Annotated in this window: 112 protein-coding genes, 2 pseudogenes and 1 other annotated feature; of the genes and pseudogenes, 67 read left to right on the forward strand and 47 right to left on the reverse strand. The window is 52.1% G+C overall.

Annotation, left to right across the window (positions count from 1 at the left end; all coding sequences use genetic code 11):
* The first annotated feature begins 215 nt into the window (after positions 1 to 215).
* Together OGY18_RS26465 and mdtD are read left to right on the forward strand one after the other, a co-directional pair.
* Complete coding sequence (locus OGY18_RS26465; protein ID WP_003023753.1) at positions 216 to 920, forward strand: FadR/GntR family transcriptional regulator; 705 nt, start codon at positions 216 to 218, stop codon at positions 918 to 920.
* Position 921: 1 nt separating this feature from the next.
* A complete protein-coding gene (gene mdtD, locus OGY18_RS26470) occupies positions 922 to 2,349 on the forward strand; it encodes a multidrug transporter subunit MdtD (protein WP_286554950.1) in 1,428 nt (475 codons plus the stop codon).
* Here the strand turns inward: mdtD and rbsR are convergent.
* The 7 genes from rbsR to kup form a co-directional block, all read right to left on the reverse strand.
* On the reverse strand, positions 2,315 to 3,307 hold the full coding sequence (gene rbsR, locus OGY18_RS26475) for a ribose operon transcriptional repressor RbsR (RefSeq protein ID WP_003023757.1): 993 nt from the start codon (positions 3,305 to 3,307) through the stop codon (positions 2,315 to 2,317). The two genes, mdtD and rbsR, sit on opposite strands and share 35 nt — an antisense overlap.
* 3 nt (positions 3,308 to 3,310) lie before the next feature.
* Positions 3,311 to 4,240: a ribokinase gene (gene rbsK / locus OGY18_RS26480; protein WP_003826997.1), complete on the reverse strand. Its 930-nt coding sequence runs from the start codon at positions 4,238 to 4,240 to the stop codon at positions 3,311 to 3,313.
* Positions 4,241 to 4,381: 141 nt separating this feature from the next.
* Positions 4,382 to 5,272, reverse strand: coding sequence for a ribose ABC transporter substrate-binding protein RbsB (rbsB, locus tag OGY18_RS26485; protein WP_003023760.1), 891 nt, complete (start codon positions 5,270 to 5,272; stop codon positions 4,382 to 4,384).
* 24 nt (positions 5,273 to 5,296) lie between these two features.
* Complete coding sequence (gene rbsC / locus OGY18_RS26490) at positions 5,297 to 6,262, reverse strand: ribose ABC transporter permease (protein WP_003826999.1); 966 nt, start codon at positions 6,260 to 6,262, stop codon at positions 5,297 to 5,299.
* Between the two features lie 5 nt (positions 6,263 to 6,267).
* The gene (gene rbsA, locus OGY18_RS26495) at positions 6,268 to 7,773 is read right to left on the reverse strand and encodes a ribose ABC transporter ATP-binding protein RbsA (protein WP_286554953.1); all 1,506 of its coding nucleotides are present in this window, start codon (positions 7,771 to 7,773) and stop codon (positions 6,268 to 6,270) included.
* Between the two features lie 7 nt (positions 7,774 to 7,780).
* Positions 7,781 to 8,200 (reverse strand): D-ribose pyranase, encoded by a 420-nt coding sequence (gene rbsD, locus OGY18_RS26500; RefSeq protein WP_148362643.1) that lies wholly within the window; start codon positions 8,198 to 8,200, stop codon positions 7,781 to 7,783.
* A 192-nt stretch (positions 8,201 to 8,392) separates the two neighbouring features.
* Positions 8,393 to 10,261 carry a low affinity potassium transporter Kup gene (gene kup / locus OGY18_RS26505; protein ID WP_003827003.1) on the reverse strand — a complete coding sequence of 623 codons (1,869 nt, stop codon included), beginning with the start codon at positions 10,259 to 10,261 and terminating at the stop codon, positions 8,393 to 8,395.
* Between the two features lie 329 nt (positions 10,262 to 10,590).
* Here kup and ravA point away from each other — a divergent pair, with 329 nt between their 5' ends.
* A complete protein-coding gene (gene ravA / locus OGY18_RS26510) occupies positions 10,591 to 12,087 on the forward strand; it encodes an ATPase RavA (protein ID WP_148362644.1) in 1,497 nt (498 codons plus the stop codon).
* A complete protein-coding gene (viaA, locus tag OGY18_RS26515) occupies positions 12,081 to 13,532 on the forward strand; it encodes an ATPase RavA stimulator ViaA (protein ID WP_079938806.1) in 1,452 nt (483 codons plus the stop codon). Before ravA ends, viaA begins: the two co-directional genes overlap by 7 nt.
* Before the next feature lie 3 nt (positions 13,533 to 13,535).
* On the opposite strand, the gene asnA is transcribed toward viaA, so the two are convergent.
* Positions 13,536 to 14,528: an aspartate--ammonia ligase gene (asnA, locus tag OGY18_RS26520; protein ID WP_003827009.1), complete on the reverse strand. Its 993-nt coding sequence runs from the start codon at positions 14,526 to 14,528 to the stop codon at positions 13,536 to 13,538.
* Between the two features lie 151 nt (positions 14,529 to 14,679).
* Here asnA and asnC point away from each other — a divergent pair, with 151 nt between their 5' ends.
* The 20 genes from asnC to phoU all read left to right on the forward strand — a co-directional run bounded on the left by asnC (position 14,680) and on the right by phoU (position 35,203).
* Positions 14,680 to 15,138, forward strand: coding sequence for a transcriptional regulator AsnC (gene asnC / locus OGY18_RS26525; RefSeq protein WP_003023780.1), 459 nt, complete (start codon positions 14,680 to 14,682; stop codon positions 15,136 to 15,138).
* Positions 15,139 to 15,226: 88 nt separating this feature from the next.
* A complete protein-coding gene (mioC, locus tag OGY18_RS26530) occupies positions 15,227 to 15,676 on the forward strand; it encodes an FMN-binding protein MioC (RefSeq protein ID WP_003827013.1) in 450 nt (149 codons plus the stop codon).
* A 372-nt stretch (positions 15,677 to 16,048) separates the two neighbouring features.
* Positions 16,049 to 17,938 carry a tRNA uridine-5-carboxymethylaminomethyl(34) synthesis enzyme MnmG gene (gene mnmG / locus OGY18_RS26535; protein ID WP_003827014.1) on the forward strand — a complete coding sequence of 630 codons (1,890 nt, stop codon included), beginning with the start codon at positions 16,049 to 16,051 and terminating at the stop codon, positions 17,936 to 17,938.
* Positions 17,939 to 18,040: 102 nt separating this feature from the next.
* On the forward strand, positions 18,041 to 18,664 hold the full coding sequence (gene rsmG, locus OGY18_RS26540; RefSeq protein WP_003827017.1) for a 16S rRNA (guanine(527)-N(7))-methyltransferase RsmG: 624 nt from the start codon (positions 18,041 to 18,043) through the stop codon (positions 18,662 to 18,664).
* 614 nt (positions 18,665 to 19,278) lie between these two features.
* Positions 19,279 to 19,659, forward strand: coding sequence for a F0F1 ATP synthase subunit I (gene atpI / locus OGY18_RS26545; RefSeq protein WP_003827019.1), 381 nt, complete (start codon positions 19,279 to 19,281; stop codon positions 19,657 to 19,659).
* A 7-nt stretch (positions 19,660 to 19,666) separates the two neighbouring features.
* On the forward strand, positions 19,667 to 20,482 hold the full coding sequence (gene atpB / locus OGY18_RS26550; protein ID WP_003023792.1) for a F0F1 ATP synthase subunit A: 816 nt from the start codon (positions 19,667 to 19,669) through the stop codon (positions 20,480 to 20,482).
* A gap of 46 nt (positions 20,483 to 20,528) precedes the next feature.
* Positions 20,529 to 20,768, forward strand: coding sequence for a F0F1 ATP synthase subunit C (gene atpE, locus OGY18_RS26555; RefSeq protein ID WP_003023794.1), 240 nt, complete (start codon positions 20,529 to 20,531; stop codon positions 20,766 to 20,768).
* A gap of 59 nt (positions 20,769 to 20,827) precedes the next feature.
* Positions 20,828 to 21,298, forward strand: a complete 471-nt coding sequence (atpF, locus tag OGY18_RS26560) for a F0F1 ATP synthase subunit B (protein ID WP_003827022.1) — start codon at positions 20,828 to 20,830, stop codon at positions 21,296 to 21,298.
* A 14-nt stretch (positions 21,299 to 21,312) separates the two neighbouring features.
* Entirely contained in the window at positions 21,313 to 21,846 is a 534-nt protein-coding gene (atpH, locus tag OGY18_RS26565; protein WP_003827024.1) for a F0F1 ATP synthase subunit delta, read from the forward strand.
* Positions 21,847 to 21,858: 12 nt separating this feature from the next.
* Positions 21,859 to 23,400 carry a F0F1 ATP synthase subunit alpha gene (gene atpA / locus OGY18_RS26570; protein ID WP_003827026.1) on the forward strand — a complete coding sequence of 514 codons (1,542 nt, stop codon included), beginning with the start codon at positions 21,859 to 21,861 and terminating at the stop codon, positions 23,398 to 23,400.
* 50 nt (positions 23,401 to 23,450) lie between these two features.
* Entirely contained in the window at positions 23,451 to 24,314 is an 864-nt protein-coding gene (gene atpG / locus OGY18_RS26575; RefSeq protein ID WP_003023804.1) for a F0F1 ATP synthase subunit gamma, read from the forward strand.
* Positions 24,315 to 24,340: 26 nt separating this feature from the next.
* The gene (gene atpD, locus OGY18_RS26580) at positions 24,341 to 25,723 is read left to right on the forward strand and encodes a F0F1 ATP synthase subunit beta (RefSeq protein WP_003023806.1); all 1,383 of its coding nucleotides are present in this window, start codon (positions 24,341 to 24,343) and stop codon (positions 25,721 to 25,723) included.
* A gap of 20 nt (positions 25,724 to 25,743) precedes the next feature.
* A complete protein-coding gene (locus tag OGY18_RS26585) occupies positions 25,744 to 26,163 on the forward strand; it encodes a F0F1 ATP synthase subunit epsilon (protein WP_003023809.1) in 420 nt (139 codons plus the stop codon).
* Positions 26,164 to 26,834: 671 nt separating this feature from the next.
* Positions 26,835 to 28,205, forward strand: coding sequence for a bifunctional UDP-N-acetylglucosamine diphosphorylase/glucosamine-1-phosphate N-acetyltransferase GlmU (glmU, locus tag OGY18_RS26590; RefSeq protein WP_149280830.1), 1,371 nt, complete (start codon positions 26,835 to 26,837; stop codon positions 28,203 to 28,205).
* A gap of 240 nt (positions 28,206 to 28,445) precedes the next feature.
* On the forward strand, positions 28,446 to 30,275 hold the full coding sequence (glmS, locus tag OGY18_RS26595; RefSeq protein ID WP_003827031.1) for a glutamine--fructose-6-phosphate transaminase (isomerizing): 1,830 nt from the start codon (positions 28,446 to 28,448) through the stop codon (positions 30,273 to 30,275).
* Between the two features lie 334 nt (positions 30,276 to 30,609).
* Entirely contained in the window at positions 30,610 to 31,650 is a 1,041-nt protein-coding gene (gene pstS, locus OGY18_RS26600) for a phosphate ABC transporter substrate-binding protein PstS (protein ID WP_003827033.1), read from the forward strand.
* 143 nt (positions 31,651 to 31,793) lie between these two features.
* Positions 31,794 to 32,753 (forward strand): phosphate ABC transporter permease PstC, encoded by a 960-nt coding sequence (gene pstC / locus OGY18_RS26605; RefSeq protein ID WP_003827035.1) that lies wholly within the window; start codon positions 31,794 to 31,796, stop codon positions 32,751 to 32,753.
* On the forward strand, positions 32,753 to 33,643 hold the full coding sequence (gene pstA, locus OGY18_RS26610; RefSeq protein WP_003827037.1) for a phosphate ABC transporter permease PstA: 891 nt from the start codon (positions 32,753 to 32,755) through the stop codon (positions 33,641 to 33,643). Before pstC ends, pstA begins: the two co-directional genes overlap by 1 nt.
* A 46-nt stretch (positions 33,644 to 33,689) precedes the next feature.
* Positions 33,690 to 34,463: a phosphate ABC transporter ATP-binding protein PstB gene (pstB, locus tag OGY18_RS26615; RefSeq protein ID WP_003023821.1), complete on the forward strand. Its 774-nt coding sequence runs from the start codon at positions 33,690 to 33,692 to the stop codon at positions 34,461 to 34,463.
* Positions 34,464 to 34,477: 14 nt separating this feature from the next.
* Positions 34,478 to 35,203: a phosphate signaling complex protein PhoU gene (phoU, locus tag OGY18_RS26620; RefSeq protein WP_003023824.1), complete on the forward strand. Its 726-nt coding sequence runs from the start codon at positions 34,478 to 34,480 to the stop codon at positions 35,201 to 35,203.
* A gap of 121 nt (positions 35,204 to 35,324) precedes the next feature.
* Here the strand turns inward: phoU and yieH are convergent, their stop codons facing one another.
* Entirely contained in the window at positions 35,325 to 35,990 is a 666-nt protein-coding gene (gene yieH, locus OGY18_RS26625; RefSeq protein ID WP_003827040.1) for a 6-phosphogluconate phosphatase, read from the reverse strand.
* A 167-nt stretch (positions 35,991 to 36,157) separates the two neighbouring features.
* Here yieH and adeP point away from each other — a divergent pair, with 167 nt between their 5' ends.
* The gene (gene adeP / locus OGY18_RS26630; RefSeq protein ID WP_286554962.1) at positions 36,158 to 37,495 is read left to right on the forward strand and encodes an adenine permease AdeP; all 1,338 of its coding nucleotides are present in this window, start codon (positions 36,158 to 36,160) and stop codon (positions 37,493 to 37,495) included.
* Between the two features lie 56 nt (positions 37,496 to 37,551).
* Here adeP and OGY18_RS26635 read toward each other — a convergent pair whose 3' ends face one another.
* From OGY18_RS26635 to OGY18_RS27610, 10 genes are all read right to left on the reverse strand, one after another.
* Entirely contained in the window at positions 37,552 to 38,118 is a 567-nt protein-coding gene (locus tag OGY18_RS26635; RefSeq protein WP_003827046.1) for an NADPH-dependent FMN reductase, read from the reverse strand.
* Between the two features lie 30 nt (positions 38,119 to 38,148).
* Positions 38,149 to 38,895, reverse strand: coding sequence for a 4'-phosphopantetheinyl transferase family protein (locus OGY18_RS26640; protein ID WP_286554965.1), 747 nt, complete (start codon positions 38,893 to 38,895; stop codon positions 38,149 to 38,151).
* 166 nt (positions 38,896 to 39,061) lie between these two features.
* Complete coding sequence (yidZ, locus tag OGY18_RS26645; protein ID WP_149280827.1) at positions 39,062 to 40,021, reverse strand: HTH-type transcriptional regulator YidZ; 960 nt, start codon at positions 40,019 to 40,021, stop codon at positions 39,062 to 39,064.
* Positions 39,990 to 41,171 (reverse strand): MFS transporter, encoded by a 1,182-nt coding sequence (locus OGY18_RS26650; RefSeq protein ID WP_191213669.1) that lies wholly within the window; start codon positions 41,169 to 41,171, stop codon positions 39,990 to 39,992. The genes yidZ and OGY18_RS26650 overlap by 32 nt, the downstream gene beginning before the upstream one ends.
* Positions 41,172 to 41,353: 182 nt before the next feature.
* Positions 41,354 to 42,718, reverse strand: a complete 1,365-nt coding sequence (gene mnmE, locus OGY18_RS26655; protein ID WP_003844431.1) for a tRNA uridine-5-carboxymethylaminomethyl(34) synthesis GTPase MnmE — start codon at positions 42,716 to 42,718, stop codon at positions 41,354 to 41,356.
* A 105-nt stretch (positions 42,719 to 42,823) separates the two neighbouring features.
* Positions 42,824 to 44,470 (reverse strand): membrane protein insertase YidC, encoded by a 1,647-nt coding sequence (gene yidC, locus OGY18_RS26660; RefSeq protein ID WP_003827058.1) that lies wholly within the window; start codon positions 44,468 to 44,470, stop codon positions 42,824 to 42,826.
* A gap of 2 nt (positions 44,471 to 44,472) precedes the next feature.
* Complete coding sequence (gene yidD, locus OGY18_RS26665) at positions 44,473 to 44,730, reverse strand: membrane protein insertion efficiency factor YidD (RefSeq protein ID WP_003023846.1); 258 nt, start codon at positions 44,728 to 44,730, stop codon at positions 44,473 to 44,475.
* Positions 44,694 to 45,053, reverse strand: a complete 360-nt coding sequence (rnpA, locus tag OGY18_RS26670) for a ribonuclease P protein component (RefSeq protein ID WP_003844432.1) — start codon at positions 45,051 to 45,053, stop codon at positions 44,694 to 44,696. The genes yidD and rnpA overlap by 37 nt, the downstream gene beginning before the upstream one ends.
* Positions 45,054 to 45,070: 17 nt before the next feature.
* On the reverse strand, positions 45,071 to 45,211 hold the full coding sequence (rpmH, locus tag OGY18_RS26675; protein WP_003023858.1) for a 50S ribosomal protein L34: 141 nt from the start codon (positions 45,209 to 45,211) through the stop codon (positions 45,071 to 45,073).
* A 228-nt stretch (positions 45,212 to 45,439) separates the two neighbouring features.
* Positions 45,440 to 45,595, reverse strand: a complete 156-nt coding sequence (locus OGY18_RS27610; RefSeq protein ID WP_418219453.1) for a hypothetical protein — start codon at positions 45,593 to 45,595, stop codon at positions 45,440 to 45,442.
* Positions 45,596 to 45,817: 222 nt separating this feature from the next.
* Here OGY18_RS27610 and dnaA point away from each other — a divergent pair, with 222 nt between their 5' ends.
* From dnaA to yidA, 5 genes are all read left to right on the forward strand, one after another.
* Complete coding sequence (dnaA, locus tag OGY18_RS26680; protein WP_003827078.1) at positions 45,818 to 47,221, forward strand: chromosomal replication initiator protein DnaA; 1,404 nt, start codon at positions 45,818 to 45,820, stop codon at positions 47,219 to 47,221.
* A 4-nt stretch (positions 47,222 to 47,225) separates the two neighbouring features.
* Positions 47,226 to 48,326, forward strand: a complete 1,101-nt coding sequence (gene dnaN / locus OGY18_RS26685; RefSeq protein ID WP_003023863.1) for a DNA polymerase III subunit beta — start codon at positions 47,226 to 47,228, stop codon at positions 48,324 to 48,326.
* Positions 48,326 to 49,399 carry a DNA replication/repair protein RecF gene (recF, locus tag OGY18_RS26690; protein ID WP_181509893.1) on the forward strand — a complete coding sequence of 358 codons (1,074 nt, stop codon included), beginning with the start codon at positions 48,326 to 48,328 and terminating at the stop codon, positions 49,397 to 49,399. The genes dnaN and recF overlap by 1 nt, the downstream gene beginning before the upstream one ends.
* Before the next feature lie 28 nt (positions 49,400 to 49,427).
* Positions 49,428 to 51,842: a DNA topoisomerase (ATP-hydrolyzing) subunit B gene (gene gyrB / locus OGY18_RS26695; protein ID WP_286554972.1), complete on the forward strand. Its 2,415-nt coding sequence runs from the start codon at positions 49,428 to 49,430 to the stop codon at positions 51,840 to 51,842.
* A gap of 210 nt (positions 51,843 to 52,052) precedes the next feature.
* Complete coding sequence (yidA, locus tag OGY18_RS26700; RefSeq protein WP_286554974.1) at positions 52,053 to 52,865, forward strand: sugar-phosphatase; 813 nt, start codon at positions 52,053 to 52,055, stop codon at positions 52,863 to 52,865.
* A gap of 44 nt (positions 52,866 to 52,909) precedes the next feature.
* Here the strand turns inward: yidA and OGY18_RS26705 are convergent, their stop codons facing one another.
* Both OGY18_RS26705 and cbrA read right to left on the reverse strand, forming a co-directional pair.
* A complete protein-coding gene (locus OGY18_RS26705; RefSeq protein WP_491700941.1) occupies positions 52,910 to 53,479 on the reverse strand; it encodes a YidX family protein in 570 nt (189 codons plus the stop codon).
* A gap of 82 nt (positions 53,480 to 53,561) precedes the next feature.
* Positions 53,562 to 54,707, reverse strand: a complete 1,146-nt coding sequence (gene cbrA / locus OGY18_RS26710) for a colicin M resistance lipid reductase CbrA (RefSeq protein ID WP_191234437.1) — start codon at positions 54,705 to 54,707, stop codon at positions 53,562 to 53,564.
* A gap of 99 nt (positions 54,708 to 54,806) precedes the next feature.
* On the opposite strand from cbrA, the gene OGY18_RS26715 reads away from it, so the two are divergent.
* Entirely contained in the window at positions 54,807 to 56,033 is a 1,227-nt protein-coding gene (locus tag OGY18_RS26715; protein ID WP_063941193.1) for a YidR family protein, read from the forward strand.
* 1 nt (position 56,034) lies between these two features.
* Here the strand turns inward: OGY18_RS26715 and OGY18_RS26720 are convergent, their stop codons facing one another.
* Positions 56,035 to 56,367, reverse strand: a complete 333-nt coding sequence (locus OGY18_RS26720) for a YceK/YidQ family lipoprotein (protein WP_164084788.1) — start codon at positions 56,365 to 56,367, stop codon at positions 56,035 to 56,037.
* A gap of 238 nt (positions 56,368 to 56,605) precedes the next feature.
* Positions 56,606 to 56,677: a sequence feature (ROSE (Repression Of Heat Shock gene Expression) occurs in the 5'-region of heat shock genes and acts as an RNA thermometer to modulate expression.), on the forward strand.
* Here OGY18_RS26720 and ibpA point away from each other — a divergent pair.
* The 6 genes from ibpA (at position 56,671) to OGY18_RS26750 (ending at position 60,802) form a co-directional block, all read left to right on the forward strand.
* Positions 56,671 to 57,084 carry a small heat shock chaperone IbpA gene (ibpA, locus tag OGY18_RS26725; RefSeq protein ID WP_003023882.1) on the forward strand — a complete coding sequence of 138 codons (414 nt, stop codon included), beginning with the start codon at positions 56,671 to 56,673 and terminating at the stop codon, positions 57,082 to 57,084. (Overlaps the previous feature by 7 nt.)
* A gap of 92 nt (positions 57,085 to 57,176) precedes the next feature.
* A complete protein-coding gene (ibpB, locus tag OGY18_RS26730) occupies positions 57,177 to 57,605 on the forward strand; it encodes a small heat shock chaperone IbpB (RefSeq protein WP_286554985.1) in 429 nt (142 codons plus the stop codon).
* A 123-nt stretch (positions 57,606 to 57,728) separates the two neighbouring features.
* Entirely contained in the window at positions 57,729 to 59,390 is a 1,662-nt protein-coding gene (locus OGY18_RS26735; RefSeq protein WP_003827099.1) for a putative transporter, read from the forward strand.
* Positions 59,391 to 59,575: 185 nt separating this feature from the next.
* Complete coding sequence (locus OGY18_RS26740; protein WP_003023888.1) at positions 59,576 to 59,923, forward strand: YidH family protein; 348 nt, start codon at positions 59,576 to 59,578, stop codon at positions 59,921 to 59,923.
* Positions 59,913 to 60,275 (forward strand): DUF202 domain-containing protein, encoded by a 363-nt coding sequence (locus OGY18_RS26745; RefSeq protein WP_003827101.1) that lies wholly within the window; start codon positions 59,913 to 59,915, stop codon positions 60,273 to 60,275. The genes OGY18_RS26740 and OGY18_RS26745 overlap by 11 nt, the downstream gene beginning before the upstream one ends.
* A 14-nt stretch (positions 60,276 to 60,289) precedes the next feature.
* Positions 60,290 to 60,802, forward strand: a complete 513-nt coding sequence (locus OGY18_RS26750) for a radical SAM protein (RefSeq protein ID WP_003827104.1) — start codon at positions 60,290 to 60,292, stop codon at positions 60,800 to 60,802.
* 12 nt (positions 60,803 to 60,814) lie between these two features.
* Here OGY18_RS26750 and dsdA read toward each other — a convergent pair whose 3' ends face one another.
* Both dsdA and dsdX read right to left on the reverse strand, forming a co-directional pair.
* Complete coding sequence (gene dsdA, locus OGY18_RS26755; RefSeq protein WP_286554988.1) at positions 60,815 to 62,137, reverse strand: D-serine ammonia-lyase; 1,323 nt, start codon at positions 62,135 to 62,137, stop codon at positions 60,815 to 60,817.
* Positions 62,138 to 62,153: 16 nt separating this feature from the next.
* Positions 62,154 to 63,491, reverse strand: a complete 1,338-nt coding sequence (dsdX, locus tag OGY18_RS26760; RefSeq protein WP_048227357.1) for a D-serine transporter DsdX — start codon at positions 63,489 to 63,491, stop codon at positions 62,154 to 62,156.
* Between the two features lie 229 nt (positions 63,492 to 63,720).
* On the opposite strand from dsdX, the gene dsdC reads away from it, so the two are divergent.
* Both dsdC and OGY18_RS26770 read left to right on the forward strand, forming a co-directional pair.
* Positions 63,721 to 64,647 (forward strand): DNA-binding transcriptional regulator DsdC, encoded by a 927-nt coding sequence (gene dsdC / locus OGY18_RS26765; RefSeq protein WP_003827110.1) that lies wholly within the window; start codon positions 63,721 to 63,723, stop codon positions 64,645 to 64,647.
* Between the two features lie 78 nt (positions 64,648 to 64,725).
* On the forward strand, positions 64,726 to 65,808 hold the full coding sequence (locus OGY18_RS26770) for a cellulase family glycosylhydrolase (RefSeq protein WP_286554993.1): 1,083 nt from the start codon (positions 64,726 to 64,728) through the stop codon (positions 65,806 to 65,808).
* Here the strand turns inward: OGY18_RS26770 and emrD are convergent.
* The 3 genes from emrD to tisB all read right to left on the reverse strand — a co-directional run bounded on the left by emrD (position 65,735) and on the right by tisB (position 68,157).
* Entirely contained in the window at positions 65,735 to 66,919 is a 1,185-nt protein-coding gene (emrD, locus tag OGY18_RS26775; protein WP_032934162.1) for a multidrug efflux MFS transporter EmrD, read from the reverse strand. The genes OGY18_RS26770 and emrD overlap by 74 nt on opposite strands.
* A 191-nt stretch (positions 66,920 to 67,110) precedes the next feature.
* Positions 67,111 to 67,944 (reverse strand): EamA family transporter, encoded by an 834-nt coding sequence (locus OGY18_RS26780; RefSeq protein ID WP_020996046.1) that lies wholly within the window; start codon positions 67,942 to 67,944, stop codon positions 67,111 to 67,113.
* Between the two features lie 123 nt (positions 67,945 to 68,067).
* The gene (tisB, locus tag OGY18_RS26785; RefSeq protein ID WP_003023909.1) at positions 68,068 to 68,157 is read right to left on the reverse strand and encodes a type I toxin-antitoxin system toxin TisB; all 90 of its coding nucleotides are present in this window, start codon (positions 68,155 to 68,157) and stop codon (positions 68,068 to 68,070) included.
* A gap of 522 nt (positions 68,158 to 68,679) precedes the next feature.
* On the opposite strand from tisB, the gene ivbL reads away from it, so the two are divergent.
* The 3 genes from ivbL to ilvN all read left to right on the forward strand — a co-directional run bounded on the left by ivbL (position 68,680) and on the right by ilvN (position 70,868).
* Positions 68,680 to 68,778 carry an ilvB operon leader peptide IvbL gene (gene ivbL, locus OGY18_RS26790; RefSeq protein ID WP_003827118.1) on the forward strand — a complete coding sequence of 33 codons (99 nt, stop codon included), beginning with the start codon at positions 68,680 to 68,682 and terminating at the stop codon, positions 68,776 to 68,778.
* A gap of 107 nt (positions 68,779 to 68,885) precedes the next feature.
* A complete protein-coding gene (ilvB, locus tag OGY18_RS26795) occupies positions 68,886 to 70,574 on the forward strand; it encodes an acetolactate synthase large subunit (protein ID WP_166465482.1) in 1,689 nt (562 codons plus the stop codon).
* A gap of 3 nt (positions 70,575 to 70,577) precedes the next feature.
* Positions 70,578 to 70,868 (forward strand): acetolactate synthase small subunit, encoded by a 291-nt coding sequence (gene ilvN / locus OGY18_RS26800; protein WP_003023914.1) that lies wholly within the window; start codon positions 70,578 to 70,580, stop codon positions 70,866 to 70,868.
* A gap of 1 nt (position 70,869) precedes the next feature.
* On the opposite strand, the gene OGY18_RS26805 is transcribed toward ilvN, so the two are convergent.
* A complete protein-coding gene (locus tag OGY18_RS26805; protein ID WP_003827122.1) occupies positions 70,870 to 71,655 on the reverse strand; it encodes a DeoR family transcriptional regulator in 786 nt (261 codons plus the stop codon).
* Between the two features lie 324 nt (positions 71,656 to 71,979).
* On the opposite strand from OGY18_RS26805, the gene rbsK (OGY18_RS26810) reads away from it, so the two are divergent.
* The 9 genes from rbsK (OGY18_RS26810) to nepI all read left to right on the forward strand — a co-directional run bounded on the left by rbsK (OGY18_RS26810) (position 71,980) and on the right by nepI (position 82,353).
* The gene (gene rbsK, locus OGY18_RS26810) at positions 71,980 to 72,900 is read left to right on the forward strand and encodes a ribokinase (RefSeq protein ID WP_003827124.1); all 921 of its coding nucleotides are present in this window, start codon (positions 71,980 to 71,982) and stop codon (positions 72,898 to 72,900) included.
* 27 nt (positions 72,901 to 72,927) lie between these two features.
* Positions 72,928 to 74,244, forward strand: a complete 1,317-nt coding sequence (gene fucP / locus OGY18_RS26815; protein WP_286554997.1) for an L-fucose:H+ symporter permease — start codon at positions 72,928 to 72,930, stop codon at positions 74,242 to 74,244.
* Positions 74,245 to 74,255: 11 nt separating this feature from the next.
* Positions 74,256 to 75,269: an aldose 1-epimerase family protein gene (locus tag OGY18_RS26820; RefSeq protein ID WP_286555002.1), complete on the forward strand. Its 1,014-nt coding sequence runs from the start codon at positions 74,256 to 74,258 to the stop codon at positions 75,267 to 75,269.
* A 153-nt stretch (positions 75,270 to 75,422) separates the two neighbouring features.
* Positions 75,423 to 76,016, forward strand: coding sequence for a response regulator transcription factor UhpA (uhpA, locus tag OGY18_RS26825; RefSeq protein WP_286555004.1), 594 nt, complete (start codon positions 75,423 to 75,425; stop codon positions 76,014 to 76,016).
* Positions 76,013 to 77,515, forward strand: a complete 1,503-nt coding sequence (gene uhpB / locus OGY18_RS26830; RefSeq protein WP_286555007.1) for a signal transduction histidine-protein kinase/phosphatase UhpB — start codon at positions 76,013 to 76,015, stop codon at positions 77,513 to 77,515. Before uhpA ends, uhpB begins: the two co-directional genes overlap by 4 nt.
* A gap of 9 nt (positions 77,516 to 77,524) precedes the next feature.
* Complete coding sequence (locus OGY18_RS26835) at positions 77,525 to 78,853, forward strand: MFS transporter (protein ID WP_286555009.1); 1,329 nt, start codon at positions 77,525 to 77,527, stop codon at positions 78,851 to 78,853.
* Between the two features lie 142 nt (positions 78,854 to 78,995).
* Entirely contained in the window at positions 78,996 to 80,387 is a 1,392-nt protein-coding gene (gene uhpT, locus OGY18_RS26840) for a hexose-6-phosphate:phosphate antiporter UhpT (RefSeq protein WP_286555012.1), read from the forward strand.
* 149 nt (positions 80,388 to 80,536) lie between these two features.
* Complete coding sequence (locus OGY18_RS26845) at positions 80,537 to 80,989, forward strand: DUF1198 family protein (RefSeq protein ID WP_003827141.1); 453 nt, start codon at positions 80,537 to 80,539, stop codon at positions 80,987 to 80,989.
* Positions 80,990 to 81,159: 170 nt separating this feature from the next.
* Complete coding sequence (gene nepI, locus OGY18_RS26850; RefSeq protein ID WP_191235907.1) at positions 81,160 to 82,353, forward strand: purine ribonucleoside efflux pump NepI; 1,194 nt, start codon at positions 81,160 to 81,162, stop codon at positions 82,351 to 82,353.
* A gap of 46 nt (positions 82,354 to 82,399) precedes the next feature.
* Here nepI and gmuD read toward each other — a convergent pair whose 3' ends face one another.
* Together gmuD and OGY18_RS26860 are read right to left on the reverse strand one after the other, a co-directional pair.
* Positions 82,400 to 83,782: a 6-phospho-beta-glucosidase GmuD gene (gene gmuD, locus OGY18_RS26855; RefSeq protein ID WP_191235908.1), complete on the reverse strand. Its 1,383-nt coding sequence runs from the start codon at positions 83,780 to 83,782 to the stop codon at positions 82,400 to 82,402.
* 94 nt (positions 83,783 to 83,876) lie between these two features.
* Positions 83,877 to 84,170, reverse strand: a complete 294-nt coding sequence (locus OGY18_RS26860; protein WP_191235909.1) for a YicS family protein — start codon at positions 84,168 to 84,170, stop codon at positions 83,877 to 83,879.
* Between the two features lie 130 nt (positions 84,171 to 84,300).
* On the opposite strand from OGY18_RS26860, the gene OGY18_RS26865 reads away from it, so the two are divergent.
* From OGY18_RS26865 to nlpA, 10 genes are all read left to right on the forward strand, one after another.
* Positions 84,301 to 84,717 carry a GNAT family N-acetyltransferase gene (locus tag OGY18_RS26865; RefSeq protein WP_191235910.1) on the forward strand — a complete coding sequence of 139 codons (417 nt, stop codon included), beginning with the start codon at positions 84,301 to 84,303 and terminating at the stop codon, positions 84,715 to 84,717.
* 90 nt (positions 84,718 to 84,807) lie between these two features.
* Positions 84,808 to 87,606, forward strand: a complete 2,799-nt coding sequence (gene dagR / locus OGY18_RS26870) for a transcriptional regulator DagR (protein ID WP_286555023.1) — start codon at positions 84,808 to 84,810, stop codon at positions 87,604 to 87,606.
* Positions 87,607 to 87,726: 120 nt separating this feature from the next.
* Positions 87,727 to 88,152: a PTS sugar transporter subunit IIA gene (locus tag OGY18_RS26875; protein WP_003827155.1), complete on the forward strand. Its 426-nt coding sequence runs from the start codon at positions 87,727 to 87,729 to the stop codon at positions 88,150 to 88,152.
* Between the two features lie 12 nt (positions 88,153 to 88,164).
* Positions 88,165 to 88,650: a PTS sugar transporter subunit IIB gene (locus tag OGY18_RS26880; RefSeq protein ID WP_003023959.1), complete on the forward strand. Its 486-nt coding sequence runs from the start codon at positions 88,165 to 88,167 to the stop codon at positions 88,648 to 88,650.
* A 25-nt stretch (positions 88,651 to 88,675) separates the two neighbouring features.
* Positions 88,676 to 89,425: a PTS mannose/fructose/sorbose/N-acetylgalactosamine transporter subunit IIC gene (locus OGY18_RS26885; RefSeq protein WP_003023960.1), complete on the forward strand. Its 750-nt coding sequence runs from the start codon at positions 88,676 to 88,678 to the stop codon at positions 89,423 to 89,425.
* On the forward strand, positions 89,422 to 90,282 hold the full coding sequence (locus tag OGY18_RS26890; protein ID WP_005121522.1) for a PTS system mannose/fructose/sorbose family transporter subunit IID: 861 nt from the start codon (positions 89,422 to 89,424) through the stop codon (positions 90,280 to 90,282). Before OGY18_RS26885 ends, OGY18_RS26890 begins: the two co-directional genes overlap by 4 nt.
* Before the next feature lie 3 nt (positions 90,283 to 90,285).
* Positions 90,286 to 91,395 (forward strand): D-glucosaminate-6-phosphate ammonia lyase, encoded by a 1,110-nt coding sequence (dgaE, locus tag OGY18_RS26895; RefSeq protein ID WP_279275352.1) that lies wholly within the window; start codon positions 90,286 to 90,288, stop codon positions 91,393 to 91,395.
* Positions 91,382 to 92,125 carry a 2-dehydro-3-deoxy-phosphogluconate aldolase gene (gene dagF, locus OGY18_RS26900; RefSeq protein ID WP_286555029.1) on the forward strand — a complete coding sequence of 248 codons (744 nt, stop codon included), beginning with the start codon at positions 91,382 to 91,384 and terminating at the stop codon, positions 92,123 to 92,125. The genes dgaE and dagF overlap by 14 nt, the downstream gene beginning before the upstream one ends.
* Positions 92,126 to 92,335: 210 nt before the next feature.
* Entirely contained in the window at positions 92,336 to 93,262 is a 927-nt protein-coding gene (locus OGY18_RS26905) for an Rpn family recombination-promoting nuclease/putative transposase (RefSeq protein ID WP_286555031.1), read from the forward strand.
* A 123-nt stretch (positions 93,263 to 93,385) separates the two neighbouring features.
* Positions 93,386 to 94,204, forward strand: coding sequence for a lipoprotein NlpA (gene nlpA / locus OGY18_RS26910; protein ID WP_032945419.1), 819 nt, complete (start codon positions 93,386 to 93,388; stop codon positions 94,202 to 94,204).
* A gap of 28 nt (positions 94,205 to 94,232) precedes the next feature.
* Here nlpA and OGY18_RS26915 read toward each other — a convergent pair whose 3' ends face one another.
* Both OGY18_RS26915 and OGY18_RS26920 read right to left on the reverse strand, forming a co-directional pair.
* A complete protein-coding gene (locus OGY18_RS26915; protein WP_003827166.1) occupies positions 94,233 to 95,135 on the reverse strand; it encodes a carboxylate/amino acid/amine transporter in 903 nt (300 codons plus the stop codon).
* A 25-nt stretch (positions 95,136 to 95,160) separates the two neighbouring features.
* Complete coding sequence (locus tag OGY18_RS26920; protein WP_275397819.1) at positions 95,161 to 96,105, reverse strand: LysR substrate-binding domain-containing protein; 945 nt, start codon at positions 96,103 to 96,105, stop codon at positions 95,161 to 95,163.
* Positions 96,106 to 96,251: 146 nt separating this feature from the next.
* Here OGY18_RS26920 and OGY18_RS26925 point away from each other — a divergent pair, with 146 nt between their 5' ends.
* On the forward strand, positions 96,252 to 97,028 hold the full coding sequence (locus tag OGY18_RS26925; protein WP_126317207.1) for an SDR family NAD(P)-dependent oxidoreductase: 777 nt from the start codon (positions 96,252 to 96,254) through the stop codon (positions 97,026 to 97,028).
* Positions 97,029 to 97,098: 70 nt separating this feature from the next.
* On the opposite strand, the gene OGY18_RS26930 is transcribed toward OGY18_RS26925, so the two are convergent.
* The 3 genes from OGY18_RS26930 to OGY18_RS26940 form a co-directional block, all read right to left on the reverse strand.
* The gene (locus OGY18_RS26930) at positions 97,099 to 97,779 is read right to left on the reverse strand and encodes a hydrolase (protein ID WP_003827172.1); all 681 of its coding nucleotides are present in this window, start codon (positions 97,777 to 97,779) and stop codon (positions 97,099 to 97,101) included.
* 500 nt (positions 97,780 to 98,279) lie between these two features.
* Positions 98,280 to 98,570, reverse strand: coding sequence for a putative quinol monooxygenase (locus tag OGY18_RS26935; RefSeq protein ID WP_231133702.1), 291 nt, complete (start codon positions 98,568 to 98,570; stop codon positions 98,280 to 98,282).
* A gap of 16 nt (positions 98,571 to 98,586) precedes the next feature.
* Positions 98,587 to 99,594, reverse strand: a complete 1,008-nt coding sequence (locus OGY18_RS26940) for a zinc-binding alcohol dehydrogenase family protein (protein ID WP_126317208.1) — start codon at positions 99,592 to 99,594, stop codon at positions 98,587 to 98,589.
* 238 nt (positions 99,595 to 99,832) lie between these two features.
* On the opposite strand from OGY18_RS26940, the gene OGY18_RS26945 reads away from it, so the two are divergent.
* A complete protein-coding gene (locus OGY18_RS26945) occupies positions 99,833 to 100,735 on the forward strand; it encodes a LysR family transcriptional regulator (RefSeq protein WP_048215260.1) in 903 nt (300 codons plus the stop codon).
* A 36-nt stretch (positions 100,736 to 100,771) separates the two neighbouring features.
* Here the strand turns inward: OGY18_RS26945 and OGY18_RS26950 are convergent, their stop codons facing one another.
* From OGY18_RS26950 to OGY18_RS26960, 3 genes are all read right to left on the reverse strand, one after another.
* Positions 100,772 to 102,268: a C69 family dipeptidase gene (locus OGY18_RS26950; RefSeq protein ID WP_286555034.1), complete on the reverse strand. Its 1,497-nt coding sequence runs from the start codon at positions 102,266 to 102,268 to the stop codon at positions 100,772 to 100,774.
* A gap of 342 nt (positions 102,269 to 102,610) precedes the next feature.
* Positions 102,611 to 103,075, reverse strand: coding sequence for a YqeJ family protein (locus tag OGY18_RS26955; protein ID WP_003827183.1), 465 nt, complete (start codon positions 103,073 to 103,075; stop codon positions 102,611 to 102,613).
* Positions 103,072 to 103,845, reverse strand: a complete 774-nt coding sequence (locus tag OGY18_RS26960) for a winged helix-turn-helix domain-containing protein (RefSeq protein WP_286555038.1) — start codon at positions 103,843 to 103,845, stop codon at positions 103,072 to 103,074. The genes OGY18_RS26955 and OGY18_RS26960 overlap by 4 nt, the downstream gene beginning before the upstream one ends.
* Positions 103,846 to 104,422: 577 nt before the next feature.
* Between OGY18_RS26960 and OGY18_RS26965 the strand changes: the two genes are divergently transcribed.
* Positions 104,423 to 105,040, forward strand: coding sequence for a helix-turn-helix transcriptional regulator (locus OGY18_RS26965; protein ID WP_003827187.1), 618 nt, complete (start codon positions 104,423 to 104,425; stop codon positions 105,038 to 105,040).
* A gap of 75 nt (positions 105,041 to 105,115) precedes the next feature.
* Positions 105,116 to 107,896: an intestinal colonization autotransporter adhesin MisL gene (gene misL / locus OGY18_RS26970; RefSeq protein ID WP_286555040.1), complete on the forward strand. Its 2,781-nt coding sequence runs from the start codon at positions 105,116 to 105,118 to the stop codon at positions 107,894 to 107,896.
* Between the two features lie 114 nt (positions 107,897 to 108,010).
* Here the strand turns inward: misL and OGY18_RS26975 are convergent, their stop codons facing one another.
* Both OGY18_RS26975 and OGY18_RS26980 read right to left on the reverse strand, forming a co-directional pair.
* On the reverse strand, positions 108,011 to 108,385 hold the full coding sequence (locus OGY18_RS26975; RefSeq protein ID WP_057066445.1) for a Rap1a/Tai family immunity protein: 375 nt from the start codon (positions 108,383 to 108,385) through the stop codon (positions 108,011 to 108,013).
* Positions 108,375 to 108,518, reverse strand: coding sequence for a hypothetical protein (locus tag OGY18_RS26980; RefSeq protein WP_286555044.1), 144 nt, complete (start codon positions 108,516 to 108,518; stop codon positions 108,375 to 108,377). Before OGY18_RS26980 ends, OGY18_RS26975 begins: the two co-directional genes overlap by 11 nt.
* A 201-nt stretch (positions 108,519 to 108,719) precedes the next feature.
* On the opposite strand from OGY18_RS26980, the gene OGY18_RS26985 reads away from it, so the two are divergent.
* The gene (locus OGY18_RS26985) at positions 108,720 to 109,067 is read left to right on the forward strand and encodes a hypothetical protein (protein WP_286555047.1); all 348 of its coding nucleotides are present in this window, start codon (positions 108,720 to 108,722) and stop codon (positions 109,065 to 109,067) included.
* Positions 109,068 to 109,154: 87 nt separating this feature from the next.
* Here OGY18_RS26985 and OGY18_RS26990 read toward each other — a convergent pair whose 3' ends face one another.
* A complete protein-coding gene (locus tag OGY18_RS26990; RefSeq protein ID WP_136391337.1) occupies positions 109,155 to 109,445 on the reverse strand; it encodes a SymE family type I addiction module toxin in 291 nt (96 codons plus the stop codon).
* 126 nt (positions 109,446 to 109,571) lie between these two features.
* Between OGY18_RS26990 and OGY18_RS26995 the strand changes: the two genes are divergently transcribed.
* A complete protein-coding gene (locus tag OGY18_RS26995; RefSeq protein WP_085049118.1) occupies positions 109,572 to 109,763 on the forward strand; it encodes a toxin-antitoxin system HicB family antitoxin in 192 nt (63 codons plus the stop codon).
* Here the strand turns inward: OGY18_RS26995 and OGY18_RS27000 are convergent.
* The 6 genes and pseudogenes from OGY18_RS27000 to OGY18_RS27025 all read right to left on the reverse strand — a co-directional run.
* Positions 109,760 to 110,386, reverse strand: a pseudogene (locus OGY18_RS27000) (DUF6680 family protein). The gene OGY18_RS26995 and the pseudogene OGY18_RS27000 sit on opposite strands and share 4 nt — an antisense overlap.
* Positions 110,387 to 110,830: 444 nt before the next feature.
* Positions 110,831 to 111,664 (reverse strand): DUF4942 domain-containing protein, encoded by an 834-nt coding sequence (locus tag OGY18_RS27005; protein ID WP_039026305.1) that lies wholly within the window; start codon positions 111,662 to 111,664, stop codon positions 110,831 to 110,833.
* 115 nt (positions 111,665 to 111,779) lie between these two features.
* Complete coding sequence (locus OGY18_RS27010) at positions 111,780 to 112,121, reverse strand: TA system toxin CbtA family protein (protein WP_032666240.1); 342 nt, start codon at positions 112,119 to 112,121, stop codon at positions 111,780 to 111,782.
* Positions 112,122 to 112,141: 20 nt separating this feature from the next.
* Positions 112,142 to 112,459 carry a type IV toxin-antitoxin system YeeU family antitoxin gene (locus OGY18_RS27015; RefSeq protein WP_063842515.1) on the reverse strand — a complete coding sequence of 106 codons (318 nt, stop codon included), beginning with the start codon at positions 112,457 to 112,459 and terminating at the stop codon, positions 112,142 to 112,144.
* 17 nt (positions 112,460 to 112,476) lie between these two features.
* Entirely contained in the window at positions 112,477 to 112,698 is a 222-nt protein-coding gene (locus tag OGY18_RS27020) for a DUF987 domain-containing protein (RefSeq protein WP_191215306.1), read from the reverse strand.
* Between the two features lie 8 nt (positions 112,699 to 112,706).
* Positions 112,707 to 112,979: pseudogene (locus OGY18_RS27025) on the reverse strand (JAB domain-containing protein); the annotation flags it as partial.
* Positions 112,980 to 113,058 lie beyond the last annotated feature (79 nt).

Raw genomic sequence — 113,058 nt, forward strand, 5'->3', positions numbered from 1 at the left:
GCTTGTAATCCGTTGTTCCGTGTCAGTGGAGGCGCATTATAGGGAGTTATTTCAGGCTGACAAGGGGAAATTTAAAATAACTTTCCGAGTGCGTGTTTTTTCACCAAAACAACCATTAACATGCCATAAAATAAGCAAATTGCCGTTTTTGCAGCCGCAATCACACTTCCTGGTGGCATACTAATGAATAAGAAAAAGAGTAAGGAAGAACATTCATGCCGTTAAATGCCCAACAGCTAGCCGCACAGAAAAACTTGTCCTACGTTCTGGCCGAAAAGCTGGCTCAGCGAATATTAAAAGGTGAATACGCGCCGGGTGCGATATTGCCTGGCGAAATAGAGCTGGGCGATCAGTTTGGCGTGAGTCGCACCGCGGTAAGAGAAGCAGTAAAAACATTAACGGCAAAAGGTATGGTATTACCGCGCCCACGTATTGGTACACGCGTCATGCCGCAAGCAAACTGGAACTTCCTTGACCAGGAGCTGCTCACCTGGTGGATGACAGAAGATAATTTCCCGCAGGTCATTAAACATTTTCTGGTGATGCGTATCAGCCTGGAGCCTCAGGCGTGCTTACTGGCAGCGACCATAGGTACGGCTGAACAGAAAGCGCACCTCAACACGCTGATGGAAGAGATGGTCGAGCTGAAAAGAAACTTCAGACGCGAACGCTGGATTGAGGTTGATATCGCCTGGCATGAGCACATCTATGAAATGAGTGCGAATCCGTTCCTTATTTCCTTTGCATCTCTGTTCCATTCGGTTTACCAGACCTACTTTACCTCTATTACCTATAACGATGTGGTGAAACTGGATTTGCACCAGGCCATTGTCGACGCAATAGATGATAACGATGGCGATCGCGCCTTTGCTGCCTGTCAGGCATTGCTGATAGCACCGAACGTGCTACCGGATAAATAACATGTCAGAAAAGAAATCACGCAGTATGGCCGGGCTACCGTGGATAGCAGCCATGGCCTTTTTTATGCAGGCATTAGACGCCACGATCCTCAATACCGCCCTACCCGCAATAGCACATAGTCTTAACCGCTCTCCACTCGCCATGCAGTCGGCTATTATCAGCTATACCCTGACTGTCGCGATGCTGATCCCGGTAAGTGGTTGGCTGGCAGACCGATTTGGTACCCGACGCGTCTTTATGATTGCCGTTAGCCTGTTTACATTGGGATCGCTGGCCTGTGCGCTGTCCAGTTCCCTAAGCGAACTGGTGATTTTCCGTGTCATTCAGGGAATCGGTGGCGCCATGATGATGCCCGTTGCCCGTCTGGCGTTATTGCGTGCTTACCCCCGCAGCGAACTGCTTCCCGTGCTTAACTTCGTCACCATGCCAGGACTTGTGGGGCCGATTTTAGGTCCGGTATTGGGCGGTGTACTGGTTACATGGGCCAGTTGGCACTGGATCTTCCTGATTAATATTCCAATTGGCATTGCCGGTATCTTCTATGCCCGCAAATATATGCCGAACTTCACCACGCCACGCCGCAGTTTTGATATGACCGGTTTCTTTCTGTTTGGTTTGAGCCTGGTGTTGTTTTCCAGCGGCGTTGAATTGTTCGGTGAGAAGCTTGTCGAGACCTGGGTCGCACTCGGTATTATTCTTGCCAGTGTGTGGTTACTACTCGCCTATATTCGCCATGCGCGTCGCCACCCAACGCCGCTGATATCGCTTCCGATATTTAAGACTCGGACCTTTTCTGTTGGGATCGCCGGAAACCTCGCCACTCGCCTGGGCACAGGCTGCGTGCCCTTCTTAATGCCGCTGATGTTGCAGGTAGGATTTGGATATCCGGCTCTGATAGCCGGCTGCATGATGGCGCCAACAGCGTTAGGTTCAATTCTGGCAAAATCCATGGTGACGCAGGTTCTGCGCAAACTCGGCTACAGGACCACATTGGTGGGTGTTACGGTATTTATCGGCCTGATGATTGCGCAGTTCGCTTTGCAATCTCCTGCCATGCCGGTCTGGATGCTAATCCTGCCGTTGTTCATTTTAGGTATGGCGATGTCCACCCAGTTTACTTCAATGAATACCATCACTCTGGCGGATCTGACCGATGAAAACGCCAGCAGCGGCAACAGCGTATTGGCCGTTACTCAGCAGTTATCAATCAGTTTAGGGGTTGCCATCAGCGCCGCCGTTCTGCGTATCTATGAAGGTATGGAAGGAACCAATACGGTCGAGCAGTTCCACTACACCTTTATGACGATGGGCGCTATCACGGTAATATCCGCGCTGATGTTCATGCTGCTAAAAGCCAAAGATGGACGTAACCTGATCAAAGATCGGCACAAACCTAAACCGACCCCCGCTCCATCAGAACAGGAGTAAGCTGCAAACGCTGTTGCTGTAATGCGGGCTGCGCCATCCGGTGAATTAATACATCGATGGCCAGTTCGCCCAATTCATCTTTTGGTTGGTGGATGGTCGTCAGGGGCGGCGTCATATAGCGCGCCAGCTCGATATCATCGTAACCCACCACAGCCATATCCTGCGGAATGCGCAATCCTGACTGGTACAGAGCCTGATACGCGCCAACTGCCATTGCATCATTGCCTGTAAAAACGGCCTGCGGTCGCTGTTTATGCGACAGCAACGTTTGCATAGCTTCAAAGCCGCCGCCGAACTCAAAGTCACCGGTAATCTCGTAGCCTTCCGGAACAGGCAACCCCGCCCGCTTCATTGCTGCCCGATATCCTTCCAGACGCAAACGCGCCGGGGTTTTATCCAGCGGCCCGGTGATGCAGGCAATGCGCGTAAAACCTTTTTCGATAAGATGTTGCGTGGCTAAATCCCCGCCCAGCAAGGAATTATCCTGAATCAGATCGCTTTCACCATCAAAAGGCGACCAGTCCATCATCACGGTCGGTATAGAAGGATAACGCTGCATTATCTCTCTGGAAGGCTGATGTGTTTCGGTGCAGAGCAGCAACAAGCCGTCCACACGTTTTTGCATCAGAGTTTCCAGATTACGGTTCATGCGCTGTTCATCGCCTTCGGTATTGCACAGCACCAGACTGTAGCCGCGCTCAAAACAGCTACGTTCAACGCCGCGCACTAGTTCAGAATAGAAGGGATTGGTACTGGCAGTGATTAACATGCCAATCGTGCGGGTCTGGTTTAACTTGAGGCTACGCGCCAGCGCTGAGGGCGCGTAGTTCAGCGCTTTAATTGCAGCTTCTACTTTGTCAGTGACGGACTCACTGACAAAGCGATCTTTATTAATGACGTGAGAAACCGTCGACGTGGAAACACCCGCCAGGCGGGCGACGTCCTTCATTGTAGCCAAGCGTTACCTCTGTTGACTTAAAAACGCTTCTATTTCTTCGCGCCACGGAACGGAAGGCTGTGCGCCTTTACGGGTAACCGCTATCGCCGCAGCGGCATGCGCAAAACGGATCGCTTCAGGCAGCGGAGTCTCTTCCAGCAACGCTGTAATTAACGCGCCATTAAAGGTGTCTCCAGCGGCAATAGTATCAACGGCTTCCACTTTAAAACCGGGCACACGCTGACCTTCGCCATTAACGCTGGCCCACACACCGCGACTACCTAAAGTAATCAGTACAGTATGGATACCTTTAGCGTGCAATGCCTGCGCCGCTTTGGCCGCGTCTTCATCATTTTCGACCCGGATCCCCGTCAGCTTTTCAGCCTCGGTTTCATTCGGGGTAATAATATCCACCAGCGCCAGCAGTTCATCAGAAAGTTCACGTGCCGGTGCCGGGTTCAGGGCGACCATGGTCTTATTTTGATGTGCAATCTTTGCTGCAGTCAGTACGCTTTCGATCGGCGATTCTAACTGCATAAGTAAGGCGGACGCCTGAGCAATACGCTCATGCTGCGCTTCCACCAGCGCTGGCGAAAGAGCTGCGTTCGCTCCGGCATGAATGCCGATAACGTTCTCACCTTCACCATTCACAAAAATCAACGCCACACCGGTCGATTCCCCCGAAATTACGCTAATCGGCGCAATATCGATGTTATCTTTGGCTAACTGTTTACGTACACTTTCGCCAATATCATCATCGCCCGTACAGGCAATGAATGCGATATTCGCGCCACTACGACCCGCAGCAACAGCCTGATTCGCGCCTTTACCGCCAAATGCGACCTGATAATGGCTACCAGTTACGGTTTCACCAGGTGTCGGGAAAGAGTTAAGGTTAAGGATGTGATCGGCATTGATACTGCCAAGAACAACGAGGTTGCCTGCGGTTTTCATATTTGGTGTTCCAAGTCAAAGTGCGCCACCGGGTTAGGGTGGCGCGTGCCCTGCTTTTCTTTTTACGCTTTCATCCCCAAAATCAGATACGGGGATGGCGTATTTATGTCTCCATCAGGCCGCGAGCGACCTGAATCGGTATTACTGCTTGATGACCAGCTTCAGGTCAACCGGATATTTAGCCTGAACCTTCTCGCCTTTCAGGACTTTATCCGCAGTCTCAACGCCTTTCGCGCCGATCTGATCCGGCAACTGAGCAATAGTCGCAGCCAGTTTGCCATCATTTACTGCTTTTTCGCCATCTGGAGTGCCGTCAAATCCAACCACCATCACATCAGATTTACCCGCGGTTTGCAGTGCGCGCAGCGCACCCAGCGCCATTTCATCGTTCTGGGCAAATACGGCCTGCACATCAGGATGCGCGGTCAGCAGGTTCTGCATGACGTTCAGACCTTTGGTGCGGTCGAAGTCTGCCGGCTGGCTGGCCAGTACGTTAAATTTGTGTGCCGCAACGGCCTGCTGGAAACCTTCACCACGCTCACGCGCCGCTGAAGTTCCGGCAATCCCCTGCAGTTCGATAACTTTCGCGCCTTCACCGGCTTTCTTCGCGATGTAATCACCCGCAATTTTGCCACCCAACACGTTATCAGACGCAATGTGGCTTACCACTTCGCCTTTGGAGGCAACACGGTCAAGGGTAATAACCGGAATTTTTGCCTGGTTAGCCATCTTCACCGCATTACCAACGGCATCAGAGTCAGTCGGGTTGATCAGCAGAATTTTAGTTCCACGAACCGTTAAGTCCTGAACGTTAGCCAGCTCTTTCGCCGGGTTATTCTGCGAGTCCAGAATCACCAGGTTGTAACCCAGCTTATCCGCCTCTTTTTGCGCCCCATCCTTCAGAGAAACAAAGAACGGGTTGTTGAGGGTGGAGACCACCAGCGCAATGGTATCTTTCGCCATCGCATTCGCGCTCACGGTGGCGCTCAGCGCAACAGCAGAAACCAGGGTAGCCAGTTTTTTCATGTTCATATTTAAGATGTCCTGTAATCGTTGTTACTGCTTTTTGTTGTCTACCAGTACCGCCAGCAAAATCACCACCGCTTTGACGATCATCTGGTAATAGGAGGATACACCTAACAAATTCAAACCATTATTGAGGAAACCAAGAATCAATGCGCCGATCAGCGTCCCAACAATACGTCCTTTACCACCCGCCAGGCTGGTACCGCCTAACACCACCGCTGCGATCGCATCCAGCTCATAGCCAGTACCTGCTGTTGGTTGCGCAGAGGAGAGGCGCGCGACTTCAATGATGCCCGCCAGCGATGCCAGCAGACCGCACAGTGAGTAAACGATAATTTTGATTTTACTGACGCTGATACCAGACAAACGCGTTGCCGCTTCGTTACCGCCCAGCGCGTAGATATAACGGCCCAGACGAGTGTGGTGCAGCATGTACCACGCCGCGAGGAAGACAATCCCCATGATCCACACTGGCGTAGGGATGCCTAACGGACGACCAATACCAAACCAGCCAAACAGATCGGCATTGTCAGTAAATCCGGTATTAACCGGACTGCCGTTGGTGTACACCATGGTCACGCCGCGCAGCAGCAGCATCATCACCAGCGTTGCAATAAACGCCTGCACCCGACCTTTCGCAACAATCACCCCGGTGACTGCACCAATGGCAGCGCCGAGCGCCAGGGCTGCAGCAACAGCCACCAGCGCATTGACCTCAATCCCTACAATTGAAGCCGCAACCGCGCCGGTAAGCGCCAGCAAGGAACCGACGGACAGATCGATACCTGACGTCAGGATAACCAGCGTCATGCCAACGGCCATGATAGCGTTCACCGACGTTTGCTGGAGAATGTTGAAAAGGTTATTAACGGTAAAAAAGTTAGGGCTCATGGTGGAAACAATCGCGATCAGCACTAACAGAGCGATGAGCGACTTTTGCTCCAGAAGCCATGCTTTAGTGAAATAACGGCGACCAGAAACAGCCTGGGTAGTCATCTTTTTTACTCCTGATTCACGCGATTAAGCTTGCCCACAGCGGCAGCCATTAATACTTCCTGAGTGGCCTGCTCGCGAGTGAACTCACCGCCGAGATGCCCTTCATGCATAACGATAATTCGATCGCTCATGCCCAATACTTCTGGCATCTCAGAGGAGACCAGAATGATGCTCAGCCCGTCAGCCTTAAACTGGTTGATAAGCTGATAGATTTCTTTCTTGGCTCCAACGTCAACGCCGCGCGTTGGTTCATCAAGGATCAGCACTTTTGGCCGCGTCATCAGACCGCGCGCAATCGCCACTTTCTGCTGGTTACCACCGGACAGCAGGCCGATAGCCTGTTCCATTGATGGTGTTTTAACATTGAACAGACGAATAAAATCACCCACCGCCTGCTGCTCATCTTTATGTTTCAGGCTTCCACCGGCACGGCTGAAATAACGCAGTGCGGTCAGTGACATGTTCTCTTTCACCGACATGCCCAGCACTAAACCATCGCGTTTACGGTCTTCAGAAATATAGACGATGCCGTTAGCCAACCCATCCTGCGGCGAACAGGTAACCACTTCATGGCCATCAAGCGTGACGTAACCGCTGGTGCGCGGCAATGCGCCGTACAACACTTTCATCAGTTCGGTTCGTCCGGCCCCCATCAGCCCGGATACGCCAAGGATCTCGCCTTTACGCAGCGTGAACGAAACATTGTTTACGCCAGGGCCACACAGGTTATCGACCTTCAGGCGAATATCACCCGGCGCTTTTTCCAGGCGCGGGTATTGATCTTCCAGTTTACGTCCCACCATCATTTCAATCAGCGAGTCTTCGGTCAGCGAGGCAACTTCACGTTCGGCAATAAACTGCCCGTCACGGAAGACGGTTACGTCGTCGCAAATCTCGAAGATCTCTTTCATGCGGTGAGAAATATAGACAATGCCGCGTCCCTGGGATTTCAGTTCGCGAATGACGCGGAACAGGGATTCGGTTTCGGTATCGGTGAGGGCATCCGTCGGCTCATCCATAATGATGACTTTCGATTCAAAGCTCAGCACTTTGGCAATTTCGACCATCTGCTGATCGCCAATCGATAGCTCACCAACCAGTCTGTCGCTTTTAAAGCGCAGATTCAGTTTGGCGAGCAGCAGATCGGCTTCGGCGTACATCTTCTTCCAGTCAATTTTGCCAAAGCGATTCACAAACTCACGACCGAGAAAAATGTTCTCAGCGATGGTGAGTTGCGGGATCAGGTTCAGCTCCTGGTGGATGATGCCGATTCCAGCTTCCTGGGAGGATTTAGGGCCATTAAAGGTGGTTTCTTTCCCCAGCCACAATAAAGAACCGGCATCACGGGTATAGATCCCGGTCAGCACTTTCATCATGGTGGATTTGCCCGCGCCATTTTCGCCCACCAGCGCCATTACGCGGCCAGGGTAGACATTCAACGCGGCGCCGGATAGCGCTTTTACGCCCGGGAACGCTTTATCGATCCCTTTAAGTTGCAGTAATGCGTTCATGATGGCCTCAGAACGTGACGCCAGCACAGAGAATGATATTCGCATACGGAGAACATTCTCCGCTGCGAATTACCGCCTGACTGTCTGCGGTTTGTTTTTTGAATTGTTCATGCGTGGTGTAACGAATTTCTATGGTGTTTCCCTGGTGTTGTTGCAGTTGCTCAATGTGGCTGAGCAACGTTTCGTGGAGTTGCGGATTATGTTGTTTAATTTCCGACGCGAGAATGGCCGCCTCGACCTGCATTTCACGTGTGACCACATCCAGTACCTGCATAAAAGAAGGTATGCCCTGGGTTAATGCCATATCAATACGCGTTGTGCTGTTCGGGATGGGTAAACCTGCATCACACACCACCAGCGTATCGGTATGCCCCAGACGGGAGATCACCGTTGAAATTTCAGAGTTGAGTACCGTGCCTTTCTTCATTTTCTTTCCCCACTAGCGAAACGTTTCGCTGGAGATAAGTGTATTGCGAAGAGTGGACAGAAAACCACCGCGACGTTACGAAAATGTGATCGCCATCGAAACGTTTCGCAAGGATTATCATTCGATGAAATGAAAACTGAGAGGGGCAAAACAAAACGCCCCCTTTCGCGATGAAAGAGGGCGTCGATGAGATTAAATCTCTACCTGAGTACCAAGCTCAATAACCCGGTTCGGTGGGATTTCAAACTGGTCCGGCGCGCGCAGCGCGTTGCGCTGTAGCAGCAGATACAGCTTGCCGCGCAGACGCAGGTACCATGGCCGCTTGCCAACAATCAACGACTCATGCGACATGAAGAAGGACGTTTCCATCATCCGACAGCTTAAGCCTTCCAGACCGCAGCGATGGAACACTTCCTCCACGTTCGGCGTTTCGCGCCAACCGTAGCTGGCCACCACGCGCCAGAAGGTGGGCGATAACTGCTCAATCTGCACTCTACGCACGTTGTGAACATAGGGCGCATCTTCCGTGCGCAGCGTCAGCAGAATAACGCGCTCATGCAGCACCTTGTTATGCTTGAGGTTATGCAGAAGTGCAAACGGGATGACGTTCAGTGCGCGGGACATATACACCGCCGTTCCCGGCACGCGTACCGGTGGCGATTTCTCCAGAGAAGCAATCATCGCCTCCAGAGAGTTACCGTGCTCATGCATGCGACGCAGCAGACGGAAGCGTTCGCTTTTCCAGGTGGTCATGATGGTGAACATCACCAGACCCAGCGTCAGAGGCAGCCAACCGCCGGAAATAAGCTTATCGAGGTTCGCGGAGAACAGCGGAACATCGACGCACAAGAACGCCACCAGGATCAGGAAGACGAAGTATTTATTCCAGTGCCAGTTTTTGCGCGCCACGGTGGTCGACAGAATTGAAGTCAGTACCATCGTCCCCGTTACCGCAATCCCATACGCCGCAGCAAGATTACTGGAGTGTTCAAAGCTCACTATCACGATAACTACCGCAAAATAGAGCATCCAGTTAACGAAAGGAATGTAAATCTGGCCCGATTCCATTTCCGAGGTATGGATGATACGCATCGGCGATAAATACCCCAGACGTACGGCCTGACGCGTCAGCGAGAAGACGCCGGAGATAACCGCCTGAGAGGCGATGACCGTTGCCAGCGCGGCGAGGATCAACAATGGAATTAATGCCCAGTCCGGCGCCAGCAGGAAAAACGGGTTTTTGATTGCTTCAGGATGCTTTAACAGCAACGCGCCCTGCCCAAAATAGTTCAGCACCAGTGAAGGCAATACCACGGAGAACCATGCCAGACGAATCGGCAATTTACCGAAGTGGCCCATATCCGCATACAGCGCTTCAACACCGGTAATCGACAGCACCACCGCACCCAGCGCGATAAAGGACAGCGTTTTGAATTCGAGGAAGAAATGCACCGCCCAATACGGATTGAGCGCCTGCAGTACTTCCGGATTGCCAATAATACTGCGCACGCCTAATACCGCGAGCGTCAGGAACCATAGCAGCATAATCGGCGCAAACAGCTTACCGACCATACCGGTACCGTGTTTTTGAATCAAAAACAGCAGGGTCAGCACAATTATTGAGAGCGGAACAATCCAGGTATCCAGTTGCGGGGCAACTATCTCCAGACCTTCAATCGCAGACATCACCGAAATGGCTGGCGTAATCACCACTTCACCATAAAAGAAGCTGCCGCCTATCAATCCCATAATGACCAGCATGGAGGTTGTTCGCGCCGAGGTATTGCGCCCGGCCAATGACATCAGCGTCAGGATCCCGCCTTCTCCGGCGTTATCTGCGCGCATGACAAACGTCAGGTATTTAATGGAGACAACAAAGATCAGCAGCCAGAAAATCAGCGAGAGAAAACCAAATACGGCATCACGTTCAACGCCAAAACCAAACTGGCCGGACAAACATTCACGAAGCGTATAAAGTGGGCTGGTACCAATATCACCGTAGACAACCCCAATGGCCGCAAGGGTAATCGCAGACAATGATTGTTTATTATCAGTGCTCATAGACTCGTCTTTCGTTTATACACATCATCTTTCAAGCCACTCCGTGTGGGCTGCATTCGTTATTCCCCCCATCCCAGAAGAAAACTCCATTGCCGCCTTGGTGCAGCTTGATTGATTTGGTGTATATATAAGAAATGTGTGCGTCGTCCCTTGGCCCACAAAAAGGCGCACAGTATGCACGATTAATCACAAAATCGTACCCCTAAATGAGACCAGATTAATCTGGCTCAAAGAAAAATAAGCGCACCTTCAGTCTATTACTGCAATGGTGTGAAGCATCTATACTCGCAGTTTATGCAGTACATTTGGCGAAAGGACGCCACTTCATTATGGCTCACCCACATTTATTAGCGGAAAGAATTTCCCGTCTGAGCAATGCGCTGGAAAAGGGACTTTATGAACGTAGCCACGCCATTCGTCTGTGTCTGCTGGCAGCACTCAGCGGCGAGAGCGTTTTCTTATTAGGCCCCCCGGGGATCGCAAAAAGCTTAATTGCCCGCCGACTGAAGTTTGCCTTCCAAAACGCACGCGCTTTTGAATACCTGATGACGCGCTTCTCTACGCCCGAAGAGGTGTTTGGTCCGCTGTCCATTCAGGCGTTAAAAGACGAAGGTCGCTATGAACGCTTAACGGCGGGCTATCTTCCTGAAGCTGAAATCGTTTTTCTCGATGAAATCTGGAAAGCAGGCCCGGCAATTCTTAACACCCTGTTGACCGCCATTAACGAACGTCATTTCCGTAACGGCGCGTATGAAGAAAAAATTCCGATGCGTCTGCTGGTGGCTGCTTCCAACGAACTGCCTGAAGCCGACAGCAGCCTGGAAGCGCTGTACGACCGTATGCTGATTCGTCTGTGGCTGGATAAAGTTCAGGACAAGGCCAATTTCCGCTCCATGCTGTTAAGTCAGCAGGATGAAAGCGACAATCCGGTCCCGGCATCATTGCAGGTGACGGATGAAGAGTATCACCAGTGGCAAAAAGACATTAGTGCGATCAAGCTTCCCGATCGCGTGTTTGAGCTCATTTTCACGCTGCGCCAGCAGTTAGACGTGTTACCGAATGCTCCTTATGTGTCCGATCGTCGCTGGAAAAAAGCGATCCGCTTACTCCAGGCAAGTGCTTTCTTTAGCGGACGCGATGCGGTAGTACCTATCGACCTGATCCTGCTGAAAGATTGCCTGTGGTACGACGCGCAAAGCCTTAATCTGATGCAACAGCAGCTTGAAATATTGATGACCGGACACGCCTGGCAACAGCAAGCCATGCTGACGCGCCTGGGCAGCATTGTGCAGCGCCGCATTCAGCTCCAGCAGCAGCAAAGCGACAAAACGGCGTTCACGGTAATCCGTCAGGGCGGAATGTTCAGCCGTCGTCCTCATTATGATTTACCGCCAGAAGCCTCGTCTTCTGTCGTGACATTACTGCTGCAAAAGCCTTTAAAACTGCATGATATGGAGGTTATCCATATAGCTTTCGAACGTGGCGCACTGGAACTGTGGCTAACAAAAGGCGGTGAGATCCGCGGAAAACTAAACGGAATAGGCTTTGCCCAAACGCTGAATATGGAAGTCGATAGCGCACAGCATCTGGTTGTGCGCGATGTCAGTTTACAAGGTTCTCGCCTGGCGCTGCCGGGTGCTTCGCAAGAGAGTATGCCCGCAGAGATAAAACAGGAGCTTGAGGCGCTCGATAACGAGTGGCATCAGCAGCACAGCGCATTCAGCGAACAGCAAAAATGCCTGTTTATTCATAGCGACTGGTTAGGCCGCATTGAAGCCAGCCTGCAGGATGTCGGGGCGCAAATCCGCCAGGCGCAACAATGCTGACCCTTGATACACTCAACATCATGCTGGCAGTCAGCGAAGAGGCGATGATCGAAGAGATGATCGTCGCCCTGCTGGCTTCTCCAAAGATGGTGGTCTTTTTTAAAAAATTCCCGCGCCTCAAAAAAGCGATCGCTGAAGATATACCGCGCTGGCGTGAATCTTTGCGTAGCCGCCTCAAAGATACCCATGTGCCGCCAGAGTTAGCAGAAGAGGTCATTTGTTATCAACAAAGCCAGCTCCTCTCTCATGCGCAGTTTATCGTTCAGCTACCGCAAATATTATCGCTATTGCACCGCCTCCATTCGCCGTGGGCCGGGCAAGCGCAGCAACTGGTCAATGACAACAGCACCTTTACGCCCGCCCTACATACGCTTTTTCTCCAGCGCTGGCGCCTGAGCCTGGTGGTGCAAACCACAACGCTTAATCAGCAACTGCTGGAAGAAGAGCGCGAGCATTTGCTCAGTGAAGTACAAGAACGGATGACCCTCAGCGGGCAACTGGAACCCGTTCTGGCAGAAAATGACAACGCAGCAGGCCGGTTGTGGGATATGAGCGCGGGCCAAATCAAGCGCGGTGATTATCAGTTGATGGTGAAATACGGCGAATTTCTGACGCAACAACCCGAACTCCAGCGCCTGGCCGAACAGTTAGGTCGTTCCAGAGAGGCGAAATCCGTGCCGCGTAAAGATGCGCCAATGGAAACCTTCCGTACGCTGGTGCGCGAACCGGCAACCGTCCCGGAGCAGGTGGATGGCATCCAGCAAAGTGACGATATCCTGCGCCTGCTACCGCCAGAGCTGGCCACGCTGGGCATTACCGAACTGGAATACGAGTTCTACCGACGGCTGGTGGAAAAGCAACTGCTCACCTACCGCCTGCACGGCGAAGCATGGCGTGAGAAAGTAACGGAACGTCCGGTGGTGCATCAGGATTTTGACGAGCAGCCGCGCGGGCCTTTTATCGTCTGCGTTGATACCTCGGGATCGATGGGCGGATTTAATGAGCAGTGTGCGAAAGCCTTTTGCCTGGCGCTAATGCGCGTTGCCCTTGCCGATAACCGGCGCTGTTTCATTATGCTGTTTTCAACAGAAGTGGTGCGCTATGAGCTTTCCGGTCCGGAGGGCATCGAGCAGGCGATCCGCTTTTTAAGTCAGCGCTTTCGTGGCGGCACTGATATTGCCAGCTGTTTTCGCGCCATTATTGAACGCATGCAGGGTCGGGAATGGTTTGATGCCGATGCGGTGGTTATCTCAGATTTTATCGCTCAGCGATTGCCCGATGAAGTAGTCAGCAAAGTGGGAGAATTACAGCGGGTGCACCAGCACCGTTTTCATGCGGTAGCGATGTCAGCACATGGCAAACCCGGCATCATGCGCATTTTCGATCATATCTGGCGCTTTGATACCGGGATGCGAAGCCGCCTGCTCAGACGCTGGCGGCGTTAATTGTTACAGCAGAGAAGCGACGCTTTCACGTACCTGGGCCGGCCATACGCCACACTGAACCTGACCAATGTGCGGTAATTGCAGCAACAGCATGGTCAGACGCGACTGCCCAATGCCGCCACCAATTGTCTGCGGCATTTCACCGCGCAGCAGCGCCTGGTGCCACTCCAGACTCAGGCGATCTTCATCACCGGTCAGAGACAGCTGGTGTTTCAGGGCGTCAGCATCCACACGGATCCCCATAGAAGACAGCTCAAACGCATCTTCCAGAACCGGGTTCCAGACCAGAATATCACCGTTCAGACCGGCATGACCCAGCTCGGACGCTGAACTCCAGTCATCATAATCCGGCGCACGTACGTCATGACGGTGACCGTCACTGAGCTTGCCGCCGATCCCCACCAGGAATACCGCACCCAGCTCTTTAGCGATCGCACGTTCACGACCTTTTGCATCAAGATCCGGATAACGAGATAACAGCTCCTGGCTATGAACAAAGTGGATCTGCTCTGGCAGGAACGGTGCCAGACCAAACTCTTTGCTAACCGCAGCTTCGGTGGCCTTAATTCCCGCCCAGATAGCCTCTACCGTGCTTTTCAGAGTGGAGAATTGACGCTCACCGTCGCCCATCACGCGCTCCCAGTCCCACTGGTCAACGTACACTGAGTGCAGCGGGGAGAGGCGATCTTCATCGGGACGCAGGGCTTTCATGTGCGTGTACAGCCCCTCGCCTGCGCTAAAGTCGTGTTGTCCTAACGTTTGACGCTTCCACTTCGCCAGTGAATGAACCACTTCGAATTGAGCGTCTGGCAATGCTTTAACCTTCACCTGCACCGCTTTTTCACAGCCTGACAAGTTATCCTGCGTGCCATCTCCAACGCGGCTGAGGATCGGCGCCTGAACTTCGATCAGGCCTAAACGCTCTTCCAGCTGGCGAGAAAAATGAGATTTTACGAAGCTAATTTGACGTTGTTTGGCAATGTAAGCGGTTTTCATTATGTGTACTCCTGTGTCCTGTTGCCTATGATTAAGCAACAGAATGGAGGTAATATTCAATAATCAACAAACAAAAAGCCGACTTCGATTTTGATTCGTTAAAAATTACGTCTAAAATAGAGGGAATCATTAATCTACATAAGAAAAACCTATGGAAAATTATCAGATCGACAATCTGGACCGCGGCATTCTTGACGCCTTAATGGAAAATGCTCGTACCGCCTACGCAGAATTAGCCAAACAGTTCGGCGTCAGCCCAGGAACAATTCACGTTCGCGTAGAAAAGATGAAGCAGGCGGGGATTATTACCGGCGCGCGGATTGATGTCAGTCCCAAACAATTGGGTTATGACGTCGGCTGCTTTATCGGCATCATCCTGAAAAGTGCGAAAGACTATCCGTCAGCGCTGGCCAGACTGGAAAGCCTCGATGAAGTGACCGAAGCGTATTACACCACCGGGCACTACAGCATCTTTATTAAGGTGATGTGCAAGTCGATCGACGCATTGCAGCAGGTACTTATCAACAAGATCCAAACAATTGACGAAATTCAGTCCACTGAAACCCTGATCGTCCTGCAAAACCCGATCATGCGTACCATCAAGCCATGATCGGTTTTTTTAATCCCCTATTTTTCCACAGGTAGATCCCAGCTCGCTCACAGCGTACAATACGCCCTCTTTATAAAGGTGGGCGATCATGGCAGACATCACTCTTATCAGCGGTAGTACGCTTGGCAGTGCGGAATATGTAGCAGAGCATCTGGCTGAAAAGCTGGACGACGCTGGTTTTTCCAGCGAAATACTGCATGGGCCAATGCTTGAAGAGGTTCCGACTGACGGGATCTGGCTGATTATCAGCTCCACGCACGGTGCGGGAGATATTCCTGACAACCTACAGCCTTTATATGATGCGTTACGCGAGCAAAAGCCGGACCTGTCACAAGTGCGCTTTGGTGCAATCGGGATAGGCAGTCGTGAATATGACACCTTTTGCGGCGCAATCGACAAGCTGGAAGCCGAATTGAAGGCCTGTGGGGCAAAACAGATCGGCGAAACACTCAGGATCAACGTACTGGAACATGAAATTCCGGAAGATCCGGCTGAAATTTGGCTGGGATCGTGGCATCCGTTGCTCAGAGATTTGTAAAGATCGTACTTTTTTATGTGGATAACTCTGGTTAAAAGCTTGGATCAACCGGTAGTTATCCCAAGAACAACCGTTGTTCAGTTTTTGAGTTGTGCATAACCCTTCATTCTGATCCCAGCTTATACGGACCAGGATCACCGATCATTCACAGCTAATGATCCTCAGCAACCTGTTGATCTTACTTAAAGGATCGTCCTTATCCACAGAAAGGTGCGATCCTAATAAGAGATCACAATAAAACAGATCTCTAAATAAAAAGATCTTCTTTTTAATACCCAGGATCCCAGGTCTTTCTCCATCGACTAAAGTTGAGTAGAATCCACGGCCCGGGCTTCAATCCATTTTCACACCGCGTTATGCGAGGCAATTACCATGTTTTATCAGGATCCTTTTGACGTCATCATCATTGGCGGGGGTCATGCAGGCACCGAGGCCGCAATGGCCGCGGCGCGAATGGGTCAACAGACTCTGCTTTTGACACACAATATCGACACTCTGGGGCAGATGAGCTGCAACCCGGCGATCGGCGGTATTGGGAAGGGACACCTGGTAAAAGAAGTGGATGCGCTTGGTGGGTTGATGGCAAAAGCGATCGACCACGCAGGTATCCAGTTTAGGATACTAAACGCAAGCAAAGGGCCAGCCGTTCGCGCTACCCGAGCTCAGGCCGATCGTGTGCTCTATCGCCAGGCGGTACGCACTGCGCTGGAGAATCAACCCAACCTGATGATCTTCCAGCAGGCGGTTGAAGATCTGATTGTCGAAAACGATCGCGTTGTGGGTGCAGTAACCCAAATGGGACTGAAGTTCCGTGCCAAAGCGGTCGTATTAACCGTGGGGACTTTCCTCGACGGCAAAATTCATATTGGTCTGGATAACTACAGCGGTGGCCGCGCTGGCGATCCGCCGTCCATCCCGCTGTCACGCCGTCTGCGTGAACTGCCGCTGCGCGTCAGCCGCCTGAAAACCGGTACACCGCCGCGTATCGATGCGCGCACGATTGATTTCAGCGTGCTCGGCCAGCAAAACAGCGATAACCCGATGCCGGTCTTCTCATTCCTGGGCGATGCTTCTCAACATCCGCGCCAGATGCCGTGTTACATCACGCATACCAATGAGAAAACCCATGACGTGATCCGCAATAACCTCGATCGTAGCCCAATGTACGCTGGCGTGATCGAAGGTATCGGCCCACGCTACTGCCCGTCGATCGAAGATAAAGTGATGCGCTTTGCCGATCGTAACCAGCATCAGATCTTCCTCGAACCGGAAGGGCTGACCTCTAACGAAATTTACCCGAATGGCATCTCCACCAGCCTGCCGTTCGATGTGCAGATGCAAATTGTCCGCTCCATGCAGGGGATGGAAAATGCCAGAATCGTCCGCCCTGGCTACGCGATTGAGTATGATTTCTTCGATCCGCGTGATCTAAAACCTACTCTGGAAAGCAAATTCATCCAGGGTCTGTTCTTTGCGGGCCAGATTAACGGTACAACTGGTTATGAAGAAGCCGCCGCACAAGGCATGCTGGCTGGTCTGAACGCCGCGCGTTTGTCTGCTGAAAAAGAGGGGTGGGCACCGCGTCGCGATCAGGCTTATCTTGGCGTGCTGGTGGACGACCTGTGTACGCTGGGTACCAAAGAACCGTACCGTATGTTCACATCTCGCGCTGAATACCGTTTGATGCTGCGTGAAGATAACGCCGACCTGCGTCTGACCGAAATTGGTCGTGAACTGGGTCTGGTGGACGATGAGCGCTGGGCTCGCTTCAACGAGAAACTGGAGCGTATCGAACAGGAACGCCAACGTCTTAAATCAACCTGGGTGAATCCGTTAGCGGAGTCCGCAGCAGAAGTGAATGCTCACCTGGCTACACCTCTGTCACGTGAAGCGAGCGGTGAAGATCTGCTGCGTCGCCCGGATATGACCTATGCTCAGTTGACCTCTTTATCTGCGTTCGCACCCGCGCTTGATGATGCTCAGGCCGCAGAACAGGTTGAGATTCAGGTGAAATACGAAGGGTATATTGCCCGTCAGCTGGAAGAAATTGAAAGACAACAGCGCAATGAAAACACCCTGTTGCCTGCAACGCTGGATTATCGCCAGGTTTCTGGCTTGTCGAATGAAGTTATCGCTAAGCTGAACGATCACAAACCCGTCTCGATCGGTCAGGCATCGCGTATTTCCGGCATAACGCCTGCCGCCATCTCCATTCTGCTGGTATGGCTGAAAAAACAAGGTATGCTGCGCCGCAGCGCTTGATAACACTATTTTGGCGGGGGCGCTTCGCTTGCCCGCCGTACGAATTTGTAGGCCCGATAAGCGAAAGCGCATCGGGCATTTGATTATTAACAGGTAACGACCGTGCTCAACAAACTCTCTCGTCTGCTGGCTGATGCCGGTATTTCTCTTACCGATCACCAGAAAAATCAGCTGATTGCGTATGTCGATATGCTGCACAAATGGAACAAAGCGTACAACCTGACGTCGGTGCGGGATCCCAACGAAATGCTGGTACGCCATATTCTGGACAGCATTGTCGTTGCACCGTATCTGAAGGGTGAGCGTTTTATCGATGTAGGTACGGGACCGGGCCTGCCGGGAATTCCGCTTTCTATCGTGCGCCCAGAAGCGCATTTCACACTGCTCGATAGCCTGGGAAAACGTGTTCGTTTCTTGCGTCAGGTGCAGCATGAGCTTGCGCTTACTAACATCACTCCAGTGCAAAGCCGTGTTGAAGAATTTCCTTCAGAACCGCCGTTTGATGGGGTGATTAGCCGTGCTTTCGCTTCACTCAATGATATGGTTAGCTGGTGTCACCATTTGCCGGGCCAGAATGGGCGTTTTTATGCGCTAAAAGGGCAGTTGCCTGCAGATGAAATTGATTCGCTGCCAGCAGAATTCAGCGTTGAGTCCGTCGAAAAATTACGCGTTCCGCAGTTGGATGGTGAACGTCATTTGGTGGTTATTAAGCCAAACAAAATTTAATTTTTATCAAAAAAAATAGAGAAAAAACGGCTTTTCAGGTGTTAAAAGTCATAGGTAATAGTGTGGTTAAATGTCGTTACATTTCACTAGTGCCTTACGGTTTTGCATCATAACTATAACGTACCGTTTTTTGTTAAAAGCGAAACAAGTCAGCTGTGAAAATATCAGTCTGCTAAAAATAGAACGTAAGAATCACCGTTCGTGTTAATTTTTTATTATAAATGTCAATGAGCGGTTTTTTTGTTGTTAGGCGTTGTTTTTGAAATAGTGGCTATTTTTACGCTTAAATATCAAAAAGATGAAAAGGCATCAATTGCCACGTAAATAAATTATGCGAAGGTGAATATGTTCAATATGTGATCTGGTGCACGCTTTGACGCCAGTGTTTTCGCGGTATTTGCAGTTTTGCATGATCGTTCACAGTTTGCCTAAAAGTAATAAATGTGGGGCAGCGAAAAATATTTAAACATTTATTCACTTTTTAGCTACTTATTGTTTGAAATCACGAAGGCGCACCGTATAATTTGTCCGCTTTTTGATGCTTGACTCTAAGCCATAAAGAACGTTTTATACGACACGCGGCATACCTCGAAGGGAGCAGGAGTAAAAACGTGATGTCTATGTCGCTCTTGAGTCGAAACGTTGCTCGTAAGCTTTTGCTCACACAGCTTCTGGTTGTAATAGCAAGTGGATTGCTGTTTAGCCTCAAAGACCCTTTCTGGGGCATCTCCGCGTTGTGTGGAGGATTGGCAGTGTTACTGCCTAATGTGTTGTTTATGATATTTGCCTGGCGTCACCAGGTACATACACCAGCGAAGGGCCGAGTAGCCTGGTCGTTCGCTTTCGGCGAAGCCTTCAAGGTATTAGCGATGCTGGTGTTGTTGGTGGTGGCGTTGGCTGTTTTGAAAGCGGTATTCATGCCGCTGATCGTTACGTGGGTTTTGGTGCTGGTGGTTCAGATACTGGCGCCGGCTGTAATTAACAACAAAGGGTAAAGGCATCATGGCTTCAGAAAATATGACGCCGCAGGATTACATAGGACACCATCTGAATAACCTTCAGTTGGACCTACGTACATTCTCGCTGGTGGATCCGCACAACCCCCCAGCCACCTTCTGGACGCTCAATATTGACTCCATTTTCTTCTCGGTGGTTCTGGGTCTGTTGTTCCTGCTTATGTTCCGTAGCGTAGCCAAAAAGGCGACCAGCGGCGTACCAGGTAAATTTCAGACCGCGATTGAGCTGGTAATCGGCTTTGTGCATGGTAGCGTGAAAGACATGTACCATGGCAAAAGCAAGCTGATTGCTCCGCTGGCCTTGACGATTTTCGTCTGGGTATTCCTGATGAACTTGATGGATTTGCTGCCTATCGACCTGCTGCCGTACATCGGTGAGCATATCTTTGGCCTACCGGCTCTGCGTGTGGTTCCGTCTGCTGACGTGAACATCACCCTGTCGATGGCGCTGGGCGTATTTATCCTCATTCTGTTCTACAGCATCAAAATGAAAGGCATCGGTGGCTTCGCGAAAGAGTTGACGCTGCAGCCGTTCAATCACTGGGCGTTCATCCCTGTCAACTTAATCCTTGAAGGGGTAAGCCTGCTGTCCAAACCAATCTCTCTTGGTCTGCGACTGTTCGGCAACATGTATGCCGGTGAGCTGATTTTCATTCTGATTGCTGGTCTGTTGCCGTGGTGGTCACAGTGGATCCTGAATGTGCCTTGGGCCATTTTCCACATACTGATTATCACGCTGCAAGCCTTCATATTTATGGTTCTGACGATTGTCTATCTGTCGATGGCATCTGAAGAGCATTAATTTACCAACACTACTACGTTTTAACTGAAACAAACTGGAGACTGTCATGGAAAACCTGAATATGGATCTGCTGTACATTGCTGCCGCTGTGATGATGGGTCTGGCGGCAATCGGTGCTGCGATCGGTATCGGCATCCTCGGGGGTAAATTCCTGGAAGGCGCAGCGCGTCAACCGGATCTGATTCCTCTGCTGCGTACTCAGTTCTTTATCGTTATGGGTCTGGTGGATGCAATCCCAATGATCGCTGTAGGTCTGGGTCTGTACGTGATGTTTGCTGTCGCGTAGTAAGCGTTGCTTGAATTAAGAGCAATATCAGAACGTTAACTAGATAGAGGCATTGTGCTGTGAATCTTAACGCAACAATCCTCGGCCAGGCCATCGCGTTTGTCCTGTTCGTTCTGTTCTGCATGAAGTACGTATGGCCGCCTTTAATGGCTGCCATCGAAAAACGTCAAAAAGAAATTGCTGACGGCCTTGCTTCTGCAGAACGAGCACATAAGGATCTTGACCTTGCAAAGGCCAGCGCGACCGACCAGCTGAAAAAAGCGAAGGCGGAAGCTCAGGTAATCATCGAGCAGGCGAACAAACGCCGTGCTCAGATCCTGGACGAAGCTAAAACTGAAGCAGAGCAGGAACGTACTAAAATCGTGGCACAGGCGCAGGCGGAAATTGACGCCGAGCGTAAACGTGCTCGCGAAGAGCTGCGTAAGCAAGTTGCTATCCTGGCTGTTGCTGGCGCCGAGAAGATCATCGAACGTTCCGTGGATGAAGCTGCTAATAGCGACATCGTGGACAAACTTGTCGCTGAACTGTAAGGAGGGAGGGGCTGATGTCTGAATTTATTACGGTAGCTCGCCCCTACGCCAAAGCAGCTTTTGACTTTGCCGTTGAGCACCAAAGCATTGACCGTTGGCAGGATATGTTGACGTTCGCCGCTGAGGTGACAAAAAACGAACAAATGGCAGAGCTTCTCTCTGGCGCGCTGGCGCCGGAAACGCTCGCTGAGTCGTTTATCGCCGTGTGCGGTGAGCAGCTGGACGAAAGCGGCCAAAACCTGATTAGGGTTATGGCTGAAAATAACCGTCTGAATGCGCTCCCGGATGTTCTTGAGCAGTTTATTCACCTGCGTGCAGCCAGTGAGGCTATCTCTGAGGTAGAAGTCACTTCTGCCAATGCACTGAGTGATGAACAGCTTACGAAGATTAGTGCTGCGATGGAAAAACGTCTGTCACGCAAAGTTAAGCTGAATTGCAAAATCGATAAGTCTGTAATGGCAGGCGTAATCATCCGAGCGGGTGATATGGTCATTGATGGCAGCGTACGCGGCCGTCTTGAGCGCCTTGCAGACGTCTTGCAGTCTTAAGGGGACTGGAGCATGCAACTGAATTCCACCGAAATCAGCGAACTGATCAAGCAGCGCATTGCTCAGTTCAGTGTTGTGAGCGAAGCTCATAACGAAGGTACTATTGTTTCTGTAAGTGACGGTGTTATCCGCATTCACGGCCTGGCCGATTGTATGCAGGGTGAGATGATTTCCCTGCCGGGTAACCGTTACGCTATCGCACTGAACCTGGAGCGCGACTCCGTAGGTGCAGTAGTGATGGGTCCATACGCTGACCTCGCCGAAGGCATGAAGGTTAAGTGTACGGGTCGTATTCTGGAAGTTCCGGTTGGCCGTGGCCTGCTGGGTCGTGTGGTGAACACTCTGGGTTCCCCGATTGACGGTAAAGGTCCGGTTGATAACGATGGCTTCTCGCCGATCGAAGTTATCGCACCAGGCGTAATCGAACGTCAGTCCGTCGACCAGCCAGTACAGACCGGTTATAAATCTGTTGATGCCATGATCCCAATCGGTCGTGGCCAGCGTGAGCTGATCATCGGTGACCGTCAGACAGGTAAAACTGCGATGGCAATCGATGCCATCATCAACCAGCGTGATTCCGGCATCAAATGTGTGTACGTGGCTATCGGCCAGAAAGCGTCCACCATTTCTAACGTGGTTCGTAAACTGGAAGAACACGGCGCACTGTCCAACACCATCGTTGTTGTGGCGACCGCGTCTGAATCTGCTGCACTGCAATACCTGGCACCATATGCCGGTTGCGCAATGGGCGAATACTTCCGTGACCGCGGTGAAGATGCACTGATCGTTTACGATGACCTGTCTAAACAGGCCGTTGCGTACCGTCAGGTTTCCCTGCTGCTGCGTCGTCCGCCAGGACGTGAAGCATTCCCGGGCGACGTATTTTACCTCCACTCCCGTCTGCTGGAACGCGCATCCCGCGTAAACGCGGAATACGTTGAGAAGTTCACCAATGGTGAAGTTAAAGGTAAAACCGGCTCCCTGACCGCTCTGCCGATTATCGAAACCCAGGCGGGTGACGTTTCTGCGTTCGTTCCGACCAACGTAATTTCCATTACCGATGGTCAGATCTTCCTGGAAACCAACCTGTTTAACTCCGGTATTCGTCCGGCAGTTAACCCGGGTATCTCCGTATCTCGTGTTGGTGGTGCAGCGCAGACCAAGATCATCAAGAAACTGTCCGGTGGTATTCGTACCGCTCTGGCACAGTATCGTGAACTGGCTGCGTTTTCTCAGTTCGCTTCCGACCTGGATGAAGCTACTCGTAAGCAGCTGAGCCATGGTCAGAAAGTAACTGAACTGCTGAAGCAGAAACAGTATGCGCCAATGTCTGTTGCACAGCAGGGTGTGGTGCTGTTTGCGGCTGAACGCGGTTACCTCGAAGATGTGGAACTGGCGAAAATCGGTAGCTTCGAAGCCGCTCTGCTGGCTTACGTTGACCGTGACCACGCTCCGCTGATGCAAGAGATCAACCAGTCCGGTGGCTATAACGATGAAATCGAAGGCAAGCTGAAAGCTATCCTCGATTCCTTCAAGGCAACCCAGTCCTGGTAACGTCTGGCGGTCTGCTTTAGGGCGGACCGCAAGGCATTGAGGAGAAGCTCATGGCCGGCGCAAAAGAGATACGTAGTAAGATCGCAAGCGTCCAGAACACGCAGAAGATCACTAAAGCGATGGAGATGGTCGCCGCTTCCAAAATGCGTAAATCGCAGGATCGCATGGCGGCCAGCCGTCCTTATGCAGAGACCATGCGCAAAGTGATTGGTCACCTTGCGAATGGTAATCTGGAATATAAGCACCCTTACCTGGAAGAACGCGACGTTAAACGCGTGGGCTACCTGGTGGTGTCGACCGACCGTGGTCTGTGCGGTGGCTTGAACATTAACCTGTTCAAAAAGCTGCTGGCGGATATGAAAACATGGTCCGATAAAGGCGTTCAGTGCGATATCGCAATGATCGGCTCTAAGGGCGTGTCTTTCTTTAACTCCGTTGGCGGAAACGTGATCGCTCAGGTAACCGGCATGGGGGATAACCCTTCCCTGTCCGAACTGATCGGTCCGGTTAAAGTGATGCTGCAAGCCTACGATGAAGGTCGTCTGGACAGACTGTACGTTGTCAGCAACAAATTTATTAACACCATGTCTCAGACGCCAACCATCACCCAACTGCTGCCTCTGCCGGCATCAGATGATGATGAATTGAAGCGTAAATCCTGGGATTACCTGTATGAACCAGACCCGAAAGCGCTGCTGGATACCCTGCTGCGTCGTTATGTCGAGTCTCAGGTTTATCAGGGCGTGGTAGAAAACCTGGCCAGCGAGCAGGCCGCACGTATGGTGGCGATGAAAGCCGCGACCGACAATGGCGGCAGCCTGATTAAAGAGCTGCAGTTGGTATACAACAAAGCTCGTCAGGCCAGCATTACTCAGGAACTCACCGAAATCGTCGGTGGTGCATCCGCGGTATAACCAGGTTAATTCGTAGAGGATTCAAGATGGCTACTGGAAAAATTGTCCAGGTAATCGGCGCCGTGGTTGACGTCGAATTCCCTCAGGATGCCGTACCGCGCGTGTACGATGCTCTTGAGGTTATGAATGGTAAAGAGAGCCTGGTGCTGGAAGTTCAGCAGCAGCTCGGCGGCGGTATCGTACGTACCATCGCCATGGGTTCTTCCGACGGTCTGCGTCGTGGTCTGGAAGTTAAAGACCTCGAACACCCGATCGAAGTCCCGGTAGGTAAAGCAACCCTGGGTCGTATCATGAACGTCCTGGGTCACCCGATCGACATGAAAGGCGATATCGGTGAAGAAGAGCGTTGGGCTATCCACCGCGCAGCACCTTCCTACGAAGAGCTGTCCAGCTCTCAGGAACTGCTGGAAACCGGCATCAAAGTTATCGACCTGATGTGTCCGTTCGCTAAGGGCGGTAAAGTCGGTCTGTTCGGTGGTGCGGGTGTAGGTAAAACCGTAAACATGATGGAGCTGATCCGTAACATCGCGATCGAACACTCCGGTTACTCCGTGTTTGCGGGCGTAGGTGAACGTACTCGTGAGGGTAACGACTTCTACCACGAAATGACCGACTCCAACGTACTGGACAAAGTATCCCTGGTATATGGCCAGATGAACGAGCCGCCGGGAAACCGTCTGCGCGTTGCACTGACCGGTCTGACCATGGCTGAGAAGTTCCGTGACGAAGGTCGTGACGTTCTGCTGTTCGTTGATAACATCTACCGTTACACCCTGGCCGGTACAGAAGTATCTGCACTGCTGGGTCGTATGCCATCAGCGGTAGGCTACCAGCCGACCCTGGCGGAAGAGATGGGTGTTCTTCAGGAACGTATCACCTCTACCAAAACCGGTTCTATCACCTCCGTTCAGGCGGTATACGTACCTGCGGATGACTTGACTGACCCGTCCCCAGCAACCACCTTTGCTCACTTGGATGCAACCGTGGTACTGAGCCGTCAGATCGCTTCTCTGGGTATCTACCCGGCAGTTGACCCGCTGGACTCCACCAGCCGTCAGTTGGATCCGCTGGTTGTTGGTCAGGAACACTACGACACCGCGCGTGGCGTACAGTCCCTGCTGCAGCGTTATCAGGAACTGAAAGACATCATCGCCATCCTGGGTATGGATGAACTGTCTGAAGAAGATAAACTGGTGGTAGCACGTGCGCGTAAGATCCAGCGCTTCCTGTCCCAGCCGTTCTTCGTTGCGGAAGTATTCACCGGTTCTCCGGGTAAATACGTTTCCCTGAAAGACACCATCCGTGGCTTTAAAGGCATCATGGAAGGCGAATACGACCACCTGCCAGAGCAGGCGTTCTACATGGTTGGTTCTATCGACGAAGCCGTGGAAAAAGCCAAAAAACTTTAACGCCTTAATCGGAGGGTGATATGGCAATGACTTACCACCTGGACGTCGTCAGCGCAGAGCAACAAATGTTCTCTGGTCTGGTCGAGAAAATCCAGGTAACGGGTAGTGAAGGTGAACTGGGTATTTTCCCGGGTCACGCACCGCTGCTCACCGCCATTAAGCCTGGTATGATCCGCATCGTTAAACAGTTCGGTCATGAAGAGTTTATCTATCTGTCCGGCGGCATTCTCGAAGTGCAGCCTGGCAGTGTGACCGTACTGGCTGATACCGCGATTCGCGGACAGGATCTCGATGAAGCGAGAGCCCTGGAAGCGAAGCGTAAGGCTGAAGAGCACATTAAGAGCTCTCATGGTGACGTGGATTACGCTCAGGCATCTGCGGAACTGGCCAAAGCGATCGCGAAACTGCGCGTTATCGAGTTGACCAAAAAAGCGATGTAACACCGGCTTGAAAAGCACAAAGGCCAGTCTGGTTTCCAGGCTGGCTTTTTTTATGGATTTGTTTCAGTAAAAGTGGAACTAAAAAGCTGTTTTATTATTTTGTGATTTACATCACAAAAAATGTTGATCGGTTAAAAAATGAGGCGTAGACTCTTTTTATGTGATGTGTGTCACAAAATTAATTCAGATAAAAACAGGATACCAACATGAAATTGTTTAACAAGATCATCGCCCTTTTCAGCAGCATGGACGTTTAGTCGTTCCCTACCTGTTCTGTGGCGCGATGCTTAATACGGTTATCAGCTAGCGCCATCGTTATTAAATCCCCCCTCCTTCGCTGTATCATTTGTTCTCTATCTTTCCCCCTCTATTTTCTCTACCCATTTTTCTGCTTCTCACTGAATCACATAAATAAAATCGTACTATGCTGATGTAATGCTTTATTCATGCGGTAAAAAAATAGCAAAAACATTAACCTAAGGCTTTAATAAGAGCAGACTCCGGGTTTTTGGGAGACAAAAGACGCCGAAATAGATGAAAATAGAGAGCTATCAGAGGGGGAATTTCCCCGATTGAACGTTTTATCTTCGGTCCATTTCACGCTGAAAAAAATGTAGTATTTTCAATGTGAAACGGTATAAATTCGTTCTCAAATTACAGTCAGGACGTGTATGTTGAATAATGCTATGAGCGTTGTGATCCTTGCCGCAGGCAAAGGCACGCGTATGTATTCCGATCTTCCTAAAGTGCTGCACACCCTCGCAGGAAAGCCGATGGTTCAGCATGTCATTGATGCAGCTAATGAATTAGGTGCGACTCATGTACACCTTGTCTACGGACACGGTGGCGATCTGCTTAAGCAAACGCTGAAAGATGGCAATCTGAATTGGGTTCTGCAGGCTGAGCAGTTGGGTACCGGCCATGCAATGCAGCAGGCGGCGCCATTCTTTAGTGATGACGAAGACATTTTAATGCTCTATGGCGATGTGCCGCTGATCTCTACAGATACCTTACGTCGCCTGCGTGAAGCCAAACCGCAGGGTGGTATCGGTTTGTTAACGGTAAAACTGGACGACCCTTCCGGCTATGGGCGTATTACGCGCGAAAACGGTAACGTCACAGGGATCGTCGAGCACAAAGATGCAACTGACGAGCAGCGTCAAATCCAGGAAATCAACACAGGCATTCTGATTGCCAACGGCGCTGACATGAAGCGTTGGCTGTCTAAACTGACCAACAACAACGTGCAGGGTGAATACTACATCACTGATATCATCGCGATGGCGTATCAGGAAGGACGTGAAATTGCTGCGGTACATCCGGCACGAATCAGTGAAACGGAAGGGGTAAATAACCGCCTTCAGTTATCCCGTCTGGAACGTGTGTATCAGTCCGAGCAGGCAGAAAAACTGCTGCTGGCGGGCGTGATGCTGCGCGATCCTGCACGTTTTGATCTTCGCGGTACGCTGATTCATGGGCGCGATGTTGAAATTGATACTAACGTTATCATTGAAGGTAACGTAACCGTTGGGGATCGCGTCAAGATTGGCACTGGCTGCATCATCAAAAACAGCGTGATTGGTGAGGGTTGTGAGCTTAGCCCGTACAGTGTGGTGGAAGATGCCCATCTGGAAGCCGCTTGCACCATCGGTCCATTCGCGCGTCTGCGCCCGGGTGCTGAGCTGCAGGAAGGCGCACACGTGGGTAACTTCGTCGAAATGAAAAAAGCGCGTCTGGGTAAAGGCTCTAAAGCTGGTCATTTGACCTATCTGGGCGATGCGGAAATTGGCGATAACGTGAATATCGGCGCGGGTACGATCACCTGCAACTACGATGGTGCCAATAAGTTTAAAACCATTATTGGTGATGATGTGTTTGTGGGTTCTGATACTCAGCTGGTGGCGCCTGTCACCGTGGGTAAAGGTGCGACGATTGCCGCCGGAACCACCGTAACGCGTAATGTCGCCGATAATGAACTGGTATTAAGCCGTGTACCTCAGGTTCATAAACAGGGCTGGCAGCGTCCGGTGAAGAAGAAGTAATTTATTTTTGCCGGATGGCGGCTTTGCCTTATCCGGCCTACGTGCGGTGACGTTCTGTAGGCCTGATAACCGTGAGCGCCATCAGGCAGACAAGAGATGAGGGGATAATATAATCCTCCGCTCAACAAGCAGTACCTATAAAAATAACCCCACTCTCTACAAGGCTCGGGGCGCCCGGAATACGGGTATCAGGTTGACCGACAACGACAGGCACAATGCCTAAATTCGGAATCAAAAAATATGTGTGGAATTGTTGGCGCTATCGCGCAGCGTGATGTAGCTGAAATCCTTCTCGAAGGTTTACGTCGTCTGGAATATCGTGGTTATGACTCTGCTGGTCTGGCCGTTGTCGATGCTGAAGGCAACATGACCCGCCTGCGTCGTCTGGGTAAAGTGCAGATGCTGACTGCTGCTGCGGAAGAACATCCGCTGCATGGTGGTACTGGTATTGCTCACACCCGCTGGGCGACACACGGTGAACCTTCAGAAGCGAACGCGCATCCCCATGTTTCTGAACACATTGTTGTGGTGCATAACGGCATCATTGAAAACCATGAACCACTGCGTGAGCTGTTGAAAACGCGTGGCTACACCTTTGTTTCTGAAACCGACACCGAAGTGATTGCTCACCTGGTGCACTGGGAGCTGGAACAGGGTGGTACGCTGCGTGAAGCCGTGCTGCGTACTATTCCGCAGCTGCGCGGTGCCTACGGCACGGTGATCATGGATACCCGTAACCCGGAAACCCTGCTGGCGGCCCGTTCTGGCAGCCCGCTGGTGATTGGTCTGGGTATGGGTGAGAACTTTATCGCTTCCGATCAGCTGGCACTGCTGCCGGTAACCCGTCGCTTCATCTTCCTGGAAGAGGGCGATATCGCGGAAGTGACCCGTCGTTCGGTCTCTATTTTCGACAAGTCTGGCGCGGAAGTGAAACGTCAGGATATCGAATCTAATCTGCAATACGATGCGGGCGAAAAAGGTATTTATCGCCACTACATGCAGAAAGAGATCTACGAACAGCCGAACGCAATTAAAAACACGCTGACCGGCCGTATCAGCCACGGTGAAGTGGATTTAAGCGAGCTGGGTTCGCATGCCAACGAGCTGCTGTCTCAGGTTGAGCATATCCAGATTATCGCCTGTGGTACGTCGTACAACTCCGGTATGGTGTCCCGCTACTGGTTTGAATCGCTGGCTGGCATTCCTTGTGATGTCGAAATTGCTTCCGAATTCCGCTATCGCAAATCCGCCGTGCGTCGTAACAGCCTGATGATCACCCTTTCCCAGTCAGGTGAAACGGCAGATACCCTGGCGGGTCTGCGCTTATCCAAAGAGTTGGGCTATCTGGGCTCGTTGGCTATTTGTAACGTACCGGGCTCTTCTCTGGTGCGCGAATCCGACCTGGCGATGATGACCAATGCTGGTACCGAAATCGGCGTGGCCTCCACGAAAGCATTTACCACTCAGCTGACCGTTCTGCTGATGCTGGTGGCGAAACTGTCTCGTCTGAAAGGCCTGGATGTGGCTATTGAGCAGGAAATCGTTCACGGTCTGCAGGCGCTGCCGAGCCGTATTGAGCAGATGCTGTCTCAGGACAAACGCATTGCCGCTCTGGCTGAAGGTTTCTCTGATAAACACCATGCGCTGTTCCTGGGCCGTGGCGATCAGTACCCGATTGCGCTGGAAGGCGCGCTGAAGCTGAAAGAGATCTCTTATATTCACGCTGAAGCTTATGCCGCAGGCGAACTGAAACACGGTCCGCTGGCGCTGATTGATGCCGATATGCCGGTTATCGTAGTCGCGCCGAACAACGAACTGCTGGAAAAACTGAAGTCCAACATTGAAGAAGTTCGCGCCCGTGGCGGTCAGCTGTACGTCTTTGCTGACCAGGATGCTGGCTTTACCAGCAGCGAAAACATGCACATCATTGAGATGCCGCATGTGGAAGAGGTTATTGCACCGATCTTCTACACCGTTCCGCTGCAGCTGCTGGCGTATCATGTGGCGCTGATTAAAGGCACCGATGTGGATCAGCCGCGTAACCTGGCTAAGTCGGTTACCGTAGAGTAATCCGTACCTTACTGAACTGAAAATGCCCTGCTATAAGCGGGGCATTTTTTTAAACTTGTTCTGTTTTTAATCAATTATCCCGCCTGTTTTATGTGACAAACCGTCATCTTCAGCTACTGTTTGCAGTGTCATAAAAAGAAAATTTTAGCGAAATATTATTGTCATGGTAATAGTTAACGTTTTGTTTTAAATGTATTTTTAGATAAATAGCTTTCCGTATTTTTCATTGTCATAAAACTGTCATATTTCGTACATTTAACTGTCACCTGTTTGTCCTATTTTGCTCACAGTAGCAACTCAAACAACAATTTACGAAAACCGTGCAGGAGACATTATGAAAGTTATGCGTACCACTGTCGCAACTGTTGTCGCCGCGACCTTATCCATGAGCGCGTTCTCTGCGTTTGCAGCAGCGAGCCTGACAGGTGCAGGTGCAACCTTCCCTGCGCCAGTGTATGCCAAATGGGCAGATACCTATCAGAAAGAGACCGGTAGCAAAGTAAACTACCAGGGTATCGGCTCCTCCGGTGGTGTAAAACAAATTACGGCCAATACCGTTGATTTCGGCGCTTCTGATGCACCGCTGTCTGACGAGAAACTGGCACAAGAAGGCCTGTTCCAGTTCCCGACCGTTATCGGCGGTGTGGTGCTGGCGGTGAATATCCCTGGACTGAAATCCGGTGAGCTGGTGCTTGACGGTAAAACGCTGGGCGACATCTACCTCGGTAAAATTAAGAAGTGGGATGACGAAGCCATCACCAAACTGAACCCAGGTCTGAAGCTGCCTTCGCAAAATATCGCCGTTGTACGTCGCGCTGATGGTTCTGGTACTTCCTTTGTCTTCACTAGCTACCTGGCGAAAGTGAACGAAGAGTGGAAATCTAAAATTGGTTCCGGCTCTACCGTTAACTGGCCGACCGGTCTGGGCGGTAAAGGTAACGACGGTATCGCCGCGTTCGTACAGCGTCTGCCGGGTTCTATCGGTTACGTTGAGTACGCTTACGCTAAGCAGAACAACCTGGCGTACACCAAGCTGGTCTCTGCTGATGGCAAACCGGTAAGCCCGACCGAAGAAAACTTTGCCAACGCCGCTAAAGGCGCTGACTGGAGCAAAACCTTCGCTCAGGATCTGACTAACCAGAAAGGTGACGATGCGTGGCCAATCACTTCCACCACCTTCATCCTGGTCCATAAAGAGCAGAAGAAGCCTGAGCAGGGCGTTGAAGTGCTGAAATTCTTCGACTGGGCATACAAAAATGGTGGCAAACAGGCTAATGACCTGGATTACGCCAGCCTGCCGGACAGCGTGGTTGAGCAGATTCGTGCTGCATGGAAGACCAACGTGAAAGACAGCAGCGGTAAAGCGCTGTACTAATAGAATATCTTTAACGAGTTGGCGGATGGCGCTACGCTTATCCGCCCTACAGTTCCGACTGTAGGCCCAATTTGTAGGCCGGATAAGCGTAGCGCCATCCGGCAGGGCAATTTCGTAAACGCGTTTAACTTAAAGAGTGATTTATGGCTGCAACCAAGCCTGCTTTTAACCCACCGGGTAAAAAGGGTGACATGATATTCAGCGTGCTGGTAAAACTGGCTGCGCTGATTGTGCTATTGATGTTGGGTGGCATTATTGTCTCTCTGGTTATCTCCTCCTGGCCAAGCATTCAGAAATTTGGTTTCTCCTTTTTGTGGACCAAAGACTGGGATGCGCCGAACGATATCTACGGCGCGCTGGTACCTATTTACGGTACGCTGGTCACCTCGTTTATTGCATTGCTGATTGCCGTTCCGGTGAGTTTCGGCATTGCGCTGTTCCTGACTGAACTTGCACCTGGCTGGCTGCGTCGCCCGTTGGGTATCGCTATTGAACTGCTGGCAGCAATTCCGAGTATCGTATACGGCATGTGGGGCCTGTTTATCTTTGCCCCGCTGTTTGCGACTTACTTCCAGGAGCCGGTCGGGAACATCCTTTCCAACATTCCGTTTGTTGGCGCATTGTTTGCCGGCCCGGCGTTTGGTATCGGTATTCTGGCGGCTGGTGTGATCCTCGCTATCATGATCATTCCGTACATTGCTGCGGTTATGCGTGATGTGTTCGAACAAACGCCGGTGCTTATGAAAGAGTCAGCCTACGGCATCGGCTGTACCACCTGGGAAGTTATCTGGCGTATCGTCCTGCCGTTCACCAAAAATGGTGTGATCGGCGGTGTGATGCTGGGTCTGGGCCGCGCGCTGGGTGAAACCATGGCGGTGACCTTTATCATTGGTAACACCTACCAGCTCGATAGCGCCTCGCTGTACATGCCGGGCAACAGTATTACCTCTGCGCTGGCGAATGAATTTGCCGAAGCGGAATCTGGCCTGCACGTTGCTGCGTTGATGGAACTGGGTCTGATTCTGTTTGTGATCACCTTCATCGTACTGGCGGCGTCTAAGTTCATGATCATGCGCCTTGCGAAGAACGAGGGGGCACGCTAATGGCTACGCTTGAAATGCAAAACACCACTGCGCTGGCGGAGTCCCGCCGTAAAATGCAGGCACGTCGCCGTCTGAAGAACCGCATCGCGCTGACGCTCTCTATGGCGACCATGGCGTTCGGTCTGTTCTGGCTCATTTGGATCCTGATGTCCACGATCACCCGTGGTATTGACGGTATGTCGCTGGCGCTGTTCACAGAAATGACGCCTCCGCCGAATACAGCGGGTGGTGGTCTGGCGAACGCCCTGGCCGGTAGCGGACTGTTAATTCTGTGGGCGACCGTGTTTGGTACACCGCTTGGCATTATGGCGGGTATCTACCTGGCAGAGTACGGACGTAAGTCCTGGCTGGCTGAGGTTATCCGCTTTATCAACGACATTCTGCTGTCTGCACCATCAATCGTGGTCGGTCTGTTCGTTTACACCATCGTGGTAGCAAAAATGGAACACTTCTCTGGCTGGGCAGGCGTTATCGCGCTGGCGCTGCTGCAGGTGCCCATTGTTATCCGTACCACGGAGAACATGCTCAAGCTGGTGCCGGATAGCCTGCGTGAAGCCGCCTATGCACTGGGTACGCCGAAGTGGAAAATGATTTCTGCGATCACCCTGAAGGCGTCTGTCTCGGGGATCATTACAGGCGTTCTGTTAGCGATTGCTCGTATCGCAGGTGAAACGGCTCCGTTGCTGTTTACGTCGCTCTCCAACCAGTTCTGGAGCACCGACATGATGCAGCCTATCGCCAACCTGCCGGTCACTATCTTTAAGTTTGCGATGAGCCCGTTTGCTGAGTGGCAGCAACTGGCCTGGGCCGGGGTACTGATTATTACCCTGTGCGTACTGCTGCTGAACATTTTGGCGCGCGTCATTTTCGCGAAGAAGAAACACGGTTAATTTTTACGGCGTGGCTGATGCGGCGCCGAATGAGGAAGAGATTGAAATGAGTATGGTTGATACTGCCCCGGGTAAGATTCAGGTTCGTGATTTGAACTTCTACTATGGCAAATTCCATGCCCTGAAGAACATCAACCTGGATATTGCTAAAAACCAGGTAACGGCGTTTATCGGGCCGTCAGGCTGTGGTAAATCGACGCTGCTGCGTACGTTCAACAAAATGTTTGAACTGTACCCAGAGCAGCGTGCGGAAGGTGAAATCCTGCTGGATGGCGACAATATTCTCACCAATACCCAGGATATCGCTCTGCTGCGTGCCAAAGTGGGCATGGTATTCCAGAAGCCAACGCCGTTCCCGATGTCCATCTACGACAACATCGCTTTTGGCGTGCGTCTGTTTGAGAAACTCTCGCGTGCGGATATGGACGAGCGTGTGCAGTGGGCATTGACCAAGGCCGCATTGTGGAACGAAACCAAAGATAAATTACACCAGAGCGGGTACTCTCTCTCGGGTGGTCAGCAGCAGCGTCTGTGTATTGCGCGTGGCATCGCCATTCGCCCGGAAGTGCTTCTGCTCGATGAGCCATGTTCAGCGCTCGACCCTATTTCTACCGGGCGTATTGAAGAGCTGATCACTGAGCTGAAAGAGGATTACACCGTTGTTATCGTTACCCACAACATGCAGCAGGCTGCGCGTTGTTCCGATCACACGGCATTTATGTACCTGGGCGAGTTGATTGAGTTCAGCAACACGGACGATCTGTTCACCAAGCCCGCGAAGAAACAAACTGAAGATTACATCACCGGTCGTTACGGCTGATTCAGGAGCTTGTTGTGGATAACCTTAACCTTAATAAACATATTTCCGGCCAGTTCAATGCAGAGCTGGAAAGCATCCGTACCCAGGTGATGACCATGGGCGGCATGGTCGAGCAGCAGCTTTCTGATGCAATCACGGCGATGCACAACCAGGACAGCGAGCTGGCGAAGCGCGTCATTGAAGGCGATAAGAACGTCAACATGATGGAAGTGGCGATCGACGAAGCCTGCGTGCGTATCATCGCCAAGCGTCAACCGACAGCGAGCGATCTGCGTCTGGTGATGGCGATTATCAAAACCATCGCTGAGCTGGAACGTATTGGCGACGTGGCGGACAAAATTTGCCGTACCGCGCTGGAGAAGTTCTCGCAACAGCACCAGCCGCTGCTGGTAAGCCTGGAATCACTGGGCCGCCATACCGTACAAATGCTGCATGACGTTCTGGATGCGTTTGCACGTATGGATCTGGACGAAGCAGTGCGTATTTATCGCGAAGATAAGAAAGTTGACCAGGAATATGAAGGCATCGTGCGTCAGCTGATGACTTATATGATGGAAGACCCACGTACCATTCCAAGCGTGCTGACCGCGCTGTTCTGCGCACGTTCCATCGAACGTATCGGTGACCGCTGCCAGAATATCTGCGAATACATCTTCTACTTCGTGAAGGGACAAGACTTCCGTCACGTGGGCGGCGATGAGCTGGATAAGCTGCTGGCGGGCAAAGATCCGAAAGAATAAGCAGTTTGTTGCGTTCGCCGGGTTCCCCCGGCGTCGCTATTGTAGGCCGCATAAGGTGTTACGCCGCATCCGGCATTCTGCGCCATTCGCCTGATGGCGCTTTACTTATCGGGCCTACTGTTTATTCGACGATATTCCAACCCCGAGCCTTCCACAATTCCGGCAATTGTGCCAGATCGGTAAACGTCGTCACTTTTGGATGATCGATCGGTTTGTTATGTGGATCGGCGCAGAAGTAGAACACTTCCATCCCGGCGGCAATCCCCGCCTGCGCACCTGCGCTGGAATCATCAACCAGAATGCAGTTCTCAACGTTAACGTCCATCGCTTTCGCCGCATGGAACATCAGGGCCGGATCGGGCTTCCAACGCTGAATATCGTAGCCGCTGAACAGTAAATCAGGGAAATGGTGCAACATGCCCAGCTTACCCAGCGAATGCTGCATTTTGCTGACTGGACCGTTAGAGACCACACACATTGGTACGGCCATGCTGTCCAGTAGCGCATTGGCACCGGCAATCACCTCCAGTTCCGTATCGAACAGACGTGCGACCTCAGCGCGGTAAACCGGTTCTAAATCGGCTTTTGCCAGTTCGACACCGTGCTCTTCGTTGATAATGTCGATGATCTCGTACAGCTTTACCCCCTTGAAGCGTTTGAAAATTTCTTCAAGATCGAGCGTAATGCCAAACGCCTGGAACATGCTGACATACGCGCGAGAACAAATCACTTCACTGTCGACAAGGGTACCGTCACAGTCAAAAAATACGGCTTCTATCTGGGACATGTCATTTCCGTTTTAACAAGTTTAACGTTTTCGTAATGCATTATTGGGCGACGCAATCGTTGCCGTATAAGCAAAATCAATGAAAAAAGTTGCTCATAACCCAACCCTATTGTCGCATTTTGGTATAGGATAGCGACGAATTTTCCCTCCTTGTTCGGAAATTGATAATGAGTCAACAACACACAACCCAGGCTTCTGGCCAGGGGATGCTGGAACGCGTGTTCAAACTGCGCGAACATGGCACGACGGCACGGACCGAAGTGATCGCCGGTTTAACGACCTTCCTGACGATGGTGTATATCGTTTTTGTTAACCCGCAAATTCTTGGCGTGGCTGGCATGGATACCAGCGCTGTCTTTGTTACCACCTGCCTTATTGCTGCATTTGGTAGCATCCTGATGGGCCTGTTTGCCAACCTGCCGGTCGCACTTGCGCCTGCTATGGGCCTGAACGCATTCTTCGCTTTCGTGGTCGTTGGCGCGATGGGGCTGTCATGGCAGATTGGTATGGGCGCTATCTTCTGGGGCGCTGTTGGTCTGCTGCTGCTGACGATTTTCCGCGTTCGTTACTGGATGATTGCCAATATCCCGGTTAGCCTGCGTGTGGGGATCACCAGCGGTATTGGTCTGTTCATCGGCATGATGGGGCTGAAAAACGCCGGTGTTATCGTCGCCAACAAAGACACGCTGGTGTCTATCGGTAACCTGACGTCCCACAGTGTACTGCTCGGTATCCTGGGCTTCTTTATCATCGCGATTCTGGCGTCACGTAACATTCACGCGGCGGTGCTGATTTCTATCATTGTAACCACGCTACTGGGCTGGATGCTGGGCGATGTCCATTACAACGGTATCGTTTCTGCGCCACCGAGCGTGATGTCTGTTATCGGACATGTCGACCTGGCCGGTTCGTTTAACATTGGCCTGGCGGGTGTGATTTTCTCGTTCATGCTGGTTAACCTGTTCGACTCCTCCGGTACGCTGATTGGCGTTACGGATAAAGCCGGTCTGGCGGATGCGAAGGGCAAGTTCCCGCGCATGAAGCAAGCGCTGTATGTGGATAGCGTGTCGTCGGTTACCGGGGCGTTTATCGGGACTTCTTCCGTTACTGCGTATATCGAATCTTCTTCCGGGGTTTCGGTCGGTGGACGTACCGGTCTGACCGCCGTGGTCGTTGGCCTGCTGTTCCTGCTGGTTATCTTCCTGTCGCCGCTGGCGGGGATGGTACCGGGTTATGCAGCCGCTGGTGCGCTGATTTACGTTGGCGTCCTGATGACATCAAGCCTGTCGCGCGTGAAGTGGGATGACCTGACAGAAGCGGTTCCGGCGTTTATTACTGCCGTGATGATGCCCTTTAGCTTCTCAATTACCGAAGGTATTGCACTGGGCTTTATTTCTTATTGCGTGATGAAGATTGGTACCGGAGGTTTCCGCGATCTCAGCCCGTGCGTCATCATTGTCGCGCTGCTGTTTGTGCTGAAGATTGTGTTTATCGACGCGCACTAATCGCTGTTTATTTGCCCATATGTAAACAAGCCCGGCATATCGCCGGGCTTTTTCTTTTACGCTTTCACGCGCTGAATGTAGTCGCCAAATGCGGTCAATTGACCGGTCAGATGGTCCAGCGTGCTTTGGTCGATCACTTCACCTGTCTGCGGGTCTACTTTGTTCTGAATGACGCCGCCCATAAATTCCGGCTTGTTCATTACCATGGCGTCGAGGAATACCAGGATCTGACGCAGATGATACTGGCAGCGCGCGCCGCCAATAGCGCCCATAGAACTGGTCTGGATCAGCACCGGCTTACCCGATAATGGCTGATCGGGCAGTCGGGACAGCCAGTCGATGGCGTTCTTCAGTCCGCCCGGAACAGAATAGTTATATTCAGGTGTGACGATGACGACACCGTCAGCCTTTCTGATTTGCTCAGCCAGTGCTTCTACGCTGGCCGGAAAACCTTCTTCCTGCTGGAGGTCGGCATCGTACAGAGGGATATCACCAATCGACGGCAGCGCGTTCACTTCCATTCCCGCTGGAGCAATCTTGGGCAGCGTACGGGCAACCATTCCATTAAACGAACCTTTGCGCAGACTTCCCAGTAACGTAACAACATTCAATGTTTCAGACATGGTGGCTCCTGTTTCATCATGAAGGTTAAATCAAAGCGTATGGCTCTTCGCTGCACATAATTGAGAGAACCGGATCAGACGACCCGTTGGCTCATTGGCGCGAGTCTGGATATCAGGCAAACTTTTCCAGTCCTGTTTACCATCAAACTCCCAAACCTTGAGTTTTTCAATGGTTGGCGTAACCGCAACTGACCACACCAGTACATCTTCCGCATCGCAAATGGCTTCAACCTGCGCCACATGGGCACATTTCAGACGCCCTGCGCCGGGTAAAAGCTGGAGCTCACGCGGATCGTCATTGCACACATCGCCAGTGAGTTTGAGTACGCTCTGGCGCAATGTAATGAGCTGCGCGCGTGCTTCGTTGGGATCGTTTTGGTTATTGATCCACAGGTTTTCGTTACTGGAGAAGCGCCACGTTTTCGCTGAATTTGGATTGTGAAACCCGCGGGTGGCCCGCTGAAGTTCCATATCCAGGCCGCACGTTCCTTCAGTTGTTAGCACAACGCCGACGATATTCCCGGCATAGGAAATCGAAAAACCCGGCAGGTTCTTATCGCGAAAAACGGGCTTACCTTTGGCCTGAGTAACAATTTCGGGCAGCGTGCTGGTGCCGTAAAGCATAAACATCAGTTCAGCGAGAAGACTTCGGGAAGCCAGGAAACGTGTCCGGCGATGAGCGGGTAGATCTCTTGCTTCGATATGACATGGAGAAGGGAGGCGAGCTGAAACCAGGTGTCCCTCCGTAAGAATCCCTCTGGCAAAATGTGTCGCCATTTGTCGCTCCGTGATTAATGGTCCGTGATTATTACCAGAGTAACATTTACACGGCCTCCGGGCAGGCTTTGCTGCCCAAAAACTAAGCGAAAATGGGAGACATTACGCGATATTTACATTTCTGTTGCCAGAATGGTCGATTTAGCAACACCAAAATGAAGGATCGTCAGGAGATATCGCGATAAAGCGCCTTGATCGTGTCTTTTAGCCAGACGATCTTAGGATTGTGGCTGTTGCGTTTATGCCAAAGAAGAGTGAACGGTACGCGCATTTTTTCCAGTTGCGCTGTATCAAATGGCATCGGTCGCGCCACGAGCGGGAGCTGGTGGAGTTGGTTATAACGCTGACAATAGACCGGTGCGGTGGCTATCAGCGCGTGATCCGGCTGCGCGGCCATAAACAGCGATTGCTCAAAACCGGGCAGACATAACGCGATATTGCGTGCGCGCCCCATTTCTTGCAGGACTTCATCCAGCGCCCATGTATCGCTTTGCTCCCAGCTAATGCTGATGTGCGGATAGCGCAGAAAGGTGTCCAGATTCCACTCTTCCTGCAGTGCGGGATGATCTTCACGTAGCCAGACGCAGGGCAGATCGGAAAACAGCACTTCATGGTCGATCGACAATGGCAACAAACTCAGTAGTTCGCGCGAACGCGGATGACTTTCGCGCCCGGTAAAGCCGATATCCACTTCACCGCGAATAATGGCATCCAGCGAATCATAGTCCCAGTTGCGTATTTTGATCGTCGCCTGGGGATAGCGCTGGTAAATCTGCCGGGAGAGCGAGTTGAACATGATCATCACTAACGGCGTTTCGGCCACCAGATCAAACTTCAGCCCGCGCGGAGACTCATGGTGCGGCTTATCGAGCAGCTGATTGCCCATCTGCATCCATTCAGCCAGGTTCTGCTCCATGCTGACCATCAGCGGCGTCGGCGATAGCCCCAGCGGGGTGTTCACAAACAAGGGATCGTCAAACCAGGCCCGCAGCTTCGACAGCGATTTACTGACCGCCGACGGTGTGACGTTCATCCGTTTGGCGGTTTTAGTGACGCTGCGCTCCTGCATCAACAGCTGCAGGCAGAGCAATAAATTAAGATCGAGACTGCTGAGGGATTTCTTCATGAGTTGGCGCGGACCGGTTAGGTGCAACAGTGATAATCAGCATGATACTCACTATGCTACAGCCAATCAGAATCCCGATCAGCATATTCAGCGCATCAAGGCCAAGAACCGCCGCCAGCCAAATCCACAACGAGGAACCGCAAACCTGCGCAATACCTAATGCCGAGCTGGCGACGCCCGCGCGCAGCGAGAACGGCCCCAGCGCCTGGCTCATTGCAACACCGAAGCCGACCGAGAATCCAGCGCAGATTAACGTCAGCCCGAAAAGCGTTACTGCGTGTGAAGTGGCAAGGGTTAACACCACGCCCGCACACAGAAACAGCACCTGTGAGGTCAGCATCAGAACGCGAGGCTTAAACACGCTCAGAGCAAATGGCGTCGAGAAAGAGACCGCCATACTGATGCCTGCGGTCATGGCCATCGTAGTGGCGTACTCACCACGGTCGAAGCCCATCACTTCCATCAGCAGTACCGGAGACGTATTCACGAAGGTCAGGATCACCGACACGCTGAGGGTGGTAATGGCCAGACGGCTTAAGAAAAAACGGTTTACCAGCGATTCGGTTGTGTGGTTTTTTTCCGCCGTCGCCATAAGCGTTGCTGGACGCGATTCTCGTAGGACAAACACCGACAGCAGGCAAACAGCCACACCCATTCCCATCATCGTGTAGAACAGGCTCTGCCATGGGTATTTGAGCATGATCAGATGCCCCATCACCGGAGCCAGAACCGGCACGATACAGGTAATACCGTTCAACAACGACAGTACCTTCGCCCGACGGCGATCGTCGAGAGTGTCGCGCAGGATGGCGAAAGCCACCACGTAGCAGCAGCCCGCACCTACGCCCTGAATAAAGCGGCCTATGAGAAACGGCGTTCCGCTTTCGGCAAACGAACACAGTGCAGAGGCGAAAATAAAAATGAGGGAGCCGACAATGGCGACAGGTTTGCGACCTGACTGGTCGGCAATTTTTCCGGCGAACAGCATCGCCGTCGCCATTCCCGCCAGATAAACCGAAAACGCGATATGCAGTTGCGCCTCGCTGGCCTGTAAATCGGCAGCAATACGGGGCAGCCCCACCAGATACATATCAATACCGGCAGGATAAAGAAGAACCAGGGCGAAACTGCAGATTAGAAAGCGTGTCATAGCGACCTCATGAGAAATGTGGCGCTAAGCATACGGTCAGAGAGTCAACTGCACGAGTTGCCATTTGGACAACAGTGATTTCCACATGGGAAATTGTTGTTGCCGGGTGGCGGCGTAAACGCCTGATCCGGCCTGCGGGGCCTGTAGGCCCGGTAAGCATGACGCCACCGGGCAACACAACGTTACTTCCCAATACAGAAGCTGGAGAAAATCCGTCCCAGCAGATCGTCGGAGGTAAACTCTCCGGTGATTTCACTGAGGTTCTGCTGCGCCAGACGTAGCTCCTCTGCCAGCAATTCTCCGGCCCATGCTCCGAGTAGTTGGGCTTTTCCTTGTTCGAGATGCTCCGCCGCTTCTGCCAGCGCCTGCAGGTGACGACGACGCGCCAGGAAGCCGCCTTCCATATTGGTTTCAAAGCCCATGCTCTGTTTGAGATGGTTACGCAGTACGTCAACGCCTTCACCGGTTCGTGCTGAGAGACGAACCAGTGAGTGGCCATTTACTTCGCTAAGGCCTAGCGTCTCACCGGTAATATCCGCTTTGTTACGCACCACGGTGATCGGCAGTTTGGCTGGCAGACGGGCAATAAAGTCTGGCCAGATGTCAGCCGGGTCCACGGCGTCGGTGGTGGTGCCATCAACCATAAACAGTACACGGTCGGCCTGTTCAATTTCCTGCCAGGCACGTTCGATACCGATGCGTTCAACTTCATCGCTGGCATCACGCAGACCGGCGGTATCTATGATGTGCAGCGGCATGCCGTCGATGTGAATATGCTCACGCAGTACGTCGCGGGTCGTCCCGGCAATGTCGGTGACAATGGCCGCCTCACGGCCAGCCAGCGCGTTCAGCAGGCTTGATTTCCCGGCATTTGGCCGACCGGCAATCACCACCTTCATCCCTTCGCGCAGCAGGCTGCCCTGACGCGCTTCCGCACGCACGGCATCAAGATCGCTGATAACGCTGTTGAGTTGCGCTTCAATCTTGCCGTCAGACAGGAAGTCGATTTCTTCATCCGGGAAGTCGATCGCTGCTTCAACATAGATGCGCAGGTGAGTGAGCGCTTCCACAAGATGATTTACCCGTGCGGAAAATGCGCCCTGCAACGAGTTCAGCGCCGAGCGAGCGGCTTGCTCTGAGCTGGCATCGATCAGGTCGGCAATCGCCTCTGCCTGGGCTAAATCGAGCTTATCATTGAGAAACGCTCGCTCGGAGAATTCACCCGGTCTGGCAATGCGCAGCCCGGGAATGGTCAGAATACGTTTGAGCAGCAGGTCAAGAATCACCGGACCGCCGTGGCCCTGAAGCTCTAAAACGTCTTCACCGGTAAAGGAGTTTGGGCCGGGGAACCACAAGGCAATCCCCTGATCCAGCGTGCTGCCATCCGCGTCTTTAAACGGCAGATAATCGGCATAACGCGGTTTGGGCAGTTTCCCCAGTACGGTTTCTGCGACCTCACGCGCCTTCAGGCCGGAGATACGCAGGATACCCACGCCACCACGTCCCGGTGGGGTGGCCTGAGCGACGATGGTGTCGTTATGGCTCATGGTTTGTCTCTTCTTAATGCAATAAAAAAGGCGGTCTAATGACCGCCCTTTACTTTATGTTCCGTTTGCCGGATGGCGGCTTCGCCTAATCCGGCCTACACCGAATCAGGAGTTTTTCTTCTCGCGGCTATGCAGGCCACGTTTCTCCAGACCACGGTAAATCAGCTGCTGCTGAATAATGGTTACCAGGTTGCTGACGATATAGTACAGCACCAGACCTGACGGGAACCACAGGAAGAACACGGTGAAGATGACCGGCATGAAGGTCATGATCTTCTGCTGCATCGGGTCGGTTACGGTGGTCGGAGACATCTTCTGAATGAAGAACATCGTCACGCCCATCAGAATCGGCAGGATGTAGTACGGGTCCTGTGCAGACAGGTCATGGATCCACAGGGCGAACGGCGCATGACGCAGTTCAATGGAGCCCATCAGCATGTAGTACAACGCCAGGAAGATTGGCATCTGGATGATCAGCGGGAAGCAGCCGCCCAGCGGGTTAACCTTCTCAGCTTTGTACAGGGCCATCATTTCCTGGCTCTGACGCTGTTTGTCATCGCCCAAACGCTCACGCATAGCCTGAATCTTCGGCTGCAGCATACGCATCTTCGCCATGGAGGTGTACTGCGCTTTAGTCAGCGGGTACATGATGCCACGAACGATAAAGGTGATAACGATGATGGAGAAGCCCCAGTTACCCAGGAAGCTATGGATCCACTTCAGCAGTTTAAACAGCGGCTGAGAAATGAACCACAACCAGCCGTAATCCACGGTCAGATCCAGGTGCGGTGCAACGGCCGCCATTTTGTCCTGAATTTCCGGGCCGACCCACAGGGTGCTGGTCATTGCGCCAGTCTGGCCAGGCTGAACCAGTACCGGCTGTGATTTATAGCCGATAGCGGCAATGCCGTTACCCAGGTTAGCGGTATAGAAGTTGTTGGTGCCGTCGTTACGCGGAACCCATGCCGTTGCGAAATACTGTTGCAGCATTGCGACCCAGCCGTCTTTAGCATTGACGTTCAGGTTTTCGTTTTCAGCAATGGTGTCGAATTTGTATTTCTCATACTTCTCATCCGGCGTGGAGTACGCCGCGCCACGGAAGGTGTGCAGCGCAAAGTTGCTGCTACCGGTGTCACGATGAGATGGCAGATTGATGGATTGCTTCAGCTGACCAAAGGTGGAGATTTCCAGCGGTTTTTCGCCGGCGTTCTGCACGCTGTAGTTAACGTTGACAGCATATTCACCACGCTTAAGAACAAACGTTTTAGTGAATGTGTTACCCGCTGCGTCAGTATAGGTCATCGGGATCTGCAGTTCGTTCTGACCGTCAGCCAGTACAAACGCGTCTTTATCGACGTTGTACAGCGGACGCGGGCCGTTAGCCGGGTTATCCGGGCCGTCACGACCTGTCAGGCCACTTTGTGCCTGGTAGATGAACTGTGGCGTAGTTTCCAGTAACTGGAACGGTTCGGTAGAACCGAGTTCTTTCGGGTAAGCTGGCAGTGAAGCCTGTTCCACATCACCACCACGGGTGTTGATGGTCAGATCAAGCACGTCAGTTTTAACCGTAATCAGTTTCCCCTGGCCACTGGCCGGTACGCCCTGGTCTGCGGCGCTACCCGCTGCGGTGGTCGTTGTCTGCGTGGTCTGTTGGGCCTGAGGTTGCGGGTTTTTATCCTGCTCCCAGGCTTGCCAGATCATGAAAGACACGAACAGCAAAGCGATGACTAAAAGATTGCGTTGCGAATCCATCGTTAGTGTTCTCTGGTATCAAATGGTCCGGGCGGGACGGGATCGTCACCACCAGGGTGTAAAGGGTGGCATTTTAATACGCGTTTCACCGTCAACCAACTGCCTTTTATCACTCCAAACCTGCGCAATGCCTCAATTCCGTAGCTCGAACAGGTTGGAGTGAAACGGCAATGCGGCCCAAGCAGCGGACTGATCAGGCGTTGATAGACCCGAATGAGGGCTATCAGGACCCGCGAGCCAGGCGACAATGGCGACGCCATAATTTTTCCAACGCTTCCGAGAGAGCACGGTTATCGAGGTCAGCAACCCCTTTTTTCGCCACCACCACGAAATCCATTGCTGGAAGCTCGTGCTGACGTAAACGGAAGCTTTCACGCGTCAGACGTTTAATCCGATTGCGTTCATGCGCACGCTTAACATTTTTCTTGGCGACTGTAAGACCGATACGGGGATGCCCCAGCGAATTCAGGCGGCCGAGGATGGTGATTTGCGGCGTGCCAGCCCGTTGTGGCTGCTGGAAGACGAATGTGAAATGAGTGGGAGTTAACAAACGTAACTCCCTGGGAAATGCGAGCTTAACCACTCAGGGGCTAGCTTTTATTACTTAGAAACGGTCAGACGAGAACGGCCTTTAGCACGACGACGTGCCAGAACCTGACGACCATTTTTATTAGCCATACGAGCACGGAAGCCGTGAGAACGGTTGCGCTTCAGTACAGACGGTTGAAAAGTGCGTTTCATGGCGATTTCTACCTAAACTTGAATAAATTCACTGACTTTTGCGTATACCCGAACGAATTTCGAACGACTTACGCCACAGTGTGGGTGATTAAAGAGGCCGGATTGTAATAATTGTACACTCCGGAGTCAATTCTCTTTCCTTATTTCCCGCTTTTTTCCGCATGGTTTCGCGTAAAAAACAGGCAGCGTTGACGCCGTAAGGCGACCGTTACTCGCTGGGGGTAAGAATTATACGGGCTGGTGGATAAAGCGCAAGGATCGCTCGGGATCTTTATTAGATCGTTTAAGCAGTAAAGCATCTTTACTCATTAATTTTTTCAATATGCGCGCTAAAACCTGCAGCACTTCTCCAGGATCGTTTACACTTAGCCGATTCTGGATCATCCTGTGGATAAATCGGGAAGAATCTGTGAGAAACAGAAGATCTCTTTCTCAGTTTACGCTATGATCCGCGGTCCTGATCGTTTCAATGGATCCTGATCGGGTAAAAATTGCAGATAGCAATTCGCACGTCACCCTTTGCATAGGGTCTTGTCGATGTGCGTCAACAATCATGAATGTTTCAGCCTTTGTCATTTATCGACTTTTGTTCGAGTGGAGTCCGCCGTGTCACTTTCGCTTTGGCAGCAGTGTCTTGCCCGATTGCAGGATGAGTTACCAGCCACAGAGTTCAGTATGTGGATACGCCCGTTGCAGGCGGAACTGAGCGATAACACGCTGGCTTTGTATGCGCCAAACCGTTTCGTGCTCGATTGGGTAAGGGATAAATACCTTAATAATATTAATGGATTACTCAATAATTTCTGTGGCGCGGATGCCCCACAGCTGCGCTTTGAAGTCGGCACTAAACCCGTCACGCAAACGCTGAAAACGCCGGTCAACAACGTTGTTGCGCCCGCCCATGTGGCTCAGCAAGTGCAACCACAACGTGCAGCTCCGGCGGCGCGCCCAGGCTGGGATAACGTCCCGGCTCCGGCAGAACCTACCTATCGTTCTAACGTCAACGTCAAACACACGTTTGATAACTTCGTTGAAGGTAAATCTAACCAACTGGCGCGCGCGGCGGCACGTCAGGTGGCGGACAATCCTGGCGGCGCCTACAATCCGTTATTCCTTTATGGCGGTACGGGTCTGGGTAAAACCCACCTGTTGCACGCTGTCGGTAACGGCATTATGGCGCGTAAGCCAAACGCCAAAGTGGTGTATATGCACTCCGAGCGATTTGTGCAGGATATGGTCAAAGCCCTGCAAAACAACGCGATCGAAGAGTTTAAACGCTACTACCGTTCCGTTGACGCGCTGCTGATTGACGATATCCAATTCTTCGCGAATAAAGAGCGATCGCAGGAAGAGTTTTTCCACACCTTTAACGCCCTGCTGGAAGGCAATCAGCAGATCATCCTGACCTCGGATCGCTATCCGAAGGAGATCAACGGCGTTGAAGATCGTCTGAAATCCCGCTTTGGCTGGGGACTGACTGTCGCGATCGAACCGCCTGAACTGGAAACGCGTGTTGCGATCCTGATGAAAAAAGCCGACGAAAACGACATTCGTCTGCCAGGTGAAGTAGCGTTCTTTATTGCCAAGCGTCTACGCTCTAACGTACGTGAGCTGGAAGGCGCACTGAACCGCGTGATCGCCAACGCCAATTTTACCGGCCGGGCGATTACTATCGATTTCGTGCGCGAAGCGCTGCGCGATCTGCTGGCTTTGCAGGAAAAGCTGGTCACCATCGACAATATTCAGAAGACGGTGGCGGAGTATTACAAAATCAAAATTGCGGATCTGCTTTCTAAGCGTCGATCTCGCTCGGTAGCTCGCCCGCGCCAGATGGCGATGGCGCTGGCAAAAGAGCTCACTAACCACAGTTTGCCGGAAATCGGCGACGCGTTTGGTGGGCGTGACCATACTACCGTGCTTCATGCCTGCCGCAAGATTGAGCAGTTGCGTGAAGAAAGCCATGATATTAAAGAAGATTTCTCCAATTTAATCAGAACATTATCTTCGTGACGCTATGAAATTTACCGTTGAACGTGAACATTTATTAAAACCGCTTCAGCAGGTCAGCGGCCCGCTGGGTGGACGTCCTACACTGCCTATTCTCGGAAACCTGCTGCTGCAGGTTGCTGACGGCACGCTTTCGCTGACCGGTACCGATCTCGAAATGGAGATGGTGGCGCGCGTGGCGCTGATCCAGCCTCATGAACCTGGTGCTACCACCGTTCCGGCGCGTAAATTCTTCGATATTTGCCGTGGATTGCCGGAAGGCGCGGAAATTGCCGTTCAACTGGAAGGCGACCGTATGCTGGTGCGTTCTGGCCGCAGCCGTTTCTCGCTGTCTACGCTGCCTGCCGCCGACTTCCCGAATCTGGACGACTGGCAGAGCGAAGTCGAATTCACCCTGCCGCAGGCGACGATGAAGCGCCTGATTGAAGCCACGCAGTTTTCGATGGCGCATCAGGACGTACGTTACTACTTAAACGGCATGCTGTTTGAAACCGAAGGGGAAGAGCTGCGTACCGTGGCGACCGACGGCCACCGCCTGGCGGTCTGTTCAATGCCTGTTGGTCAACCGTTGCCAAGCCATTCGGTGATCGTACCGCGTAAAGGCGTGATTGAACTGATGCGTATGCTCGACGGCGGCGATAACCCGCTGCGCGTGCAGATTGGCAGCAACAACATTCGTGCGCACGTGGGTGACTTCATCTTTACTTCCAAGCTGGTTGACGGTCGTTTCCCGGATTATCGCCGCGTATTGCCGAAGAATCCGGACAAACATCTGGAAGCCGGTTGCGATATCCTCAAACAGGCGTTTGCTCGTGCGGCGATCCTCTCTAACGAGAAATTCCGCGGCGTGCGTTTGTATGTCAGCGAAAACCAGCTCAAAATCACCGCCAACAACCCGGAGCAGGAAGAAGCGGAAGAAATTCTGGACGTCTCCTATCCTGGTACAGAACTGGAAATCGGCTTTAACGTTAGCTACGTACTGGACGTTCTGAACGCGCTGAAGTGCGAGAACGTGCGTATTCTGCTGACAGATTCCGTATCGAGCGTACAGATTGAAGATGCAGCATCACAGTCGGCTGCCTATGTTGTTATGCCAATGAGACTGTAATGTCGCTCTCCCGCCTGTTGATCCGCGATTTTCGCAATATCGAAAACGCGGATCTCGCTTTATCCCCCGGCTTTAACTTCCTGGTTGGCGCGAATGGCAGCGGCAAAACCAGCGTGCTGGAAGCCATCTATACGCTCGGCCACGGTCGGGCGTTTCGCAGTTTGCAGATTGGCCGCGTGATTCGCCACGAGCAGGAGTCGTTTGTTTTACACGGGCGTTTGCAGGGTGAAGAACGTGAGACGTCGATTGGCCTGACGAAAGATAAACTGGGCGACAGCAAAGTGCGCATTGACGGCACTGACGGGCACAAGGTCGCGGAACTGGCGCACCTGATGCCGATGCAGCTGATCACGCCTGAGGGGTTTACTTTACTCAATGGCGGCCCCAAATACAGAAGAGCATTCCTTGACTGGGGATGCTTTCACAATGAAGCTGGATTTTTCACCGCCTGGAGCAACCTGAAGCGACTGCTCAAGCAGCGCAATGCAGCGCTGCGCCAGGTGAGTCGTTATGAGCAACTGCGTCCGTGGGATAAAGAACTGATCCCACTGGCAGAACAAATCAGCACCTGGCGCGCGGAGTACAGCGCCGGTATCGCGCAGGATATGGCGGATACCTGCCAGCAGTTTCTTCCCGAGTTTTCACTCTCCTTCTCATTCCAGCGCGGCTGGGAGAAAGAGACGGATTATGCCGAAGTGCTGGAACGTAGTTTTGAACGCGATCGCATGTTGACCTACACTGCGCACGGCCCGCATAAGGCGGATTTCCGCATTCGCGCCGACGGTGCGCCGGTGGAAGACACATTGTCGCGTGGGCAGCTAAAGCTGCTGATGTGCGCCTTACGTCTGGCGCAAGGGGAGTTCCTGACCCGTGAAAGCGGGCGGCGCTGCCTGTACCTGATAGATGATTTTGCCTCTGAACTGGATGACGCGCGTCGCGGACTGCTGGCCAGCCGCTTAAAAGCCACGCAATCTCAGGTCTTTGTCAGCGCAATAAGCGCTGAACACGTTATAGACATGTCCGATGAAAATTCGAAGATGTTTACCGTGGAAAAGGGTAAAATAACGGATTAACCCAAGATAAAATGAGCGAGAAACGTTGATGTCGAATTCTTATGACTCCTCCAGTATCAAAGTCCTGAAAGGACTGGATGCGGTGCGTAAGCGCCCGGGTATGTATATCGGCGACACGGATGACGGCACCGGTCTGCACCACATGGTATTCGAGGTGGTAGATAACGCTATCGACGAAGCGCTCGCGGGTCACTGTAAAGATATCGTGGTAACGATTCACGCTGACAACTCCGTGTCCGTTACCGATGATGGCCGTGGTATCCCAACCGGTATTCACCCGGAAGAGGGCGTTTCGGCAGCGGAAGTTATCATGACCGTTTTGCACGCAGGCGGTAAATTCGATGATAACTCCTATAAAGTTTCCGGCGGTCTGCACGGCGTGGGTGTTTCCGTCGTTAACGCCCTGTCACAGAAGCTGGAACTGGTGATTCGTCGTGAAGGCAAAGTGCATCAGCAAACTTACGTGCACGGTGTGCCGCAGGCGCCGCTGGCAGTAACTGGCGAAACAGAACTGACGGGAACTCAGGTCCGTTTCTGGCCAAGCCACGAAACCTTTACCAATGTTGTTGAATTTGAATACGACATTCTGGCGAAACGTCTGCGTGAGCTGTCATTCCTGAACTCCGGCGTCTCTATTAGTCTGCGCGACAAGCGTGACGGCAAAGAAGACCATTTCCACTACGAAGGTGGCATCAAGGCGTTTGTTGAATACCTCAACAAAAACAAAACGCCGATCCACCCGAATATCTTCTACTTCTCCACCGAAAAAGACGGTATCGGCGTTGAAGTTGCGCTGCAGTGGAACGATGGTTTCCAGGAAAACATCTACTGCTTCACCAACAACATTCCACAGCGTGACGGCGGTACTCACCTTGCAGGCTTCCGTGCGGCGATGACCCGTACCCTGAACGCCTACATGGACAAAGAAGGCTACAGTAAAAAAGCGAAAGTCAGCGCTACCGGTGACGATGCCCGTGAAGGCCTGATTGCCGTTGTTTCCGTGAAAGTACCGGATCCGAAGTTCTCCTCACAGACCAAAGACAAGCTGGTCTCCTCTGAGGTGAAATCGGCGGTAGAACAGCAGATGAACGAACTGCTGAGCGAATATCTGCTGGAAAACCCGTCTGACGCGAAAATCGTTGTCGGCAAAATTATTGATGCTGCGCGTGCTCGTGAAGCTGCACGTCGTGCGCGTGAAATGACCCGTCGTAAAGGCGCGCTGGACTTAGCCGGTCTGCCGGGCAAGCTGGCGGACTGTCAGGAACGCGACCCAGCTCACTCTGAACTGTATCTGGTGGAAGGGGACTCCGCGGGTGGCTCTGCGAAGCAGGGACGTAACCGTAAGAACCAGGCGATTCTGCCGCTGAAGGGTAAAATCCTCAACGTCGAGAAAGCGCGCTTTGACAAGATGCTCTCCTCTCAGGAAGTTGCGACGCTGATCACCGCGCTCGGCTGTGGCATCGGTCGTGACGAGTACAACCCGGACAAACTGCGTTATCACAGCATCATCATCATGACCGATGCGGACGTCGACGGCTCGCACATCCGTACGCTGCTGTTGACCTTCTTCTATCGTCAGATGCCGGAAATCGTTGAACGCGGCCACGTCTACATTGCACAGCCACCGCTGTACAAAGTGAAAAAAGGCAAGCAGGAACAGTACATTAAAGATGACGAAGCGATGGATCAGTACCAAATTTCTATCGCTCTGGATGGCGCAACGCTGCACACCAATGCCAGCGCGCCAGCCCTGGCGGGTGAAGCATTAGAAAAACTGGTTTCTGAATACAACGCAACGCAGAAAATGATCGGCCGTATGGAACGTCGTTTCCCGAAAGCGCTGCTGAAAGAACTGGTTTATCAACCGACGTTGGCTGAAGCCGATCTCGCTGATGAAGCGAAAGTCACTGCCTGGGTTTCTCAGCTGGTTAACGTGCTGAATGAAAAAGAAATGCACGGCAGCACCTGGAACAGCTTTGTGCGTAAAGACGCTGAACTGAACCTGTTCGAGCCGGTGATTCGCGTACGTACCCACGGTGTGGATACCGATTATCCGCTGGAGCATGAATTTGTGACCGGTGGTGAATACCGTCGTATTTGTACGCTTGGCGAGAAGCTGCGTGGACTGATCGAAGACGATGCGTTTATCGAACGTGGCGAGCGTCGCCAGCCGGTTGCCAGCTTCGAGCAGGCGCTGGAATGGCTGCAGAAAGAGTCACGTCGTGGCCTCGCTATCCAGCGTTATAAAGGTCTGGGCGAGATGAACCCGGAACAGCTGTGGGAAACCACCATGGATCCGGAAAGCCGTCGTATGCTGCGCGTTACCGTGAAGGATGCGATTGCTGCCGACCAGCTGTTCACCACGCTGATGGGCGATGCCGTTGAACCGCGTCGCGCGTTTATCGAAGAAAACGCCCTGAAAGCGGCGAACATCGATATTTAAGCCAATCTGTAGGCCGGATAAGGCGGTTTACGCCGCCATCCGGCAAGACGTTGTATTGTGCCTGATGGCGCGTTGCTTATCAGGCCTACAAACGACAACCAATCTACAAAAAGGGGAATCTCGATTCCCCTTTCTATCCCCCTTTTCGTAGCTGTTTTTTGAGCGGAATCGCGTTAGCATGAGGACGGACTCATTTAATCCGGGGAACTCATGGCTATCAAACTTATTGCTATCGACATGGATGGCACACTTCTGCTGCCCGATCACACCATTTCACCAGCGGTCAAAACGGCAATTGCCGCGGCACGCGCGCGTGGCGTGAATGTGGTGCTGACCACGGGACGCCCGTATGCCGGCGTTCACAGCTATCTGAAAGAACTACATATGGAACAACCCGGTGACTACTGCATTACCTACAACGGTGCGCTGGTGCAGAAAGCAGGGGATGGCAGTACCGTGGCGCAAACCGCGCTGAGCTATGATGATTATCGTTACCTGGAGCAGCTCTCCCGGGAAGTCGGCTCGCATTTCCACGCCCTCGATCGCAATACGCTGTATACCGCGAACCGTGATATCAGCTACTACACGGTGCACGAATCGTTTGTCGCGACCATCCCGCTAGTGTTCTGTGAAGCCGAGAAAATGGATCCCGCAACCCAGTTCCTGAAAGTGATGATGATTGACGAGCCGGAGATCCTCGATAAAGCTATCTCTCGTCTACCTGTGGAAGTAAAAGAGAAGTACACCGTGCTGAAAAGTGCGCCGTATTTCCTCGAAATCCTCGATAAACGCGTCAATAAAGGGACGGGCGTAAAATCGCTGGCCGATGCGTTAGGCATTAAAGCCGAAGAGGTGATGGCGATTGGCGATCAGGAAAACGACATCGCGATGATTGAATACGCAGGTGTGGGCGTTGCCATGAACAACGCTATTCCATCAGTCAAAGAAATCGCCAACTTCGTGACGAAATCCAACCTTGAAGATGGCGTCGCGTATGCCATTGAGAAATTTGCGCTGAATTAAGAAAATATGGGCAAGTGCCTTGTTACATTTGCCCATTTAAATATTTATTGGTGATAATAATTAAAAAATAATATTTGTAATGGAGAGGTTACGACATCCAGAGTGATAGTAATGGGCAGCAGTCCGTTTGTGACGAATTCAGGTATATGTGAGGTTTTATATTCGTAAAAACCAACGGTAAATGGATGATAAAACGTAAGCATCTGCGAGTAATCCTGTTTGGTGCTTTTTTTATGGATTGTCCCTTCCAGTTTGGATAGATTTTTAGTGCAGTATTGCGCTGAGCAGTCAAAACCGTAGCCCGTAAGCACTTGTTTAACGTCCTGCGTTTCCCCTGTGTATTTAAGCGTTAATACGCCTTTAAATCCCTTTTTATTGTCGCTGATGATGAATTCGGCGATATCAACGGCCTGTAAATTATGACGGTCGATTTGCGGATCTTGCAGCAACTTCACCACGCTTTCGGCACCACTGGTTATCAGATAATCAAACGTTTTGCCGACAAAGACATAGCCTTCATTACCATCATTATCTTTACCTGACGATAAGCCAATAACGGTGTCTGTTTTCCACTTTTCCCTTGTTGTTTGTGGATCGCCTGCTTTGAGCCACATAAAGCTCAGGCACCCTGATAACATAACGCTAAGCGATGATACGACCAGCGATTTTACCAACCAGCTATATTTTATGTTCAACTTAATCCCTTAAAAAAACGCGCCGTAATGTCATAGCCATACTACGCGATTTATCACGCTTTTCTTTTGCTGGCGGGTGACTTTCAGATTTTGCCAAGGGAATATGCGCCACGCCGCTGCGCATAATCCATTTACGGGAAAATGCCGACGTCAGGGCCCGGCTTTTCAGGATTTTGCCAAACAGTTTAAGGCGTAGCTTGCGGGTGGCTTTACGGTAAGCGTGATTCATATCTGGCGTATCCCGCAGCAGTACCGATTTGAGGATCTCCGCGCTGTCCAGCGCATAGCTAATCCCTTCCAGCGAGCTGGCGCTGATAAAACCGGCCGCTTCACCAATCAAAAATGCGTTGTCCTCGCCGCAGACGAAGTCTTTCCAGCGTGAGGGGAATAGCACCGTACATTTTTCACTTTTTACTGGTTTGCCGAACTGGAAATGGAACGCTTCCAGCTTCTCTTTCAGCGCGTCAAAGCGTGCCTGTCCGTCCTTCATGGGGTAGGCGCCACCAAAGATAAAATAGCCATCTTTGCTGATACTCCAGGAATAACAGTCAGTTGCATCGTTATCAAAAATACAGGAATAGAACGGTACGGGATGCTTTTCCGCAAACCATTGTTGAATCGCGACATATTTACGGATTTGGTGCTGTGGATAGAGATGACGGCGCACCAGTGAGTTCGCACCGTCTGCCCCCACCAGATAACGTGCAGTGATCTGCTGCTCCCAACCGTCGGCGCGGAAGATAACATGCCATTTATCGCCCTCGCGCCAGATTTTCCGGCACAGGCTGTCGTGATACACCTGCACATCATCAGGGATGAGAGATTTAAGCCATAAATCAAAAGCATGGCGGTTGATATTAATGTAGCTGCGCTGGTAGTTACGCGTCAAAGAAGCGGCAACATCAACCGTTTTAACGCTAAAAATCTGCGGGTTGGCGATAACATCAACGGGTAAGGTTATCCCGTCGCGGATAAACGAACGCTGGGCGTCCGGGGCCAGCAGACCGCCGCAGGGTTTAGTGAAACCTTCGTTGCCGCACTGGCGTTTTTTATCCAACGCAATCACGCGCATTTTTCCGCTTAACTGTCGCGCCAGCGCTGCGCCTGCCGGACCTAAACCGATAATCGCTACGTCAAAATGTTCCATCTTTCTGTCCGCAAAAATGAAGATGGCGATACGCTAAAGCCTGAAAGTGAAGTACTTGTGAAGTATGATTGTTTTAATCGTCTTGTATCAGGGCATCCCATGAAGCAAATCACCTTTACGCCGCGTAATCATCAGCTTACCAATATCAACACCTGGACACCGGACAGCCAGTGGCTGGTCTTTGATGTGCGCCCTTCCGGCGCTTCCTTTACCGGTGAAACAATTGAGCGCGTCAATATCCATACTGGCGAGCTGGAGGTGATTTACCGGGCTACTCAGGGATCGCACGTTGGCGTGGTGACCGTTCATCCAAAGTCGGAAAAATATGTATTCATTCACGGGCCTGAAAATCCTGATGAAACATGGTATTACGACTTCCATCATCGCCGTGGGGTGATTGTTACGCAGGCTGGGGTGGAGAATCTGGATGCAATGGATATTACTGCGCCCTATACGCCAGGTGCGCTGCGCGGCGGGAGTCATGTGCATGTCTTTAGCCCGAACGGTGAGTTTGTCAGTTTCACCTATAACGACCATGTTCTGCATGAGCGCTCTCCGGCGCTCGATTTACGCAACGTCGGCGTGGCTGCACCGTATGGTCCGGTTAATGTTTCCGCGCAGCATCCCCGTGAATACAGCGGTAGCTACTGGTGTGTGCTGGTGAGCCAGACGACACCAACGCCAAAACCGGGTAGCGATGAGATTAACCGCGCCTATGAAGAGGGCTGGGTTGGAGAAAACAGGCTGGCGTTTATCGGTGATACGCTATCAGCCACTGGCGAGAAAGTACCGGAGCTGTTTATTGTCGATTTGCCACAGGATGAAAGCGGCTGGAAACAGCCGGGGGACGCGCCTCTGGAGGGGACTGACATGACCATGCCTGCGCCGCCATCCGGTATTCGCCAACGCCGTCTGACGTTTACCCATGAGCGCGCCTTTCCGGGGCTGGTGAATCAGCCTCGCCACTGGGTACGCAGTAATCCAAAGGCATCTGAGATTGCGTTTTTAATGCGTGATGACAACGGTATTGTGCAGCTATGGCTGATTTCCCCACAGGGTGGATCGCTGCGTCAGCTTACCCAGTGCGCTACGAATATTCAGTCAGCCTTTAACTGGCACCCATCGGGGAAATGGCTGGGATTTGTACTGGAGAACAGAATTGCCTGTTGTGATGTTCAAACGGGCGAAATTGATTTTTTAACGGAACGTCATGATAACCCGCCGTCGGCCGATGCGATCGTCTTCTCCCCTGATGGTCGACAGGTTGCGTGGATGGAAGACGTCGAGGGTTTCCGCCAGCTGTGGGTGACTGAAACCGGGCGTTAATTTATGGAGCAGACATTTCTGCCGGGGGAATAACGGCGTTCGTGGCTTGGGTTCTCTCCTCGCTCTTTTCTACGCGGGATCTCACCGAGTTATCTTTGCGAAAGAGATCCCAAGGTAGCAATACCGTATCGAGCACCGCGGTAAAAGGCATATCCAGAATCGCCAGCGACTTGGTTCCCCAGTTCGTATCACTTTCGCTAATCATTGTGGCACTGGCTCGCGTGCCAGGATACGTCCCTTCTTTGCCACCTGTATGTGACATGATGCTGGAACAGCCGCTTACAAACACCATCCCACTACACATCGTCAGTGTTACCAACATTTTTTTAATCATCATTTATTCATCTGTATTTATCGTGTTTGCATGGTGAGTTAAAGCGATCCGTTGCGAAAATAACATCACCATTTCGTCGCACTGTGGCGGCCATCGCGATTTAACGAGAACAACTGCTCCCCCCAGTGTATGCAATAGACAACAAACTGCAAAAAAAGTCAGATGAATACGCTTGAAAAGTTTGTATTAAGACCCATTTTTAGAGTGTAGACAAATGAAGGGCATGCCTGATGGGTGTCCTGGCTACCTGACCTGTCCATGATGGAAGGTCAATATTCTCGCTGATTTCAGGAGCTATTGATTATGCGTAACTTTGATTTATCCCCGCTGTACCGTTCTGCTATTGGTTTTGACCGTCTGTTTAACCTGCTGGAAAACAATCAGGGCCAGAGCAATGGCGGCTACCCTCCGTACAACGTTGAGCTGGTAGACGAAAACCATTACCGCATTGCAATTGCCGTTGCCGGTTTTGCTGAAAGCGAACTGGAAATTACTGCCCAGGACAATCTGCTGGTGGTAAAAGGCGCCCATGCGGACGATCAAAAAGAACGTACTTACCTGTATCAGGGTATTGCCGAGCGCAACTTTGAACGCAAGTTCCAGTTAGCGGAGAACATTCATGTTCGCGGCGCAAACCTGGTAAATGGTCTGCTGTATATCGATCTTGAGCGCGTGATTCCTGAAGCGAACAAACCGCGCCGCATCGAAATCAACTAATTCTGTAGGCCGCTTCAGGCGGCCTTGCTAAGTCATCGGCTTGCCGTCAGGGAGCCGAAAGGTACCTACTCGCTTCTTAGAAGGAGATTATTATGCGTAACTACGATTTATCCCCACTGCTGCGTCAATGGATCGGTTTTGACAAACTGGCCAATGCCTTGCAAAACACCGGTGAAAGCCAGAGCTTCCCGCCTTATAACATCGAAAAGAGCGATGATAACCACTACCGCATTACCCTTGCGTTAGCCGGTTTCCGCCAGGAAGATCTGGATATTCAACTGGAAGGCACGCGCCTGACAGTGAAAGGTACGCCGCAGCAGCCGGAAAAAGAGACCAAATGGTTGCATCAGGGACTGGTCACTCAGCCGTTCAACCTGAGCTTTACGCTGGCTGAAAATATGGAGGTCTCCGGCGCAAGCTTCACTAACGGCTTGCTGCATATTGATTTGACCCGGAATGAACCTGAAACCATTGCTCCACAACGTATCGCCATCAGCGAACGTCCCGCATTAGACAGTTAAATAGCTCCATGCCTTTGCCCCGCCAGAAATGACGGGGCTTTTTTGTGCTTTACCACCCATACATTGCGACTGTACTCTGCGAGAATCCATTTACTTAATGATGTTATTCACAGGGAACAGGATATGAGTGATATAGCATTGACGGTCAGCGTTCTGGCATTGGTGGCAGTTGTCGGGTTATGGATCGGCAACATAAAAATACGTGGTGTGGGTTTTGGCATTGGAGGTGTGCTGTTCGGCGGCATTATTGTCGGGCATTTTGTCGATCAGGCAGGGATGACCCTGAGCGGCGACATGCTGCATTTTATTCAGGAATTTGGCCTGATTCTTTTCGTCTACACCATCGGTATTCAGGTGGGGCCGGGCTTTTTTGCGTCACTGCGCGTTTCCGGGCTGCGGCTGAATCTGTTTGCCGTACTGATTGTTATTATGGGTGGCCTGGTCACCGCGATCCTGCATAAGATTTTTGCCATTCCTCTCCCTGTGGTGCTGGGAATATTCTCTGGTGCGGTCACCAACACCCCGGCGTTGGGCGCGGGGCAGCAAATTCTGCGCGATTTGGGTACGCCTGGCGATGTGGTTGACCAGATGGGGATGAGCTATGCCATGGCTTATCCTTTCGGCATTTGCGGAATTTTACTGACCATGTGGCTGATGCGCCTTATTTTCCGCGTTAACGTCGATGCTGAAGCCCAGCAGCATGAATCCACGCTGACCAACGGGCACGCGCTGATTCAGACGATGAACATCCGCGTGGAAAACCCAAACATCAACAATATGGCGATTCAGGATGTCCCGATTCTGAACAGCGACAAAATTATCTGCTCGCGTCTGAAACGTGACGAGACATTGATGGTGCCGTCGCCAGGGACAGTTATCCAGTTGGGCGACCTGCTCCACCTGGTCGGGCAGCCTGCTGACCTGCATAACGCGCAGGTGGTGATTGGGCAGGAGGTGGATACATCGCTGTCTACGCGAGGTACCGATTTACGCGTCGAACGCGTGGTGGTGACTAACGAGCAGGTGCTGGGTAAACGTATCCGTGACCTGCACTTTAAAGAACGTTACGACGTGGTGATTTCCCGCCTGAACCGTGCGGGTGTTGAGCTGGTAGCCAGCAGCGACGCCAGCCTGCAATTCGGGGATATCCTCAATCTGGTGGGGCGCCCTTCGTCTATTGATGCCGTTGCCAATGTTGTGGGTAACGCGCAGCAAAAACTGCAGCAAGTGCAGATGCTGCCGGTATTTATCGGTATCGGGCTGGGTGTTCTACTGGGTTCAATCCCGCTGTTCATCCCAGGGTTTCCGGTGGCGTTAAAACTGGGTCTGGCCGGTGGGCCGCTGATTATGGCCTTGATCCTGGGGCGTATTGGCAGCATTGGTAAGCTGTACTGGTTTATGCCTCCCAGCGCTAACCTGGCGCTGCGAGAGTTGGGTATCGTGCTGTTTCTCGCGGTAGTTGGTCTGAAGTCAGGCGGTGATTTTGTCGATACTCTGACGCAGGGCGATGGCCTGAGCTGGGTGGGTTACGGTATTTTCATTACTGCGATTCCGCTGATTACCGTGGGTTTGTTAGCTCGTCTATTTGTCAAAATGAACTACCTGACGCTGTGCGGCATGCTGGCTGGCTCAATGACCGATCCCCCGGCTCTGGCGTTTGCTAATAACCTGCATGCCACCAGCGGGGCGGCAGCGCTCTCCTACGCCACCGTTTATCCGCTGGTTATGTTCCTGAGGATTATCACGCCACAGCTGCTGGCGGTGATCTTCTGGGGATTAGGTTAAAACTGACTTATCCGGCCTGCATCTCCTGTAGGCCGGATAAAACGCAACTCACCATCCGGCATTACAAACACCCTCTCTCTTTCCCATTGTCTCATCACCCGACTCGCCCTCTCGTTTGAGAATCAGGTTCATACTCCTTAACTGTTCCGGTATAACGACCAGACAACAATATTTAAGGAGCTGTCATGAAGATTTCTCGCCTTGGAGAAGCACCGGATTATCGCTTCTCACTGGCAAATGAGCGTACTTTTCTGGCGTGGATCCGCACCGCGCTCGGATTTCTGGCGGCGGGGGTTGGCCTTGATCAACTGGCCCCGGATTTTGCCACGCCGGTCATCCGTGAGGCGCTTGCCTTGTTGCTGTGTCTGTTTGCCGGCGGTCTGGCGATCTACGGCTACCTGCGCTGGCTACGTAACGAAAAGGCGATGCGACTGAAAGAGGACTTGCCCTACACCCACAGCCTGCTGATTATCAGCGTCATGCTGACTATTGTGGCGGTGATTGTCATGACGCTGGTGCTGTATGCCGGATAGCCGCAAATCGCGACGCATCGCTGACCCGGGGTTACAACCGGAGCGGACTTCACTTGCCTGGTTTCGCACGTTGTTGGGCTATGGCGCGTTAATGGCGCTGGCGATTAAGCACAACTGGCACCAGGCGGGAGTGCTGTTCTGGATATCGGTAGTTGTGCTGGTGATAGTGGCGATTATCCTCTGGCGCTACACCCGCAGCCGTAATCTGATGGATGTGAGTCATAGCGATTTTTCTGAATCTCGCGCGGTGCGTGACAAATTTATGATCTCCCTCGCGGTGTTATCCCTCGCAATGCTGTTTGCTGTAACGCATGTTCGCCAACTTATCGTATTTATCGGGAATTTTGCATGACAGGATGTGAGAACATGGATGTTAGTGATGATGTTTTAAACGTGGTGATTGACCATCAGAAGTGTTTACAACCGGTTGAAGTGTACCGTGGTTTGCAACAAGGAAATGTTCGCCTGGTACAATTTATTCCGCTGGTTAAGCACGATGGTTCAGGTCATCTGACAGACGAATCGGTTACGTCTGAGGCGTGGGGCCGATTTTTAATTACGATATTTGATATCTGGGTACGTGAAGATATTAATCAGATATCTATCCAGCTTTTCGATAAAACGCTTCGCCAGTGGTGTGGTCTGACGGCACAGATTGAACGACAGACCATGTCATCAATGAATACGCGTTGCCAGACATGCTCATTGTTTCAGTATTACCACGGTGATTGTCCTGCGTACTGCGAGGAAAATGGAAAGGGCGTGCTGTGTGCAGGCTATCAGGCTTTCTTCAGCCATACCGCACCGCATATGCGCGTGATGCGTGATCTGCTTAAGCAGCATCGCTCACCGATGGAGCTGATGGCGATGCTGCGTTAAGCTCAGCGGTATTTAACGTCCTTTGGCCAGATATTGCGCCATTTCATCTTCCGGGACCATGCCGCCGCCGGTCGCCCACACCAGATGGGTAGCGTTATTGAGCTGATCCGCGCTGAAGCCGTGCATCTGCTGATAGTCAGCAGAGGCGCAAACGTGTTGCGGACCGGCCATCCCCGCCAGCGCTGACGGTTCGAGGCGAATACCTTCTTCCTGCGCCAGCCAACCCAGCATGTCGTACATCGTCTGATCGTCCAGGGTGTACAGACCGTCGAGCAGACGTTCCATTGCCCGGCCAACAAAGCCAGACGCACGGCCGACAGCCAGCCCATCCGCCGCCGTCAGGTTGTCGATGCCAATATCCTGCACGGAAATCGTATCGTGCAGCCCGGTATAAATCCCCAGTAGCATGCACGGTGAATGGGTGGGTTCTGCGAAGAAGCAGTGCACGTTATCGCCAAACGCCAGCTTCAGGCCAAACGCTACGCCACCAGGGCCACCGCCGACGCCGCATGGCAGGTAAACAAACAGTGGATGGTCTGCATCCACCACGCGCCCCTGCTGGGCAAACTGCGCCTTTAAGCGCTGTCCGGCCACCGCATAGCCTAAAAACAGCGTGCGCGAGTTTTCATCATCGATAAAGAAGCAGTTTGGATCGGACTCCGCCGCCTTACGGCCCTGTTCAACCGCCACGCCGTAATCTTCTTCATACTCCACGACCGTCACACCGTGGCTGCGCAGTTTGGCTTTTTTCCATGCGCGAGCGTCGGCAGACATATGCACCGTCACCTTAAAGCCGATACGGGCGCTCATAATGCCAATCGACATGCCGAGGTTACCGGTGGAGCCTACCGCGATGCTGTACTGGCTGAAGAACTGTTTGAACTCGGGCGAAAGCAGAACGCTGTAATCGTCTTGTGTGGTCAGCAGACCGGCTTCCAGCGCCAGTTTTTCCGCGTGGGTAAGTACTTCATAAATGCCACCACGGGCTTTAATCGAACCAGAAATTGGCAGGTGACTGTCTTTCTTCAGCAGAATTTCGCCATTGATGTGCTGCCCGTTCTCTTTCTCCAGCCGCTTTTGCATGGCCGGAATCGCGGCCAGCTCAGATTCAATAATACCGCCGGTGGCCGCGGTTTCCGGGAATGCCTTTGCCAGGTACGGTGCAAAGCGCGTCAGACGGGCGTGAGCATCCTGAACATCGTGCTCTGTCAGGCCAACATACGGTAAACCTTCCGCAAGAGAGGTGGTGCCAGGGTTAAACCAGGTTGTCTCCTTGAGAGCAACCAGATCTTCCACTAAAGGATACTGGGCGATAAGTGTTTGAATGTTTTCCATAGTCAGTCTCTTTGCGCTAGATAATAAAGGAAAGCAGGAATGTGCAAGCCAGTGCAATCACGGACGCGATAAATGTCGCGGTCGTATAGTATTTAAACGTTTCATTCAGGGTGGCACCGCAGTATTGCTTCACCAGCCAGAAGAGGGAATCGGTGACGATCGTGCAGCCAATAGCGCCAGAACCGATAGCAATGGCGATGATCTCCGGGCTGACGTTGGGATAGAGCGGCAGCATCGGTGCCACGATTGCCGTCGCGCCCATCATCGCCACCGTGGCAGAGCCCACTGCAGCGTGCAGGATTAACGCCACCAGCCACGCCAGCAGAATCGGGTGCATATGCATGTTCGAGAGGATCAGCGCGAGGGTATCCGCCAGCCCACTGCTCTTGAGGATAGCGTTGAATGCGCCGCCTGCGCCGATAATCAGCAAAATGTTAGCAATCGAGCCAAAACCATTTTCAGTGTGGGTCAGCAATGCACCCATACCGATGTGCTGACGCAGGCCGAGGATGTAATAGGCCACGAAAACGGCAATAAACATCGCGGTGATCGGGTTACCAATAAACTCCAGCAGCGTATACACCGTGCTGCCTTTCGCCATGTTCAGCTCAGCGACGGTTTTTACCAGCATCAGGCCAATCGGCAGCAGAACGGTAAACAGCGTAGCACCCAGCGACGGTAGCGTACTTTCGTCACGCACTTTAAGGTCAGAAAACTCAGCCGGAACCGGTTTAAACGGCAGACGGTTACCCAGGAATTTCAGGTACAGAGGACCACCGATCAGCGAGGCCATCAAGCCGACCAGTAAGCCGTAGACAATCACGGTGCCAATGTCCGCGCCCAGCTTGTTCGCCACGAACAGGGCTGCCGGATGCGGTGGTACCACGCAGTGCACTGCCATCAGCGCCGTACACAGTGGAATCGCCAGCTTCAGTAATGAAGTATTGGTTTTCTTGGCAATCGAAAAAGCCAGCGGAATCAACAGCACCACGCCGACTTCCACAAACAGCGTGATCCCGCAAATCAACCCGACCAGTACCATAATGACGTCAGCGGAAAGCCAGCGGCAGCGCTGCAGCGTCAGGCCAATGCGTTCGGCCGCGCCGGACACTTCCATCATTTTGCCCAGAATGGTCCCAAGGCCGATAACCGCGGCGAGGAAGCCCAGCGTACCGCCGATGCCACTCTCAATGGCATTGACCATATCCAACGGCCCCATGCCCATCATCGTACCCACGAAGAAGCTGGCTAGCAGCAGCGCCAGAAACGGGTGGAATTTGAACTTCACGATGGTCAAAACGATTAACACGATGCTTATCAGCAGCGTGCTCACAACCCAGATTTGAGAGTGCATAACTCACCTTGCCCTGTGATTAATATAGGGTGATTGGACAAAAATAAGGCATGGTCTGACAAACGATATAAATCCCCCTTCACATGAGCCAAATTGCATCAAATGAGTGATTTACGTCTAATTGTGCTTGGTTTATGCGATATGGTTCACTCTGAATCACCTTTATGCTGATTTTTGCAGCGAACTTTTTTACACTCCAGCGCATGAATCAGGAGGACAGGAGGTGAGAATGGATCCCCTACGCGAAGTCAGAAACCGGCTGCTTAATGGCTGGCAGTTGTCAAAGCTGTATACGTTTGAAGTGGCGGCCCGGCATCAGTCGTTTGCGCTGGCAGCAGACGAGCTGTCATTGAGTCCCAGCGCCGTCAGCCATCGCATAAATCAGCTTGAAGATGAGCTTGGCATCCAATTATTTGTTCGTTCTCATCGCAAAGTGGAACTCACCCACGAGGGCAAGCGGGTATTTTGGGCGCTGAAGTCGTCGCTGGACACGCTCAACCAGGAGATTCTTGATATTAAGAATCAGGAGCTCTCGGGGACGCTCACCGTCTACTCACGGCCTTCTATCGCCCAGTGCTGGCTGGTTCCGGCGCTCGGCGATTTTACCCGTCGCTACCCGTCAATTTCGCTGACCATGCTGACCGGGAACGACAACGTCAATCTGCAGCGTGCGGGTATCGATCTCGCCATCTATTTTGACGATGCACCCTCCGCGCAGCTCACGCATCACTTCCTGATGGATGAAGAGATCCTCCCGGTATGCAGCCCGGACTACGCTCGCCGCCATGACCTTACCGGTTCGCTGGTGAATTTGCCGCATTGTACCTTGCTGCACGACAGACAGGCGTGGAGTAACGATTCCGGGACCGATGAGTGGCACAGCTGGGCGCAGCATTTTGCGGCGAATTTGCCGACATCGTCGGGGATTGGTTTTGATCGTTCTGATTTAGCGGTGATTGCGGCAATGAACCATATCGGCGTGGCGATGGGCCGAAAACGGCTGGTGCAAAAACGCCTCGACAGCGGAGAATTGATTGCGCCTTTTGGCGATATGGCGCTGAAATGCCATCAACATTACTACATCACTACGCTGCCCGGCAGGCAGTGGCCGAAAATCGAGGCGTTTATTGGCTGGCTACAGGAGCAGGTTAAATAAGCGGGTCGCGAATATTTTTTACGCTTTCGCTCTACACGGAAAGTGAAAAAGCGTGCTAAATACGTGATATCACTCCTGATGATTTGCGTAAGGACGACCGTGTTAAAGCCGCTTGTTTCCCTTTTACTGTTGGCCAGCGCCACCGTGTGTGCCGCGCAATCTGCGTTGACGGCGGCGCAGTATGTGCAGCAGCTTGGGGTTGGGATGGACGTAGATTGGGCGCGTACCGATCGGGGCATCCGTGAATTCGATCCGCTGGTGGTGAGGGATTATAAGGCGAAAGGGTTGACCCACGTGCGCATTCGCGTGGCGGGTGAGCCTACGGAGGCGCGGCTCATTCATCTGCGCAAGCTGGTGGAAGCCTGCGAGCAGTATGGCGTGATCCCGATAATCGCCTATCAGGCTGATGAGTATAAAAAAGACCCCAGTATCAGTAACGAAAAAGAGGTGGTTAACTGGTGGGTGGCGGTGGCGCATTACTTTGGCCAAAGCTCGCCGTTGCTGGGTTTCGACCTGATATACGAACCCTCTGATAAGCTCACCCATAATCAGGCGTCGCTCAATCGGGTGTATGACAAAACTATCCGTACCATCCATGCCATCGATCCACAGCGAATGATATTTATCGCGCCGAAACTGCATGCCGCTCCGGAAGATTTGGTCAACCTAAAGTTGCCGCCGCAAAGTCAGAATACCGTGCTGGCCCAATGGCATATTTTCCCGTGGGGACCGCTGAAAAATAACGGCAAATACCCGTGGACCTCTGGGACTGCGTCAGAAAAGGCCGCCATTCGCGCCCGAATTAATACCGCTATTCACTGGCAGCAGAAAACCGGTCATGTCAGCTGGGTAGGTGGCTGGTCGGCGGGAGAAACCATCAGGAACGCGCCTTCTGCCTCGCAAATGGCGTTTGCCCGCTTTATGGCGTGCGAGCTGAAGAAAGCGAAAATTCCCTATGCTATCAATGCGGATACGCAGTTCTATGATGGTGAGGAAGGGGCATGGCGCCCGGCGCTCGAGCCGTTGTTGAATACCATGATTACCCCTGAGTGTGAAAAGCCCGGCGAGAAGCCGGGCCATCATACGCTTAAACCGCCTGTCCCTGATGCGACACGCGTGACGCCAGCGGAAGCCAGCAAACAAAAATCAACAGCCCCATAAGGGTCATCAGCAGACCCAGACTGGCTTGCCCGGTCTGCGGCAGCATGGCGGAGAACCACGCCAGTACGCCGGAACCAATGTTCTGTAATCCCCCGACCAGCGCGCCAGCAGTACCGGCCAGGAACGGGAAAGGCTCCATTGCGCCGCTGGTTGCCAGCGGAAACAGCATCCCGGCACCGAAGAAAAACAGTGCGGCGGGAACCAGCAGCGTCCAGACGTTCATCACGTCGAACAGACCAGGGATCCACATCATCAAACCGGCGACCAGACAGCAGATAACCGACTGCCACATTAGCGTCGAGAAACGCTTATTCGGGCGACCGGCGAACCAGGCACCAAAAAACGCCGCCGGAATGGGTAGAATAAACAGGATACTGACCACCATGCTGCTTAAGCCGAGACGCGCGCCTAACAACACACCGGAACAGGCTTCGAAGACCGCAACGCCCGCCAGGCCGCCGATCAGCATCAGCACGTAACAGGTGAAAGAGCTGTTGCCAAACAGCGTTTTGTAGCTGGCGATAAGCCGTGGACGCGGAGCACCTGCGGGGCGCGTTTCCGGCATCCAGCGCGCCATGCTAAACGTGACGCCTGCGCACAGCACCAGCAGGAAGATGTAACAGGCACGCCAATTCCACAGGGTATCCAGCATACCGCCAATCAATGGTGCCAGCAGTGGGCTGACAAGAATCCCCATGTTTAACAGGCTATTAGCGTGGCGTAACTGCGTGCCTTCGTACAGGTCGCGCGGTAACGTTCGCGCCATCACACCGCCGACGCCCGTTCCCATCCCCTGTATTGCGCTGGCGATAATCAATACCGTCAGGCTGTGGGTGGTTATGGCGACCAGCGTAGCCAGCATAAAAATGGACATCCCGGCGAGGATCACCGGGCGGCGGCCAACGCGATCGGAAAGTGGGCCGTAAATCAGTTGTGACAGACCGTAGGTCAACAGATAGGCGGCCATCACGCTTTGCACCGCCCCTTCGCGAACGTTCAGTTCACGTGCCATATCAGCAATCGCGGGGATATAAATGGTTTGCGCCATCTGACCTACCGCCACCAGTAATACCAACATCAACAACAAATTGACGCTTCTATGCCTTTTCATTTCGCTGATTACTTTTAAAAAAGAGAAAAAAGAAGAATAAGGTGCTGCACTTTCCCGTAAATGCGCGTGGAATCTACCACATCAGAAAAAGAAGGCCAGATAGTAGGCTGGAATGTTTGCGCGATGGTCGGCAGGAAATGTAAACAAAAAGCGGCAACAAATGTTGCCGGATTGCATCGGGTTTACAGAGGTCATGATAAGCGTAGCAAAACCGCGCCTATGGCAATGCCTCCAGCCGCAACAAGACGTATTCCGGCAACCTTCTCTTTCAGCAGCAGCCACGCGAGCAGCGCGCCAAACAGGATGGAGGTTTCACGCAGTGCAGCGACTACCGCCAACGGAGCCTGGGTCATGGCCCATAGCGCCAGGCCGTAAGAACCCATTGTGCCAATCCCGCCAAGAATACCTTTCTTCCACTGCTGCACCAGATAGCGTGACGCTTCCCGGCGTCGGGCAATCATCGCCCAACCCAGCAGGCAGGAGCCGTTCAGAAAGAAGGTCCACAGTGTATAACCCAGCGCGGTTTCTGATAAACGTACGCCGGTGCCGTCAACCAGCGTATATCCGGCGATAAAGCAGGCGTTAATGAGCGCCAGCACAATCCCGCGTTGCGAGCTGCTGCGTCCGTTAAACGCCATGCCGAGGATCGCCAGACAGATCGTGGCAATCCCCACCCAGGCTAGAACAGAGAGGCTATCGCCAAGAAACAGGACGCTGATAATTGCGACCAGCAGCGGCGCTGTGCCGCGCATTAACGGATAGGTCTGGCTCATATCCGAAACCTGATAGGTTTTGGCGACCAGGACGGTATATACAATTTGCAACGCAGTTGAGACGGCTAAAAACGGCAGGCTGGCGGCGGAAGGTTGCGGCGCAAAGGGTAAGCAAATCAATGCCATAATTGCAGCAGAACCGCTGACACCGATCGCTGAGTACAGTTTATCGTTTCCAGCTTTAACAATGGCATTCCAGCTGGCATGCAGCAGCGCGGCGAACAGCAAAATGCAGAAAACAGAAAGCGTCATGGTGGAATTCTTCCCTGAGAATGTCATAAAAACGTAACATATTGGCGCGACACAAGCACCAGGGAGAAGGTGAAAGGGGAGCGGAGTGTTACCCGCCCCCCTTAGGTGCGACTTGAATCTGAATTACTTAACGTATTTCAGAACGGCATCAAGTAGTTGCAGTGCTGCAACAATGAGTTTGAGGATAAGAATAGCGATATCCACGAGGCTCATACGCTCTCCTTTTGGTACAAGGAGCACGGTGCTGACGTACCTCGCCGCTGCCTGTTGCCAGCACCTTTGTTGACATAACACAGTGTGCTCACACGGGGGTTAAGGCGCTGACGGCACCACCCGTTTCAGCCAGGACTTTGATGCGCCGGTTTACGATGCGGCCCCCGCATAACACCTTGCGTACCGAGACATTATAGATAAATACTGTATAAATTAACAGTATTTTATGGATGTTACGCTATTCATGTTCCATACTCAAAACCATCAAAATTCGTGCCGAAATTGCGTGTTCTTCGCAGAACGCGTATACTTTTTTCGTTGACATAACACAGTGTGTTCGGCGGCTACCAACCGCACAGCACTGAAAAAAACCTCGCTCCGGCGGGGTTTTTTGTTTTTCAGCAATGCACAACGAAATGTGATCATTGACGCATTTTTATGCAGATGAAAATTTTTCCATTGTCACGCTGAAAAACCTGTGTTTGTATAAATCCAGTTAATCAACAAACAGACAGGTCCCTAATGAACCCTTCCATGCTGACTGCGACCCTACTAAAAACTGCGCCATCTCGCGCAGCGGTCGTCGTGCGTGTGGTGGTGGTCGTCGGCAATGCGCCGTAGGGTCCGAATCAACACACGATTCCAAAACCCCGCCGGCGCAAACCGGGCGGGGTTTTTCGTTTCAGAGACCTGCCCGGAGCAAAGGCCCAGAATAAAAGGACTGGAGCATGGCAAGTTCGGGCATAACATCCAAGCGTACGCGTTTTACGGGCGCAGAATTCATCGTTCATTTCCTGGAACGCCAGGGTATTCAGGTTGTTACCGGTATTCCCGGCGGATCGATTCTTCCCGTCTATGACGCCTTAAGTCAAAGCACGCAAATCCGTCATATCCTGGCGCGCCACGAGCAAGGAGCAGGGTTTATCGCGCAGGGAATGGCGAGAACTGATGGCAAACCCGCCGTCTGTATGGCCTGCAGCGGACCGGGCGCAACCAATCTGGTGACCGCCATTGCCGATGCGCGTCTGGATTCCATCCCGCTGGTGTGTATCACCGGGCAGGTTCCGGCTTCAATGATCGGCACCGACGCCTTCCAGGAAGTCGACACCTACGGCATCTCTATCCCCATCACTAAGCACAACTATCTGGTCCGCCATATCAGTGAATTACCGCAGGTCATGAGCGATGCGTTCCGCATTGCGCAGTCCGGACGTCCAGGCCCGGTGTGGATAGACATTCCTAAGGATATTCAAACCGCTGTTTTTGACATTGAAGAGATGCCGGAGCCCGCGCAGAAAATGGCGGCACCAGAGTTCAGCCAGGACAGCATTCGCGATGCCGCAGCCATGATTAACGCCGCACAGCGTCCGGTGCTGTACCTCGGCGGCGGCGTGATTAACGCACCTGAGCGCGTGCGCGAACTGGCAGAAAAAGCGATGCTGCCCACCACCATGACCTTAATGGCGCTCGGTATGCTGCCGAAAGCGCATCCGCTGTCGTTAGGCATGCTGGGCATGCACGGTGCGCGTAGTACTAACTTTATTCTGCAAGAAGCGGATTTATTGATTGTTCTGGGCGCACGTTTTGATGACCGGGCGATTGGTAAAACGGAGCAGTTCTGCCCGAACGCCAAAATCATTCACGTAGATATCGACCGCGCGGAACTGGGTAAAATCAAACAACCGCACGTGGCGATTCAGGCGGATGTCGATGAGGTTCTGGCGCAATTGATCCCATTAATTGACGCGCAGCCGCGAGAGTCGTGGCATCAGACGGTGGCCGATTTACAACGTGAATTCCCTTGCACTATTCCGCAGGAAAGCGACCCGCTCAGCCATTATGGATTGATCAACGCCGTGGCTGCCTGCGTAGACGACAGCGCCATTATCACCACCGACGTAGGCCAGCATCAGATGTGGGCGGCACAGGCTTATCCGCTGAACCGTCCGCGTCAGTGGCTGACCTCCGGCGGTCTGGGAACCATGGGCTTTGGTCTGCCAGCGGCGATTGGCGCGGCTCTGGCCAACCCGGACAAAAAAGTGCTGTGCTTTTCCGGCGACGGCAGCCTGATGATGAATATTCAGGAAATGGCGACGGCCAGCGAAAATCAGCTGGATATTAAAATCATCCTGATGAATAACGAAGCGTTGGGTCTTGTATATCAGCAGCAGAGTCTGTTCTATAAGCAGGGTGTTTTTGCCGCGACCTATCCGGGGATGATTAACTTTATGCAGATAGCTGCCGGGTTTGGTCTCGAAACCTGCGATCTGAATAACGAAGCGGACCCACAGGCAGCGTTGCAGGAGATTATTAATCGCCCTGGACCTGCGCTGATCCACGTGCGTATCGATGCCGAACAAAAAGTGTACCCGATGGTGCCGCCGGGTGCGGCAAACACAGAAATGGTGGGGGAATAAGCCATGCAACAGCAGACTCATGACAACGTAATCCTGGAACTCACCGTACGCAACCATCCGGGTGTAATGACTCACGTTTGCGGGCTGTTTGCCCGCCGCGCGTTTAACGTGGAAGGCATTCTCTGTCTACCGATTCAGGACAGCGATAAGAGCCGCATCTGGCTACTGGTCAACGACGATCAACGTCTTGAGCAGATGATAAGCCAGATCGACAAGCTGGAAGATGTGGTGAAAGTGGCCCGTAACCAATCCGATCCGTCGATGTTTAACAAAATCACCGTGTTCTTTGAGTGAGTTAGTCGCCGTCTGAATCCGGGGTGATCACTTTGACAGAGCCGTTCCGGCAGTGGGTTGCGTAATCTGCCGGTAACGGACGGTCGCTTATCAGTACGTCAAAGGTGGAGAGTGGACCAATGCTGGCGGGGGCGACCTCATCGAACAGGGCGTGGCGCGTCAGCAGAATTTTGCGTAATCCGCGTTCCATCGCTTTGCGTTTTGTGGCCAGATCGTCCGGATTGAACCAGCTAACGCCGAAATGCTCATGGACTCCGCTGGCGGAGATAAAGACTTTCCGTGGGTTGAGTGCATCCAGCGGGGAGGGATTGCTGGTGTCGTAAAAGGCGTCACTTTTCGCCCGGTAGGTCCCCCCGCAAAGAATCGCTGTGGCGTTGGGCTTTTCATTTAGCGCTACGAACACCCGGTGCGAGTAGCAAATCCCGGTAAAGGAAATATCGTCCGGGATCATGCTGACCACCAACGGCATTTCCGCACCATTATCAAAAAAGACCAGATCATTTTCACTTACCAGTCCCGCAGCCAGAATGGCAACCGGTAAATCGTCGCGGTGATACTGTTTTTGCGCGGGGAGTGGCGCGTTAACGATGGCGGCAGGTTTGTTCACCATCACAATGTAACCACCGAGCAGCGTGAGCGGTAACGGCTCGTCATCCTGACTGAGATCCCGACGAATAGTCATCACGGAAACTTCCAGCATTCGTGCCGCCTCTTTCAGATGGATTCGGTCGGTCTTCTTCAACAATTCCATCAGACGTCGAATACGTTCTTTTTGCTTAGTTTCCATGTGCTTCTCCACGAATCATGTTCCCATGTTCCTTCAGTAACATTTTTGTGTTTCTGAGAACATGACATTGCCGCATTACTATACGTCTGACTATTCGGAAATAAAAGCGTGTTTTTTCACGTTTTATTGATTATATCCAGTTAATTTTCAGTCAATTGTAAGCAACTTCATCATTTTTATTGTGATGTGGGTGTAACATTTAGTGCAATAAATAAACAATAAAATGATCTTCCAATCGCGATCCTAGTCACAAATGATACGAAAGTAACATGATAATGTTATTTTAATATCATTGTTGTGTGATTGTTTCTGAGAGGTAGTAAAATGGATATCGCGGTTATTGGCTCCAACATGGTGGATCTCATCACCTACATCAACCAGATGCCCAAAGAAGGGGAAACGCTGGAAGCACCGGCGTTCAAAATTGGCTGCGGGGGCAAAGGCGCAAATCAGGCCGTTGCGGCCGCTAAGCTCAATTCTAAAGTGCTGATGCTGACAAAAGTCGGTGATGATATTTTTGCGGATAACACTATTCGCAATCTTGAATCCTGGGGAATTAATACCACCTATGTCGAAAAGGTACCCTGCACCAGCAGCGGTGTCGCACCGATCTTTGTTAATGCGAACTCCAGCAACAGTATTCTGATTATTAAAGGAGCGAACAAATTTCTCTCCCCGGAAGATATCGATCGTGCGGCGGAAGATCTGAAAAAATGTCAGCTTATTGTCCTGCAACTGGAAGTGCAGCTGGAAACCGTTTATCACGCGATTGAATTTGGCAAAAAACACGGTATTGAAGTGTTACTAAATCCCGCCCCTGCATTACGGGAATTAGATATGTCTTATGCCTGTAAATGTGATTTTTTTGTGCCGAATGAAACCGAGTTGGAAATATTAACCGGTATGCCAGTGGATACTTATGACCATATTCGCGCAGCGGCACGTTCTCTGGTTGATAAAGGTCTGAACAATATTATCGTCACCATGGGTGAGAAAGGTGCGCTGTGGATGACACGTGACCAGGAAGTCCATGTTCCAGCGTTTAAAGTGAACGCTGTCGATACCAGTGGCGCAGGCGACGCTTTCATCGGTTGTTTTGCTCACTATTACGTTCAAAGCGGTGATGTGGAAGCCGCCATGAAAAAAGCTGCTCTCTTCGCTGCTTTCAGCGTTACCGGGAAAGGCACTCAATCATCTTATCCAAGCATCGAACAATTTAATGAGTTTCTTACCTTAAACGAATAATACTCCTGCACTGTAAAAGGTAGCACTATGAACGATAAAAACATCATTCAGATGCCTGACGGCTATTTGAATAAGACCCCTCTGTTCCAGTTTATTTTGTTATCCTGTTTATTCCCGTTATGGGGATGCGCAGCCGCATTAAATGATATTCTGATTACGCAATTCAAAAGCGTATTTTCACTCAGCAACTTTGCCTCGGCATTAGTTCAGAGTGCCTTTTATGGCGGTTATTTTTTAATTGCGATTCCAGCATCTCTGGTGATTAAAAAGACCAGTTATAAAGTCGCCATCTTAATGGGGCTGACCCTTTATATCGTTGGGTGTACGCTCTTCTTCCCGGCATCGCACATGGCCACCTACACCATGTTCCTTGCGGCGATTTTCGCGATTGCGATTGGTCTGAGCTTCCTGGAAACAGCAGCCAACACCTACAGCTCAATGATCGGCCCAAAAGCGTATGCCACTTTACGCCTGAACATCAGTCAGACTTTTTATCCTATTGGTGCGGCTGCTGGCATTCTGCTAGGTAAATATCTGGTCTTCTCTGAGGGCGAAAGCCTGGAAAAACAGATGGCCGGGATGAACGCTGAGCAGATCCATAACTTTAAAGTGTTGATGCTGGAAAATACCCTTGAGCCATACAAGTACATGATTATGGTACTGGTTGTGGTGATGGTGTTATTCCTCCTGACTCGCTTCCCTACATGTAAAGTCGCGCAAACCACGAGTCATAAACGCCCGTCAGTGATGGATACACTGCGTTATCTGGCCAGCAATGCCCGTTTCCGTCGTGGAATTGTGGCGCAATTTCTTTATGTGGGGATGCAGGTCGCGGTGTGGTCATTCACCATCCGTCTGGCACTGGAATTAGGTGATATCAACGAGCGCGACGCCTCAACCTTCATGGTCTATAGCTTCGCCTGCTTCTTTATCGGCAAGTTTATCGCCAACATTTTGATGACGCGCTTCAATCCGGAAAAAGTGCTGATTCTCTATTCCATTATTGGTGCGCTGTTCCTCGTCTATGTTGCACTGGCGCCAAGCTTCAGCGCTGTGTATGTCGCAGTGCTGGTGAGTGTCCTGTTTGGACCCTGCTGGGCGACAATCTATGCGGGTACGCTTGATACCGTGGATAACGAGCATACCGAAATGGCAGGTGCCGTCATTGTCATGGCGATTGTCGGTGCGGCGGTGGTTCCGGCGATTCAGGGCTATGTGGCCGATATGTTCCATTCATTGCAACTTTCGTTCCTGGTCTCCATGCTGTGCTTCGTGTACGTCGGTATCTACTTCTGGCGTGAAAGCAAAGTGCGCAACAACCTGGCTGAAGCGACAGTTTCCTGAGGAGAGTGAGCATGACAACACGTATAACGCTGTGGCGGGAACTCTTTGCAGAGCATCCGCGAATCTTACTGAAGAATAGCGACTTCACGGTTACCGCATTTCGTTACGCCAGTGGAGTGGAAGGGCTGAAGGTAGAAAACAGTCGTGGACATCTGGTTATTCTGCCCTGGATGGGGCAGATGATCTGGGATGCTCAGTTTGATGGCCATGACCTGACCATGCGTAACATGTTCAGTCAGCCGAAACCGGCGGCGGAAGTGGTGGCGACCTACGGCTGTTTTGCCTTCCACTCAGGTCTGTTGGCAAATGGCTGCCCATCACCAGAGGATTCACATCCTTTGCACGGTGAAATGGCTTGTGCCGCGATGGATGAAGCCTGGCTGGAGCTGGAGGGTGAGAATTTGCGCGTGGGCGGACGCTATGAGTATGTGATGGGGTTCGGTCATCATTATCAGGCACATCCTGCGGTGGTAATGCACAAAGCGAGTGCGCTGTTTGATATTCAGATGGCGGTTACCAACCTTGCCTCAGTGGCAATGCCGTTGCAGTACATGTGCCATATGAACTATGCCTACGTACCGGAAGCCACCTTCAGCCAGAATATTCCGGATGAGGCCATGAAGCTGCGTGAGTCGATACCCGCGCATGTTAAACCGACTGAGCAGTGGCTGGCGTTTAATCAGCGGATTGTACAGGGCGAGGCTTCTCTGGCGCGGCTCAATGAACCCCATTTTTACGATCCGGAAATTGTCTTCTTTGCTGACCAATTGGACAGGTACACCGATAAGCCAGAATTTAGCATGATCGCGCCTGATGGCACCACATTCGTTACGCGTTTCTCCAGCACGGAGCTGAATTATGTGACGCGTTGGATCCTCTACAACAGCGATCAGCAGGTTGCGGCATTCGCCTTGCCTGCAACCTGTCGACCTGAAGGATTCCTGGCAGCACAACGCAATGGCACCTTGATTGAAATAGAACCGCAGCACACCCGGACATTTACAGTCACAACTGGCATAGCCTGATCGCTCAAGGCTTGAACACCAAAGCACTTATCGTTAAGGTAAGCGCTTTTGCTGGGTGGCGGCATTAATGCCTTATCCGGCCTACAACGGCACCCGCCCGTAGGCCTGATAAGCGTAGCGCCATCAGGCATGCCTTAGCGCCAGGATGAACCCATGATTACCGTTGCCCTTATTGACGACCACCTTATCGTCCGCTCCGGCTTTGCCCAACTGCTGGGGCTGGAACCTGATTTGCAGGTGGTGGCTGAGTTTGGCTCAGGCAGTGAGGCGCGGGCGGGATTACCGGGACGCGGCGTGCAGGTGTGTATCTGCGACATCTCTATGCCTGATATCTCCGGTCTTGAACTGTTAGGCCAGTTGCCAAAAGGAATGGCGATTATCATGCTCTCTGTCCACGACAGCCCGGCACTGGTGGAGCAGGCGCTCAACGCGGGCGCGCGTGGTTTCCTTTCTAAACGTTGTAGCCCGGATGAGCTGATCGCGGCGGTGCATACCGTAGCGACCGGCGGCTGTTACCTGACGCCGGACATCGCCGTCAAACTGGCGGCCGGTCGTCAGGATCCGCTCACCAAACGCGAACGTCAGGTGGCGGAAAAACTGGCGCAAGGTATGGCGGTCAAAGAGATTGCCGCTGAACTGGGTCTGTCGCCGAAAACGGTGCACGTGCATCGCGCCAACCTGATGGAAAAGCTGGGGGTCAGCAACGACGTCGAACTGGCCCGCCGGATGTTTGACGGCTGGCAATGAACACGCTCTGTTCCCGGTTAATCACCGTTGTTGCCTGCTTCTTTATCTTCTCTGCCGCGTGGTTTTGCCTGTGGAGCATCAGCCTGCATCTGGTTGAGCGCCCGGAGCTGGCGGTACTGCTGTTTCCGTTTGGTCTGCGTCTGGGGTTGATGCTGCAATGTCCGCGCGGCTACTGGCCGGTGCTGCTGGGCGCGGAATGGCTGCTTCTTTTCTGGCTGGCGCAGGAAGTGGCGCTGGCCCATTTACCACTTTTGATGATCGGCAGCTTCCTCACGTTACTCCCGGTGATGTTGATTTCGCGATACCGCCATCAGCGCGACTGGCGCACGCTGCTGTTGCAGGGCGCGGCGCTTACGGCGGCGGCATTGCTGCAATCGCTGCCCTGGCTTGGGCAAGGCGAACAGGCGTGGAACGCGCTGCTGCTGACGCTCACCGGCGGATTAACGCTGGCGCCGATCTGCCTGGTGTTCTGGCACTATCTGACCAGCACGACCTGGCTGCCGCTGGGCCCGGCGGTGGTGTCGCAGCCGGTGAACTGGCGCGGGCGGCATCTGGTCTGGTACCTGCTGCTGTTTAGCGTCAGCCTGTGGCTACAGCTCGGTTTACCCGCCGAGCTTTCGCGCTTCACGCCGTTTTGCCTCGCGTTGCCTATCATTGCGCTGGCCTGGCACTACGGCTGGCAGGGGGCACTGATTGCGACGCTGATGAACGCCATCGCGCTGATTGCCAGCCAGACCTGGCACGATCATCCCGTCGATCTGTTGCTCTCGCTGCTGGTGCAAAGCCTGACCGGGCTGCTGCTCGGCGCGGGTATTCAGCGTCTGCGCGAACTTAACCAGTCGCTGCAAAATGAATTAGCACGCAACCATCGTCTGGCGGAACGCCTGCTGGAGACCGAGGAGAGCGTGCGCCGTGATGTGGCGCGCGAGCTGCACGATGATATCGGCCAGACCATCACCGCCATTCGCACTCAGGCGGGCATTGTCCAGCGGCTGGCGCCGGAAAACGCAGGGGTGAAGCGCAGCGGGGCGCACATCGAACAACTTTCTCTCGGCGTGTACGATTCGGTGCGTCGCTTGTTAGGCCGACTGCGACCACGTCAACTGGACGATCTCACGCTGGAGCAGGCCATCCGCTCACTGATGCGCGAAATGGAGCTGGAAAGCCGTGGCATCGTCAGCCATCTCGACTGGCGAATTGATGAATCTGCACTTAGCGAAAGCCAGCGGGTGACGCTGTTTCGCGTCTGTCAGGAAGGGCTGAACAACATCGTTAAGCACGCCAACGCCAGCGCGGTGACGCTTCAGGGCTGGCAACAGGATGAACGGCTAATGCTGGTGATTGAGGACGACGGCAGCGGCCTGCCGCCGGGGTCGAATCAACAGGGATTTGGCCTTACGGGGATGCGTGAACGGATTAGCGCTCTCGGTGGGTCGCTCTCGATTTCCTGTACGCACGGCACGCGGGTCAACGTGTCGTTACCCCAGCGATATGTGTAAGGCGCGGTCATGTTTTCGTTTTTAAAAGCTCCGGCCAGTGCGCCGCTCATTACTGATAAGCGCGAAGTGGATGCCCGCTACCGCTACTGGCGGCGGCATATCCTGACCACCATCTGGCTCGGCTACGCGCTGTTCTATTTCACACGCAAAAGCTTCAACGCTGCGGTGCCGGATATTCTGACCAGCGGCGTGCTGACTCGCAGCGACATTGGGCTGCTGGCGACGCTGTTTTACATCACCTACGGCCTGTCGAAGTTTGTTTCCGGTATCGTCAGCGACCGCTCCAACGCCCGCTATTTTATGGGCATCGGGCTGATTGCCACGGGCGTGGTAAACATTCTGTTTGGATTTTCCACCTCGCTATGGGCCTTTGCGGTGCTGTGGGCGCTGAACGCCTTTTTCCAGGGCTGGGGATCGCCGGTCTGCGCGCGTTTATTGACCGCGTGGTATTCGCGTACCGAGCGCGGCGGCTGGTGGGCGCTATGGAACACCGCGCACAACGTCGGCGGGGCGCTGATCCCTATCGTGATGGCGGCAACAGCGCTGCACTACGGCTGGCGCGCCGGGATGATGATCGCTGGGCTGCTGGCGATTGTGGTGGGGATTTTTCTCTGCTGGCGGCTGCGAGACAGGCCGCAGGCGATTGGTCTGCCGCCGATTGGCGACTGGCGGCATGACGAACTGGAAATTGCCCAACAGCAGGAAGGTGCTGGGCTGAGCCGCAAAGAGATCCTCACCCGCTATGTGCTGCTGAATCCTTATATCTGGCTGCTGTCACTGTGTTATGTGCTGGTGTACGTGGTCCGTGCCGCGATTAACGACTGGGGCAATCTGTACATGTCGGAGACGCTCGGCGTGGATCTGGTGACCGCCAATACCGCCGTGACAATGTTTGAGCTGGGCGGATTTGTTGGCGCGCTGGTGGCGGGTTGGGGTTCGGACAAGCTGTTTAACGGCAACCGCGGTCCAATGAACCTGATTTTCGCCGCCGGAATTTTGCTCTCCGTTGGCTCGCTGTGGCTGATGCCGTTCGCCAGCTATGTGATGCAGGCCGCGTGCTTCTTCACCACCGGATTCTTCGTCTTCGGCCCACAGATGCTGATCGGCATGGCGGCGGCGGAATGTTCGCATAAAGATGCGGCGGGCGCGGCAACCGGTTTTGTTGGGCTGTTTGCCTATCTGGGTGCATCGCTCTCCGGCTGGCCGCTGGCGAAGGTGATGGAGGTCTGGCACTGGACCGGATTCTTTGTGGTGATCGCTATTGCGGCGGGGATTTCCGCGTTGTTGCTGCTGCCATTTTTAAACGCCCAGGCCCCGCGCGATCTCAACGAAGCGTGATGTACCTCACCTTTTTGCCCCGAGTGGGGCAAAACTAAGAAATTTTCCCGGTTTCACCTGGACGCTGTCTCAGGCGCGTCTTCCGGCTGATTTTTACAATGCCTGCCATTCGCAGGTATAAAAATTAGCTCGGGAGTGTCAAATGCTGGCCTTTCTCAACCAGGTGCGCAAGCCGACCCTGGATCTGCCGCTCGATGTGCGGCGCAAAATGTGGTTCAAACCGTTCATGCAGTCCTATCTGGTAGTCTTTATCGGCTACCTGACCATGTACCTGATCCGCAAAAACTTCAACATCGCGCAGAACGACATGATCTCCACCTACGGGCTGAGCATGACGCAGCTGGGGATGATTGGCCTGGGCTTCTCCATCACCTACGGCGTGGGTAAAACGCTGGTTTCCTACTACGCGGATGGCAAAAACACCAAGCAGTTCCTGCCGTTTATGCTGATCCTTTCCGCCATCTGTATGCTCGGCTTCAGCGCCAGCATGGGCGCGGGTTCAACCAGTCTGTTTTTGATGATCGCTTTCTACGCGCTGAGCGGTTTCTTCCAGAGTACCGGCGGCTCATGTAGCTATTCCACCATTACCAAATGGACGCCGCGTCGCAAGCGGGGTTCTTACCTCGGCATGTGGAATATCTCCCACAACCTCGGCGGTGCGGGTGCGGCGGGCGTGGCTCTGTTTGGCGCTAACTATCTGTTCGACGGTCACGTCATCGGTATGTTTATCTTCCCGTCGATTATTGCTCTGATTGTTGGCTTTATCGGCCTGCGCTACGGCAGCGACTCCCCGGAATCTTATGGCCTCGGTAAAGCCGAAGAGCTATTCGGTGAGGAGATCAGTGAAGAAGACAAAGAAACCGAAGAAAACGAGATGACCAAATGGCAGATCTTTGTTGAGTACGTGCTGAAAAACAAAGTGATCTGGCTGTTATGTTTCTCGAACATCTTCCTGTACGTAGTGCGTATCGGTATCGACCAGTGGTCCACCGTCTACGCTTTCCAGGAGCTGAAGCTCTCCAAAGAAGTGGCGATTCAGGGCTTTACCCTGTTTGAAGTGGGCGCCCTGGTTGGCACGTTGATGTGGGGTTGGCTCTCTGACCTGGCTAACGGTCGTCGTGCGCTGGTGGCCTGCGTGGCGCTGGCGTTGATTATCGCCACTCTGGGCGTTTATCAGCACGCCAGCAACCAGTACATCTATCTGGCTTCGCTGTTTGCGCTGGGCTTCCTGGTGTTTGGTCCACAGCTGTTAATCGGCGTTGCGGCAGTCGGATTTGTGCCGAAAAAAGCGATCGGCGCAGCCGATGGGATTAAAGGCACATTCGCTTATCTGATTGGTGACAGCTTCGCCAAGCTCGGTCTGGGGATGATTGCCGACGGCACGCCGATTTTCGGGCTGACCGGCTGGGCGGGCACTTTCGCCGCGCTGGATGCTGCCGCCATCGGTTGTATCTGTCTGATGGCCGTCGTGGCCGTATTTGAAGAACGTAAAATTCGCCGCGAGAAAAAGATTCAACAATTGAAAGTAGCTTAAGTTAAGTGTGCATTGGTAACTTTTGCCCGCCTTAATGGCGGGCTTTTTTATTCCTCGTAACCCGTCCTGAACAGCGTTAACACGTTCAGTCGTCGACAGAGGTGAATTTGCCGCTATGATGGGCGTCCTGTCTGGTAATGGATGTTCGCATGATTTGGATAATGCTGGCCACGCTGGTGGTTGTTTTTGTGGTGGGATTTCGGGTGCTAACGTCCGGGTCGCGGCGGGCAATTCGCCGTCTGAGCGAGCGACTGAACATTGATGTCGTGCCGGTAGAATCGATGATCGATCAGATGGGAAAAGTACAGGGTGAGGCTTTTTTACAGTACCTCCACCGTCCTGATGAATCGCATCTACAAAATGCTGCCCAGGTGCTGTTGATCTGGCAAATCGTTATTGTCGACGGCAGTGAGCAGAACCTGTTGCAATGGCACCGCTGGCTGCAAAAGGCCCGGCTGGCTGCACCGATTACCGACGCGCAGGTGCGTCTGGCGCTCGGTTTTCTACGCGAGATGGAGCCGGATATGCAGGAGCTTAATGCGTTCCAAATGCGCTATAACGCCTTTTTCCAGCCTGAAGATGGTGTGCACTGGCTGCACTGATAGTCCTCTTGATGGCGCAACGCTTATCAGGCCCAACGCAGTGCCCCATCGTAGGCCGGATAAGACGACGTCGCCATCCGGCTATAAACAGTTGCTGAAACGTTAAATACGTCACAAATTTAATGTTACACTGCGTAACTTTTCTACAATAACCCCACGCAGGTAACAAAATGAGTGAAGCTGTTGAACAAAAATCCCGCGCTGAGGCAAATTCCCGCCCGAACTGGTCGGCGGTATTTGCCGTGGCGTTCTGCGTTGCCTGCCTGATAACCGTTGAATTTCTCCCCGTTAGCCTGTTAACGCCGATGGCGCAGGATTTGGGGATTTCTGAAGGCGTGGCCGGACAATCGGTGACCGTGACGGCATTTGTCGCCATGTTCGCCAGCCTGTTTGTGACGCAAATTATTCAGGCGACCGATCGTCGCTATGTGGTGATCCTGTTTTCGGTGCTACTGACGCTTTCCTGTCTGCTGGTTTCCTTTGCCAATTCTTTTTCGCTGCTGCTCGTTGGCCGCGCCTGCCTCGGTCTGGCGCTTGGCGGCTTCTGGGCGATGTCGGCGTCGCTGACCATGCGTCTGGTTCCTGCACGTACGGTGCCGAAAGCGCTGTCGGTTATTTTTGGCGCGGTCTCTATTGCGCTGGTAATTGCCGCGCCGCTGGGGAGCTTTTTGGGCGGTATTATCGGCTGGCGTAACGTGTTTAATGCGGCGGCGGTAATGGGCGTGCTGTGCACGATTTGGGTGGTGAGAGCGTTGCCTTCGCTGCCTGGTGAACCTTCGCATCAGAAACAAAACATGTTCAGCCTGTTGCAGCGTCCAGGGGTGATGGCCGGGATGATTGCCATCTTCATGTCCTTTGCCGGGCAGTTCGCCTTCTTTACCTATATTCGCCCGATCTATATGAATCTGGCGGGCTTTGACGTTGATGGCTTGACGCTGGTGCTGCTGAGCTTCGGCATTGCCAGTTTTGTTGGTACGTCGTTCTCGTCGATGATTCTGAAGCGTTCGGTCAAACTGGCGTTAGCCGGTGCGCCACTGGCGCTGGCGCTCAGTGCGCTGGTCCTGATCCTGTGGGGCAGCGACAAAGTGGTGGCGGCGGGTATTGCGATTATCTGGGGACTGTTGTTTGCGCTGGTACCGGTGGGCTGGTCGACGTGGATCACCCGTTCGCTTGCCGATCAGGCAGAAAAAGCCGGATCCGTCCAGGTCGCCGTGATCCAACTTGCCAATACCTGCGGGGCTGCGGTGGGAGGCTATGCGCTCGATACCCTAGGACTGCTGTCGCCCCTGATGATTTCCGGCAGCCTGATGCTGCTGACGGCGCTTCTGGTGGCAGCAAAAGTTCGCATAAAAGATATGCAATAAACTAAAACACGGTATGCCGGATCGCTATCCGGCATCCTGGTTGGTTTTAATTAAAACCATTGTTTTCGGCGGTACGGGCAAACCATTCGCCGCTCTTTTTCACCGTGCGTTTTTGCGTTGCTAAATCTAACTGAACAAAACCGTAGCGGTTTTTATATCCGTTGAGCCATGACCAGTTATCAATAAAGGTCCACATATGGTAGCCAAGACAATTACAGCCTTCGCTAATGCCTTTATGTAGCCATATAAGATGCTCAGAAACAAATTCAATACGGTAGCTGTCGTTGATTTGCTCTTGCTGAATAAAACGCTGCTCATTCTCGACACCCATACCGTTTTCAGAAATAAAACAGCGCGGGTTGCCATAATTATCACGCAGATTGGTAATAATATCGTAAATACCCGGCTCATAAATTTCCCAGCCACGGTAGGGGTTCATTTTCCGCCCCGGCATTTCGTAATAATCAAACAGCCACTCCGGCATAAACGGTGCATCCGGGTTGACGGCGCTATCGCGGCATTTCACGCGACGCGGCTGATAGTAGTTGATGCCGAGCAGGTCGATTTTTCCCTCGGCGATTAACTGGCTGTCGCCTGGCTGGCATGCCGGTAATTGATCGTACTCTTTCAGCAGTTCAACCAGATCCGCCGGATATTCACCCTTCAGCACCGGGTCAAGGAAACTGCGGTTAAACAGCAGATCCGCATAGTGTGCGGCTTTCACATCCGCCGGATTTTGTGAGCGCGGGTAGGAAGGCGTTAAATTCAGTACCACGCCGATTTCACCGTCATGGTTTGCGGCACGATATGCCCGAACCGCCGTCGAATGCGCCAGTATGGTGTGATACGCCACGGTAGCTGCACGTTTGAAATCCACCACATTAGGGTAATGGAAGTCATACAGATAGCCGCCTTCAACCGGGACAATTGGCTCGTTAAAGGTAAACCAGTGCTTAACCCGGTTGCCGAACAATGTAAAACACGTTTGTGCATAGCGGCCAAACGCCTCGACCACTTCACGGTTTTCCCAGCCGCCTTTCTCCTGCATCACCATCGGCATGTCGAAGTGGAACAGGGTGATAAATGGCGTAATGCCTTGTGCCAGCAGCTCGTCGATGACGTTGTTATAGAACTCGACGGCTTCAGGATTAACCTCGCCGGTACCGTCCGGGATCAGGCGCGACCAGCTCAGAGACGTACGGAAGCTGTTGTGCTTCAGCTGTTTGAGCAGTGCGATGTCCTGTTTCCAGTGCTGATAAAAGGTTGAGGTGTTTGCCGGGCCAACGCCCTGATTGAAACGACCTGGCTGACGATCGAACCACACGTCCCACGTGGTCTGGCTTTTGCCGCCGTTCAGGCTATCCCCTTCGGTTTGCAGTGCCGAGCAGGCACTGCCCCACCAGAAGTTTTCTGGAAAACGGTATCGCATTGTTGTTGCTCCATTGCTATTTATACGTTCTGGCAACAATACGTGTTTTTGCGATACAGAAACCGGTTACAGTACTCATTTTTCAACCAGATGCCTATAAATCCGGACATTCAACTTTGCCAAGGGCTTCCCAGTAGTTGTTCTGATTGTTTCTTTGAATTGCCAGAATGGCTTCGCGGATGTGCTGCTGATTACGCGTATCAGCCATAATCGTTTTTTCCCACACCTCATCAGATGGCGACCCTTGCGGGGTACAAATCTTACGTAAATCCTTCATAACAGTATTCTTTTCGTGTACAGCCTGCAGACTGCCATACGCCGAGTCGGCTTGCGCCAGACCGGGTAGCGTGAAAAGGACGGCAATAATCGGAAAAATAATTCGTTTCATGATAATAATCCTTGTTGTCTATGCGCATCATCTCAAGAGTAAGTGTAGACGGCATACGATTCACTCAGCACCCTGTGTTAATGTCTAAAAATAAATCAGCCAGAAGTTGTAGTTATTTCAGGAGGATAGGATGCAAATACAGATCACAGATGCAATTACAGAAGACGATCAAAATGCCCTACTTGCCGGATTGCGCGCTTACAACCGGCAGTTTCTTAGAACCACCAATTTTGGCGACCTGGCGGTGTACTGGCGCGATGAGCGCAATGACATTCTGGGTGGGCTGATCGGCAAAATCAAAGGCGAATGGCTGTGCATTGATTTTCTGTGGATGCATGACTCGCTGCGCAAAGGCGGTTACGGCACAAAATTGATACAGGCCGCAGAACAGACGGCGCGTGAGAGAGGATGCCTGCATGCGCTGGTGGATACCATGAGTTTCCAGGCGCTGCCGTTTTATCAGAAAAACGGCTATCAGCTGCAAATGACCCTCGATAACTTCCCGGAAACCGGTTCCGCGCGCCATTATTTGTCGAAAACGTTTTGATGACCGGAAGGTCTGGATGCCGCCTCACTTTCTTGCGCAGCAGAATAGTGTATGTTCTGAACAATCATTTATTTCTTAAGCGGTAAAGAGATGAGACGGATTGAGATAATACTGGGAGAGCTGGAACGGCTGACGCGAGGCCTGAATCTTGCCCATCTGGCGCAGGAAACCGCGTTCACAGCGGAGGCCATCGGCTTTAACCTCGGGCTGGCGCGCAACTCAGTCAGTAAAGATCTCAATCAGCTCTGGAACGACGGCCTGGCGATTAAAAGCCGCGGGCGCCCGGTATTCTTTCTGCATCGTCAGGCGATTGAAACGCTGCTGGGGCGCAAACTGGATGAGTCCGAGCGTGAAGTGCAAACCGTTGCCGACCTGTTGCCTGTTCAGGAAAACCTGGCGACAGACGATCCCTTTTCCAGCCTGATTGGTTACGATCGCAGCCTGCGCGATGCGGTGGAAAAAGGCCGCGCGGCGGTGTTGTATCCCCACGGGCTACATGTTCTGCTGACCGGTCCCTCCGGCGTGGGTAAAACCTTTTTTGCCGAACTGATGCACCGTTTCGCCTGCGAACGTGCAGCGGGAACGCCTCCACCGCTGGTCTATTTCAACTGCGCGGAATACGCGCATAACCCGGAACTGCTCTCATCGCACCTGTTTGGTCATCGACAGGGAGCGTTTACCGGTGCAAACGAGAATAAACCCGGTCTGGTCGAACAGGCTGATGGCGGCTATCTCCTGCTCGATGAAGTGCATCGTCTGCCGTATGAAGGTCAGGAAAAACTGTTTTCTATTCTCGACAAAGGTGAATACCGGCCGCTGGGTTCAAGCGCCGTGGCGCGTTCAATCTCGGTTCGCCTGATATGCGCGACCACCGAACCGGTAAGTTCGGCGTTGCTGCGCACTTTCCAGCGACGTATTCAGGTATGTATCGATCTCCCCGGCATTCGCCAGCGTTCGGTGGAAGAGCAGGTTGAGCTGATCGTTGGTTTCTTACAGCGTGAGAGCCGCAAAATCGAGCGTACGATAAGCATCGACCGTACCCTGCTGCTCTGGCTGCTGAACAAGCCGCTGGAAGGCAATATTGGTCAGCTCAAGAGCGACATTCAGTTTCTCTGCGCCCAGGCCTGGGCCTCGGGGATGACGGAGCACAGCGATACGCTACAGTTGGATAAACGTCTGACCGAGATCCCCTTTAACGCCACGCCGGAACAACGTCTGTTGGTTGGGGCGCTGTTCGAAGGCAAAGAACACCTGAGCATCGATGCCCGCACGTTGCCGGCACTGAAAAATTCGCTGGCCACCGGAGCCGAAATTGAAGAGAGCGATCTCTTTTACAGCTTCCTGACCCGGGAATACATCAACCTGCGTAACAGCAACGTACCGCCAGCCGAAACGCTGGCAATCCTCAAAAACAAACTCAGCTCGATTTTTGAATATGGTCTCTATAGCCGCGACAGCGTGGCGCATCCCCCGCGCTATGGCGATCAGATTGAAGAGCGGGTCACGCTGCTGATCGGCTGCGTTGAGCAGGTGCTTGGCTTCACGCTGCCGGAAAATCTGGTTAACCCGCTGCGCAAACACTTTCTGGCGCTGATTGGCTACGTGCAGCGCGGCCTTATTCCGCAACTATATTCTTCCAGCCTGATCCTCGATCGCTGCAAAGATGAATACGAAAACGCCACGCTGTTATGCCGAAAAATCAATGAGTTGCTGCATATTCAGTGTCCGGCGACGGAAGTGGTCTGGCTGTGCCTGTTCCTCAAAGAGTGTCGCCATTACCGCCAACGGATTGATGCCAGTCCGGACTGCGGGGTGATTTTGATTGCCCACGGCGCGACGACCGCCACAAGCCAGGCGCAGTACGTGAATCGCGTGCTGGAGCGCGAGGTGTTCAGCGCTATTGATATGCCTTTCGAGCAGTCGGTGCATGACACGCTGGAAGCCCTGACGCAGATGATCCAGACCCGGCAATATCGCCGATTGATCCTGATGGTGGATATTGGCTCGCTGGTCCATTTTGGCAGTACGATCAGCAAATTATTCCAGATAGACGTTCTGCTGATGCCCAACATCACGCTCACCAGTCTGCTGGAGATAGGGCTGGATTTAAGCTACGAAACCAGCGACTTGCCGCAGCTGGCGGCATTGATGCAGAGCAAAAATATACCCTGTCAGCTCTGTACGCCGCAGCAGGAAAACAGCGGTAAAGTGCTGGTTATCTCTTGCATCACCGGGATGGGAACAGCAGAAAAAATCAAAAAGGTGCTGGAAGAGAGCTTCGGCGAACTGATGTCGCAGGACACACGGATGGTGATCCTCGATTACAACGAAGTTCGCAGCCTGGAGCGTGTTCAGCAAGCGATTAACGCCACTGAGCGTCTGGCTGGCATAGTGGGTACTTTCCAGCCGGGACTGCCGGATATTCCGTTTATCTCGCTCGAGGAGTTGTTCTCTGAGCAAGGCCCTGAGCTGGTGCTTAGCCTGCTGACGCCAGATCTCTCCAGCAGCGAACGCCGACTGGAGATGGAGCGCAGCGCGATGCGCTTTATCAGCGCGTTGACCATGGAGAGCATCATTAACCATATTTCGGTGCTCAACCCGCAGCGTATTTTGAAAGAGATGGAAGGCGTGTTGAATCACCTGACCACCGCGCTTTCGCTCAAACCGAGCCGTCAGGTGACACTGCGCTTCCTGATCCACTGCTGCTGTATGGTCGAGCGTATCGTGATTAACCGCAAACCGTTACAGATGGCGCTGGAGAACAAGCCGGATCTGGATATTCGTGCGTTTAGTGTCATTAAATCGGCTTTCCTGCCGATCGAAGAGGCCTATGCCATTCGGTTATCGGACGCGGAATATTTTTATATCTACGAACTGCTGTATAGCTAATCCCTTGTCTGGTGGGGCTTTGCGCCCCGTCAACACCCACAATTCCCCCGCGTGACACAAATTCTGGCACAGCCTTTGCTCTGTTTACCTATGTCTATGTAATCGAGCCAGGAGGCCATTTTGACTACCACTGAATCCTTGCCCCAGATCCTGCTGCTGACCCATGGCGGCTGGGGGCAACAGCTTTGCAACAGCCTGCGCATGGTGATGGGTGAAATCAAAGGCGTGACGGAAATTCCGCTAATGCCCGTTGATACGCTCGGCGAATTTTATCAGCGCGTCGAAGCCGTAGTGAAAGCTATGCCGGAAGGCTCACTGATCCTGACTGATTTTATTGGCGGCACCACGTCTAACGTGGCGGCACGGCTGAGCGCCGATTACCCGGTGGCAGTGATTTCCGGGCTCAACGCCTCTTTGTTACTGGAGGCGCTCGACAAACGCGAGCATGGCCAACTGACCACCTGCGTGGCCGATCTGGTCGAGGCCGGGCGTAGTAGCTGCCTAGACGTTGTTGCCCACGTACGTCAATTACAACAATCACAATAAGGAATAAACATCATGGCAAACATCGTTTTATGTCGTATCGATAGCCGTCTGATTCATGGACAAGTGGTGACCAAATGGGTTGGGCAATCTCAGGCAAACCGGATTGCAGTGGTCAGCGATGAGCTGGATGCCGATCCGTTTATGAAAAACATCTACCTGATGGCCGCGCCGCCGAACATCAAAGTGGATTGTTTCGGTAACCAAAGTTTTGCGGCTGCCTGGAAAGAAAACCAGCTTGGTGACGGCAAAGTGCTGGTGCTTTTCCCCTCTCTGGCTGCGGTTCAGGAAGCGGTTCAGTTGGGATTTGATGTCACCACCATTCAGGTCGGTGGGCTGGGCGGTGGGCCAAACCGCAAAGCAGTATTCCAGAACATTACGCTGGATGAAAAAGACGTCGGCATCCTGAGCGACCTGAAAAATCGTGGGATTCAGGTGTTCTTCCAGACTATCCCGGAAGATAAGCCGCAGTCGCTGGACGATATCCTGAAAAAATTCTAATTCTTTGATAACAGGGTACTTAATTATGGATACTTTAGTCTTCGCAAGCCTGATGGGGTTGTATTACTGGTTTGCCCGATTACGCCTTGGCTACACCTTCTCCGCCATGCTGCTACAGCCAGTGGTGATTGCCGTATTCGTTGGTCTGCTGTTAGGCAACATGGAAACGGCGATGATCATCGGTGCAGGTATGCAGCTGGTTTATCTCGGCGTGACCTCCACGCCAGGCGGCAACGTCCCGTCGGATCCGGCGCTGGCTGCCTGCATTTCAATTCCTATCGCCGTGAAGGCCGGAATGGACCCGAACCTGGCTATCGCACTGGCGATCCCTTTTGGCGTTATCGGCGTGTTCCTCGACCAGTTGCGCCGCACGCTAAACGCAGCGTGGGTACATATGGCCGACAAGCATGCGGAAACGGCAAACATGGCGGGCATTATGCGCTGTGCGTTCCTCTACCCGGCGTTGCTCGGACTGGTACTGCGTTTCCCGGTGGTCTTCGCCGCCAACTATTTTGGTCAGGACGTTGTGGAAAGCTTCCTTAAGCTGATGCCGCACTGGCTGACGCACTCCTTTGAAATTATGGGCGGCATTCTGCCGGCGCTGGGCTTCGCCATCACCATTATGGTGATCGGTAAAAAGAGCCTGTTGCCATGGTTTATCGGCGGTTTCTTTGCGGTGCTGTACCTGAAGGTAGACATCATGGCGATGGCAATCTTTGGTACCTGCGTGGCCTTCCTGATTAAAGGTCTGGCGAAAAATGAAGGAGCAGCATGATGAGCAGCGACGTAATGCAGCATGAACTGGTGGAGCGCGCGCGTGAAAGCGGCACGTTGACCAAAGCAGACATCACCAAAGCATGGTTTATCTACTGGCTAGGCGCGGAAGTTTCCAGCTCCTATGAGCGTTTGCAAAGCCTTATTTTCTGCGCCTCAATGACGCCGATCATCAAAAAACTCTACCCGCAAAAAGAGGAGCAGGTTGAAGCGCTGAAACGCCATTTGAACTTCTTCAACTCGGAGCAGACGTTCGGGGCGGTGATTCAGGGGATCTCCATTGCGATGGAGGAACAGAAAACCCGCGGCGAGCCGATCAGCGACGCCTCAATTACCGGGATTAAAACCGGGTTGATGGGACCACTGGCCGGGATGGGGGACTCCATCATCTGGGCCGCCGTGATGCCGCTGTTAATTGCTATATTCATCCCGTTTGCGGCGAATGGCAGCGCGATGGGCGGAATTGTACCGTTAATTCTCTATCCTGCTATTACGCTGGCAATCAGCTATGGCATGGTTCACAAAGGCTATACGCTGGGGCGTGACTCGATAATTGGCCTGCTGCAGGGAGGGCGAATAAAGGAACTTATCTACGGCGCTAACGTGCTGGGCCTGATCATGATGGGCGCGCTTTCTGCAAGCTACGTCAAGATCACCACGCCGTTAAAACTTAGCGCCCTGAAAGGCTCTGAAGTGGTGGTCCAGCAAATCCTCGACTCTATTGCACCCGGCCTGTTGCCGCTGGCGGCGGTGTTCGCCATCTATTTCTATCTGGTGAAGAAAGGGCCGCGTTACACAACGATTTTACTGTCGATTGTCGCGCTCAGCGTGGTCTGTTCGCTGCTGGGAGTGCTGTAAGCCATGACACAGAATATCTACCAACAATTGGGGCTAAAACAGGTCATTAACGCCTGCGGCAAGATGACGATTCTGGGTGTTTCCAGCGTAGCGCCGGAAGTAATGCAGGCCACCGCACGGGCTGCTTCAGCCTTTGTTGAAATTGATCGGCTGGTGGACAGAACTGGAGAACTGGTTTCCCGCTACACCGGGGCCGAAGACAGCTACGTCACCTCCTGTGCATCGGCGGGCATTGCTATCGCTGTTGCCGCCGCCATTACCCGTGGTGACCAGGCGCGAGTCACGCTGATGCCGGACAGCGCAGGAATGGCCAATGAAGTGGTCATGCTGCGCGGGCATAACGTTGACTACGGTGCGCCCATCACCAGCGCCATCCGTTTGGGCGGCGGGCGGGTGGTGGAGGTTGGCTCAAGTAATCTGGCGGCCCGCTGGCAGCTGGAGAGCGCGATTACCGATAGCACCGCCGCGCTGCTGTACGTGAAATCGCACCACTGCGTGCAGAAAGGCATGTTGAGCATCGCGGATTTTGTGCAGGTCGCGCAGGTTCACAACCTGCCGCTGATTGTCGATGCCGCCGCCGAGGAAGATTTGCACGCCTGGGTAGCAAGCGGAGCGGATATGGTGGTCTACAGCGGGGCAAAAGCTTTTAACGCGCCGACCTCCGGATTTATCACCGGGAAGAAACAGTGGATTGCCGCGTGTAAAGCGCAGCACCACGGCATTGCCCGGGCGATGAAAATCGGCAAAGAGAATATGGTTGGGTTGGTTTATGCCCTGGAAAACTACCATCAGGGACAAACCGTAGTCACTGCCGAAGCGCTCCGCCCCGTGGCGCAGGCGATTTCAGAGATTCGCGGACTGGATGCGGATATCGAGCAGGACGAAGCCGGGCGCGCCATCTGGCGGATTCGAATTCGGGTGAATGCGCAGGTGCTGGGAATGGATGCCTACGCCGTAGAAGCGCAACTGCGAGAGGGTGATATTGCGATCTACGCTCGCCGTTACAACCTTCATCAGGGCGTCTTTAGCCTTGACCCGCGTACGGTAGCAGAAGGGGAAATGGCGCTGATCGTGGCGCGATTAAAGGAGATTGCAGAACATGCAGCACATTAATTTTTATCGTAATAAAGTGGCCATTAACGTGCTGGCGAAGGATATCGCCAATGCGAGGGAAATCTATGATGCTGCCGAAGGCCACGCGGTGATCGGCATTCTTTCTGCGCAGTTTTCCTCGGTTGAGGAAGGGGTTCTGGAAGTAAAACGTTGGATGACCGATGTGCCATCAATTTCCGTGGGGTTGGGGGCCGGTGACCCGGCGCAGTATTACAAAGCGGCGATGATTGCCTCACAGGTACATCCAGCACACGTCAACCAGACCTTTACCGGTTGCGGGTTTGCGGCAGGCGCCTTGGCGGCAACGGGCGGTGAACAGACCCATATCAACGCGTTAGTCAGTCCCACGGGCACGCCGGGGGACGTGTTGATCTCGACCGGGGTCAGCAGCAGCCAGGGCACGCCAGCCCGCGTTTCCTGCGATGCAGCGGTCCGTATGATGTTGGATTCAGGAGCCCATGCGGCGAAGTTCTTCCCAATGGGTGGTGAGCAGTCGCTGCCTGAGCTGTACGCACTGGCGACGACAGCGGCGCGAAACGGCATGACGTTGATTGAGCCGACCGGCGGTATCGATCTCGATAACTTCGGCGTTATCCTGCAATCCTGTCTGGAGGCGGGAGTCCCGCGCGTCATGCCGCATGTTTACAGCTCGATTATCGACTCACAGACCGGCAAGACCCGGCCTGCAGATGTCGTCAGGTTGATGGAGATAGTCAAAGCCCTGGTATGATGTCGCCATCGCTGGATGGCCCATAAAAAATGCCCGGAGGTGAGTGCGCCTGCCGGGCATTTTTGCGAACGCTATTCCCTGAAAATGAATACATTGCAAAAGCATGTATTTATCCGCCAAGCCGCCTCGCAGATAGAAAAGTTCCCAGATGTTGTGTGTGCGACTGGCGAGTAAGGTTCCGTCATCTTGTTCTTCTGGTGACGGACCGCCATGAAAAAACCAACAACTTCTACGCCGCATGATGCGGTATTTAAAAAATTCTTAAGCCATCCAGAAACGGCACGGGATTTTCTTGATAGCTATCTCCCCGCACCATTACGTGAACTTTGCGATCTGAACACACTGAAGCTGGAGCCAGGGAGTTTTATTGAGGAAGACCTGCGTGCCAGTTATTCCGATATTCTGTGGTCGCTAAAAACGAGAACCGGTAAAGGCTATATCTACGCGTTGATTGAACACCAGAGTTCACCGGATGCCCATATGGCATTTCGGATGATGCGTTATGCCATTGCCGCGATGCAGAATCACCTTGATGCCGGCCACAAAACACTGCCGCTGGTGGTTCCGATACTTTTTTATCATGGTGTTGCCAGCCCGTACCCTTTTTCACTGTGCTGGCTGGATGAATTTGACGATCCAGAAACCGCGCGGCAGCTTTATGGCGCGGCCTTCCCGCTGGTCGATATCACGGTGGTCTCTGATGATGAGATTATGCAGCACCGGAGGGTGGCGCTCCTGGAACTTGTCCAGAAGCATATACGCGAGCGCGATTTGATGGTGCTAATCGATAAACTGGTTGCCCTGTTGATTAAGGGACACGCTAATGACAGTCAGGTAGAAACGCTATTTAATTACCTGGTGCAGGCTGGTAGCGCACCGCGTTTTGAGGCGTTTATTCGACAGGTTGCCCTGCGCGTTCCCCAACATAAGGAGAGATTAATGACGATTGCAGAATGCTTACGTGAGTCGGGTCATCGCAGTGGCCTGCAGGAGGGACTGCAAAAGGGTTTGCTAGAAGGTAAAAAGGACGAAGCGTTGCGGATAGCCCATGCCATGCTTGAGAAGGGGATCGATCGTGAACTGGTGCTAATTATTACCGGGCTTGCAATTAATGAACTAACGGTATCTTCCGACTAATTTATCTTAGCCCCATTATGCTTTTTTCTTCTTGCTGATGCTTTTTCGTTTTTTAAACCGCAGCGGCCTTCCCGCTATAGTCATTTCATTACTCATCAGGCGGTTATTGCAAAAGGATAAAACGTGAAGCTGAAGATACCTTATTTCGGGGCCGGGGCGGCGGTATTACTGGCGGGATTATTGCTGGCAGGATGCGATCAACAGAGCAGTGATGCAAAGCATATCAAAGTGGGTGTGATTAACGGTGCTGAGCAGGATGTAGCGGAGGTCGCGAAGAAAGTCGCTAAAGAAAAATATGGCCTTGAGGTGGAGCTGGTGGGGTTTAGCGGTTCTCTGCTGCCCAACGATGCCACCAATCATGGTGAGCTGGATGCCAACGTCTTCCAGCATCGTCCGTTCCTCGAACAAGATAATAAAGCACATGGCTATAAGCTGGTTGCGGTGGGCAATACCTTTGTGTTCCCGATGGCAGGGTATTCGAAGAAAATCAAAACTGTTGCTGAACTAAAAGACGGTGCAACGATTGCGATACCTAACGACCCGACCAACCTGGGTCGGGCGCTGTTGCTGCTGCAAAAAGAGAAGTTAATTACGCTGAAAGCGGATACCGGTCTGCTGCCAACAGCGTTGGATATCACTGATAATCCGCGGCATCTGAAAATTATGGAACTGGAAGGTGCGCAGTTGCCGCGTGTACTGGACGATCAGAAAGTGGATGTGGCGATTATCAGTACCACCTACATCCAGCAAACCGGGCTTTCCCCGGTACATGACAGCGTATTTATTGAAGACAAAAACTCACCGTATGTGAACATTCTGGTGGCGCGAGAAGACAACAAAGATGCCGAGAATGTGAAAGAGTTCCTGCAATCTTATCAGTCACCTGAAGTGGCGAAGGCGGCAGAAACTATCTTTAACGGTGGCGCGGTTCCGGGCTGGTAATCATAACCTTTTGCCGCGCCGGTTGGTGTTAAACCGCTCTGGCGCGGCGACGTGAGTCCATTGAGATAAGTATTACCGAAGAGAGGATCAAAAGCGTGCCCAGCCAGTCTGGCAGGGTAAAGGTAATACCTAACAGCAGCAGGGACAGCAACGCGCTGCTCAACGGTTCCGCGCAGCTTAAAATGCTCGCTTTCGGTCCGCCAATCATCTGCGCGCCTTTCAGGTACAGGCTAAACGTCAGCGATGTGCCGATAACCACCAGATAGAAAAACGCCAGAATCAAACTGCCATTCACCACGAAATTGGTGCCCTGTCCGGCATAAAACGGCAGCAGGATCATGCCGCCGATCAACATACTCCAGCCGACGACCGGCAGCGTGCCGTAGCGCGCGATAAGCGTTGAGGGGTAGGTGGTGTAGAACGCGGCGGCAAACGCCGAGGCAATTCCCCAGAACAGCGCGGCAGGTGAGATAGACAGCGACGTCGGGTTACCGTGGGTGACCAGCAAGAAGGTGCCGATAAGCGAGGTGAATATCGCGGTCAGCACTAAAATCCCCGGTCGTGCTTTGCGCACCACGGAAAACCACGCCACGATAATGGTCGGTGACAAAAATTGCAGCACCGTCGCGGTGGCGGCGTTGGATTTTTCAATGGTCAGCAGGAAGGTTAGCTGTACGGTGAGTGCGCCAACCACGGAAAAAATCAGCAGGCTGATGGCGTCTTTGCGATTTTTGATAATGGAGAACACTTTGTCGCCGTGAACGAAAGAGAGCATCAGCAGAATGAGCCCGGCGAAAATCAGGCGCGTCATGGTCAGAAACTGCGACGACATCTGGCTTTGCTCCATGATGTACTGCGCGCAAACGCCTGAACTTCCCCACAATACGGCGGCAATCAGGACGTTCATCATCCCTCTTCTGGTGGAACTCATCTTTCCCTCGGCATGTTGTTTTGTTTTATTTGTGTGCTGGCATCATAGCAGAGATGGTTGTGATTTCTGCCAGCACATCCGCAATCAGCCAGTCATTAAAGACTTTTACCTCCGGGCGCATTACCGCGTGCTGTGGCGTAACAATGTAGTAAGACCATGCCAGAGGCCAGCGGGTGTTGGGATGAAGCTGAACCAGTTGCCCGTCTGTCAGTAGCTGCTGCACCAATGCCCTGCGCACAATGGCGACACCTTGACCACTGAGCGCCGCCAGAATCACCGCAGAGGTAGAGTTGATGTGCAATCCACTGTCGCGAACGACAGGTGCCTGGGTGGCGGTCAGGACATCATTCCAGTCCGGGAAATTGGCGCCGGGGTGGGGAGTGTCATCATGGATAAGTTTCTGTGCGGCCAACCATTCACCACAGGATATTTTATCTACTGGCACAATACGTGGGCTACAGACCAGAACCGCTTCTTCATCCATCAGCCAGGTTTTATTTACCCCAGGCCAGTCGCCTTTGCCGCAACGCACGCCCAGATCCGCTTCGCCATGAGCAACATCCATCAGCTTTTCCGTCACGTTCAAGCGTAATTCTATGTTTTCATGCGCTTGTGAGAAACGATTGAGGCGGCTCATCAGCCAGTTCATCACCAGTACCTGAGAGGCCGTGATGATCACCACCGAGCGCGCCCGCCGACCGCGTAACTTGTTCAGCCCGGATTCCAGACTATCCAGCCCCTGGGTTATCTCGCGCAACGCGTCCTGTGCTTCGCTGACCAGCGTGAGACGCTCTTTGCCAGAACGGGTACGATGCAGCAGCGGGTGACCAACCCAGTCTTCCAGCGCCCGAACCAGTTGCCCAACGGCCGCCGGAGTGACCCCCAGTTCCTGTGCCGCGCCGGTAAAACTGCCGTGGCGGGCAGTGGCCTCAAAAGCGTGTAACCATTTAAGCCGATTCAGCGATCGCATCAGATCATTTCCCGTTTTGTGAATATCCTCAGTATATGCCATCGAGATAGATTTTCTTTCTTGGATCGCTATTTCTTCTCATTCGTCAGCGCCTCAGGGGAGTGGCATTGTTAGCGCATTAACGAATACGTGAAACGAGGCTAACGATGAACACATTATTTGTCGGCAAAAAACTGTTAGTGGTGGGCGGTACCAGTGGTATCGGATTTGAAACCGCAAAACTGATCCTCCAGGGTGGTGGTCGAGTGGTGCTGGTTGGCAATCTTGCCGAGAAAGCAGAACGGGCCCGTCAGGCATTGGCGGAGCTGGGTGACGTCTCTGTCATTGTGGCGGATCTGATGTCAGAAGCGGGCGTTAAGCAGGTGATGGCAACGGTGAATGCTGAGAACAAAGACATCAACCTGTTAGTAAATGCAGCTGGGGTTTTCTTCCCAAAACCTTTCACTGATCATGAAATTGAAGATTATGAACTGTACATGAGCCTCAACCGCGCGACGTTTTTTATCACCCGCGATGTCGTGCGTAATATGGTGGCGGCTAACATCCAGGGTGCCATTGTGAATATTGGTTCGATGTGGGCACAACAAGCAATTGGCGCAACACCTTCTTCAGCGTACTCAATGGCAAAAGCGGGACTGCATGCATTAACTAAAAATCTGGCCATCGAGCTGGGGGCGAATGGGATCCGCGTCAATGCCGTTTCGCCAGCAGTCGTGCATACACCTATCTACGAAGGATTTATCCCGAAAGAAGACGTACAAGGTGTGATGAGCAGCTTTGACAGCTTCCATCCGATTGGTCGGGTCGGTACGCCGTGTGATGTGGCTGAATCCGTCGCGTTCCTGTTGTCAGATAAAGCGCAATGGGTAACTGGCGCCATCTGGGATGTGGATGGCGGTGTAATGGCCGGACGTAATGGCTGACAGAGGCTGATGCTGCGTATTACAAAACGCCTGCTTATACTAAACAGGCGTTTGTGAAAGATTGGAAAAGTTAAGCGCGCTGAGAGTCCAACTGCTCGTTATTTTTCACAACATCCTGGGCTTTGGTATAGCTTTCAATCAGTAACTGATAAGTCGGGAAGATTTTGGTATAGACTTCAGCCCATTCCGCTGCGTCTTCCCGATTCCAGGTTTTCTGCAGTTCAGACGCAACCGCGGCAGTATCCATCGGCACGACACCAGCCTGTACGACGCGGGCCATGGTGATCTCCTGTGCCATTTTGCTGTAAGTACCGGAAGCATCGATGACGGCAAAGACTTTAAATCCTTCTGCTACCGCGCTGATGGCCGGGAATGCCATGCATACACTGGTGATGGTACCAGCAATAATCAGCGTCTTACGGCCTGTCGCTTTTACCGCAGCAACAAACTCTTTGTTATCCCAGGCGTTAATTTCACCTTTGCGCGCGACATAATGTGCATGAGGGGCATTTTCATGAATTTCCGGGATAAGCGGACCGTTTGGCCCCTGCGGCACAGAGGCGGTGGTAATCACCGGCATTTTGCATAAGGTGGCGATTTTTGCCAGCGCTGTTGCTCTTGCACGCAGTTCAGTCATTGGCATATCGCCAACGGTCTGGAACAGGCCGCTTTGATGATCGATAAGCAACATAACTGCGTCATTGACATCAATCACTGGGCGTTGGCCATTAAAATTAGCGGGTGTAGACATGATCCATTCCTTGTTGTTGCTTTTTGCGGGTTATCTAACCCGCAGTAAAGTCTATAATCGCCTGGGCGATATCCATTTTTGAGCTACAGCTAATTAACCATTATTGACATCATCATGGTTAATTTCAGGGGGAGACTAAAGTTATTCTTATAAGAATTTCCTTAGTGAGCTTAGTTTCTTCCCGCCGCATTAAAATAACAATGCCTGTTATTATAAAATTATATTTCTGCATTCATATTATTTTATGGTGTGTACTGGAAGTAAGGGGTAAAAATTCAGTTGATGTTTCTGACTGACTTATTTTTATATTGTTATTATTATTTTGAAATATAATGAATATTAACGATATATCTTCAATGTTAATTTTGTGACTAATACTACGGTTTTCTAGAGGATAATGATCATATCTATTTTATTTTCCAAGTTATTATTGAGTTAGGTAAATTCTCATGTTGATATTTGTTGTGCTCCCCGAACATCAGAGGAGCACGGTATTAATATTACGCCTCAATCGGCGTCAGATAATCCAGCCGTAGCGGTTCGGCTAACAGATCGTTCATTTGTAGAATGAACGCCTGGAAATGTGGCAGAGCGATATGCTCATCCAGACCGGCCTGACCGCGCCAGGATTCGCGCACGTAGAACACATCCGGCGTGTCGCGTAACTGGAACAGGGCATATTCAATATTGCCCGGCTCCCGGCGCGTGGGCAGCAGCAGAGCTTGTAGCGCCTGTTTCAGTGCGTCGTTTTTCCCCGGTTTGGCTTTCAGTACCGCAATAATTGAAATCACGTCAGAATCAGACATGTTAAAACCCCTCCAGCACAATCTTGCCGACCGAGCGACCGGTTTCAATTTGTGTGTGGGCTTTTTGCAGATTTGCCGCGGTAATCGCGCCAAAATGTTCGCCCAGCGTGGTACGGAGGGTGCTGTCGTCGATCAGCTGCGCCACACGGGTCAGTAACTGATGCTGCGCAATGATGTCGTGGGTGGTAAACATCGAACGGGTAAACATAAACTCCCAGTGCAGCGAAATGCTTTTGGCCTTCAGCGGGCGCGCATCGAGAGTTTGCGGATCGTCAATCAGCGCCAGTTTGCCCTGCGGCGCCAGTGCGGCAATAATTTGCGAATAGTGCTGCTCGGTATTGTTCAGGCTGGCAACGTGCGTCACCTCTTTAATGCCTATCCGTGCCAGCTCTTCCGTCAACGGCTTGCTGTGGTCAATCACATGATGAGCACCCGCTTCACGTACCCATTTCTGGCTCTGCGCACGTGATGCGGTGCCAATAACGGTCATTTTGGTCAGCTTACTGGCCAGTTGCGTCAGAATAGAACCGACGCCGCCAGCCGCGCCAACAATCAATAACACATCATCTTCATTGCCATTTTCCTCAACGCCCAGACGGTCGAACAGCATTTCCCAGGCGGTGATAGCGGTTAGTGGCAGCGCCGCAGCAGAAGCATTATCCAGTGTTTTTGGCTTCAGCGCGGTAATACGTTCATCAACCAGCTGAAATTCACTATTACTGCCAGCGCGGCCGAGCGCTCCGGCGTACCAAACTTCATCGCCGGGTGAAAATAGGGTGACGGCTTCACCCACGGACTTCACCACGCCAACGGCGTCCCAGCCCAGTACGCGCGGCACATCAGCGTTAAAACCTTCGCGGACCTTGGTATCGACGGGGTTGACGGAAATGGCTTTCACTTCAACCAGCAGATCGTGCCCGGTAGCGACTGGCATGGGCAGGTCAATCTCTTGTAAAAATTCAATGTTATTGCCGTCGGTCGCGGCGCGGGTAATGGCGATGGCTTTCATATTCTCTCCGGTCACAGGAATCAGTTTATTCCCGTCATACTTCAAGCTGCATGTACGTTGGCTACGTTCGCTCACCCCAGTCACATAGTTTGCTATGCTCCTGGAGATTCACTCTCTTGCTGCCTTCATGCAACTCGAATTATTTAGGGTATATCTGTTGATATAATTTGATGGTAAACCGGTAACAGAACGGGAAAAATAGCCCTATGGCGACAGGACTTATACTCGGGGAGTGAAAATGTTCCGGCTTGAAGATCTCACGTTGTTTGTCCGCGCCGCGGCGCTGAATAGTTTTAGCGATGCCGCGCGCGAAGTCGGCGTTCAGCCTGCTCAGGTCAGTTCAGCTATCAAGCGCCTGGAGTCTACGTTGGCTATCCGCTTGTTCGCCCGCTCCACGCGCAGCCTGCGCCTGACGCCAGAAGGTGAAGTCTGGTTACCCTATGCCCGCCAGATGCTGGATGTAATGCATGCCGGGTTGCAAAAAATTCAGACCCCGGAAGATGAAGTATCAGGCACGCTGCAAATCGCCGTGCCTTCCGATCTCGGTCGTAACCTGCTGCTACCGGTCTTTCAGTCGTTTCGACGCCGCTATCCCGCGCTGCGCCTGCGGATTTTTTTCTCCGACCAGGTAACGGATGTCTTTAAAGACCCCGTCGATGTTGCGTTTCGCTATGGCAACACCGAAGACGCGTCTTACATTGCGCTGCCGGTTGCACCGGGTAACCGACGCGTGCTGGTGGCATCACCGGAATGGGTTGAGCAAAACGGCGCGCCGCAAAAACTGGATGATTTAACACAGCTCAACGCCATGACTTTCGTATTACGCGGCCGCCTGCACGATCGCTGGACATTTACGCGCAACGGCGAGGTCAGTAGTGTGCAGGTTAACGGCACCATTATGAGCGACGATGCGGAAGTGATCCGGCGCCTGGCGATTGCCGGAGAAGGTGTGGCGTACAAGTCGTGGTTGGATGTCAGCGAGGATGTGCGTGACGGTCGATTACAACTGCTGATGCCGGATTATCAGGGAGAGAAAGTCCCGCTGAATATGATTTGCCCGCATCGGAAGCAGCTTTCAACCGCGGTACGCCTTCTGCACGAGGCGGTGAAGGCGCGGTGTGAAATGCTGGCGCAAAGCTAATAAGCGCTTTACGCCAGAATACTATCGCGTCGTTACTCAGTCTTTTTTCGTTGCATTCGCAAAGAAAATATCAGACTGAATGTCTTTAGTGCGGATGGTAAATAGCTGATTGGTTAGATCTTCCGTCAGCTTCTCGGCGTCGGCCATGATGCGCAGGTTGAAGTCATTCAGCATCTTATCGGCGGCAGGTTTATCGGTTTTCGCCATCTTCAGATACTCTGCTTCGACCTCTTTTTGCTCCTTCGCCACTTTGTCTTCCCACGCTTTGTAGGCTTTTTTGACGATTGGCGCGAGCTTCGGATAATCGGTCATCGTCAGCGTTTGTAATTTACGATATTTCCAGTAGATAGACTGATCGTCCGCTTTATCGGTACCCATCGTGTAGTTAGCCGGATACGCTTTCAGGCCGCTGTAGTACGGAACAAAGGCGGTGAGGTCAGCCATGCCCAGGCCAATGTAGGTCGTTTCACCAATCTCTTTTGGCAACCACGGACGGACCTGCATGACGTGCGCTTCATAGGTACGGAAAACGCTTACCGGACGCCATGGCTCTTTGCCGTTCAGACCGTTGGTGTACGGGTCATGGCTGGTCCCTTCATAGTGACTACGCAACACGGCCTTCACATCGTCCAGCGTCATTTTCTTCTCTGGCGTCATGAAGACCGGGAATTCGCGCCCTTTGGCCATATCCTGATTTACGGAAGGATTGAATTCTTTCTGGATGGTCCATACACGAGGGTCGTTATACGTGCGGTCACGCTCGTCATCACGGGTATAGGCTTTGGAGAAGTTGAATTTACCGTCTTTCGCCGGATCGTACAGCCCTTTTTCAGTCGCAAATTGAATCAGGTTTTTTGACGCCATCATGTCCGGACTTTTAGGATCGTAATCCTGTAAGCGGCCCTGATTACCGGTGGCAAAATACTGGTTATTCGGCAGACGCTGCGCCATCCACTGGTGGCCGCTACCGGTTTCCAGGTACCAGAGCTCGTTATCGTCGACGACGGCAACGCCAAAACCTTCGCCTGCGCCGACGGTCTCAACGATATGGCCTAACAGCGCCACAGCTTCACGTGCGGTTTTACTTTGTGACAGCAGAATATCCGGGATATCGTCTTCGGTGATCCCTTTATCTTCAACGTACGGGTCGGCGGCCAGTGCTTTCGGTGAGGCAAAAATGGATTCTGTACCGCTCACGCCGACACCCAGCTCGTTAAATCCGGTCGCGCCGTGCAGTTGGGTTTTCCAGTTTGGGACAGTGGTATAACGCAGAGAGTTTTTCGGCAGTGGCCAGGTAAAATCATTCGCACCATTATGTGCTTTGGTGCTGTATACCCCGGTCTGATTTTGCTTTGCCGGATGAATGACAAAATGCTGTGCTTTCAGAGCATCGCTGTCTGCGCTACGGGCGACCAGCATGGAGCCGTCCGCTGATGCTTCGTTGCCGACCAGCAGGGTCGTACAAGCAAAACCTGATGAAACAACGGCCAAATTTATAGAAAGTGCAATCAGGCACTTTTTAAAAGTAAACATTACGTATCCCTCATATGTACGCCAAAAATACACCGGAAACACACCGTTTCCTGAAATGCGATAACGCCTGAATGCTCAGACATTACTCGCGAGAGAGATAAACGCCCCTGCCCACGTCTTCTCCAAATATCCATCCGTAGGTTGAAGTCTTCTGGGCAAAATATAACGCCCATTTCGCTTAATTATTACGCAACGGATATTATGATATTCAGGATGTTTCCTGATTCGCGATGAAGAATAGCAATGGGTTATGTGTGGATTCAGTGACCCATGTCGCGTAAGTTAATGATGACAAATGTGAATTTCATTGAGGGGCCGTACTTTTTGTTTCCGGATATGACGTTACCTTTTGCGGCAATACAGCGAGGGCACATTGGAGCTGGCAAAAATCCATGCACCTTTATACTCCTCCATGACCAGGCTCAGGCTTCGTCCGCTTTGGCGGTAAAATCCAGGTAATGTGTCGTTAATATCCGCTTCATCAGCGGTGTCAGCGAAGGTTTTGACGACCTGCATCGCCTGTAGCACTCGGGCATCGCGCTTTTGGGTGTAGTTAAAATAGATGTTCCTGCTAATGTCGGAGGTATTACGCCCGTACAGTTTGCCGGTAATAGTGGCCAGGCCTTCACTGTTGTACATCCGAAACGATAACGTACCGGTAAAGCGGTTGCTGCCAATATTCCATTCCATGTTACCGATGCAATTCAGCGGTTTGTCGGCATAGCGTGAATGCCATAACCATCCCCCTGAACCGAGCACAGTAACCAGCCCGGCCACGAGCACTATAAGGTGGCGTGTTTTTTTCATTGCCCGCGCATCCAGTAATAATGAGTAGTACAAAATGCGTTAGCATCCACCCGTGCATCTTTATCACAGACAAATGCCACGATCCTTTCCGCTTTGCTGTAACCGGTAAGAAACACGTGCTTGTTGTTTTCACAGAGATAGGGATGTAACTGCATCAGATTGAAATAGCCTTGCTGGTCGTGTTCATTTGGTGAGTAATAGATTTTGCAATTTTGCCGCGAAGGGGTCTGCATGGAGACCGGGACAAATTTACTAAACGGCATAACAGGGCGCGTTTGATACCACACCAGCCAGATGATCAACGTGGCAATCACGACACTGGCGCTAAATAAAACCTCAAACCAGGGTATCTGCACCGTTTGTTGTGGTGTCGAAGGAATTATCTTTGCGGGTGTGATTTCTTCAATAACCGGCGGCGGGGAAACTTCACTCTGTTGAAGCGTTATTGTCTCTACTTGCGTATTTTCATTTAATCTGAGCCCGCGTCGGGAAATAGTTTTCACCGTATCACGAGGCAACCCCACGTCCGCCAGCGCGTTACGTAGTGTCAGAATAGCCTGGTAAAATGTGTTGGTGGTGGTCACATTATTTCTTTCACCCCAACCAATTGTCATCAACGTGTTCTGCGAAACAATGTCACTTGCGTGAGTAATTAAATAGAGAAAACAGAGCGAGGCAGGGAGCTGGAGCTGAATTGCTCGCCCGGTCTGACGATTGACCAGACTTTTGCTATCAGGATTAAATTCGACCAACTGATTGATAAGGTACAATTGCCCAGCCCTCAGTAACCAAAACGAATCACAGCGTGTGCTAACGCATCCTTTAAATTTTACATCCAAATCGATAATGCGCCTCACTCTTTGTTCATGATTGAAGATAAGAATTTTGCTTAATTATTAAAAATCCTTTAAATACAACATGTTAACAATCTTATTTCTTAGGTTAAAATTACCTAAGGTTAAATAATGAGAATTCATTACAGTTTTATCTGAATTATCTTTATATTTGTCCACAACATGACAAGGGTGATTGAGTTATCAGAATTACGTAATTAGTAAGCAACCTTTATGCAGGTTATTTTTTAGCAAATAGTGCTTTTTTACTGTTTATCTTAGAATCTGAATTTATGCATAAAATTCCTAAAGCATAGGTTGTTATTCTGAGATAAAGCGTAAATAAGCTTAGCGCAATCGTATTACTCACAGCCCATACATATTAGTGCATCAGGAGTTTATTACATTTTATTAGCGCCACTGTTATTAACTGACAAGGAACGTGCTACGCGTTGGATTGACACATTTATTTACCAATGAAATATTTATGGAAAAATAACAGGAGTCATTTTTGATGAAGAGATCACCGTCACAGACTGTTCGTTGCATAAGCTGTGAATTATCCTGTCAATTATTTCCAGATACTGCGGTTCGCGCCAGTTACTGTCACCGTGCCGCTTTTGCTATCTGGCCTGAGGGGAATGGCTTTCTGCAAAAAGGAATTATTGAAAAGCTTCTGCTTAATAATCAGAACCATTTGTCACGTGGGTTTATTTTTGTGGATTTTTCTTTCCCTAATCTACGCCTGTTTTCCGACCCGCAATGGGTTGACCGGCTGGCCTACAGCGGTATGCATATTGTGTTGATAGCTGACAGGAATCTGGCGCCATTAGCCAACTACTGGCTATCCAAAAGCAATAAAATACAAGGGATTATATATTCCGATGATGATGACGAAGTTCAACATCAGAAAATCAGGCGACTCTTTACTGGCCATCTCGCCAACAGCAAACGTGGACGCTCACTTAACTATACAGAAATGATATTACTGAAGCGTTTTGTGTCAGGGAAAAGTATTCAGCAAATTACCAAAATAGATAATATCGATATTAAGAAAATATATGTCTACAAGCTCAGACTTGAAGATAAGTTAGGCCATAGTATTCATCAAATATTGTCGAACATTTTATAACGTATTTTTGAGTTTTATTATTTTCACATCCTTGCGATGTGGTGGACGCTCTACGCCTGAAAGCAGGAGGCTAATATGCCAAATCCCAAATCTTATTCTCGTATTGCCATAGCGGTTTCAGCCGCATTAACCTCTATGGTATTTTCAGCTCATGCGGCATGGGTTGACGTTGATAGTCTACCTTCCAGCGGACTGGTTAGCAGTCTGCCCCCGGAATTGCAGGCAATAATTCCAGCGCAGGCAAATGCCAGTTTCGCTAAAACCAGCGCCATGCCGAATTATGTTTATCAATGGAGTGCGGGCACGATTCCTGTTTATGGCAATGGATTAACGATTAATGGACCCGGTGCTGAAGCTTTTGAGCACTCTGTTACCGTTATTCAGAACAGTACAACGGGTAGTCCGGGCGTTATTTTTGGGGATGACCTGACGATTCGCACGCAGTCGAAGAATGCCGCCAATAATGGTAAAGATGTTGACGGTATCCGCACGCACGGGGCCAATACGCCGGATAACCCGGTCTTTATTATCACCGGGGATCGCACCAGCATTTATGTTGATGGTCAGGATGGTGACGGTATTAACGCCGGTTACAACTCCTATAGCCAGGGTTGGAAGGGCTCGGCCAGCATTTACGTCGGCGACGATCTGTATATTCAAACCACCGGTTCCCAGGGACGTGGTATCACAGCCAACGCGATGAAAGACGCCACGCAGGCCAAAAATACAATTGTGGTCGGCGACCGGGCACACATTGTGACGATCGGTGACAGTTCAGAAGGTCTTCGCACCGGGCAGAGCGGTTCCTCAATCCTGCTTGGCAATGACGCCACCATCGAGACTTCAGGGGCTTCTTCCACGGGGATTTATGCCGCCTCATCGTCCAAAACGGAACTGGGCAACAACGCGATGATTACGGTCAACGGCGTCAGCGCACATGCGGTTTACTCCACCAACGCGACCGTGAATCTCGGTGAAAACGCAACGATCAACGTGAACAGTTCGGCGAAAGCTGCGTCATACAGCAAAGCGCCACGCGGCCTGTATGCGACTTCACGCGGGGCGATAAACCTGGCAGGCGGTGCCGCCATTGCCATGGCGGGCGATCACAGCAACGAAAGTTATGCCATCAGCACCGAAACGGGTGGCATCGTAGACGGTTCTACTGGCGGGCGCTTCCTCATCGATGGCGATCTTCATGCCGCAGGCGCGACTGCCGCAACCAGCAGTCTGCCGCAGCAAAACAGTACCATTAAGCTCAACATGACCGACAACTCGTTGTGGAGCGGAGCGTCATACATCACCAGCGCCACTGCCGGGACGGGCGTTATCTCGCTGCAAATGAGCGACGCGACCTGGAACATGACCAACAGCTCAACGCTCACCGACCTGACGCTGAACGGCGGGTCAGTCGTGAACTTTGGGCATGCTGACGGCGAACCGTGGCAGACGCTTACCATCAATGAAGATTTTACCGGGAACGGCGGTAAACTGGTTTTCAATACCGTTCTGAATGACGATACCTCCGAAACCGATAAGCTGAAAGTGCTCGGCAACACCGCGGGTAATGCGTTCGTGGCGGTGAATAACATTGGTGGAACCGGGGCGCAGACCATTGAAGGTATTGAGATCATCGAAGTGGCCGGTAATTCTGACGGTACTTTTGAGAAAGCGGGCCGTATTGTTGCCGGAGCGTACGACTATAACGTTGTGCAGAAGGGCAGCAACTGGTATCTGACCAGCTTTATTCCTGCTCCGCCGGATCCGGAAGACCCTGACCCTGTTGATCCGGACCCGGTTGACCCTATTGATCCAGACCCGGTCGATCCTGTAGACCCGATTATCCCTGAGCCGGAAGAACCCGTTGCGCCTCCTGTCACTGAGCAGCAATACCGTCCGGAAGCAGGCAGTTATCTGGCGAACAACTACGCGGCTAACACGCTGTTTATGACCCGACTGCATGATCGTCTGGGTGAAACGCAGTACGTCGATATGCTGACAGGTGAGAAGAAAGTTACCAGCCTGTGGATGCGTAACGTTGGGGCGCATACCCGTTTCAAAGACGGTAGCGGGCAGTTGAAAACCCAAAGCAACAGCTATGTGATGCAGCTAGGCGGCGACCTGGCGCAGTGGAGTAGCGACGGTCTCGACCGCTGGCACCTCGGCGCGATGGCCGGTTATGCCAACAGCCAGAACCGCACGCGGTCCAGCCTGACCGGCTACCATTCACGTGGTCAGGTCACCGGTTACAGCGTGGGGCTGTATGGCACATGGTATGCCAATGACGCCGACAAGACCGGCACCTACGTAGATACCTGGGCGCTGTACAACTGGTTTGATAACAAAGTGATGGGCCAGGAGCAGGCAGCAGAGAAATACAAATCCAGCGGGATAACTGCTTCTGTTGAAGCCGGATACAGCTTCAAACTGGGTGAAAACGAACGCAATAGCTACTGGCTGCAACCGAAAGCGCAGGTGGTATGGATGGACGTGCAGGCCGACAGCCACCGCGAAGCGAACGGTACCCGCGTGAAGGATAATACCGATGGCAACCTGATGACCCGTCTGGGTGTGAAAGCCTTTATCAACGGTCACAACGCCATCGACGACGGTAAATCTCGCGAGTTCCAGCCGTTTGTTGAAGCCAACTGGATCCACAACACACAGACAACCAGCGTGAAGATGGACGATGTGAGCAACGACATGCGCGGCACCAAAAACATCGGTGAGCTGAAAGTCGGCGTTGAAGGTCAAATCACTCCGCGCCTCAACGTGTGGAGCAACGTGGCCCAACAGGTCGGCGATAAAGGCTACAGCGATACCCGCGGTATGCTCGGCGTGAAATATAACTTCTGATGCATCACAGGTAATAGAGAGCCGCTGATTAACCGATCAGCGGCTTTATTTTTTGGGGGAATCGTAGGCCGGATAAGCGTTAGCGCCATCCGGCAACACAAGCAAAGTGCAGCGCTAGCTATTACTATTTTTGCTACAAGCAAGTTCTTTGCCTAAAGCGATCATGGCCAACTCAGAAGGACTGTATTTTGTTCGTTCTTTTGGATGGGTCTGGAGGTAATTACCAACAATATCAGCTTCCTGCCCAATGGTTATGCTCTCATTACAGATGATTTTTTCTTTTGACAGTGTCCCCGCTACACCGGCAACAAAAGACATATACATCACTGCTGTCTGTTCATCCCGAACGTTCAAATAATCAAAACCTTTCTCATACAACTGATAGCCGTGATATAGCGAGTTGCCGTCGATATTCAATGTCGATTTTGCCAGCACAGGTGTTGAAAAACAGAGTAATAACAAGACAGGAATGGCAATTTTACTGATCATATGAGCACCAGCCGCCCTTATGGTGTGAGCCAGTACCGCCGTGCGGGTGTTCTCCTTTCGGGCATGCGAGAACAGTGGATGATGCGGTGATAGTGACGAGAGCGATAATCATCGCCATAAATACGTTTTTCATTAGTCGTCCATTGTTGCAATTATTTATAAATAAAAATACACATATCATTTAAGCTGAGATGGTATTGTGCCTGTCCATTTAATTGACATTATAATGCGTGCTTCACTGTGATGTCATTTATACCTTGTGGCATAGGCTATCAGGAGAGTGTTTTGAATATGACGTTCAGTGTATGGTATGAGACAATTAAAATGAGTGTATATGAATAGTCTAACAACAGGAAAACATGCACGTGTACACGCGCTACGCCTGGGATATGAAGAATTTCCAGATGAGAATGCTTATGGCGGTGCATATTATATTAAAGATGGTCTAAAATGGATATTTACTATTGTAGGGCTAAAGAAACATTTAAGTATCTATAATGATGATGATTTACGCAATGAGAAATATGATGTAGATACCTATTATCGTCTAGAGTCAGAGCCAGAGCCAGAGCCAGAAGATAATGAAATGCAATCGCTATACGATGATTTGAAGATAAGTGACGGTGAGCCTGTTTATCTGGAAGGGGGGATGTACCTTTATCCCGATGGCTCTATTCGGTGATTCATTTGATAGCGTAGGCCGGATAAGCGCAAGCGCCATCCGGCACCAGGTTAACATGTAAGCGCCACTTACATGTTGACTCGTAATTCACTGAAGAGTCGCCAGCGTGCTCTCAATTCTATTTAACTTCTGATTGGCCTCTTTCAGCTCATCCTGCAACCGTTGTTCCTGCTCGCCATAGACCATCAGGACGATACAGCCATTCATCACTTTTACGGTAATTTGTTGCCCGGTTTCAAACCCCGCTTCGCGTAGCCACTTGCCGGAAAGAATAATTTTGGGTGTGGATTTGTCGAAAACATTCGGGCGGTATCCCACAATTACCGAACGCTCGGTTCCGGATTGGTCGGTGTCTGGGGTAGAATGCGAATCAGCCATAATCAACTCCTTGATAGTTGGTGAGGTTAGACGCTCCGGCTGTGTTCCCGCACATCGGGGCGTTGCTAGTGTAGAAGGCTTTTAGGTGGCCTCCTATATGGTTAAGATAATTGGATAGGTGGCCTCATGTCAATCATATCGCGCGAAAAAAAACCAAAAGGCGGCGGTCAATCACCGCAGTTCAAAATGCGTATTGATCCGGCATTGAAAGAGCAGTTGGATGCTGTGGCGGCAGAAGAAGGGGTAAGTCTCGCCAGTTGGTTGAAGGAACTGGCGAGGGAGGAGTTGCGTCATAAAGGAATTGAGCCAAAAGGTTAGGGCTTATTACTATCAAGGTCTTGGCTGCCCATCTGAGCTTCCTGATCCCTTGTATTTGCCCCGTTGAAGGGGATATTCGTTATAGTCATTGGTAAAGAATTTTTACCAGAAAATATATCTTCAAGACCTTTTAATATGTTAGCTTGAGTGGTTTCTAAATCTCCATGAGCTATCGGTCTATAACAATCTCTTTGTAATTGTACTTTATCAAAGTCATAATTCATGGCTTGTGCGATCGTATATAAAAGCTCGGTGAATAAATCATCGGATTTTGATATCCATATATTTATATCAGGGTATTCTTTTGCTTTGTTTAAGTGATTGTTATAGCTTTTCCAGGCATGGGTTACTGCCTGCTCTCTGCTTGTTTGATACCGTGTCTTAATTAATGGGATTTTCCGTCCGTAGAATTCAATATCAATCATGTTTAGTGCTTGTACGTGATCTCTATGCAGTCTTTGTGATCTGGTTGACATCAAAGTTCTAAATATATATAAGCGATTTTGTTTTTTTTCACGAAATTGCTATAATATTTTTTGTATTTCTACAGCAAGTATGGGACCAATTATTACTGCTGCTGTCATTACAATATCTTTGTATTCCATGCCGAATAAACCACTCATTATTTCACCTGTGAAAGTTATAGATATAAATGGTATTGAATTAATGGATATACTCTAAATTAGGAGTTGAATATTATTATAATTGGCGGAGATCACAGGAGTCGCATTTGATACTTAACTCATTGATTTAAAATTGCCATTTTGTGTTGGATAAGTGAGTAACCCCCATAAGCACCCCCAAATGATTTTGCTTGTGGAGAGCAGAGGCATCCAGAGCTACTTTTTGGCCTGTAGTAAAGCGGCAATATCCTTTTCGCCTCCGGCTTCTGTTTAACGCCGAGTTGTTTGGTAAAACCGAACAACTGAAGTTTCGCATATTCAGTTTGCCAGCGTCTGGCGATGCTCTCCCTGCTGAACTTGTAAATTAGACTTACAGGTTACGTAGTAGCCTGTTGAGAGTTCTTGGCCGCAATGATTATGCCAGAAACCCATAATCTACTCAGGTTATCTTGCAGGTAGCGCTCCAGGAAAATGTTTTGCCACGATATCATTCATCCTCTCCACCAGATCAAGGCGTTTAAACGTGATATGTCCGCTGCCTTTCTGAAAATAACGAATGCTAAAGAAATCATCCTCGAAGACCTGTTGATGTGGATTATCGCGAACAAAATCCATGAACCGAATGGAGATATCGTGCCGGTTATCAGGGATGGTTTTACCATCCAGCAAATACAGCATACGTTCCAGATCGGCTAACTGATCGCGCCGCCAGCCCCAGTTCAGGCTGTAGCCCCATCGGTCATGCTTCACCAGATTGTTGACGATAATCTTCTTACCGAAGCTGCAGGGACTGTTGGTTTTGTAATCCCACGACAGGCCTTTGAACACGTTAATGATGCTGCGTTCGAAGACGTCCATTTTATTCAGATGTAGCTGCTCAAAGGTGCTGAGGATATTCGCCTCGCTGATAGCAGGAAGATCGCCCTCCTCCAAGTTCTTATGCCACTGGTCACGAGCCTGCGCATCCATCAAGGCCATCATGCCGGACTTCAGCATCAAATCGCGCCAGATACTGCGGTCAATATTGTGGGTGACGGCAGGTAGCGCTCTATCAGTATTTTCAGTCAGCCAACTGTCGTAACGGTGCCCGGCTTTCATCGCCCAGTCTTGCGCTGTACCACCGCCTATTTCTGAGGTCAGCCGTGAAATGGCATCAATTTGCTGAATGAGTTGTTCGATCTGTTTTAGTGCTGTATCGCGGCCTGTCACTATACGTTCAATACTAGTCGAGCAAATCAGTTCGCTATGACCGGTTAATACTTCAGCTTCAGTTTGCATGATATTTTATCCGTAAAAAGCAAACGCACCCGCCGGGTAATGGCAGGCGCATTATGCAATATGTAAACAAGGGAGGAAGATCAGAAATGTAAATCGGGAAGGTTGTACGCAATATTTACCGTACTGCGTTGTTACGGCTTTGTCGCAACAGGCCAGTTGCCTGTCTTGCCCGCAGAATATCTACAGCCCGAAGATAAGGGGATTGTTCCTGCCAGCTAAATCCCTTCCTGTCGATACGCACTAGTTCGTATTTCTCCACCAGAAAATTCACAGCATCGGCCAGAGTGATCCCGGCATTAATGTGTTCCTGAATCACAGTTTCATCACTGAACGGGGTGTCGTTTAGCGTCAGGCCATAGTGCTTTTCGAGCAGTCGGGTCAGCAGCATTTGCCAGACTGCCACGGGCGACAGGCAAGGCTTCGCCGCCCGCGAAGTTGTTGCAGATTGAGGTTTCATGTTTGCTCTCGTGAAAGTAATTAGCGCTGAGTGGGGTAAATGGCGATGTATACGTAGCCGCAACTGCCAAGGGTGTCGGCTTCGCAGGTAAAACCGCTGTGGCACAGGGTGACGCAGTGGGCGTATTGCGGATTCAGTTCACCGGTGGTCAGCATCGATTCCATCTGGCTGATAAAGTGCGGGAATGTTTCATCCAGCTTCCGGCATTCGGAGTCACTGAACTTGCCGGTGATACTGGTCCGGTCAGCCAGATAGTGCAGCCGGTTGCCCTCCTGCACCAGACGTGCTCCCAGGCGCGGCGTGATATCCCGCTGCAGGCCCCATGTAGTGTTGCTCATTTATAACCTCTTTATTGTCAGTTCAGGGTGATACTCAACAGGCAGGCGTAAGGTCCGTTGCGGTCCTGGCGGCGTTCGGCGTACACAGCCAGGACTCCTGTGATATCCGGAACATCCCTTCCGGTGTAATGACAGACGCTACCGTGCCACTGATATTTTCCAGTGCAGTAGCGAAATATGCGGGACTCAGGATGCTGGCGATATATCGTCATTGCCCGGCGTTTACTGATAATTTTCATGTAATACCTCACAGCAGACCGTGTTCTGCGAACGAATAGATTTGCCTGCCACCGACAATCAGATGGTCAGGGACGCGGATATCAACGAGCTGAAGTGCCTGCACCAAACGCTGCGTGATGGTCTTATCTGCCTGGCTGGGTGTGATGTCACCGGAGGGATGGTTGTGCGCAAATAACACTGCTGCCGCATTGAAGTACAGGGCGCGTTTGACCACCTCGCGGGGATGTACCTCGGTACTGCTAATAGAACCGGCAAACAGGGTTTCGTGGGCAATCAACTTGAATCGCCACGGATAATCTAGACACTTCCGAGCCGTTGATAATACTGGTTTTCATATTCTGTCGGTGACATCTGATCGC

Origin of the sequence: Citrobacter sp. Cpo142 (genome assembly GCF_030332425.1) — a bacterium.
Classification (GTDB): Bacteria; Pseudomonadota; Gammaproteobacteria; order Enterobacterales; family Enterobacteriaceae; genus Citrobacter; species Citrobacter portucalensis.

What these genes read in the sequence shown, in the direction of transcription:
- tisB (WP_003023909.1), bottom strand. Translation starts at nt 68,157, where the DNA reads ATGAGCCTCGTGGATATCGCTATTCTTATCCTCAAACTCATTGTTGCA.
- yidC (WP_003827058.1), bottom strand. Translation starts at nt 44,470, where the DNA reads ATGGATTCGCAACGCAATCTTTTAGTCATCGCTTTGCTGTTCGTGTCT.
- yidA (WP_286554974.1), top strand. Translation starts at nt 52,053, where the DNA reads ATGGCTATCAAACTTATTGCTATCGACATGGATGGCACACTTCTGCTG.
- OGY18_RS26770 (WP_286554993.1), top strand. Translation starts at nt 64,726, where the DNA reads ATGATTTGCGTAAGGACGACCGTGTTAAAGCCGCTTGTTTCCCTTTTA.
- ivbL (WP_003827118.1), top strand. Translation starts at nt 68,680, where the DNA reads ATGAACCCTTCCATGCTGACTGCGACCCTACTAAAAACTGCGCCATCT.
- kup (WP_003827003.1), bottom strand. Translation starts at nt 10,261, where the DNA reads ATGAGCACTGATAATAAACAATCATTGTCTGCGATTACCCTTGCGGCC.
- yidZ (WP_149280827.1), bottom strand. Translation starts at nt 40,021, where the DNA reads ATGAAGAAATCCCTCAGCAGTCTCGATCTTAATTTATTGCTCTGCCTG.
- atpB (WP_003023792.1), top strand. Translation starts at nt 19,667, where the DNA reads ATGGCTTCAGAAAATATGACGCCGCAGGATTACATAGGACACCATCTG.
- OGY18_RS26740 (WP_003023888.1), top strand. Translation starts at nt 59,576, where the DNA reads ATGAAGATTTCTCGCCTTGGAGAAGCACCGGATTATCGCTTCTCACTG.
- recF (WP_181509893.1), top strand. Translation starts at nt 48,326, where the DNA reads ATGTCGCTCTCCCGCCTGTTGATCCGCGATTTTCGCAATATCGAAAAC.
- rbsA (WP_286554953.1), bottom strand. Translation starts at nt 7,773, where the DNA reads ATGAACGCATTACTGCAACTTAAAGGGATCGATAAAGCGTTCCCGGGC.
- rbsK (WP_003826997.1), bottom strand. Translation starts at nt 4,240, where the DNA reads ATGAAAACCGCAGGCAACCTCGTTGTTCTTGGCAGTATCAATGCCGAT.
- atpA (WP_003827026.1), top strand. Translation starts at nt 21,859, where the DNA reads ATGCAACTGAATTCCACCGAAATCAGCGAACTGATCAAGCAGCGCATT.
- OGY18_RS26915 (WP_003827166.1), bottom strand. Translation starts at nt 95,135, where the DNA reads ATGAGTTCCACCAGAAGAGGGATGATGAACGTCCTGATTGCCGCCGTA.
- pstC (WP_003827035.1), top strand. Translation starts at nt 31,794, where the DNA reads ATGGCTGCAACCAAGCCTGCTTTTAACCCACCGGGTAAAAAGGGTGAC.
- dsdC (WP_003827110.1), top strand. Translation starts at nt 63,721, where the DNA reads ATGGATCCCCTACGCGAAGTCAGAAACCGGCTGCTTAATGGCTGGCAG.
- gyrB (WP_286554972.1), top strand. Translation starts at nt 49,428, where the DNA reads ATGTCGAATTCTTATGACTCCTCCAGTATCAAAGTCCTGAAAGGACTG.
- glmS (WP_003827031.1), top strand. Translation starts at nt 28,446, where the DNA reads ATGTGTGGAATTGTTGGCGCTATCGCGCAGCGTGATGTAGCTGAAATC.
- dagF (WP_286555029.1), top strand. Translation starts at nt 91,382, where the DNA reads ATGCAGCACATTAATTTTTATCGTAATAAAGTGGCCATTAACGTGCTG.
- ilvN (WP_003023914.1), top strand. Translation starts at nt 70,578, where the DNA reads ATGCAACAGCAGACTCATGACAACGTAATCCTGGAACTCACCGTACGC.
- OGY18_RS26750 (WP_003827104.1), top strand. Translation starts at nt 60,290, where the DNA reads ATGGATGTTAGTGATGATGTTTTAAACGTGGTGATTGACCATCAGAAG.
- OGY18_RS26890 (WP_005121522.1), top strand. Translation starts at nt 89,422, where the DNA reads ATGATGAGCAGCGACGTAATGCAGCATGAACTGGTGGAGCGCGCGCGT.
- OGY18_RS26955 (WP_003827183.1), bottom strand. Translation starts at nt 103,075, where the DNA reads ATGAAAAAAACACGCCACCTTATAGTGCTCGTGGCCGGGCTGGTTACT.
- OGY18_RS26980 (WP_286555044.1), bottom strand. Translation starts at nt 108,518, where the DNA reads ATGAAAAACGTATTTATGGCGATGATTATCGCTCTCGTCACTATCACC.
- OGY18_RS26905 (WP_286555031.1), top strand. Translation starts at nt 92,336, where the DNA reads ATGAAAAAACCAACAACTTCTACGCCGCATGATGCGGTATTTAAAAAA.
- mnmG (WP_003827014.1), top strand. Translation starts at nt 16,049, where the DNA reads ATGTTTTATCAGGATCCTTTTGACGTCATCATCATTGGCGGGGGTCAT.
- OGY18_RS26735 (WP_003827099.1), top strand. Translation starts at nt 57,729, where the DNA reads ATGAGTGATATAGCATTGACGGTCAGCGTTCTGGCATTGGTGGCAGTT.
- OGY18_RS27610 (WP_418219453.1), bottom strand. Translation starts at nt 45,595, where the DNA reads ATGATCCAGAATCGGCTAAGTGTAAACGATCCTGGAGAAGTGCTGCAG.
- atpH (WP_003827024.1), top strand. Translation starts at nt 21,313, where the DNA reads ATGTCTGAATTTATTACGGTAGCTCGCCCCTACGCCAAAGCAGCTTTT.
- OGY18_RS26985 (WP_286555047.1), top strand. Translation starts at nt 108,720, where the DNA reads ATGAATAGTCTAACAACAGGAAAACATGCACGTGTACACGCGCTACGC.
- pstS (WP_003827033.1), top strand. Translation starts at nt 30,610, where the DNA reads ATGAAAGTTATGCGTACCACTGTCGCAACTGTTGTCGCCGCGACCTTA.
- yidD (WP_003023846.1), bottom strand. Translation starts at nt 44,730, where the DNA reads ATGGCGTCGCCATTGTCGCCTGGCTCGCGGGTCCTGATAGCCCTCATT.
- OGY18_RS26965 (WP_003827187.1), top strand. Translation starts at nt 104,423, where the DNA reads ATGAAGAGATCACCGTCACAGACTGTTCGTTGCATAAGCTGTGAATTA.
- OGY18_RS27005 (WP_039026305.1), bottom strand. Translation starts at nt 111,664, where the DNA reads ATGCAAACTGAAGCTGAAGTATTAACCGGTCATAGCGAACTGATTTGC.
- viaA (WP_079938806.1), top strand. Translation starts at nt 12,081, where the DNA reads ATGCTGACCCTTGATACACTCAACATCATGCTGGCAGTCAGCGAAGAG.
- OGY18_RS26930 (WP_003827172.1), bottom strand. Translation starts at nt 97,779, where the DNA reads ATGTCTACACCCGCTAATTTTAATGGCCAACGCCCAGTGATTGATGTC.
- rbsK (WP_003827124.1), top strand. Translation starts at nt 71,980, where the DNA reads ATGGATATCGCGGTTATTGGCTCCAACATGGTGGATCTCATCACCTAC.
- atpD (WP_003023806.1), top strand. Translation starts at nt 24,341, where the DNA reads ATGGCTACTGGAAAAATTGTCCAGGTAATCGGCGCCGTGGTTGACGTC.
- OGY18_RS26880 (WP_003023959.1), top strand. Translation starts at nt 88,165, where the DNA reads ATGGCAAACATCGTTTTATGTCGTATCGATAGCCGTCTGATTCATGGA.
- OGY18_RS26705 (WP_491700941.1), bottom strand. Translation starts at nt 53,479, where the DNA reads ATGTGGCTCAAAGCAGGCGATCCACAAACAACAAGGGAAAAGTGGAAA.
- ravA (WP_148362644.1), top strand. Translation starts at nt 10,591, where the DNA reads ATGGCTCACCCACATTTATTAGCGGAAAGAATTTCCCGTCTGAGCAAT.
- OGY18_RS26995 (WP_085049118.1), top strand. Translation starts at nt 109,572, where the DNA reads ATGTCAATCATATCGCGCGAAAAAAAACCAAAAGGCGGCGGTCAATCA.
- adeP (WP_286554962.1), top strand. Translation starts at nt 36,158, where the DNA reads ATGAGTCAACAACACACAACCCAGGCTTCTGGCCAGGGGATGCTGGAA.
- dnaN (WP_003023863.1), top strand. Translation starts at nt 47,226, where the DNA reads ATGAAATTTACCGTTGAACGTGAACATTTATTAAAACCGCTTCAGCAG.
- ilvB (WP_166465482.1), top strand. Translation starts at nt 68,886, where the DNA reads ATGGCAAGTTCGGGCATAACATCCAAGCGTACGCGTTTTACGGGCGCA.
- atpI (WP_003827019.1), top strand. Translation starts at nt 19,279, where the DNA reads ATGTCTATGTCGCTCTTGAGTCGAAACGTTGCTCGTAAGCTTTTGCTC.
- dagR (WP_286555023.1), top strand. Translation starts at nt 84,808, where the DNA reads ATGAGACGGATTGAGATAATACTGGGAGAGCTGGAACGGCTGACGCGA.
- OGY18_RS26780 (WP_020996046.1), bottom strand. Translation starts at nt 67,944, where the DNA reads ATGACGCTTTCTGTTTTCTGCATTTTGCTGTTCGCCGCGCTGCTGCAT.
- OGY18_RS27010 (WP_032666240.1), bottom strand. Translation starts at nt 112,121, where the DNA reads ATGAAACCTCAATCTGCAACAACTTCGCGGGCGGCGAAGCCTTGCCTG.
- asnC (WP_003023780.1), top strand. Translation starts at nt 14,680, where the DNA reads ATGGAAAATTATCAGATCGACAATCTGGACCGCGGCATTCTTGACGCC.
- uhpA (WP_286555004.1), top strand. Translation starts at nt 75,423, where the DNA reads ATGATTACCGTTGCCCTTATTGACGACCACCTTATCGTCCGCTCCGGC.
- OGY18_RS26720 (WP_164084788.1), bottom strand. Translation starts at nt 56,367, where the DNA reads ATGATTAAAAAAATGTTGGTAACACTGACGATGTGTAGTGGGATGGTG.
- uhpT (WP_286555012.1), top strand. Translation starts at nt 78,996, where the DNA reads ATGCTGGCCTTTCTCAACCAGGTGCGCAAGCCGACCCTGGATCTGCCG.
- dsdX (WP_048227357.1), bottom strand. Translation starts at nt 63,491, where the DNA reads ATGCACTCTCAAATCTGGGTTGTGAGCACGCTGCTGATAAGCATCGTG.
- OGY18_RS26635 (WP_003827046.1), bottom strand. Translation starts at nt 38,118, where the DNA reads ATGTCTGAAACATTGAATGTTGTTACGTTACTGGGAAGTCTGCGCAAA.
- OGY18_RS26950 (WP_286555034.1), bottom strand. Translation starts at nt 102,268, where the DNA reads ATGTTTACTTTTAAAAAGTGCCTGATTGCACTTTCTATAAATTTGGCC.
- OGY18_RS26585 (WP_003023809.1), top strand. Translation starts at nt 25,744, where the DNA reads ATGGCAATGACTTACCACCTGGACGTCGTCAGCGCAGAGCAACAAATG.
- emrD (WP_032934162.1), bottom strand. Translation starts at nt 66,919, where the DNA reads ATGAAAAGGCATAGAAGCGTCAATTTGTTGTTGATGTTGGTATTACTG.
- atpE (WP_003023794.1), top strand. Translation starts at nt 20,529, where the DNA reads ATGGAAAACCTGAATATGGATCTGCTGTACATTGCTGCCGCTGTGATG.
- OGY18_RS26990 (WP_136391337.1), bottom strand. Translation starts at nt 109,445, where the DNA reads ATGGCTGATTCGCATTCTACCCCAGACACCGACCAATCCGGAACCGAG.
- ibpA (WP_003023882.1), top strand. Translation starts at nt 56,671, where the DNA reads ATGCGTAACTTTGATTTATCCCCGCTGTACCGTTCTGCTATTGGTTTT.
- OGY18_RS26820 (WP_286555002.1), top strand. Translation starts at nt 74,256, where the DNA reads ATGACAACACGTATAACGCTGTGGCGGGAACTCTTTGCAGAGCATCCG.
- OGY18_RS26860 (WP_191235909.1), bottom strand. Translation starts at nt 84,170, where the DNA reads ATGAAACGAATTATTTTTCCGATTATTGCCGTCCTTTTCACGCTACCC.
- rbsC (WP_003826999.1), bottom strand. Translation starts at nt 6,262, where the DNA reads ATGACTACCCAGGCTGTTTCTGGTCGCCGTTATTTCACTAAAGCATGG.
- gmuD (WP_191235908.1), bottom strand. Translation starts at nt 83,782, where the DNA reads ATGCGATACCGTTTTCCAGAAAACTTCTGGTGGGGCAGTGCCTGCTCG.
- OGY18_RS26945 (WP_048215260.1), top strand. Translation starts at nt 99,833, where the DNA reads ATGTTCCGGCTTGAAGATCTCACGTTGTTTGTCCGCGCCGCGGCGCTG.
- OGY18_RS26745 (WP_003827101.1), top strand. Translation starts at nt 59,913, where the DNA reads ATGCCGGATAGCCGCAAATCGCGACGCATCGCTGACCCGGGGTTACAA.
- glmU (WP_149280830.1), top strand. Translation starts at nt 26,835, where the DNA reads ATGTTGAATAATGCTATGAGCGTTGTGATCCTTGCCGCAGGCAAAGGC.
- OGY18_RS26650 (WP_191213669.1), bottom strand. Translation starts at nt 41,171, where the DNA reads ATGACACGCTTTCTAATCTGCAGTTTCGCCCTGGTTCTTCTTTATCCT.
- uhpB (WP_286555007.1), top strand. Translation starts at nt 76,013, where the DNA reads ATGAACACGCTCTGTTCCCGGTTAATCACCGTTGTTGCCTGCTTCTTT.
- OGY18_RS26885 (WP_003023960.1), top strand. Translation starts at nt 88,676, where the DNA reads ATGGATACTTTAGTCTTCGCAAGCCTGATGGGGTTGTATTACTGGTTT.
- misL (WP_286555040.1), top strand. Translation starts at nt 105,116, where the DNA reads ATGCCAAATCCCAAATCTTATTCTCGTATTGCCATAGCGGTTTCAGCC.
- atpG (WP_003023804.1), top strand. Translation starts at nt 23,451, where the DNA reads ATGGCCGGCGCAAAAGAGATACGTAGTAAGATCGCAAGCGTCCAGAAC.
- rbsD (WP_148362643.1), bottom strand. Translation starts at nt 8,200, where the DNA reads ATGAAGAAAGGCACGGTACTCAACTCTGAAATTTCAACGGTGATCTCC.
- rbsB (WP_003023760.1), bottom strand. Translation starts at nt 5,272, where the DNA reads ATGAACATGAAAAAACTGGCTACCCTGGTTTCTGCTGTTGCGCTGAGC.
- OGY18_RS26715 (WP_063941193.1), top strand. Translation starts at nt 54,807, where the DNA reads ATGAAGCAAATCACCTTTACGCCGCGTAATCATCAGCTTACCAATATC.
- OGY18_RS26845 (WP_003827141.1), top strand. Translation starts at nt 80,537, where the DNA reads ATGATTTGGATAATGCTGGCCACGCTGGTGGTTGTTTTTGTGGTGGGA.
- pstA (WP_003827037.1), top strand. Translation starts at nt 32,753, where the DNA reads ATGGCTACGCTTGAAATGCAAAACACCACTGCGCTGGCGGAGTCCCGC.
- OGY18_RS27020 (WP_191215306.1), bottom strand. Translation starts at nt 112,698, where the DNA reads ATGAAAATTATCAGTAAACGCCGGGCAATGACGATATATCGCCAGCAT.
- yieH (WP_003827040.1), bottom strand. Translation starts at nt 35,990, where the DNA reads ATGTCCCAGATAGAAGCCGTATTTTTTGACTGTGACGGTACCCTTGTC.
- OGY18_RS26805 (WP_003827122.1), bottom strand. Translation starts at nt 71,655, where the DNA reads ATGGAAACTAAGCAAAAAGAACGTATTCGACGTCTGATGGAATTGTTG.
- OGY18_RS26940 (WP_126317208.1), bottom strand. Translation starts at nt 99,594, where the DNA reads ATGAAAGCCATCGCCATTACCCGCGCCGCGACCGACGGCAATAACATT.
- fucP (WP_286554997.1), top strand. Translation starts at nt 72,928, where the DNA reads ATGAACGATAAAAACATCATTCAGATGCCTGACGGCTATTTGAATAAG.
- rpmH (WP_003023858.1), bottom strand. Translation starts at nt 45,211, where the DNA reads ATGAAACGCACTTTTCAACCGTCTGTACTGAAGCGCAACCGTTCTCAC.
- mdtD (WP_286554950.1), top strand. Translation starts at nt 922, where the DNA reads ATGTCAGAAAAGAAATCACGCAGTATGGCCGGGCTACCGTGGATAGCA.
- dgaE (WP_279275352.1), top strand. Translation starts at nt 90,286, where the DNA reads ATGACACAGAATATCTACCAACAATTGGGGCTAAAACAGGTCATTAAC.
- ibpB (WP_286554985.1), top strand. Translation starts at nt 57,177, where the DNA reads ATGCGTAACTACGATTTATCCCCACTGCTGCGTCAATGGATCGGTTTT.
- mnmE (WP_003844431.1), bottom strand. Translation starts at nt 42,718, where the DNA reads ATGAGCCATAACGACACCATCGTCGCTCAGGCCACCCCACCGGGACGT.
- cbrA (WP_191234437.1), bottom strand. Translation starts at nt 54,707, where the DNA reads ATGGAACATTTTGACGTAGCGATTATCGGTTTAGGTCCGGCAGGCGCA.
- mioC (WP_003827013.1), top strand. Translation starts at nt 15,227, where the DNA reads ATGGCAGACATCACTCTTATCAGCGGTAGTACGCTTGGCAGTGCGGAA.
- OGY18_RS26465 (WP_003023753.1), top strand. Translation starts at nt 216, where the DNA reads ATGCCGTTAAATGCCCAACAGCTAGCCGCACAGAAAAACTTGTCCTAC.
- OGY18_RS26640 (WP_286554965.1), bottom strand. Translation starts at nt 38,895, where the DNA reads ATGGCGACACATTTTGCCAGAGGGATTCTTACGGAGGGACACCTGGTT.
- dsdA (WP_286554988.1), bottom strand. Translation starts at nt 62,137, where the DNA reads ATGGAAAACATTCAAACACTTATCGCCCAGTATCCTTTAGTGGAAGAT.
- OGY18_RS26920 (WP_275397819.1), bottom strand. Translation starts at nt 96,105, where the DNA reads ATGCGATCGCTGAATCGGCTTAAATGGTTACACGCTTTTGAGGCCACT.
- pstB (WP_003023821.1), top strand. Translation starts at nt 33,690, where the DNA reads ATGAGTATGGTTGATACTGCCCCGGGTAAGATTCAGGTTCGTGATTTG.
- OGY18_RS26975 (WP_057066445.1), bottom strand. Translation starts at nt 108,385, where the DNA reads ATGATCAGTAAAATTGCCATTCCTGTCTTGTTATTACTCTGTTTTTCA.
- OGY18_RS26925 (WP_126317207.1), top strand. Translation starts at nt 96,252, where the DNA reads ATGAACACATTATTTGTCGGCAAAAAACTGTTAGTGGTGGGCGGTACC.
- asnA (WP_003827009.1), bottom strand. Translation starts at nt 14,528, where the DNA reads ATGAAAACCGCTTACATTGCCAAACAACGTCAAATTAGCTTCGTAAAA.
- OGY18_RS26835 (WP_286555009.1), top strand. Translation starts at nt 77,525, where the DNA reads ATGTTTTCGTTTTTAAAAGCTCCGGCCAGTGCGCCGCTCATTACTGAT.
- nepI (WP_191235907.1), top strand. Translation starts at nt 81,160, where the DNA reads ATGAGTGAAGCTGTTGAACAAAAATCCCGCGCTGAGGCAAATTCCCGC.
- OGY18_RS27015 (WP_063842515.1), bottom strand. Translation starts at nt 112,459, where the DNA reads ATGAGCAACACTACATGGGGCCTGCAGCGGGATATCACGCCGCGCCTG.
- OGY18_RS26865 (WP_191235910.1), top strand. Translation starts at nt 84,301, where the DNA reads ATGCAAATACAGATCACAGATGCAATTACAGAAGACGATCAAAATGCC.